Origin of the sequence: Streptomyces sp. NPDC102283 (assembly GCF_044766265.1) — a bacterium.
GTDB lineage: Bacteria > Actinomycetota > Actinomycetes > Streptomycetales > Streptomycetaceae > Streptomyces.
Genome location: NZ_JBIWLQ010000002.1, coordinates 87,207 through 202,549 on the forward strand (window position 1 = coordinate 87,207; position 115,343 = coordinate 202,549).

Consider the following 115,343-nt stretch of genomic DNA (forward strand, 5'->3'; position numbering starts at 1 on the left):
ACGGCGGTGCGGGCGGTAACGTCGACGGCTGCCTCGGTCGGCCCGTACTGGTTGACGACGGGGGCGGCGAACACCTCGGCGCAGCGCCGCACGAGCGTGTCGGTGAGGGCCTCACCGCCGCTGAAGAGCCACCGGAGCGAGGTGCAGTGCGCCGCGTCAGGCTCGGCGGCGAACAGGTCGAGCATCGAGGGCACGAAGTGGACGGCGTGGACGCCGTGTTCGCGGATCAGTCCGGCGATACGGGCGGGGTCCCGGTGCTCGTCGGGTCCCGCGACGACGACGGCGGCCCCGGCGAGCAGGGGCCCGGTCAGCTCCCAGACCGAGACGTCGAAGCCGGGTGCCGCCTTGGCCAGCATGCGGTCCCCCGGCCCGAGGGGGAAGCGCCGCTGTGTCCAGGCGAGCCGGTTGGCGAGCGCCCCGTGCGGGACGACGACGGCCTTGGGGCGGCCGGTGGAGCCGGAGGTGTGCAGGATGTACGCGGGCTGGGCGGGGTGGGGTGCGGCGGGGGCGAAGTCGGCGGGTGGAGCCGGGCGCGGGTCGTCGAGGAGCAGAACGGGCCGGTCGAATCCCTCGGGCAACAGGTCCCGGTGGACGCGGTCGGTGAGGAGGACGGCGGGCGGGTTCGCGTCGAGCATCGCCGACAGCCGGGCCGCCGGGTGGTCCGTGTCCAGCGGCATGTACGCCCCGCCGGCCTGGAGCACGGCGTGCGCGGCGGTGACCAGGTCCGCCGACCGGGGCAGGAGGACGGCGACCGGTTCGCCGCGGCTTACCCCGTACTCGCGCAGCGGGACGGCGAGCGACCGTGCGTCGCCGAGGAGTTCGCCGTACGCGACGGTCCGGTCGCCGTGGATCACGGCGGGGGCGTCCGGCGTGCCGGCGGCGCGCTCGGTGAACTCCCGGGCGACGGACGGCGCCCGCACCGGCTCCTCGGCGGTGTTCCAGGTGGTGAGGAGCCGGTGGTGCTCGTCGTCGGTGAGCAGGCGAAGACCGCCGACGGGCCGGTCGGGCCGCTCCGCGAAGGCGGCCAGGACCCGCTCGTACCAGGCGGCGATCCTCCGTACGGTCTCCTCGTCGAAGAGCCCGGTGCGGTAGGTGATGCCTCCGTTCAGCACGCCCTCGGCGCCCGGTTCCTGGACCAGGGTGACGGTGAGGTCGAACTTGGCGGTGCGGGTGTGCACCGCGACGGGAGTGCTGCCCAGGCCGCCGAGTTCCGGTCCTTCGGCGGTGCGGATCTGGTAGTTCAGCATCACCTGGAACAACGGGTGGCGTTCCAGGGAGCGTTCGACGTCCAGCAGGTCCACGAGACGCTCGAAGGGGACGTCGGCGTGGTCGAGTGCGTCGAGCGTGGCCGCCCTGGCGCGGGCCACGAGCTGGGCCGGGGTCGGGTCGCCGGCGACGTCGGTGCGCAGGACCAGCGTGTTGACGAAGAAGCCGACGAGGTCGTGCACGGCGGCGTCGTCGCGTCCGGCGACGAGTGTTCCCACGGGGACGTCGTCGGTGCCGCCGATCCGGTGGAGCAGGACGGCGAGCGCCGCGTGGGCGACCATGAACGGGGTCGCGCCGGCGCGGGAGGCGAGCCGCCGCAGCCCGGCGCTGACCTCGGCGGAGAGGCCGAACTCGACGATGCCTCCGTCGTGGCCGGTGTCCGGCCGGCGCGACCGGTCCACGGGGAGGGGCAGTTCCGCCGGGAGTCCGGCCAGCTGGTCCCGCCAGTGGCGGACCTGCCGGCTGATCTCGCTGTCCTCGTCGCTCTCGTCGCCGAGCAGCGCCCGCTGCCGCAGCGTGTGGTCGGCGTACTGGAGGGGCAGCGCCGCCCACTGGGGGCCCCGGCCGTCGGAGCGGGCCGCGAGGGCGGCGGCGAGGTCGTCGAGCAGCGGGCGCACGGACCATTCGTCGCCGGCGATGTGGTGCAGGACGAGGAGCAGTACGTCGTGGTGCGGGCCCGCCCCGTCCTCGGGGGCCACCCGGAACAGGCCGGCGCGCAGCGGCGTCTCCCGCTCCAGGGCGAAGGGCCGGCTCGCGGCCTCGGCCAGCGCGGCGTCCAGGGCGTCCGGCGTCGTCGTCCGGACGGTGAGGGGTACGGGGGCGTCGCCCGGGGCGAGGATGCGCTGGACGGCGCGGCCCTCGCGTTCGGGGAATACCGTGCGGAGCACCTCGTGGCGTGCGGTGAGGTCGGCGAGCGCCCGCTCCAGCGCCTGTTCGTCGAGGGTGCCGGTGAGGCGGAGCGCGATGGGCACGTTGTACGCGGCGGTGGGTTCCTCCTCCAGTCGGTGGAGGAACCAGAGGCGTTGCTGGGCGGCGGACAGCGGCGGCTCGGCGGGGCGTGGCCGGTGGGCCGGTTCCGAGGGCCGGGAGGTCCTCCGGGCTCCGCGCAGCAGGGCGGCGGTCGCCGCCGGGGTGCGCGCGGTGAACAGGTCGCCGACGGACAGCTCCGTGTCGAGGAGGGTCCGGGCCCGTCCCACCAGGCTCATCGCGGACAGTGAGTGCCCGCCGCGCTCGAAGAAGTCCTCGTGCGGGCCGAAGCCGGGCAGTCCGAGTGCGTCGGCGAAGATCCGGCAGAGCAGTTCGGTGCGCTGGTCGTGCGGGGGCAGGTCGCCGGGGCCGGCCGGTTCGGCGGTGTGGGGGGCGGGCAGGGCGGCGCGGTCGAGCTTGCCGTTCTCGGTGAGCGGCAGCGCCTCGACGGCGACGAGGCGGGCGGGGACCTGGTAGTCGGGGAGGCGGGCGGCGAGGCGGGCGCGCAGTGCCTCGGTGTCCAGGACGGTGCCCGGTGCGGGGACCGCGTACCCGACGAGGGCCGGGCCGCCCGGGAGGTCGGTGCGCAGGACGACGGCGGCGCGGGCGACGCCCGCCTCGGCGAGGAGGGCCGCCTCGGTCTCTCCGGGTTCGACGCGGTGGCCGCGCAGCTTGATCTGGTCGTCGGCGCGGCCGAGGAAGTCCAGGGCCCCGTCCGGCCGGACGCGCACCAGGTCGCCGGTGCGGTACAGCCGCTCCCCCGGCCGCCCGTGGGGGTCGGCGACGAAGCGTGTCGCGGTGTGGGCGGGGCGGCCGTGGTAGCCGCGGGCGAGCCCGGTTCCGCCGATGTACAGCTCGCCGGGGACTCCGGGCAGGGCCGGGCGCAGGGCGGTGTCGAGCACCCGGAGGGTCGTTCCGTCGAGCGGCCGTCCGATGGGCAGCGGTCCTTCGCCGGGTGCGTCGGGGTCGAAGGTGTGAGCGGTGGCGAAGGTCGTGGTCTCGGTGGGTCCGTAGCCGTTGACGACGCGAAGGTGCGGGGCGGCGGCGTGTGCGGCGGCCACGGCCCCGGGGGACACGATGTCGCCGCCGGTCCACACCTCGCGCAGGGCGGTGAACGTCTCGGGGGCGTCCTGGGCGAGGAGGGCGAAGAGTCCGGCGGTGAACCAGGCGCTGTCCGCTCCCCCGGCTCCGGCCTTCCTCGCGGCCTTCTCACCGATCAACAGGGAACGCCAGCGGGCGGGATCCAGCGCTGTGTCGGGGGCGAGGAGCAGTTCGCCGCCCCGCAGCAGGGTGCCCCACACCTCGTGGGTGGCCGCGTCGAAGGAGTGCGGCGAGTGGACGAGCACCCGCCGGTGGGCGTCGCCGGCGAACCGACTGTCGGAGGCGAGGGCGAGCACGGCACTCTCGGGGACGGCGACGCCCTTGGGCTCGCCGGTGGAGCCGGAGGTGTACATCACGTAGGCGAGCCGGTGCGGGGCGGCGGCCGCCGGCGGCGGCGTATCGGTGCGTCCCGCCGGTACGTGGTCCACGGTCGGGTGGAGCACCGGCACCGGGCCGTACGCGGCGGTGTCGGCGCCGGGCCCGCGGACCAGGGCGACCGCACCGGCCGCGCCGAGGACGGTGCGGACGCGCTCGGCGGGCCAGTCGGGGTGCAGCGGCAGGTAGGCGGCTCCGGTCCAGGCCACGGCGAGTTCGGCGACGACCAGGTCCACGGAGCGCGGCAGCAACAGGGCGACCACCTTCTCGGGTCCGGCCCCCGCCTCTCGCAGTCGTTCCGCGAACCGGGCGGCGCGCGCGACGAGTTCGGCGTAGGTCACCGGTTGTCCTCCGTCGAGGGGCCGTACGGCGACGGCGTCCGGGGTCCTCGCGGCGACGGCGGCGACCGTGGCGGCGCAGCCGAGGACGGCGGGCGTGCCCGGCCGCCCGGTGAGGCCGGCCGGGGTCTCCGGCGCGAGGTCAACCTGTCCGGCGGGGAGGTCCGGCCGGTGGGCGAGGTGGTCCAGGGCGCGGGTCAGCCGGTCGAGGACCGCCCGTGCGGCCGGGGTGTCGTAGAGGTCGGGGCGGTGCTTGAGGACGAGCCGGAGTCGGCCGCCCTGGAGGGTGATCGCGAGGGTCAGCGGGTAGTGGGTGGCGTCCCGCCCGCCGACGCCGCGTACGTCGAGCCCGGCGGCGCGTTCGCTGCCGGAGAGCGCGTCGTCGTCGAAGGGGTAGTTCTCGAAGACGGTCAGGGTGTCGAGGAGCGCGGGCATGCCGACGAGGCCCTGGATGTCGGCGAGCCCGAGGTGCTGGTGGTCGAGCAGGGCGGTCTGGCGCGCGTGCAGGTCGACGACCGCGTCGCCCAGCGTCCGGGCGGGGGCGGTCCGCACCCGGGTGGGCAGGGTGTTGACGAAGAGGCCCAGCATCCCTTCCACACCGTCGAGTTCGGCGGGGCGGCCGGACACGGCGCTGCCGAAGACCACGTCGTCGCGTCCGGTGAGCCGGGACAGGACGAGCCCCCATCCGGTCTGGACGACGGTGTTCAGGGTGGTGCCCGTGGTGCGGGCGCGGTCCTGGAGCGCGGCGGTGAGGGCGGCGTCGAGGACGGTCGCGGTCTCCTCGGGGACCAGGACGGTGGACGGTGTGCCGGAGGGGGCGGTGAGGGTGGGTTCGGTGATGCCGTCCAGGGCGGTGCGCCAGGCGGCTTCGGCGGCGGGCCGGTCGCGGCCGGCGAGCCACCGCGCGTAGTCGGCGAAGGGGCGGCGGCGCACCGGGGGGCGTCCGGCGTAGGCGTCGAACAGATCGGTGAGCAGGAGCGGTGTGGACCAGCCGTCGAGCAGCAGGTGGTGGCTGGTGAACAGCAGCCGCCACCGGTCCTCGGCGGTGCGGATCAGGGTGAACCGCAGCAGTGGGGGCCGGCCCGGGGCGAAGGGGCGGGCACGGTCGTCGACGACCAGGGCGGTGAGGGCGTCGGGGCGGGCGCGGTCGTCGGTGACCGGGGTCGCGAGGTCGTCCGGGCGGGCGCGCAGGTCGTGCTCGGTCCACTCCGGCGCGGCGTCGGCGCTCGTGTACTGCACGAGGCGGCCGGTGGTGAGGCGGCGGAAGCCGGCGCGGAGGTTGGCGTGCCGGTCCACGACGGCCCGGGCGGCCTCGCGCAGGCGGCCGGGGTCGAGCGGTCCGCGGATCTCCAGCTCCAGTTGGACGACGTAGGGGTCTCTCCCGGCCTCCTCGGTCAGCGCGTGGTAGGCGAGGCCGTGCTGGAGGGGGGTCAGGGGCAGTACGCCGTCGAGTGCGGGGACCGCCGTTTCGAGCTCGGTGATCTCGTGCCGGTCGAGCGCCACCGGGAAATCGGCCGGGCTGTGCCCCGCGAAGCCGGGTTCGTCGCGTCGACGGACCAGTTCGGTGAGGGCCGCGGTGAACCGGTCGGCGACGGCCCGGATCCGGTCGGGGCCGATGAGGTCGGCGGCGTAGGTCCACCGGACGGTCAGCACGGGACCCTCCGGGCCGTCCAGGGTGGAGGCGTTGAGGTCCAGGACGTGTCCGCCGAGGAGGACCGGCTGCGGTCCCGGGTGCACGGCGTCGGATTCGGGTGCGGGGACCCAGTGCCCGTCAGGGGTGTCGGCGGTGAACCGGCCCAGGTAGTTGAAGGCGATCTGGGACCCGCTGGGGGCCTGTTGGTGGAGCGCCCCGTAGCCCGCGCCCCGGCCGGGGACCGCCGCGAGCCGGTCGCGGACGCGCTTGACGTCCTGGCCGACGCCTCCGGTGCCGGGGTCCAGCCGGACGGGGTACTGGGTGGTGAACCAGCCGACGGTGCGGGAGAGGTCGGTTCCGGGGGCGAGTTCCTCGTGGCGGCCGTGGGACTCCAGGTCGACCAGGACCGGACCGTCGCCGCCGACCGCGTGGACGAGCGCGGCCAGGAGGAGTTCGTCGGGGCGGGCGTGGAACGCGGCGGCGGTGGAGGTGAGCAGGGGCGCGGTGAGACCGGGGGCGAGTTCGGTGCGGAGTTCGCCCGGGGTGTGTGGGGCGGCCGCCGCGTCCCGGGGGGCGAGCGGGGCGGGGCGGTCCGCCAGGACGCCGTCCCAGTGGGGGCGTTCGGCGGCGAAGCGTTCGGCATCACCGTACAGGGCGTCCGCCCAGTGGGCGAAGGAGGTGTCGGGCCGGGCGGGGGGTGTTCCGGTGGAGACGGCGTGCGCAAGGTCGGGCAGCAGAATGCGCCAGGAGACCCCGTCGATGGCCAGGTGGTGGACGAGCAGCAGCAGTCTGCCGTCCCGGCCTGCTCCGCGCGGGAACCAGACGACTCGGATCATTGAGCCTTGTTCCGGGTCGAGTTCGGCCGCACGGGCGCGCGAGTGGGCGTCGATGGCCCGCCGCAGCCCGGCGTCGTCGCCGGTGACCGGGGCGACGGTGAGGAGCGCCGCCGGGTCGGGTGCGGTGTCGCAGGGGGTGAGCCGGGGGCGGCCGTCGGGGTGATCGGTGGCGACGCGGGCGCGCAGCAGGTCGTGGGTGACCAGGAGGTGTCCGATCGCGGTCCGCAGCCGGTCCTCGGTGAGCGTGGACGCCACGGTGACCAGCATCGACTGGTGGAAGGCGCCCCAGTGTCCCGGGCTGCGGCGCAGCCAGTGCATGAGAGGGGTGAACAGGGCCGGGGCGTTCCGGTCGAGGTCGTCGGGTCGGGATGCGGCGGGGGCGTGTGGGGTGACCACCTCCGCGAGGGCGCGCGGGGTGGGGTGCTCGAAGATCTGCCGGGCGCTGAGCGCGAGGCCCGACTGCCGTGCTCGGGCGACGAGTTGGATGGAGGAGATGCTGTCGCCGCCGAGTGCGAAGAAGGAGTCGTCACCGCCGGGCCGCGCGTCCATGCGCAGGGTGTCGGCGAACAGGTCCGCCAGTGCGGCGGCGGCACCGGTCAGCGGGGCGTCGTCGGCCGTGCTGGTGGCCGGGGCGGGCAGCGCCGCGCGGTCCACCTTGCCGGTGGGCCCGAGCGGCAGGGCCGGCAGCACGGTCACGGTCGCCGGAACGGCGTAGTCGGGCAGGGTGTGGGCGAGTGCCGTGCGCAGCCGGTCGGGGGCGAGGTCGGCACCCGGCCGGGCGACGGCGTACCCGGCGAGCAGCCTGTTGCCGGGCCGGTCCTCGCGCAGTACGGCGGCGGCCTGGCGTACGCCGGGGAGCGCGGTCAGGGCGGACTCGATCTCGCCCAGTTCGATGCGGAAGCCGCGCAGCTTCACCTGGTGGTCGGCGCGGCCCAGGTACTCCAGCTCTCCGTCGGCGCGGCGGCGGGCCAGGTCGCCAGTGCGGTACATCCGGGTGCCGGGCGGGCCGTAGGGGGCGGCGACGAAGCGGGCCGCGGTGAGGCCGGGGCGGCCCAGGTAGCCGCGGGCGAGCCCGGACCCGGCGACGTACAGCTCGCCGGGGGTGCCGGGCGGTACCGGCCGCAGCGCCGCGTCCAGGACGAGGGCTGCGGTCTCGGCGACGGCGGCGCCGACGGGGACCGGGCTGTTGTCGTCGGCGCGCAGGCGGTCGGGGTCGCACCGCCAGAGGGTGGCGTCGACGGTGGTCTCGGTGGGGCCGTAGGAGTTGAACATGCGGGTGCGTCCGGCCCAGGCGCGGACGAGAGCGGGGGTGCAGGCCTCTCCGGCGACGATGAGCGTGGTGCCGGGGGCGACGGCGTCGTCGGGGAGTGCGGCGAGGACGGCGGGCGGGACGGTGAGGTGGGTTACGCGGTGTTCGGCGAGGAAGTCCGCGAGCGGTTCGCCGAGCCGCCGGTCGGCGGGCACGATCTCCAGGGCGGCGCCGGAGAACAGCGCCATGACGATCTCCCAGACCGACGTGTCGAAGCTCAACGACGCGAACTGGAGGACACGGTCGCCCGGTCCGGCCCCGAAGGCGTCGGCGAGGGTGCGGGCCAGGGCGGGCAGCCCGGTGTGGGTGACGGCCACGCCCTTGGGCCGGCCGGTGGACCCGGAGGTGTAGATGATGTACGCCGCCGTGTCGGGCCGTTGGGTACGCCAGTGGCTCGGGTCGTCGGCGGGACCGGACGGCGGGCTGCCGTCGACCTCCAGCCGGGACGCGCCGTCGAAGGCGGGGGCTGCCGGGGCGGCGAGGACGAGGGTGGGGGCCGCGTCGGTGAGCATGTGCGTGATGCGGTCCGCCGGGTAGTCCGGGTCGACGGGGAGGTAGACGGCCCCCGTCTTCGCGACGGCGAGCAGGGCGACGACGGCCTCGACGGTACGGGGCAGCATGACCGCGACCCGGTCCTGCGGCCGTACGCCGTGCTCGACGAGGCGGCGGGCGAGGGCGTTCGCGGCGGCGTCGAGCCCCCGGTAGTCCAGTTCGGTGCGCTCGCCGGTGGCCAGGTCCGGACCGGCGACGGCGGGTGCGTCGGGGTGTGCGGCGGCGACGGCGGCGAAGAGTCCGGGCAGGGTGGTGGAGGAGTCGCCCTGCGGGGCGCCGAAGTCCTCGGGGCGGCCGAGGAGCGCGGTGCGTTCGGCGGGGCCGAGGATCTCCAGCCGGTGCAGCGGCGTCGCGGGGGCGGTGACGGCCTCGGTCAGGAGGCGGACCAGACGGTCGGCGAGCGCCTGTGCGGTGGCGGGTTCGAAGAGGTCCTCGGTGTACTCCAGGACGCCTTCGATGCCGTCGGCCCCGTCACGTTCGGAGAGGGTGAAGGTCAGGTCGAACTTGGCGGAGCGGCCGAACGCCGGGACGGTCGTCGTGGTGAGCCCGGGGAGCCCGATCTCGCCCGCCTGCCGGTTCTCGTACGCCAGCATCACCTGGAACAGCGGGTGCCGGGCCAGGGAGCGGTGCGGGGCGAGCGCGTCGACGAGGTGCTCGAAGGGGACGTCGGCGTGGGCGTACGCGGCGAGGTCGGCCTCCCGCACCCGGTGCAGCAGGTCGCGGAAGGAGGGGTCGCCGGACAGGTCGGTGCGCAGGACGAGGTTGTTGACGAAGAAGCCGACGAGGTCGTCCAGCGCGGTGTCGTGGCGTCCGGCGACGGGCGTGCCGATGACGATGTCCCGGCCCGCCCCGGTGCGGGCGAGCAGGGCGGCGAGCGCCGCGTGGGCGACCATGAACAGCGAGGTGGACTCGGTCCGGGCGAGCGTGCGCATCGCGGTGTGTACCCGGGGCGGCACGGCGAACCGGACGAAGCCGCCGCGGTGGCTGGGGACCGGCGGACGCGGCCGGTCGGTGGGCAGGGGCAGTTCGGCGGGCAGGTCGCGCAGAGCGGTCCGCCAGTGGTCGAGCTGGGCTGTGGCCACACCGTCCGCGTCGGGCGCGTCGTCGTCCCAGCCGAGGGTTTCGCGCTGCCACAGGGTGAAGTCGGCGTACTGGACGGGCAGCGGCGGCCGGGCGGGGGCATCGCCCCCGGTGCGGGCGGCGTAGGCGGCGGCGAGGTCGGTGAGGAGCGGGCGGGCGGACCACTGGTCGGCGGCGATGTGGTGGACGACGAGCACGATGAGGTGCTGGTCGGGGGCGAGCCGGAGCAGGCCCGCGCGCAGCGGCACGTCCCGCTCGACGTCGAAGGCCGCCCCCGCCATCTCCTCGACGTACCGCCGGAGTTCGCCCTCGGTGCCGGTGGCCTCAGTGACCGTGAGCGGATCGGAGAGGTCCAACGCATCGACGATGTGCTGGCGCGGTCGGCCGTCCGTGGCGGGGAAGACGGTACGCAGCGCCTCGTGACGGTTCATCACATCGAGGACGGCGGCGCGCAGGGCGGGGATGTCGAGGGGGCCGGTCAACCGGGCGGCGAAGGGGATGTTGTAGTCGGCCCCGACGCCGTGGAGCTGCTGGAGGAACCAGAGCCGGCGCTGCGCCGGGGAGAGCGGCAGCTCGGCGGGGCGCGGCCGGGGCCGCAGCGGTTCGGGGGCCCGTCCGGCGTGCTGGACGCGGCGGGCGAGGGCGGCGACGGTCGCGGCCTCGAAGACGTCGCGTACCGACAGTTGCACGTCGAGCGCCGCCCGGATGCGCGAGGCGAGGCGGGTGGCGAGGAGGGAGTGGCCGCCGAGGGCGAAGAAGTCGTCGTCGGCTCCGACCTGTTCGCGTTCCAGGACCTCCGCGAAGAGGTGGGCGACGATCTCCTCCTGCGGGGTCGCCGGGGCGCGCCCGCAGGGGGTGGCGGCGGCCTCCGGTTCGGGCAGGGCGTTGCGGTCGAGCTTGCCGTTGACGGTGAGCGGCCAATGATCGACGGGGATGACGGCGGCCGGGACGAGGTAGTCGGGGAGTCGTTCGCGCAGGGCTTCGCGGAGCCGGTCCGGGGCGAGCGGGCCGGCGGCGGAGGTGGCGTAGGCGAGGAGCCGGGTGCCGCCGCCGGGGGCGGGGCGGGCGAGGACGACGGCGTCGGCGACCTCGTCGAGTGCGGCGAGTGCGGCGCGCGCCTCGCCGGGTTCGACCCGGAAGCCCCGGATCTGCACCTGTTCGTCGGCACGCCCGAGGTAGTCGAGTTCGCCGTCCGCCGTCCAGCGGGCGAGGTCCCCGGTGCGGTACATGCGGGTGCCGGGCGCCCCGTACGGGTCGGCGACGAAGCGGGTGGCGGTGAGGGCGTGCCGGGCCAGGTACCCCCGGGCCAGGCCGGGCCCGGCGATGTACAGCTCGCCGGTGGCCCCGGGGGCGACCGGGTGCAGGGCGGTGTCGAGGAGCCGGGCTCCGAGGTCGTCGAGCGGTCGCCCGACGGGGCTCGTCGGGGCGTCCGCCGCGGCCGTCTCGCCGGCCTCCAGCGTCCGATGGGTGACGTGCACGGTGGTCTCGGTGATGCCGTACATGTTGACCAGCTCGGGGCCGCCGTCGCCGTACCGCTCGAACCAGCCGGCGAGCCGCCCGGGGTCGAGCGCCTCGCCGCCGAACACCACCGTACGCAGGGCGAGTTCACTGTCGTCCGGTGCCCCGAGGAGGACGTCGGCGAGCTGGTGGAAGGCGGACGGGGTCTGATTGAGCACGGTGACGTGTTCGCGGCGCAGGAGGGCGGCGAACTCTTCGGGCGCGCGGGTGGTCGCGCGCGGTACGACGACGAGGCGGCCGCCGTACAGCAGGGCCCCGAAGACCTCCCAGACGGAGAAGTCGAAGGCGTAACCGTGGAAGAGCGTCCACACGTCGTCCTGGCCGAACCCGAAGTCGTCGTCGGTGGCGTCCAACAACCGGAGCACGTTGTGGTGTTCGACGACGACACCCTTGGGGCGTCCGGTGGAGCCGGAGGTGTGGATGAGGTAGGCGGCGGCGCCCGGGGGGACGGCCGGGGCGGTGTACGGGGTGACGTCCGGGGCCGCAGCCGGGAGGTCGTCGAGCGTCAGCCATCCCGCGCCGGGGCGCTCGGCGGCTCCGTCGGTCGCGGGCAGACTGTCCCGCTGTCGCGGAGAGGCGGTGATTCCCACCACCGGTCGCGCGGCGGCGAGTTGGGGCCGGATACGGCTGGCGGGGGCGTCGGCGGGCAGCGGCAGGTAGGCCGCGCCGGTCTTGAGGACGCCGAGGATCGCGCCTATCTGCTCGGCGGACGGTTCGAGCGAGAGGGCCACGAACGTGCCCGGGCCCGCGCCGTGCGCGCTCAGCAGGCGGGCCGTCCGATCGGAGAGGGCGTCGAGCTCGCGGTAGCTCAGCGCCCGGCCGCCGTCGGTCACCGCTGTGGCCTCGGGGTCCAGGGCGACGGCCCGCGCGAACCGGTCGGGGATGGACCCGGTCGGCTCTTCGGCCCCGGGGGCGAGCGCCTCTCCGTCGTCGAGGACGCGGCGGCGGTCCTGTGCTGTGAGGAGTTCCACCGTGCCCGCCGGGGCGGTGGGGGTGGTGGCCAGGGCCTCCAGGACCCGGACGTAGGCGGTACCGAGGGCCCGGGCGCGGTCGGCTGTGAGGAGGTCGGGCCGGTAGCGCAGGGCAATCCGGGTCTCGGGGCCCGGGTGGACGACGACGGTGACGGGGTAGTGCGTGGCGTCCTCGCCGCGGACGGACCGCACGGTGAGGCCGCCCGCCGCCTGGGCGTCGGCGAGCCCCCGGGTGTCCACGCCGAAGTTCTCCACCACCAGCAGGGTGTCGAACAGCTCCCCGACTCCGGCCAGTCGCTGGAGGTCCGGCAGTCCGAGGTGTTCGTGGCCGAGGAGCTTCGTGCGGCCGGCCTGGAGGGTGGTGGCGATGTCCGCGAGCGGGGCGCGCGGGGGTGCGTGCACGACGACCGGGAGGGTGTTGATGAACAGGCCGATCATGGACTCGGCGCCGTCGAGGTCGGCGGGCCGGCCGGAGACGGTGGTACCGAACGCCACGTCCGCGCGGCCGGTCAGCCGGGCCAGCGCGACGCCCCAGGCCGCCTGGTGGACGGTCGCCGTGGTCAGCTGCCGGGCCGCCGCGAAGGCCCCGAGCGCCTCGCCGGTCGGGGCGGAGAGCCGCAGGTCGAGCTGGACGGGGGGCTCGGGCACGACCGCGCCCGGGGCGGCCGGCGCGAGGAGGGTGGGTGCGGTCAGCGGGGCGAGCGCCTCGCGCCAGGCGGTCGTCGCGGCGGGCCGGTCCTGGACGGCCAGCCAGGCCAGGAAGTCCCGGTAGGGCCGGACCGCGGGCAGGACGGGGGCGGCGGGCGCCTTGGTGTGCTGGGCGTAGGCGGTGAACAGTTCCTTGCCGAGCAACGGCACCGACCAGCCGTCCAGCAGAATGTGATGCACCGTCAGAACGAGGGTGTGGTCCTGGTCGCCGTGGCGCAGCAGGGTGAGCCGCAGCAGCGGGGGCCGGGTCAGGTCGAAGCGGTGGCCGCGCTCTTCGTCCAGGATCCGCTGTTCCTCGGCACGCTGCCGTTCGGGAGCGGCGTCCCGCAGGTCGATCTCCCGCCAGGGAACCTCCACCGCGCGGGGGATCGCCTGGACGGGCCGGTCGAGGCCTTCCTGGAGGAACGCCGCCCGCAGGTGGGGGTGGCGGTCCAGCACGGTGTCCGTCGCGCGGCGCAGGGCGGCGGTGTCGAGGTCACCGTCGAGGCGGAAGACCAGACGCATGGTGTAGACGTCGAGTCCACCGGTCGCACCGGGAGCCCCTCGGGTGTCGGAGAGGTCCGCGTGGAAGAGCAGGCCTTCCTGAAGGGGCGCCAGGGGAAGGATGTCTTCCAGGCCGTGGTCCGCACTCACCGGTTCCTCCATCGCGCTTCGAGCATGGCTGTCTGTTCGGGGCTGAGCGGGGACAGACCGTGGGCGGGCCGGTCGGCGGGTCCGTCGGTGAACCGGTCGGCGGGCCCGGCCGTGGGCTCCGGTCCGGGGGGTGGCGGGGCGTCCGTGGCGAGGGCGGCCAACGCGCGCTGCCAGCAGTCGGCGAGGTCGTGCGCCGCCCGGTCGTCGAGAGCCGCGGGGGACCAGGTGAGCCGGGTGTCGAGCCGGGGGCCCTCGGGGGTGTCCCGGGTGAGGGCGTTGATCTCGACCGCGTGTGCCATGGTCAGCGCGTCGTCGATCGCACCCCCGAGCACTCCGGCCCCGGGCGCCGGGGTCCAGGCCGCTCCCCCGCCCGCGGGCGCCGTGCCGAACCGCCCCAGGTAGTTGAACGCGATCAGGGGCGCGGCGGGGCCGTCCGCTTCCACTCGCGGAGAGCCCGTCGGGGGCTGCGCCGCGTAGCGCAGCAGGCCGTAGCCGATGCCGCTGTCGGGAAGGCGTGCCAGGTGGACGCGGGTTCGCGCGAGGGTGTCGCCGGGCCGCTCGGTGGCCGTCGCGGTCAGTCGTACGGGGTAGAGGCTGGTGAACCAGCCCACGGTGCGGGAGAGGTCGACGCCGTCCTGGATCTGCTGTTCCCGGCCGTGGCCCTCGACATGGGCGGCGAAGTCCACCCGGGCCCGCCCGCTCCACTCGCGTACCGCGCGGGCGAGGGCGCTGAGCATGAGGTCCTGGACGCGGGCGCCGTGGCGTTCGGCGGCCCCGGTGAGCAGGGTGCGGGTGTGTGCGCCGCCCAGGGTCCGGACCAGGTGGCGGGCCTCGGCGACCGTGCCCAGGGCGATCGGCTCAGTAGGGCCGGACGCTGGTTCGGGAAGCCGGTCGGGAGCGGGGAGACGGTCGGGAGCGGGGAGGCGGTCGGGAGCGGGGAGGCGGTCGGGAGCGGCCAGTATCCCTTCCCAGAGAGGCAGTTCGGCGGTGCGCGCGGACGCCTGCCGGCCGAGTACGTGGGCCCAGTTCCGGAACGAGGTGGTCGCCGGCGGCAGGTGCGGGACGCGCCCTGCGGACACGTCGTTCCAGGCCTGGGCGAGGTCGTCGAGCAGGATGCGCCAGGAGACGCCGTCGACGGCGAGGTGGTGGACGACGAGCAGCAGCCTGCCGGGCTCCCCGGCGTTCCCGGGATAGCCGCGGGCCCGCACCATCAGCCCCTGGTACGGGTCGAGCCTGGCGGCGAGGTCGTCGACCTCGCGGGACAGGGCCTCGGGGCTCGTCCCCGTACCGGATGGGCCCTCGTCCAGGGCCGGGGCGGGTCCCGCGTCCGGCTCCGGGACGACGAAGGTCCCGGCGTCCAGGTCGATGCGGGCGCGCAGGACCGCGTGGTGGCGCAGGACCGCGCCCAGCACCTCGGCCGTCGCGGACGGGGTGATCCCGGGCGGCAGGGTCAGCACCATGGACTGGCTGAACCTGCCGGTGGGGCCCGGCCGTTCGGCCATCCACCGCATGATGGGCGTGAGGGGCGCGGGTCCGGTGTCCGGGAGGGAGGGGACCCGGAGGCCGGGAGCCGGGTCCGGCTCGCGGCCGGAGACCAGCGCGGCGAGCGCCCGGACGGAGGTCTGCTCGAAGACCTCGCGCGGGGTGATCCGCAGACCGGCGGCGCGGGCGTGGGCCACCAGCCGCATGGAGAGGATGCTGTCGCCGCCGAGGGCGAAGAAGCTGTCCTGCGCGCCCACCGACGGCAGGGCCAGCACCTCGGCGAAGAGTGCGGCCAGCGTCTCCTCCGCCGGTCCTTCGGGAGCGGTGTCGCCGGTGGCCGCGCCGAAGTCGGGGGCGGGCAGCGCGTCGCGGTCGAGCTTGCCGTTCGCGGTGACCGGCAGCCCGGGAACGGCTACGAAGGCGCTGGGCACCATGTGGTCGGGCAGGACGAGGGCGAGGGCGGCGCGCAGGGCGGCGGTGTCGAGCCCCGCCGCCTCGGTCCGATGGCCGGTGACACCGGACGGCGCGGCCGGGTCGGCGCCGGCGCCTTCGGCCGGGTACGCCGACGGGACCAGGTAGGCGACCAGCCGGCGCGGGCCCGCCGGGTCGTCCTGGCGCAGTACGACGGCCGCCGCGCGGACCTCCGGGCGGACCTGGAGCGCGGCGACGATCTCGCCCGGCTCGACGCGGAAGCCCCGGACCTTGACCTGGTCGTCGGCGCGCCCGTGGTAGAGCAGGGAGCCCTCCGGGGTACGGGACACCAGGTCGCCGGTGCGGTACATGCGGCTGCCGGGCGGACCGCCCGGCTCGGCGGTGAAGCGTCCGGCGGTGAGCCGGGGGCGGCCCAGGTAGCCCTGGGCGACGCCGGGTCCGGCCACGTACAGTTCGCCGGTCGCGCCGTTGGGCACGGGCCGGAGCAGGGTGTCCAGGACGTGGACGCGTACGCCGTGCAGCGGGGTGCCGATGGGCGGGGTCGCGCCGGGGTCCAGGGCTGCGCTCATGGTGACGCAGGCGGTGGCCTCGGTGGGCCCGTAGGCGTTGACCATGCGGCGTCCGGGGGCCCAGCGGGCGCTCAGCGGTGCGGTGCACGCCTCGCCGCCGACGATCAGGGTGCGCAGGCAGTCGAGCCCGTCCGGTTCGAGGCCGGTGAGGGCGGTGGGCGGGATCAGGGCGTGGCTGACGCGGCGACGCCCGATCGTCTCGCCGAGGAGCGGTCCGGCGAGCGGTCCGGGTTCCGGGACGACGAGGGTGGCGCCGGTCGCCAGGGCCATCAGCGTCTCCATCACGGAGGCGTCGAACGACGGGGAGGCGAGCTGGAGGACCCGGCTGTCGTCGTCGATGCCCAGCCGTTCCGCCTGGGCGGTGGCGAGGGCGGCCAGGCCCCGGTGCGGGGTGACCACTCCCTTGGGGCGGCCGGTGGACCCGGAGGTGAAGATGACGTAGGCGGGGTGGTCGGGGGTGACGGCGGGCTGCGGCGCGGCAGCCCGACCCGGAGGTGCCGGCGCGTCGGTGAGCAGCGCTGTCGGGTAGCGGTCGGCGAGCGCCCGGTGGGTGAGGATCCCCGCCGGGCGGGCGTCCCGGAGCATCCCGGCGACGCGGTTCTCGGGGTAGTCGGGGTCGACGGGCAGATGGGCGGCGCCCGCCTGCTGGACGGCGAGCTGCGCGACGACCAGGTCGACGGAGCGCGGCAGGATCACCGCGACGAACTGTCCCGGACGGATGCCAGCGGCGCCCAGACTCCTGGCCAACTCACTTGCCCGTGCGTTCAGTTCAGCGTAGGTCAAGGTGGCTTCGGGCGCGTCCACGGCCACGGCGTCCGGCCGCCGGCCGCACTGTTCGGCGAAGAGCTGGGCCCAGGTGCGGGCCGCGGGTGCGGGCGGTCCGGCGCGGTGTGCGGTGAGCGTCGCGCGTTCGTTGTCCGTCAGCGCGTCCAGGGCGGCGACACGGGTGTCCGGGGCGGTGACGAGCGCCCGCAGCAGGTGCTCGACGCGTCCGGCGAGGTCCCGCGCGCGTGCCGGGGTGACGGCCGCCGGGCGGTAGGTGAGGCGCAGGGTGAGCCGTTCACCGGGCACGGCGGCGAAGGTCAGCGGGTAGTGGGTGGCGTCCCGGCCCCTGATCTCCTCCAGGCCGAGACCGGTGGCCTCGGCGAGCGCGGGGATGCCGTCGGCCGGGTAGTTCTCCAGGGCCGTGAGGGTGTCGAAGAGGACACCGTGTCCGGCTGCCCGCTGGATGGCGGCCAGGCCCAGGTGGTGGTGCGGCAGCAGTGCGGTGAACTCGTCCTGGACGCGGGCCGCCAGAGCGGCGAGTGTCTCGTCGGGGCGGACGGTGACGCGTACGGGAATGGTGTTGACGAACAGGCCGATCATGTCCGTCACACCGGGCACCTCGGCGGGCCGGCCGGAGACGACCGTGCCGAAGACGACGTCGCGCCGTCCTGTGTGGGCGCTCAGCACCAGCCCCCAGGCAGTCTGGGTGAGGGTGCTCAGGGTCAGTTCCCGTTCCCGGGCGAACGCCGCGAGCCGGGCGGTGAGTTCCGCGTCGACCACCAGCGTGTGCTGGTCCGGGAGTTCCTGCTCGCCGGGGTCGTCGGGGACGAGCCGGGTGGGCTCGGTGATGCCCGCCAGCGCGTCGCGCCAGGCCTCGGCGGCGTTCTGCTCGTCCTGGGCGTCGAGCCACGCGCGGTGGAGCGGGTAGTCCGGCGGGGCGGGCAGCTCCAGATCCGCGTAGGCGTGCAGGAGTTCACGGACGAGGAGGGGCAACGACCAGCCGTCTAGCACCAGATGGTGTCCGGTGAGGACGAGCTCGCAGGTTTCCGAGCGGCGGACGAGCGAGGTGCGCAGCAGCGGCGGGGCGGCCAGGTCGAAGCGGCGGCGGCGTTCGTCGTCGGCCCGCCGGACGGCTCGGCGCTCCTGCTCCTTCGGCTTCCGCCGGCGCAGGTCCAGCTCGTCGAACCCCGGTTCCGCCTCCGCGTGCACGCGCTGCGTCCAGCCGTTCTCGTCGCCGGTGAACGCGGTGCGCAGGGGTGCGTGGCGGCGGACGACGGTGCGCAGCGCGGCGCGCAGACGGTCGGTGTCGAGGTTTCCGACGAGGCGGATGACGACCTGGACGTGGTAGACGTCGAGCGGGTCGCCGTCGGCGCCCGTGGACCCCGGGCCGTCGTACTGGGAGAGGAAGAGCAGCCCCTCCTGGAGCGGGGTGGGGCGGCCCCGGGCCCCGTCGTCCGGTGCGGCGGGAACGGCACGGGCCGGGGCCGCCGGGGTGGCGCGCTCGGCGACGGTGAGCAGGCCGGCGACCGTCCGGTGGCGGAAGACGTCCTGGGGGGTGAAGACGAGTCCGGCCTTGCGGGCCGCGCCGACGAGCTGGATGGACAGGATGCTGTCGCCGCCGAGGGCGAAGAAGCTGTCGTCGACGCCGATGTGCTCGGTCCGCAGGAGTTCGGCGAAGAGGGCGGCGAGCCGCAGCTCCTCGTCCGTGCGGGGTGCGGTCCGGGTCGCCGGGGAGGTGAGGCTCGGGGCCGGGAGCGCGGCGCGGTCCAGCTTGCCGTTGGCGGTGACGGGCAGGGCGGGCAGCGGGATCAGGGCGGTGGGGAGGAGGTGTGCGGGGAGCCGGGCGGCGAGGTGTTCCTCCACCCCGGCGGGCAGCGCGGAGTCGCCTCCCGTACGGGGGACGACGTAGCCGATCAGGTGGGTGGCACCGGTGGCGGTGTCCTCGTGGGCCACCACGGCGGCGGCGGCGATCTCGGGGTGGGCGTCGAGCACGGCCCGGATCTCGCCGGGCTCGACCCGCTGGCCGCGCAGCTTGATCTGGTCGTCGACCCGCCCGAGGTGCTCCAGCACCCCGTCGGCCCGCAGCCGGGCGAGGTCACCGGTGCGGTAGAGGCGGCTGCCGGGCGGGCCGTAGGGGTCGGCGACGAAGCGTGTCGCGGTGAGGGCGGCGCGGCGGTGGTAGCCGTACGCCAGTTGGGCTCCGGCGAGATACAGCTCGCCCGCCGCGCCGGGCGGGGCAGGGCGCAGCCGTGCGTCCAGGACGAGGGTGGTGGTGTTCCACACCGGGCGGCCGATGGGGATGTGTCCGGAGGCGAGGTCGGCGGCGGTGACGGGGTGGGCGGTGACGTCGACGGCGGCCTCGGTCGGCCCGTAGAGGTTGTGCAGCTCGGCGCCCGGGGCGAGTCGCAGCAGTCCCTCGGCGGCGGCCGGGGTGAGGGTTTCGCCGCTCGCGAGGACGCGGCGGAGGGTGGCGCAGTCGTCGGGTGCGGCGACGCCGGTGAAGGCGGTGAGCATCGACGGCACGAAGTGGACAGTGGTGACGCGGTGTTCGCGCAGCAGCCGGGCGAGCGCGGCCGGGTCGCGGTGGTCGTCGGGTCCCGCGGTGACGAGGGTGGCGCCGGCGAGCAGCGGCCAGAAGAGTTCCCAGACGGATACGTCGAAGGTCGCCGGGGTCTTGAGGAGGACGCGGTCGTCCCCGGTGAGCCGGTAGGTGTCCTGGGCCCAGCGGAGCCGGTTGGCGACGGCGCTGTGCGGGACACAGACGCCCTTGGGGCGGCCGGTGGAGCCGGAGGTGAAGAGGACGTAGGCGGGGTCGGCGGGGCGGGGCGTGTCGAGGACGGTGGTGAAGCGGGGCACCTCGTCGGCGGTGATGTCGAGGGTCGGCAGGTCGCCGACGGCTTCCTCGGGCAGGGGTGCGGTGGGGTCCGTGATCAGCAGGACCGCTTCCCCGTCGCGGAGTTGGGACCTGATGCGCGCGGACGGCTGGGCGGGGTCGAGCGGCAGGTAGGCGGCCCCGGCGCGCTGGACGGCGTGGACGGCGAGGACGAGTTCGGCGGAGCGGGGCAGGGCGACGGCCACGGTGTCGCCGCGTCGGACGTCGTGCTCGGTGAGGAGTCCGGCGAGCCGGTCGGCCTCGGTGTCGAACTCTCGGTAGCTCCAGCTGCGGGTTCCGTCGCGCAGGGCCTCGGCGGCCGGGGTCCGGGCGGTCTGTTCGCGCACCAGGTCGACGAGGGTGCGTCCGGGCAGCGGAGTGCCGGGGCCGGTCGAGACGGCGAGCACCGACCGTGTCTCCGCCCCGTCCAGGACGGGCACCTGGTCGACGGGCAGACCGGGGCGGTCGCAGAGCCGGTGGAGCAGGGCGGTCAGCCGGTGGGCGAGGGCGTCGACGGTCGGGCGGTCGAAGAGGGCCGTGCGGTAGTTGAGGGCGGCGCGCAGCCCGTCCGTTCCGGGCTCCTCGACGACGGCGAGGGTCAGGTCGAACTTCGCGGCGCGGGTCTCGACGAGTTCCACCTCGGCGGTGGCCGGTCCGAAGGTGTGGGTGCGGTGCGGGGCGTTCTGGTGGATCAGGGCGACCTGGAAGAGCGGGTGGCGGGAGAGGGAGCGCTGCGGGGCGAGGGCGTCGACGAGCCGTTCGAAGGGCAGGTCGCCGTGGTCGAAGGCGTCGAGGTCCACCGCTCGGACCCGGGAGAGGAGTTCGGTGAAGGTGGGGCTTTGGGAGGTGTCGGTGCGCAGCACCACGGTGTTGGCGACCAGGCCCGGCATCTCCTGGAGCGCGGGCTCGCCCCGGCCGCTGAGCAGGGTGCCGATCGGCAGGTCGTGGCCCGCACCGTGCGCGGTGAGCAGGACGGCGAGGGCGGACTGGAGCACCATGAAGAGGGTCGCGCCGTTCTCGCGGGCGATCCGGACGGCGGCCCGGTGGGTGTCGGCGGGGATGGTGAACTCCACGGAGTCCCCGTGCTCGTCGACCTCCGCCGGCCGGGGCCGGTCCAGGGGCAGGGTGATCTCCTCGGGGGCTCCGGCGAGCGCGGTGCGCCAGTAGGCCAGCAGCCCGTCCTCCCGGTCGGCGGTCGCCTCGCGCTGCCAGAGGGTGTAGTCGGCGTACTGGAGCGCGGGGGCTCCGGGCGCCGCGTGGTCCGGGTCGAGTTCGGCCGCGTACAGCTGGGCGAGGTCCCGTACGAGGGGTCCGGTGGAGGCCTCGTCGTAGGCGATGTGGTGGACGACGAGCAGCAGGGCCCGCTCGTCGCCGGGGCCGGTGAGCAGATGTGCGCGCAGCGGGGGCCGGCCGCCCAGGTCGAAGGGCTCGGCCGCGAGCCGCCGCGCCGCGTCCTCGGCGCTCTCGCCGTCCAGGAGCGCGGTCGTCAGGGGTACGGGGGCGGCCTCGGGCAGCACCTGTTGGACCGGGCGTCCCTCGTGCTCGGGGTAGCAGGTGCGCAGGATCTCGTGGCGTCGGGTGAGGGCGGCGAGGGCGCGCCCGAGGGCGTCCTCGTCGAGGGGGCCGTGCAGCCGCAGCAGCAGCGGTACGGCGTAGGTGAGCGCGGGTCCGCCGAGCCGGTGGAGGAACCACAGGCGGGCCTGGGCGGGCGACAGCGGGAGCCGTCCAGGGCGTTCGGCGGCCGGCGCGAGCGCGGGGACGCGGGCGTCCGGGGTGCGGGTGAGTCCGGTGAGCCGCGCGGCGAGGGCGGCGACGGTGGGGGCTTCGAACAGGGCCCGGACGGGGACGTCGAGACCGAGTTCGGCGCGGACGCGTCCGGCCAGGCGGGTGACCAGCAGGGAGTGGCCGCCGAGGGCGAAGAAGTCCTCGTCCACGGCGGCGGGGGCGCGTCCGAGGACCTCGCCGTAGAGCCGGGCGACGAGGTGTTCGTGGGCGGTGCGGGGGGCATGTCCGGCGGGCGGCTCCCCGGCCCCGGCGTCCGGCAGCGGCAGGGCGCTCCGGTCGAGCTTGCCGTTGGCGGTCAGCGGCAGCCGGTCGAGGGCGACGAAGGCGGTGGGCACCATGTACGCCGGCAGCCGTGCGGCACAGGCCGCGCGCAGTTCGGCGACCCGGACGCCGCCCGTCGTGTAGGCGACGAGGCCGGGCCCGGTGGGCAGGTCCTCCCGCAGGAGGACGGCGGCGGAGCGTGCTCCGCCCGGGTCGCACAGCACGGCCCCGATCTCGGCGGTCTCGATGCGGAACCCGCGCAGGGAGACCTGGCTGTCGGCCCGGCCGAGGTAGTGGAGCGTGCCGTCGCCGGTCCAGCGGGCCAGGTCGCCGCTGCGGTACATGCGTGTGCCGGGCGCGCCGAACGGGTCGGCGACGAAGCGTTCGGCGGTCAGCGGGTGACGTCCGCGGTAGCCGCGGGAGAGCCCGGCCCCGGCGACGTACAGCTCACCGGCCACGCCCGGCGGGACGGGGCGCAGGCGCCGGTCCAGCAGGTAGATCCGCAGGTCGCCGATGGCCCGGCCGACGGGGCTCACGCCCGGGACAAGGGCCCCGGGGGCGAGGTCGTGGGTGGTGACGTGCACGGTGGTCTCGGTGATCCCGTACATGTTGACCAGCCGGGGCCCTTCGAGGTTCCGGAGCCAGGGCGCGAGGCGGGCGGGGTCGAGTGCCTCACCGCCGAGGACGATCAGGCGCAGGGCGGGCGGGAGGCCGGGCGAGCCGGGGGCGGTGAGGGCCTCGGTGAGCTGGTAGCAGGCGGACGGGGTCTGGTTGAGGACGGTGACGCCCTCGTGGTGCAGCAGCTCCAGGAATTCGTCCGGGGACCGGGTGACGGTGCTGGGGACGATGACGAGGCGGCCGCCGTGGAGGAGGGCGCCCCACATCTCCCAGACGGAGAAGTCGAAGGCGTAGCTGTGGAAGAGGGTCCACACGTCGTCGGGGCCGAAGGCGTCCTCGGCGGTGGCGTCGAAGAGGCGGGCGAGGTTGCGGCCGGTGACGACGACGCCCTTGGGGCGGCCGGTGGTGCCCGAGGTGTAGACGAGGTAGGCGGCGTTGTCCTGACGCGGCGGCCCGGTGCGTTCCGCGTCGGTGACCGGGCCGTCCGGCTGCCGCCGCCAACTCCCCGCATGGGGCTCCTCGTCGAGGGCGAGTACGGGGGCGGTGCAGGTGGCGGGGGCGCTGCCGAGGGTCGCGGTGTCGGTGAGGACGAGGGCGGGGGCGGCGTCCCGGAGGGTCCAGGCGATGCGGTCGCGGGGGTGGGTGGGGTCGACGGGGACGTAGGCGGCCCCGGTCTTGGCGACGGCGAGGACCGCTTCGACGAGGGTCGTGGAGCGGGGCAGCAGCAGGGCGACCCGGTCCTCGGGGCCGACCCCGTACGACATCAGCAGACGCGCCAACGCGTTCGTGCGGGCGTCGAGTTCGGCGTACGTGACGGTGTTGCCCCGGTCGGTGAGGGCGGGGGCGTCGGGGTGGTCGGCGGCGGCGCGGGCGAACCGGTCGAGGACCGAGGGGGTGCCGCGGTGGTCGCCGGTCGGGTTCCACCGGCGCAGGAGGGTGTCCTCCTCCCCCGCGGTGAGAAGGCCGACGGAGCCGATGGGGGTGTCGGGGCGGGCGACCACGCGGGCCAGGACGGCCACCAGCCGGTCGGCGAGCGCCCGGACGGTGGTGGCGTCGAAGAGGTCGGCGCTGTAGTTGATCGCCCCGTCGATGGAGCCGTCGGCGAGGTGGTCGGTGAACCCGACGACGAGGTCGAACTTCGCGGTGTCCGTCTCCCGCAGGGTGAACGTGGCGTCGAGGCCGGGTGCGGTGAACGGGGTCGCGGTGCGGTTCTGGTACGTCAGCATCACCTGGAACAGCGGGTTGGCCGAGCCGCGTTCGGGGTTGAGCTCCTCCACCACCCGTTCGAAGGGCAGTTCGGCGTGGTCGAAGGCGTCGAGGTCCACCGCCCGGACCCGGCCGAGGAGTTCGCGGAAGGCCGGGTCGCCCGACAGGTCGGTGCGCAGGACGAGCGTGTTGACGAAGAAGCCGATCAGCTCTTCCGTGCACCGCTCGCCCCGGCCGGCGGTCGGGACGCCGAGGGGGATGTCGTCCCCGGCCCCGAGTCCGGCGAGCAGAACGCACAGTGCGGCCTGGGTCACCATGAACGGGGTCACTCCGGCGCCGGCGGCCAGGGAGCGCAGACCGGAGGCGACCTCGTGGGGGACGGCGAAGGGGACGAATCCGCCGCGTCCGGTGGGTGTTTCGGGCCGCGGTCGGTCGGCGGGCAGGTCGAGGACGGCGGGTGCGCCGCGCAGCGTCCGCCGCCAGAAGTCGGCCTGGTTCCTGAGGTGTCCGCCGTCCAGGAGGGTGAGCTGCCAGTGGGCGTAGTCCGCGTAAGCGACGCCGAGCGGCGGCAGGTCGGGAGGCCCTCCGGCGAGCCGGGCCCGGTAGGCGGCGGACAGATCGGTGAGCAGCGGTTCGACGGACCATTCGTCGGCCGCGATGTGGTGGACCAGCAGCAGGATCCTCGTACGGTCCGGTTCGGTCAGGACGGTGGCGCGGAAGGGCGGTTCGGTGGCGAGGTCGAAGGGTTCGGCGCTGAGCGCGTCGAGCAACTCCTCCGCCGCCTCGGGGCTTTGCGCGGTCCTGAAGCGGACCGGTGCGGCCCGGTCCAGGATGCGCTGGAGCGGCGCCCCGTCCGCCTCGGGGAACACGGTGCGCAGCACGGCGTGCCGTTCGGCCAGGTCGCCGACGGCGGCGGCCAGGGCGTCGCGGTCGACCTCTCCGGTGAGGGTCAGGACGAAGGGCAGGTGGTAGCCGGGGCCGGGCTGGAGGCGGCTCAGGAACCACAGGCGCGCCTGGGCGGGCGACAGCGGCAACGGTCCCTCGCGGGCGACGGGTTCGAGTGCGGGCAGTACGGTGTCCGAGGTCGCTGGCCGGGCGGCGAGCGCGGCGACGGTCGGGGTGTCGAAGACCTGCCGGACGGAGAGCGGCCGGCCGAGGACGTCGGCGGCCCGGCCCGCGAGTCGGGCGGCGAGCAGGGAGTGGCCGCCGAGGGCGAAGAAGTCGGCCTCCGCACCGACCTGTTCGAGGCCGAGGAGGTCGGCGAAGAGCGCGGCGAGCAGCTCCTCGCGCTGCCCGGCCGGTGCGCGTCCGACGGGCGCGGCGGCGGGCCGGGGCGCGGGCAGGGCGGCGCGGTCGAGCTTGCCGTTCGGTGTGAGGGGGAGGGCGTCGAGCGGCAGGCAGAGGTCCGGGACGAGGTGGCCGGGGAGCACGGCGCGCAGCTCCTCGCGGACCCGGGCGGCGGTGGCGGTCCGGGCCTCGGGGGAACCGGTGAGCCCGGTGAGGTGGGCCACCAGGCGGGGACCCGACCCCGACGGGTCCTGGTGGGCGACGACGGCCGCGTCCTCGACGGCGGGGTGGGCGCGGAGTGCCGCGGCCACCTCTCCCGGTTCGACTCGGTGGCCGCGGATCTTCACCTGGTGGTCGGCGCGGCCGACGATCTCCAGGACGCCGTCGGCGCGCAGCCGGGCGAGGTCGCCGGTGCGGTACATGCGGCTGCCGGGCGGGCCGCAGGGGTCGGCGGTGAAGCGTTCGGCGGTCTGTCCCGGGCGGCCCAGATAGCCCTGGGCCAGTCCGTCGCCGGCGAGGTAGAGCTCGCCGGTCACTCCGGCGGGCAGCGGGACCAGGCCCCGGCCGAGGACCTGGGCGCGGGTGTTCCACAGGGGCGTCCCGATGTGCGGGGCCTCGGCGTCCGTCGCGTCGAGGCGGCCCGCGGTGGACCAGATGGTGGTCTCGGTGGGTCCGTACAGGTTGACGAGGTCCGCACCGCGGGCGACGAGCCGTCGCGCGAGGTCGGGGGCGAGGGCCTCGCCCCCGACGAGGGCGAGCAGCCCGCCCACGGCGTCGGGTGCGGTGTCCAGGAGGGCCCGCCACAGGGAGGGGGTGGCTTGCATGACGGTGGGCCGGGCGGTGTCGATGAGTCCGGCGAGGAGGGCGGGGTCGCGGACCTGTTCCCGGTCGGCGAGGATCACCGTGCCACCGGTGATCAGCGGCAGGAACAGTTCGAGGACGGCGATGTCGAAGCCGACGGTGGTCACCGCGAGGAGTCGTTCGCGACCGTCGAATCCCAGGGTGTCGACCAGGCAGAGCAGGAAGTTGACGACGGCGGCCCGGGTGACGACCACGCCCTTGGGGCGGCCGGTGGAGCCCGAGGTGTGGATGACGTAGGCGGGTGTGTCGCCGTGGGCGGGCCGGGGCGCGAGCGGGGCGGCCCCGGCGGCGGCGCGCACGGTCGCGGGGTCGTCCAGGAGGAGGGCGGTGCGCGGGTCCGCGTCGAGGGTGCGGGCGGTGGTGCGGTCGGTGACCAGAAGCTCCGGTGCGGCGTCGGCCAACAGCATCCGGATCCGCTCGGCCGGGAAGCCGGGGTCGACGGGGAGATGGGCGGCCCCGGTCCGGGCCACGGCGAGCAGGGTGACGAGGAGGTCGGCGCCCCGGGGCAGGCCGACCCCGACGAGGGCGCCGGGGCCCGCCCCGCGTTCGGCCAGCAGCCGGGCCAGCCGGGCGGACCGCGCGTCGAGTTCCGCGTAGGTGATCTCGTCGGACCCGCTGACCAGGGCGGTACGGGCGGGCGTGCGGGCGGCCTGGGCGGCGCACAGCTCGGCGAGCGAGGTGGTCGGGACGGGGTGCGGCTCCGGTGCCGCGACCGTTTCGCCGGGAGCGGTGGCGATGGTGACGACGGGGCGTTCAGGGTCGGCGGTGACCTGGTCGAGGACGTGCAGGAACGCCCGGGCGAAGCGGTCGGCGGCGGCGGCGTCCCAGAGGTCGGTGCGGTATTCGAGCTGCCCGGTCGCCCCGGTCGCCGGGTCCTCGCTGATGGTGCACTGGAGGTCGAACTTGGCGGTCCCGGTCGTGACGAGGCGGGGCGGGCCACTCTGGCCGGGCAGCACGGGCCGGGGGGGAAACTCCTCACGTACGGCGAACAGCACCTGGAACAGCGGGCTCACGCCCGGAAGTCGGGGCGGGTTGACCTCGGCCACGATGCGCTCCAGGGGGAGGCGCTGGTGGGCGAGGGCGGTGAGGTCGTCGTTTCTGGTCCGCTCCAGCAGGTCCAGGAAGCTGGGCGTGCCGCGCAGACCGGTGCGCAGCGGAAGGGTGTTGATGAGGAAGCCGACGCTGTCGCGGAGTGCCTCGTCGTCGCGTCCCGCGACGGGCGTGCCGATGACGAGGTCGTCGCCGCAGCCGAGCCGGGAGAGGGTGGCGGCGAACGCGGCGTGCAGCACCATGAAGGTCGTGGTGCGGGTGCGTCGGGCCAGCACCCTGACGCGTTGGTGCAGTTCGGCGTCGATGGCGAAGCCGTGGATGCGGGCGGGGCCGCCGGTCCGGGCGGGCCGCGGCCGGGCCCACGGCAGGGTCAGCTGTTCGGGGGCTCCGCTCAACCGGGTGCGCCAGTAGTCCGCGTCCTCGTCTCCGCCCGCGGTCACGAGGTCCCGCTGCCAGAGCGTGAAGTCGACGTGGTCCACGGGCAGGCGCGGAAGGTTGGGGTCGGTGTCGCCGAGACGGGCGGTGTAGGCGACGGCGAGATCGTCGAGGAGGGGCGGCAGCGACCATTCGTCAGCGGCGCTGTGGTGCAGGACGAGCAGCAGGGTCTGCCGGACCGGCCCGCCGGTCCCCGGCTCGGCGACCTCCGGTTCGGCGCCCCCCGGTTCGGCTGCCCCCGGCTCGGCTGCCCCCGGCTCGGCAGGATCCGGTTCGACGGTGAACAGGAACGCGCGCAGAGGGGGTTCGCGCTCGACGTCGAACGGCCTGGCCGCCTCCGTCGTGACACGTTCCGCCAACCGCGCTTCCCTCACACCGACTTCTCTCAGCCCGGGTTCCGCCGCCGCGATGTCCAGCACCTGCTGCCAGGCCTCCCCGTCCTGGACGGGCAGCACGGTGCGCAGGATCTCGTGGCGCTCCGCGACGTCGCGGAGCGCGCGACGCAGCGCCGCCGGGTCGAGACGGCCCGTTATGTCGAGCGCGAGAGGAATGTTGTACGAGCCGTCCTCGCCCTGGCTGCGGGCGAGGAACCACAGCCGCCGCTGCCCGAAGGAGAGGGGCGGCCGCGCGGGCCGGGGCCGCCGGACCAACGGCGGGGCACCGGCCGCCCGGACGGGGACTCCGGCGTTCTCCGCCCGGTCCGCCTCCTCCAGGACGGCGGCCAGCCGGGCCGGGGTCGGGTGATCGAACAGGGCGCGCACGGGCAGTTCGGACCCGGTCCGGGAGCGGAGCGCGGTCACCAGCCGGGCTGCGGACAGCGAGTGTCCGCCGAGGAGGAAGAAGTCGTCGTCGGGCGAGGCTCCGCTCCGGCCGAGCACGTGGGCGAACAGGTCGCACAGCAGCGATTCGGCCCCGGCACGCGGGGCGCGCCCGGCCCCGGAGCCGGCGGAAGGCCCGACGGCGGGCAGCGCGGCCCGGTCGGTCTTGCCGTTCGGGGTCAGCGGCAGCCGCTCCAGCGCCACGAAGTGGCCGGGCACCAGGTGCTCGGGGAGCTGCTCGGCGAGCGCGCGGCGCAGCGGACCGGCCCAACGGTCGTCCCCCACCGCCCCGGCCACGGGCTCCTTGAGCGCGGTCGCGAGAACGCAGTACGCGGCGAGCGTCAGGTCTCCGCCCGGCGTGGGAACGGCGGTGACGGCGGCCCCCGCGACCGAGGGGTGCGCCAGCAGGGCGGCCTCGATCTCGCCGGGCTCCACGCGGTGGCCGCGGATCTTCACCTGGTGGTCCGCGCGGCCGAGCACCTCCAGGGTGCCGTCGTCGCGGAATCGGGCCAGGTCACCGGTCCGGTACATCCGGTCGCCGGGCGTCCCGTAGGGGTCGGCGACGAAGCGCGTCGCGGTGAGGGCGGGGCGGCCGAGGTAGCCGTCGGCGACCCCGTCCCCCGCGAGGTGCAGTTCGCCGGTCACTCCGATGGGGGCGGGGGCGAGGGTGCGGTCCAGGACGTAGGCGCGGGTGCGGCGCACGGGCCGGCCGACGTGCGGCGGTGCGCCGTCGCCGAGGACGGCGGCGGTGGACCAGATGGTGGTCTCGGTCGGCCCGTAGAGGTTGACGAGCCCGTCTGCGTGCCGGGTCAGGTGGCCCGCCAGGTCGGCGGGGAGCGGCTCTCCCCCGCTGAGCGCTCGCAGGCCGCCCAGGGCATCCGGGGCGGCGTCGGCGAGGACGCGCCAGAGCGAGGGGGTCGCCTGCATCACGGTGGGTGTGCTCGACCGGATGAGCGCGGAGAGCGCGAAGGGATCGGTCACGTCGTCGTCGGCAGCGAGCACCACGGTGGCCCCGCCGAGGAGCGGAACGAAGAGTTCGAGGGCGGCGATGTCGAAGGAGACGGTGGTGACCGCGAGCAGCCGGTCCTCGCCGGACAGGTCGAGCAGCCGGCCCATGGCGGCCAGGAGGTTGGCGAGGGCCAGGCGGGACACGACGACGCCCTTGGGGCGGCCGGTGGATCCGGAGGTGTAGATGACGTAGGCCGGGTCGCCCGGGTGGCTGTCCACCGCGTCTCCCGGGCGGGCCTTCTCCGGCGGGACGATGTCGCCGGCGGACCCGGTCACGGCCTTCGTGCCGGCCTCCGCACCCGAGTCGGGAAGTGTTCCGTCCAGGGCGACGGTGAGCCGGGGCAGACCGGCGCCCCAGGGGTGGGCCCGGTCGGTGACCAGGAGGAGGGGGCGGCTGTCCGCCAGCATGTGCCGCAGCCGGTCGGCCGGGTAGCGCGGGTCCAGCGGTACGTACGCGGCTCCCGCCGACGCCACGGCCAGCAGGGCGACCAGGAGCGCCTCGCCCCGGGGAAGGGCGACGGCGATCAGGCTGCCCCGGCCCGCCCCCCGGGCCTTCAGGGCCGCAGCCAGCAGACCGGCCCGGTCCGCCAACTCCGCGTAGGTGAGGTGACCGTCGCCGCAGCGGAGGGCCACCGCGTGCGGGGTGCGACGGGCCTGGGCAGTGAAGCCCTCGGTGAGGCCGGGGGCCGGGCCGGCTTCGGCGTCCTCGTCGGCCGGAGCGTTGAACTCCTCCAGCACCCGCAGGCGTTCGGCCTCCCCCAGGAGTCCGACGCGGGCCCCGGGGAGGCCGGGTTCCGCGCGGGAGAGCCGGTCCAGGAGGGTGGCGAAGCGGTGGAGGTGGGCGTCCAGCTCCTCGGGTCCGTACAGGTCGGGGCTGCCGTCCAGGACGAGGTCGAGGCCGGTGAGGCCGTCCGGGCCGCCCCGTCCGCCCACCGTGACGTTGAGGTCCTCGACGGCTCCGGCGGCCAGCGAGTGGACCGCGCCCGCGCAGTCGCCGAAGGCGAGGTCCGTGGCGAACGGCTTGATGTTCAGCTGGGGGCCGACGAGCCGCCGGCCGTGCCCGAACAGCTGGAGGTCGCGACGGAGCCGCTCGCCCCGGTAGCGCTGGTGGCGGCGCTGGCGGCGCAGGGTCGCGGTGACGCGGCGCAGCAGGTCGCCGACCGGCTCCCGTTCGTCGACGGTGACCCTGAGCGGCACGACGTTCACGGCGGTGACGGGGGTACGGGCGAGGACGCTGCCGGTGCGGTTGCTGACGGGGAGACCGATGACGGCTTCGGGCGTGCCGGTGAGCCGGGTCAGGTACAGCGCCCACGCGGCGGTCACGGCCTCGGGCCAGGTGGCGCGGGACCGCTGTGCGAAGGCGGCGAGCCGTTCGGCGTCGTCGGCGCCGAGGGTGCGGCGGCTGCGCAGGAAGCGGGGGGCGACGCGGGTGGGCGCGGTGCGGGCCGGGCTCGGCGGGTGCGGCCGGTCGGCCAGCAGGTCCTGCCAGAACCGGGCGTCGACGGCGTGCTGTTCGGAGTCCGTGTAGCGCCGGTCCTCCTCGACCGCGTCGCGGAGCGAGCCGAACGTCGCCGCGGGGGGTTCGGTGCCCGCGCACGCGTGGCCGTAGAGCTCGGCGACGCGTTCGGCGAGGCGGGCGTAGCCGTAGGCGTCTAGCAGGATGTGGTGGCAGCGGTGGTACCACAGCCACCGCTCGTCGCCGGTGCGCAGCAGCGCGTGCCGGTAGAGCGGGCCGTGCTCGATGTCGACCGGGGCGGAGCGCTCTTCCTCCATCCAGGCCAGGGCGGCGGCGCCCGGGTCGTCGGCGGTGCGGAGGTCGAGGACGTCGGGGCCCGCCGGAGGGATCGCGCCGGTCTCCTGGTGGACCTCGTCGCCGTCGGCGGTGAAGCCCACGGAGAGGCCGTCGGCCTCGTCGACCGCCCGGGCCACGGCAGCCGTGAACGCCCGCTCGTCCAGCGGCCCCGTCAACTCGACGTACTCCGCGGTGAGATACACGGGGTTCGCCGGGTCGATTCGCTGCGCGGACCAGAGACCGAGCTGGGCCTCGGTCAGCGGCAGGCGTTCGCGGTGGGTGCTCATGCGCATTCTCCCGGCAGGAAACCTCGGCCGGATCTCCCGGTGAGGTGGACAGGTTCGCGGGCTGGGCGTGCCGGAGGGCACGCGGACGAGACCGTCGGCGCGACGGTGTGACGGTGGGCGGCGGACGCGGGGCGGGTCAGGGGCGGGGCGGGCGCGGGCGCGCACCGGGAGCGGCCGGTGGTGCGGGCAGGTGCCCCGGTGCGGTCGCCGCTGGGGCCCGGGTCGGTCGCGGGTCAGGCGTGCGGTCTGTGGCCGTGGTGGGGGGCGAGGTCCATGACGGCTTTCGGCTGCACGACGAAGGGACGCATCATCATCATGTCCTCGTGCTCGTAGACGTGGCAGTGGTGCATGAACCGGCCGGGCGGGCCGTCGAACGTGGCTCCGACGGTGATGAGTTGGGCGGGCGCGAGCGAGATGACGTCCTTGGGTCCCCGCTCGGCCGCGGTCAGCGGGGCGCTCTCGCGCCAGCGGATCGGGGTGGTGGTGCCGGCTCCGTAGCCGCCGCCCGCCAGCTCGAAGAAGGTGAAGGAGCTGACGTCGTACACCTCGCGGCTCAGCCCCTGGAACGCGACCGAGTGGAGGTGCATCGGGTGCGGGTAGGCGCCCGCGGACTTCTCCAGGCTGAGGAATCTCCAGCGTTCGGTGGCTCCGGCGGCGACGGTGAAACGCACCGGATCCTCGAAGGTCGCGGAGACCCGCCGGAAGGTGCGCACCGCGCCGCGCTCGTCCTGGATCTGGACGATTCCGTCGATGGGGAGCTTGCCCTCGGGAGCCTCGGTCTCCTCCATCTCCCAGAGTTCGGGGTCCTTGGGGTAGACGGGAGTGACGATGACGAGCCGTTCGGGCGCGGAGGCCGGGGGCTCGACCGGGGTGAAGGAGGTCGCGAGGCGCTTCGGCGGGACGAACGTGTCGTGCCCGGCCCGCGAGGCGACGCGGAACTCCATCAGGTCGGGGCGGGCCCCCGGTTCGGGCAGGGCGTTGACGAGCCGGAGCCGTCTGCCGCGCAGGGCGGAGAAGTCCACGAGGAGGTCGGCGCGTTCACCGGGGGTGAGCGGGACGCCGCCGGTGACCGGGTCGGGCTTCGGCAGCAGACCGCTGTCCGTACCGATCAGCCGGAAGGCGTCGGCGGAGAGTTCCCCGCCCTCCTCGTCGAGGATCTTCAGGAGGTAGGGGCGGTTGTTCGAGGCGTTGAGGGCGCGGAAGCGGTACCAGCCCGCCTCCACCTCCAGGTGCGGCCAGATAACCCCGTTGACCAGGTTGAACGGCCCGGTGAAGGGGCGGACCAGTTCATAGGGGTCGTCGACGACAACGATGCCCTTGTAGAGGAGGTCGCCGGTGAACGCCCCGTCGTCGTCGAGGTCGAGGTTGCGGTCGAAGAGGACGAGCGGGATCTCCCGGTCGCCGGCCGGCAGTCGCAGCCGGCGCTCCTCGTCGTCCCGGACGAGATAGGCGCCCGCGCCGAGGCCGGTCATCACGTTGAGGTGCGTGATGTGCATGGCGTGGTCGTGGTACCAGAGTGCGGCGGCGGGCTGCTCGTTGGGATATTCGGCGAGTTGGGCGGCGCCCGGCAGGACGGCGTTCTCCGCCCAGCCGTCGTTTCCGCCGCCCGTGACGGCCCCGTGCAGGTGCACCACGGCCCACGGGGGCAGCGCGGCGACGTCCGCGCGCACCGCGGCTCCCTCCCGACCCGGCCGGTCCCACATGAGGGGCAGCTCGGGGTCGTAGGCGAACGGGACCCGGACGGCCGGCAGCGGGTAGTCGCCGGTGAGGTCGTTCTCCCACGCGACGCGGAGCCGGCTGCCGCGTCTCGCCTCGATGGTCGGTCCGACGTGCGTGCCCTCGTACGTCCACAGCCTGGTGTGCGGGAGGCTGCGGTGGAGGCGTACGCGGGCCGAGCGCATCGTGACGGTCAGCTCCCCCTTGCGTCCGCTGATCACCCGGGGCACGGGCAGCGGGTCCAGGAAGGGCACGAGGGTCTTCGCCGCCTCCACCGCGCGGGCGGCGTGCTCGGCGGCGGCCCCGGTGAGCCGGGGCCCGGCCTCCCGGGCCTCGCGGACGGCGTCGGGCAGGTCGTCGAGCGGGGTGCCGAGGGCCGCCGTCATCAGGGCCGACCGGGGCGGGGCGGTGGCGGCCGCGGCACGGCCGGATCCGCCGGGGAGGGCGAGTCCGGTGCCGAGGGCCGCCCCCGCGCCGACCACGCCGGCTCCGACGAGGAACCCCCGGCGGGCGACCAGGTCCGACAGCTTGGGGGGAGTTCTCATGTGGGATCGGCCGCCATGCTCTCTATGAGGCTCTTCGGCCGCAGATCGGTCCAGTTCCGCTCGACGTAGTCCAGGCATGCCTGGCGGGTGTCCTCCGGATGGGCCACGGTCCATCCGGCGGGCACCTCGGCGAACGCGGGCCACAAGGAGTGCTGCCCTTCGTCGTTGACGAGCACCAGGTAGGCGCCGTCCTCGTCCTCGAACGGATTGGTCACCGCATCCTCCATTTACTTAGGTAAGGCTACCTTTACTTGATCGCTAGCGACCCTACCCACCTGTTCTGCGGTTGACTCACCGAATCCCTCAACTCGCTCGGTCCACATCGGTTTTGATGGCCTGAAATCACTGCCCCGGACGCCGAGACCTCCAGGGCGCCCTCTCACGCGGTACCGGTGCCGCGCCGCTTGAACAACACCCATCCCAGGTACGCACCGCCCAGTACGGCGGTGGTGACGCCCACCGGCAGGAGGTTGTTGCGCTGGGACTCCTCCACGACGTGGACCCATCCGACCTGGCGGTCGGCCCACACCAGGGCGGAGAAGAACTGGCTGGAAGCAAGGTGCGCGGCCGAGAGCAGTCCGGCGCCCACCGCCCCGGCCGAGGCCAGACTGACGCCCGGGCTGCGACTGACCATGGCGGCGATCTGCGGGGCGGCCAGGGCGATGAACGGGATGGGCCCGGCGCTCGCCACCGCCACCCCGCACAGCCCGATCCCCAGCACCGTCAGGGCGAGCCGCGAGCGGTTCACCCGGACGCCCAGACCGGTGGCGAGATCGTCGCCGAGCTCCATCATCCGCAGCCGCCTGCCGAACAGCAGCACCGGCGGCAGGAGGAGCACCAGGGCGACGGCCATGATCTGCACGGAGCTCCAGCCCCGCCCGTTGAGCGTCCCCACGAGCCAGATGTGCGCGTTCTGGGCGTCGTTGAGGGAGGATCGCGTCAGCAGATAGGAGTTGACCGATCCGAGCATCGCGGTCACGCCGAGGCCGATCAGGACCAGCCGGATGCCGTGCAGCCCTCCCCTGCTCGCCAGGACCGAGACCAGCAGTGCGGTGACCAGACCTCCCACGATCGCTCCGGCGGCCACCGAGGCGGCGGCGCCCCCGAACGTCACAATCACCAGGATGGCGCCGGTCGCCGCCCCGCTGTTGAAGCCGATGACGTCGGGGCTGGCGAGCGCGTTGCGCGACACGCTCTGGAAGATCGCGCCGCTCATGCCGAGCGCGGCGCCGACCAGGATCGCCAGCAGGGCCTGGGGCAAGCGCTCCTGGTTGACGAAGTGGACGGCCAGCCGGTCCCCCGTCCCGTAGAACAGGGCGCGCGCCACGTCGGGCACCGGCACCGGGTAGGAGCCGACGCCCAGGCTGACCAGCAGCAGGAGCGCCGCGAGCAGCAGGGCGCAGCCGCTCACCAGGACCGTACGTCGGTGCATCCGGAAGCTGACCCGTCCGGACCACCACCGCACCGGCCGAGCGGTGTCCGACGCACCGCCGCCCGCGTCGGACACCGGACGGACCTCCGTCGCCGTCACAGCGAAGCCTCCTTGCGCCGGCAGACCATCGCGATGAACACCGGAGCGCCGATCACCGCTGTCACGGCGCCGACCTCCAACTCGTCGCCGGGCAGGGCCACTCGGCCGATGATGTCCGAGACCAGCAGGAGCACCGGCGCCAGCACCATCGAGTACGGCAGCACCCAGCGCAGATCGGGCCCGGTCAGCCAGCGCGCGACCAGCGGAACGACCAGGCCCACGAAGCCGATCGGCCCGGCGGCGGCCGTCGAGGCCCCGCAGAGCAGCGTCACGGCGATCACCGCGGCGATCCGGGTCCGGGCGATCCGGGCCCCGAGCGCCCGGCCCAGCTCCTCGCCGAGGGCAAGGGAGTTCAGCGGGCGGGCCAGCAGCAGGGCGATCACCAGGCCGACGGCCACGAACGGCAGCAACTGCACGACGAGTTCGGGTTCCCGGCCGGCGAGCGATCCGACCATCCAGAACCGCAGGTAGTCGTAGGTCGCGGAGTCGAAGACGGTGAGCCCGGCGATGACACCGCTCAGGCTCGCGCTCACGGCGGCCCCGGCCAGCGCGAGGCGTACGGGCGTGGGCCCGGCTCTTCCCGAGGCGCCGAGCACGTACACGATCACGGTGGTGAGCGCCGCGCCGACGAAGGAGAACCACACCAGCGAACCGAAGCCGGCCAGGCCGACGACGCCGATGCCGAACACCACCGCCGCCGAGGCCCCCGCGTTGACGCCGAGGAGACCGGGGTCGGCCAGGGGGTTGCGGGTGACGGCCTGCATGACCGCTCCTGCCACACCGAGCGCCGCGCCGGTCATCAGGCCGACGAGCGTGCGCGGCAGGCGGAGTTGGCGGATCACGTCGGTGGCGTAGGTGCCGTCGTCGTTCCAGAGGGCGGTCCACACCTGTCCGAGCGTGGTGTCCTTGGTGCCGATCCAGGTGCTCAGCACGACAAGGAGCAGGAGCAGTCCGGTGAGGACGAGGAGGCCGCCGCCGCGCAGGGCGGACCGGACGGCGGTGGGTTCCGGCTGCGGCTTCCGGGCGGCGGACCGGCGGCCGAGAGCGGTGGGCGGCGCGGTCACGTCGGCGTCCCGCCCGTCCGGAGAGGCCGATGGGGGCTCTCGCGTAACGCCTGCGGCGCGTGAGGCCCCCAGATCCCAGAGCCGAACATAACCACCCGCATGATGCAGCCTTCCGTCGCGTCCGCTGTCATCGCGGCGGCGCAGCATGCCACCAACCGGTTTGTCCCACCAGCTGGTTGACTGGTCCGAGCGAAACGGAACCCCCGCGAAGTAAGGCTGACCTTACCCAAGACGGCGTCGACTGAGGAGCCCGGTCGGGCGAGGCGGCGGGGTGGCCGCCACGGCCGGACCCGTGGCACGGAGCGCCCGGTCAGAGCCCGAGGTCGCTCAGACGGGCCTCGTAGCGGATGGTGAGGTCCTCGGAGTCGCCGGCCGGGTTGTCCCAGAGGGACTCCAGCTCGGAGCGCACGGCGTCGGGCAGCGCCTCGTACCGCTCGGACCAGGTGTCGGAGTTCGGTATCCAGTAGCCGACGACCTTGAAGCGGTCCGCCGGGAGCCCGAGGTCGCGACGGAGGTAACGACGCACCGAGCGCAGGGCGTTCGTCTCCCCCGCGACCCAGACGTATCCGCCCGCGAGGTCGGTGCCGGGCGGGACGGCGGCGGCCACCAGGTCGGCCAGACGGCTCGGGCCGTGACCGTTTCCGCCGTAGGTCCAGGTGACCTTGGAGTCGGAGGGTTCCCGCAGGGGAAGCACGGCCGAGGGCGCGGGCGCCTCCAGCACCACCCGGGTCCTGATGTGGTCCGGCGTGTTCTCCAGCAGACGGGCCGCCGCGGGCAGGCCGGTCTGGTCGGCGACCAGCACCTGCCAGGAGAGATCGGCCGGCGGACTGTAGAGGCCTGTGGGGTCGTTGACGCCCACGACGTCCCCGGGGCGCGCCTCGGCGGCCCAGCCGGACGCCACACCGCCCTCGTGCAGCACGAAGTCGATGTCGAGCTCGCCCGCCTCCGGTCGCGCGGCGCGGATCGTGTAGGTGCGCATCGGTGCGACGGGCTGCCCCTCCGGGGTTTCCCATCCGCCCTGCTCGGTCGTCCGGGGCAGGGAGACGTGGGTGCGGTCCGGGCCGTGCGGAAGGAAGATCCGTACGTACTCGTCACCGACCCCGGTGGTCGTGAAGCCCGCCAGGCCTTCCCCGTGGAGAGTGACCCGGGTCATGGTCCCGGTGAGCGACTGCACCCGGGCGACGACGGCTCGGTGGATCGTCATGGACTCTGCCCCTTCGTACGCGTGGTCGGCCTGAGCACCTCGCCCGCCGGGACGAGAGAACCGAATTGACTTAGGTCAGCCTAACCTTCCATCCGTGGCGATTCGATACGGCATCGGTCAACGGCCGGGCGCATGTCTGACATGTCGACCGTCATGACGTCGCCGACCCTTCTCACGGGCGCGGTGCGGCGGGCGCACGGGGCTCACGGATCGGGCCGGGCGGTGTGCGTCCCAGGGGTGTCTAGCATGACGGGATGAGTCGACTGCCGAACCCCGACGCCCGGCGTTCCGTACTCCGCCTGCTGGGCGGCGCCCTCGTGTCCGTACCGCTCGCCGCCTGTGGCACGGCAGCCGACTCCCCTGCGCCCTCACCCGCCGGGAAACCGGCCGGTTCGCCCTCGGCCGCGGCGCGGGACGCCGGGCGCGCCTTCGCGGCGCTGGAGAGGGAGTACACGGCGCGGCTCGGCGTGTACGCCGTCGACACCGGAACCGGGCACACGGTCGCCCACCGTGACGGGGAGCGGTTCGCCTACGCCTCCACGTTCAAGGCGCTCGCCGCGGGGGCCGTGCTCCGCGAGCACGGGCTGGGCGGGCTGGAGCGGGTCGTGACGTACCGCCGTGAGGATCTGGTCGACCACTCCCCCGTCACCGAGAAGCACGTGGCCACCGGAATGAGCCTGGGCGATCTGTGCGACGCCGCCGTGCGCTTCAGCGACAACACCGCGGGCAATCTCCTGTTCGACGCGGTCGGCGGGCCCAGGAAGCTGCAGACGGTGCTCGCGGAACTGGGGGACGGCGTGACCCGGATGGAGCGGCGTGAGACCGAGCTGAACGAGTGGACTCCCGGCGCCACCCGCGACACCAGCACGCCCCGGGCCCTGGCCGAGGACCTGCGGGCGTTCGTCCTGGGCGACGCCCTCGGCGAGCCCGAACGCGCCCGGCTCACCCAGTGGCTCACCACCAACACCACCGGCGGCGAACTGATCCGGGCGGGAGTCCCGAAGGGGTGGACCGTCGGCGACAAGACCGGGGCGGGCAGTACGTACGGCACGCGCAACGACATCGCCGTGGTGTGGCCGCCGAACGCCGCTCCGCTGGTGCTGGCGGTCCTCTCCAACCGAACGGACGCGGACGCCGACTACGACAACGCGCTGATCGCGAAGGCAGCGTCCGCGGCCGTCTCCGCCCTGACCCGGTAGACGTCTCCGCCCTGTCCCGGCAGCAGGGCACGGGCAACAGGACACGGGCGACGGACACTGCCCGGAGAGCGGCTCAGGACTCGTCGAGCACGGCGTCGATCTCGCCGAGGAAGTCGTCCAGGTCGCCGGGGTTCCTGGAGGTGATCAGCGGCCAGCCGGCCGCGTCGTCGCGGACCACCGGCTTGTCGACCCAGGTGCCGCCCGCGTTGGTGATGTCGGTCCGCAGCGACGCGTACGAGGTCAGCGTCTTTCCCCGGACGTAGCCGCCCTCGACCAGTGCCCACGGCCCGTGGCAGATGGCGGCCACCGGCCGTCCGGAAGCGGCGAACGAGCTGACGATCCGGGTGGTGGCGTCCTCCAGGCGCAGCGAGTCGGCGTTCAGCGTCCCGCCCGGGACCAGCAGCAGGTCGTACGCGGCGGGGTCGACGTCGTCGAGCGTGAGGTCGGGCCGCACGGTCTCGCCCGGATCGCGGTCGCCGACGAGGGTGCGGATCCCGTCGGCGGAGACCGCCGCCACGCTGACCCGTGCCCCGTGCCCGCGCAGGTGTTTGACGGGGACGACGAGTTCGTCCTGCTCGACCCCGTAGTTGGTGACGATGGCCAGGATCCGGCGGTCGTCGAGAGCGGTGGAGGACATGGGCTGCTCCGTTCCTTCGGTGTCGTCGGTGTCGTCGGTGTCGTTCGTCCGTCGCCGTTCCTACGGTCGTGGTCGTCGGGGTTGGTCCCGTAGGTCGTCTCGGCCGGGTGGTGCCGGCGCGGGCCGCTCATCCGGCCGTGATCCGGACGCATTCGGCGACGGTGTCACGCAGGCTCCCGGTCCGCGCCAGGGTCTCGCGCTGGATCCGTGCCCCGTTCCCTCTCCGGTCCACGGCGGCCAGGGCCTGCTCCGCGGCCTCCAGGTCCCCACTGTCCTCCAGGGCGTCCCGCACATGGTCCAGCAGGGCCCGCAGGACGTCGGGGGCGGGCTCCGGACGCAGGGTACGGGGGTGGACCAGCCGGTCCTCCAGACCTGAGCGGCCCGCCTGCCAGGACGCCACACGCAGCAGGGACGTGCTGACATCCGGAGGCGGCTCACCGGCCCGCCACTGGCGTGCGGCCGTTTCCACCAGCCCTCGTACCAGCGTGGCCAGCAGCACGGTGTCGGCCGGATCCAGGCAGACGTCCGCGATCCTGACCTCCACGGTGGGGTAGCGGTGCGAGAGGCGCGCGTCGAAGTAGACCATCCCCTCGTCCCGGAGCACCCCGGTGCCGACCAGGGACCGCACCCGGGCGTGGTACGCCTCCGCGGAGCCGTGGACGTCCACCGGGCCGGCCGACGGCCACCGCCCCCACACCTGGCTCCGGTAGCTGCTGTACCTGCTGTCCTGCCCCTGCCAGAAAGGGGAATTGGCGCTCAGGGCGAGCAGGACGGGCAGCCAGCAGCGCATCCGGTCGAGCACGGCGACGCCCTCTTCTTCCGAGGCCACCGAGACATGGACGTGGCAGCCGCAGGTCAGCTGTTCCTGGGCGGTCAGCCCGAAGCGCTCGGCCAGCCACCGGTGGCGCTCCCCCGTGCCGATGGTCGGGCTGACCGGGAGCGGTGAGGTCGCCAGGGCCACGACCGACGTCCCGGCGTCCGTGGCGTGCCGTCGCGCCTCGGTACGCCACCGGTGGACCGAGGCGGCGAGTTCACCCATGTCGGCGCAGGGGTGCGTGGAGAACTCCACCTGCTGGCGGTGCAGTTCCGACTCGAAGGCCGACTCCCCGACCGCTTCCTTCTCGGCGATCGCCAGCACCGCCGAGGACAGGGCGCGTGCTTCTCCGCTCGCCGGATCGACCAGCAGCAGTTCTTCCTCGACACCCACCGTGCGGGCCACGGCACCCTCCCCTTCCACGGTCGAGGGCCCTCAGGCGGACAGGACGGAGTCGTCCTCGGGCCGGGCGCCGGGCAACTGGTGGCGGGCGGCGGCCAGCGCGCTGTCGACGTCGCCCGTGCCGGTCGACACGCACAGCGTGTACGCCACGTCGTCCATGCGCTGCCGGGCCTCCTCGCCGCCGCTCTCCGCGTGCAGCACACGCAGCGCCTCGTACTGCTCGATCAGGTTGCGCAGCACCGTGGGGTGGGCCATCAGCATGCGGGTCATCCTTCCGCCGAAATCGTCGGGTGGCGTTCTGCGCCCGGGTGGGGCACCGCCCCGGGTTACCCGCATACGGGCGAGCCACACACGGAGCGAGCGTCCGCCGCTCCGTGCCGCGCCCCAGGCCGGTGGCCGGAGCTCCAATATGGCCGGACGGCATGGCCGCCGCATCTTCTCCGCCCGCTCCCGGCAGTGTCCCGGGCCGGGCCGTGTGTCCCGGGCCTCGTCGGATGCGGGGACTGCTTCGCCCGGCAGCGGGTACCCACCAGGGCACACCGCCCCTTCCCCGGTCGCACCGGGGCAGTACGGAAGGAAGCTCTCATGACCGACCGCAGGCCGGAAGGCACCGCCTACACCGGGGCTTCCGGCAGCCCGCCCCCCGTCCCGGCGGACATGCAGGACCAGCAGACGCAGGAGGGCGAGGACGCTCTCGACATCCCGGTGCCGGACCGGGTGGCCCGCGAGGGCGGACAGCCCGACCTGGACGAGGCCGGCGCCGGCCGGAACGCGCCACGCAACGCGGGCGCGCACCCCGAAAGGCATCCGACCCCGGACGAGTCGTCGGGCTAGCCGCGGGCCGGCCGTGGCGCCTCACCACGGGACGCACATGACGGTGCCCCGGCCGGAAGGCCGGGGCACCGTCATGTGCGTCCCGTCATGTGCGTTCAGTGGTGAGCGCGCGCGCTGCTCGACGCGCCGCCGAACAGCCTGGCCAGGGCCCGGAAGGGCAGCGTGACCACGGTGGCGATGGCTCCCGCGATGGAGCGGAGTACGTCTGCGATGGCCTTCAGCATGGTGGGTCGCCCTCCATTTCCCGCCCGGACCTTCCGGAAGTTCCGGAACGATCGGTGCGAGAGCCACCGCGTACCCGGTACACGCCGTCCCAACCGGAGAGTCGCCCGACAGGCATCCGACCAGCCCGCGGGAAAGCCACGTACGCCCGGAACGCCCCGAAGCCCCGGAGCGCGGCTGCGCTCCGGGGCTCCGGGGTCGGTCAACCCGGATCAGGCGGTGGTGATGTTCTCCGCCTGCGGGCCCTTCTGGCCCTGGGTGATGTCGAAGGTCACCGCCTGGCCCTCCTGGAGCTCACGGAAGCCGGTGGAGTTGATGTTGGAGTAGTGCGCGAAGACGTCGGGACCGCCGCCGTCCTGCGCGATGAAGCCGAAGCCCTTTTCCGAGTTGAACCACTTGACGGTTCCGCTGGCCATGCCCGTACCTCTCAGCAGTAAACGGATCCGCACCGCGCGGACCCGGAGGTGATCGCCCTGGTTCTCAGGCACTGCACAGCAAAACGCCCGCGCCAGGCGCGGGCAGGTACTGCGAACCACGACATCTTCCGGCGACGCTACACGGCGGGATCACTCCTCACCAGAGAGCAACGCCATTTTGCTGTGGATCACCTTCACGGTCACCGGCTCGTGCCACACCGACCGCGGTCCGTTCAGAGGCCGTCGGCGCCCCGGGCGACACCGCGCGCCCACAGGACCAGCGGTATCTGGAGGGGCAGCCGGGCATAGGCGGCGACCTGCTGCGGCCGGGGCCGGTGACGCCAGTCGACGGCCATCTGCACATTGGCCGGAAACACACCGACGAAGAAGCCCGTGGTCACCCGAGCGGCGGCCACCCGGGTCCGAGGGTGGGCGAGTCCCGCGGCCAGGGCCAGTTCGACCGCTCCGCTGGCGTACGTCCAGGTGCGGGCCTTTCCGGGCAGAATCCGGGGAACGGTGCCGTCGAAGGCCTTCGGGACGACGAAGTGAAGAACCCCCGCTGTGCCCATGAGCCCGGCGAGCAGGACGGCGGAACGGCTCTGACCGGACATGGGTCTCCTTCGGCAACGGAACCTACTTAGCAGTAAGTTACGGGCTCCCGGCGTGCCGCGCACCCCTTACGGCGCGAGCAGCCGCCAGAGCAGCAGCAGACCCACACCGCACACGAGCAGTCCGGCGAGCAGGGCAAGCGCGCCCCGCCGCACGTTGTCGGGCTGGAAGCCGCCGAGCACGCTGAAGCACAGCCGCACGCCGTAGGCCACGGCCAGCGCCCCGCACACGGTGACGGCGAAACCGGCCGCGATGGCGTCCCACTGGTCCTCGAACGCCCGTTGATACGGCCCCGGCTTCCGGGTGGCCAGTACATATCCGGCCGAAGTGAACAGGGCGGCGGGGAAGGCCACCAGGCCGAAGAAGACGGTCAGTCGTCGGATCACCGGAGCGACCCCCCTTCCACGGGAAAGCGGGAGAGGCGTTCGCGGACCGACCGCTTCAGCCGTTCCTCCCACCGGTCCCGCTCCGCGACGTGGGTGAACAGCTCCCGCATCCGGTTCACCTCTTCGATCATGGTGCGTTCCTCCTCCACGAACCGGCGGTTCAGCGGCCGTTCGATCCTCAACAGGAGGGCGACGCACGCCGCGAGCGAAAGCGCGGCGGCGGTCAGGCCGACCGCGACGACCACGCCACCGGGGCCACCCCCCGTGGCGGCGGCGATGGCCAGCACCGCCGGGATCAGCACCGCGAGGGAGGCCGAGGCGATCCGGGGCCTGCGGACCCGTCGCCGCCGCGCGCTCAGCGCCTGGACTCCGGCCAGCCGCCGTTCCGCGGCCGCCAGCGTCCGCAGGAACGCCGCTCCGCCGTCGATCGCGGCCATGTCAGCCCCCGTCCCGCTGCGTGATGAACGTCTGGAGTTCCTGGCCGAAGTGGGTGCGCAGCGCACCGATCTGTGCGTCGTCCAGTTGCGAGGTGCCCACGGGCAGTCCCGGGAGGTACTGGTGGCGGATGAGCCGGGACGCCATCGGGAGGACGGACAGGCGCAGCGACGTCTCGTTCTCCAGGTCCCGCATGAGCGCGGCGAACGGGGACTCCCGGCGGGCCCGCCCCGGGATGTAGTGGTCGCGCGCCTCGTCGAGCCGGTCCCAGTACAGATCGCACTTGGAGACCGCGACGATCAGCCAGCGCAGCCGTTTGGCCAGCTGCCCGTCGATGATCGCGTCGACCAGGAGACGGAAGTCGGCCGCCTCCTTGCGACGGTGCCAGTTCCGTACGGCTTCCTGGTCGACGGCGCCGTCGGCGGCGAGCGCCTCGTGGACGTCGCGCTGGGAGCCGCGCTGCCAGATCCTGTTGTGCCCCCAGCAGACGACGTGGACGATGCCGTGCGGGGAGGCGTCGCCCCGCATCGTGTCCTGGAGTGCCCGTTCCCGCTGGGTGGACAGCTGCCCCGGGATGACGGTGAAGACGGTGCGGGTGCGGCGGTTGCCGGAGCGCAGGACCGTGGCGTGCTTCTCGATGTCGGGGCTGCGGGAGCTGTCGCTGTCACCCGTGCGGATGGACTGCGTCAGCGCGTCGTACAGGACGCTCTTGCCCGCCCCCGCCTCGCCCGTGACGGCGATGGGGTTGACCGAGAGGCCGAGCCGCCCGTGCAGTGCGGCCGCGGCGGCCCCCGCTCCCGGGCCGCCGCCGTCCACCGCGTGCCGGACGCTCTCCCACCGTGATCGGGTGTTCTCCCAGACGTCGGGCACGCGCGCAGCTCCCCCGGGTAGGCCGATGAGGAGATGCTATCGATCAACTGGAGGCTCCGCACGGGCACTTACGGGATTCGCGGGCGGCCCGGAGCCCCTGGCCCGGGACTACTGGATGAACCGCGGCAGCCAGCGCGCCTGATAGTCGGGGTGGCCCGCGTACTCGGCGGCCAGTTGCCGTACGGCGAAGCCCAGGCCCACGGCACGACCGGAGCGGAAGTCCTCGGCCGGGCGGTCGGTGTCCAGGTCGGCCACCTCGACGTACTCGCCGAGCATGACCCGGTTCGTCTCGATGCGTTCCAGGGTCCGCGCGGGGTCCTGAAGGGCGATGTGCTCGTCGAAGCCCCGGCCCCGCACCGTGAACGCCACCCCGCCGGTGCGGTCGTGGACCTCGCCCGGCACATCGGCCGGGCACCGCCATCGGTCCCCGCCGGCGGCCAGTGCGACGTGTTCCTCGTCGGCGAGCCGCGCCCGGACGAAGGCCACCATGTCTGCGTTGGCGCCCATGTGGATGCCGCTCCCTTGCGCTGATGGATCTCTGCACTCGATACGGGGAGCATTCTGGTGGACCGGACGCCGGGCGATCCACCTCCGCATCCGGTTCACCCCACCGTGTCCCCCTCGTTGCTCGCGGCCAGGTCGGCGAGGACCTTGTGCAGGGGTTCGGTCTTCCGGCGGCGGTACTCCTGCACCGCCCAGCCGTTGCCGTCCGGGTCGGTGAAGTACATGAAGGTCGCCCCGTCGTCGGGGGTGTACCGCTGCGGCTCGGAGACCTCGACGCCCCGGCCGATCAGCTCGGCGTGCGCGGCGTCGATGTCGGTGACGCAGAGCTGGAGTCCGTGGTACGTGCCGGGGCGCGGGGTTCCGGTCGGGTTGGGCAGTCCGTCGGTGAGGGCGATCGAACAGCCGGATCCGGGGGGCGTCAGCTGGACGACGCGGGCGCCCGGCATCACCTCGTCGTCGAGGTCGACGTGGAAGCCGAGTCCGTCCCGGTAGAAGTCCCGGGCCCGGTCGACGTCGGTCACGGGCAGCACGATCACTTCGAGGGTCCAGTCCATGGGTCAGCTCTCTCTCGCGGGTCTCTCGGCGCCGGGGTCGGGCCGTGGCTCGTCGGTGTCCGGCCGTGTCCCGTCCGTGCCGCCGGGCCGTGTCCCGTCCTTTTCGGCGACGTCCGTCCCCTCACCGGCGGGCGGTGCCGCGCCGCCCTGGAGGCGGGCCAGGTCGGCGGGCCTGACCTGGATGACGAACAGGGCGACCAGGGCGGCGACCACGGCGAAGCAGGCCGCGACGACGAAGGCGCTGGAGACGCCCGACGTGAGCACCTGGTCGCCCCAGGGCGGTGGCAGCTCGCCGGTCCTGCGGAACTCCAGCAGCTGGGCGGGCGTGCCCTCCTGGAGGAATCTCGGCACCTGGTCGGTCGCCTCGTTGCGGCTGGCCGTGCCGAACGTCGTGACCAGGATCGACAGCCCCAGGGACCCGCCGACCTGCTGGGTGGCGTTGAGGATGCCGGAGGCGGCGCCCGCCTCCTTCGGGGCGACGCCCGAGACCGCCATCAGGGTCAACGACACGAACTGCATGCCCATGCCGAAGCCGAACACGAGCATCGGGCCGAGGATCGAGCCGAGGTAGGAGCTGTGGACGTCGGTCAGCGTCAGCCAGCCGAGACCGGCGGCGGCCAGGAGCGCGCCCACCACCATGAAGGGTTTCGGTCCCCACCTGGGCAGCAGTTGGGAGGCCAGGCCGGCGCTGACCGCGATGACGGCGCTCACCGGAAGGAAGGCTAGGCCGGCCCGCAGCGGGCTGAAGTCGAGGACGTTCTGCACGAAGAGGGTCAGGAAGAAGAACATCCCGAACATCGCGGCGGCGAGGCTGAGCATCATCACGTAGGAGCCGGAGCGGTTGCGGTCGCGGAACATCCACAGCGGCGTGATGGGCTGTTTCGAGCCACGTTCGACCGTGATGAACACCGCGAGGAGCACCACGGCCACCACGAACGAGCCGAGGGTCAGCGCGTCGGTCCAGCCGTCCTCGGAGGCGCGGATGAAGCCGTAGACGAGCAGCACCATGCCGACCGTCGACGTGAGCGCGCCGGCGATGTCGAAGTGGCCCGGACGGCGTTCGGACTCGGGGATGTAGCGAGGGGTCGCGAAGGCGATCAGCAGGCCGATCGGTACGTTGACGAACAGGACCCAGCGCCAGTCCAGCCATTCCACCAGCAGCCCGCCGGCGAGCAGCCCGATCGCGCTGCCGCCCGCCGAGACGGCCGCGAACACCCCGAACGCGCGGTTGCGTTCGGGGCCCTCGCGAAACGTGGTGGTGATCAGCGACAGGGCGGTGGGCGAGGCGATCGCACCGCCGACGCCCTGGAGCGAGCGGGCGGCCAGCAACTGCCAGCCCTCCTGGGAGAGTCCGCCGAGCAGCGAGGCGAAGACGAAGAGGAGCACACCGAAGACGAAGACCCGGCGGCGGCCGAGGATGTCGCCGAGCCGTCCGCCGAGCAGCAGCAGACCGCCGAAGGTCAGCGTGTAGGCGTTGACGACCCAGGAGAGGTTCTCGGTGGAGAACCCCAGGTCCTTCTGCATGTGCGGAAGCGCGATGTTGACGATGGTGACGTCGAGCACCACCATCAGCTGGCACGAGGCGATGACCAGCAGTGCCAGTCCGCCGCGGTGCCGTTCGGAGGTGGCCGTATCAGCGGGTGTCGCGTGGGAGCCCGTCATGGTGGGGTTCGTCTCTCGTGCCGAGGGCAGTGCGCCCGGTGAGGGCGGCCGGTCTCTGCGTCGGTCGGATGAACGCGGGCGTTCACCCGACCGACGTTATGCCGGAACGCCGGGCCCCGCCATTCGAGCGAGCGCCGCCCGCGTGGGCGGCCGGACTCACTGGAGGGCGTGGACCGCGGTGCGGAAGAGGACGGGCGCCCGGTGGGCGGCGGCGACGATCAGCCGACCCGAGGCCGGATGGCCCGCGGCACCCAGCAGGGCCGCGGTGAGCAGGCGGTAGCGTCGAGTGACCCGCGCCCACCGCCGGGGGTAGTCGTCGGGCCGCCCGGCGGTCAGGCAGTCGACCGCGGCAGTCGCGGTGGCCACGGCGAGGGCGATCCCCTCCCCGGTCAGGGCGTCCACATAGCCCGCGGCGTCGCCGACCAGCAGAACGCGTCCGGCCAACGGGCCCCGTGCCCGCTGGCGCAGCGGCCCGGCCCCACGTACGGGGGTGGCCCCCGGGCTGTCCGCGAGCCGGGCCGCGAGGGCGGGGAAGGCGCCCAGATGCCGGTCGTAGGGGCGGCGGTCGCGGCTCAGGACCGCCACCCCCACCAGGCGGTCGCCGACCGGGGTCACGTACGCCTCTCCGTGCCGCGACCAGTGCACCTCGACGTGGTCCGTCCACGGGGCGAGCGCGTAGTGGCGGCGCAGGCCGTAGCGACCGGGTCCGGTGGCGGGCCGGTCGAGGCCCAGGGAGCGGCGCAGCGGCGAGTGGAGGCCGTCGGCGGCGACGAGCCAGCGCGCGGTGAGTCCGGCGGCGGTGACGGTGTCCTCGTCCTGCCGGATCTCCCCCGCCTTCGCGGCGACGACGCGTACGCCGAGGGCGGCGGCCCGCGCGTGCAGGGCGGTGTGCAGTTCGGTGCGGCGGACGCCCGCCCCGGGGCCGCCCCGGAAGGCCGCCTCCGCGCTGCGCCGGCCGTCGGTGTAGCGGATGCCGCGCAGTTCGTGGCCGCTCACCCGTACACCGAGGTCGCGCAGGGCAGCGACGCCGCCGGGCATGATGCCCTCGCCGCACGCCTTGTCGACGGGGGTGGTGCGCGGCTCGACCACCACCGCCTCCAGGCCCGCCGAAGCGGCCCGGATCGCGGCGGCCAGCCCGGCCGGTCCGCCGCCCACGACCAGGACGTCGATCACGCGGGTGCGTCCGCGGCCGGGAGGCGGGCGAGCGCCCCGTCCTCGCACCGGATCCGCACCACCATGAGCGCGGCGTTGAGGGCGGTGAAGACGAGGGCGGTCACCCAGGCCCCGTGGACCAGGGGCAGCGCGAGGCCTTCGGCGGCGACGGCGACGTAGTTGGGGTGGCTCAGCCACCGGTAGGGGCCGCCGGTGACCCGGGGCAGGCCGGGGACCACGATGACCCGGGTGTTCCAGCGGGGGCCGAGGGCGCGGATGCACCACCAGCGCAGCACCTGCGAGGCCACGACGACGGCGGCCATCGCCCAGCCGAGTGCGGCCGGAAAGGGGCGTTCGGCGAACCGGACCTCCGCCAGACAGCCGAGCAGGAGTGCGGTGTGCAGCGCGACCATCGCCGGATAGTGTCCGCGGCCCGATTCGACGCCGCCCCGGGCGAGGCTCCAGCGGGCGTTGCGGCGGGCCACGACGAGTTCGGCGAGGCGCTCGGCCGCGACGGCCAGCACCAGGAGGGTGTACCAGGTCGAGGTCATGGGGGTCTCTCCTTCCTACCAGCGCAGCAGCACCAGTTCGCAGCAGAATCCCGGGCCCATGGCCAGCAGCAGTCCGGGGGTGCCCGGCTCGGGGCGGCGCTGTTCGATGGTGTCCCGCAGAACGTGCAGGACCGAGGACGAGGACAGGTTGCCGACGTCGGCCAGCGAGCGCCAGGTGACGTCGAGCGCGCCGTCGGGCAGATCGAGGACCTCGGTGACGGTCTCCAGCACCTTGGGTCCGCCCGGGTGGCACACCCAGTGGGCGACGTCCTTCGGCTTGAGGCCGTGTTCGTCGAGGAACTCCCGTACGTCGTCGGCGAGGTACTGGCGTACGACGTCGGGCACGGCCGGATCGAGGACGACGCGGAACCCGGTGGAGCCGACGTCCCAGCCCATGACGTGCTCGGTGTCCGGGTACATCCGGCTGCGGGTGGCCACGATCTCGGGGCCGGCGACGGCGCGGCGGCCGCCGAGGGCGACCACGGCGGCCGCACCGTCGCCGAACAGCGCGGTCGCCACCAGATTGGCGGGCGACGCGTCGTCGCGCTGGAAGGTGAGGGAGCAGAGCTCGACCGACAGGAGCACGGCCACGTCGTCGGGGTGGCCGAGGAGGTAGTCGTGCAACCGGGCCGTCCCGGCGGCTCCTGCGACGCAGCCGAGGCCGAAGACGGGCAGCCGTTTGACGTCCGACCGCATTCCCAGGCGGGTCACGAGCCGGGCGTCGACGGAGGGGGCGGCGATGCCGGTGACCGAGGTGAACATCAGCAGGTCCACATCGGTGGGCCGCAGCCCCGCCGCCCGCAGCGCACCGCGTACGGCCTGGGCGCCGAGGTCCACGGCGGACCGGATGAACACGTCGTTGGAGGCGCCGAAGCCGTCGAGTTCGCGGTAGCCGTCGAGAGGCAGCACGGTGTGCCGGGTGCGGACCCGGGCGTTCTCGTGGAGCCGGTCCAGGACACGGCGGTCGGTTCCGGGCGGCAGGCAGGTACGGGCCACCATGTCGGTGACCTCGCGCTGGGTGTGGCGGTGGGGCGGCAGGGCCCCGTGAACCGCGGCGATGCGGGTCATTCTGCCTCCTGCTTCGGTGGCGTCATGGCCCCATCCTGCCCACAAAATCCGATGGAACGGCGTAAAGGACCCGCCCGGTCGCCGCAGTGACGGGGTGCCAGGCCCCTAGGATCACCTGATGGACGCCACGGACAGGGTGAGCCCGGCCGGAGCGGAGCCGGTCGGAGCGGATCCGGCCGAAGCGGGGCCTGCCGCAGGGGACCCCGCCGGCGCGTGGCGACGCGGCCGGGTCGTGGGGCTCGCGCTCACGTGCCACCCGGGACCGGCGCTCGCCGTGACCGCGCTCACCCTCGCCCTCGCCCTCGGCTCCGGCCTCGGTGGCCCCCGCTCCACGCTGGTCACGGCGGCGGTGCTGACCGGCCAGCTCTCGGTGGGCTGGTGCAACGACGCGTACGACGCGCGGCGTGACGCCGATGCCGGCCGCCGGGGGAAGCCCGCGGCCGATGGCAGGGTCCAGGGGCGTGCGGTGTGGACGGCGGCGATGTCGGCGCTCGCCCTGTGCGTACCGCTCTCGCTGGCCTGCGGGGTCCTCGCCGGCGCGGTGCACCTCGCCGCGGTCGCCGCCGCCTGGCTCTACAACCTGCGGCTCAAGGCGACCGCCCTGTCCTGGCTCCCGTACGTGGCCGGATTCGGCGCTCTGCCCGCCACCGTCGCCCTCTCCCTGCCCGGCGGGCCGTGGCCCCGGTGGTGGACGGTGACGGCCGGGGCCCTGCTCGGGTTCGCGGCACATCTGGCCGACACGCTCCCGGACATCGCGGCGGACCGGGCGGCCGGGATCCGAGGTCTCCCGCACCGGCTGGGCGACCGGGGCACCCGGCTGCTGCTGCCGGTTCCGCTCCTCGGCGCCACGGCGGTGCTGGCGTTCGGACCGCCCGGGCCGCTGGACGGTGGGGGTGCGGCGGCGCTCGCGCTGGCCGGTGCTGCGTCGCTCGCGGGCCCGGCTCTCGGCCGCCGGTGGCGCAAGGCCGCCCTGGCCGGAGCGGTGGCCGTGGCTTCGGTGGATCTGGCGCTGCTGCTGGCCCGGGGTGCGGCCGGGGCCTGAACAAGCCCACCCGATAACTCGCCTGGCGATGCGTCAGCCGCGACACCTGAATGACATGGCCATGCGAAGACCGTTGACAAATCAGAAACAGGGCAGAAATCTATGAACCTCTCACCGCAAAAGATTGACTTGTGGGCTCAAATAACGTGGAAGCAGAGGACATCATGAGATGGAAACGACGCACCGGACACTCGATCACCGGGCTGCTGATAGCCGGAATGGTCTCGGTCGGGCTTCTGCCCGTCGCCGCGAGCGCGGCTGAGGCCACCGATCTGGCCCGGGGCAAGCCCGTCGTCGCCAGCGGAACGCACGGCGGGTTCCCGGCTGCCAACGCCAACGACGGCAAGGTCGACAGCTACTGGGAGTCGAACGGGCTGCCGGCCGACCTCACGGTGAAGCTCGGCGCCGACGCGGATCTGGAGTCCGTGGTGGTCAAGCTCAACCCCGACCCGATCTGGGGCAGCCGGACCCAGGACATCCAGGTGCTCGGCCGGACCCAGGACGGCACCGCGTTCACCTCGCTCCGGGCCCGCGCCGCCTACGGGTTCGACCCGTCGGGCAACCAGAACACCGTCACGATCCCGGTGGACGGCCGGGTCGCCGACCTCCAGCTCAAGTTCTTCGCCAACACCGGGGCTCCCGGCGCGCAGATCGCCGAGGTCCAGGTCCTGGGGACGGCAGCGCCCAACCCGGATCTGACCGTGAGCGCTCTGTCCTGGAGTCCCTCGGCCCCGTCCGAGACGGACGACATCACCGTCCGGGGGACCGTCCGGAACGCAGGTTCGGCCGCCTCCCCCGCGACGACCGTCAACGTCAGCCTGGGCGGCGTGGTCGTGGGCAGCGCGCCGGTCGGCCCGCTCGCCGCGGGAGCCTCGGCCCCGGTCTCGGTCGAGGTCGGCAAGCGGCCGCAGGGCTCGTACACCGTCTCGGCGCTGGTGGACCCGACCGACACCGTCGCCGAGTCGGACAACACCAACAACAGCCGTACCACCGCCTCCCCACTGGTCATCGGGCAGAGCCCCGGCCCCGACCTGGAGGTCCGTTCCATTTCCTCCAGCCCGGCCAACCCGGCCGTCGGCGCTGCGGTCACTTTCACCGTCGCGGTGCACAACCGCGGCACCAGCGCGGTGAGCGCGGGCACGGTCACCCGGCTGACGGTCGGTTCCACGACGCTCAACGGCACCACACCGGCCATCGCGGCGGGCGCTACCGCGAACGTCACGGTCGGCGGCAGCTGGACGGCGGCGAGCGGCGGCACGACGCTGACCGCCACCGCGGACGCCACGAACCAGGTCACGGAGACCAGCGAGACCAACAACACCTTCGCCCGCTCCATCGTCGTCGGGCGCGGCGCGGCCGTACCGTACACCGAGCTGGAGGCGGAGAACGCCACCTACCAGGGCACGCTGCTGAAGTCGGACGCCGAGCGCACCTTCGGGCACACCAACTTCGCCACCGAGTCCTCAGGACGCGAGTCGGTGCGGCTCAACTCCACCGGTCAGTTCGTGGAGTTCACCTCGACCGCCCCGTCGAACTCGGTCGTCGTGCGCAACTCCATCCCGGACGCGCCGGGCGGTGGCGGCCGCGAGGCGACCATCAGTCTCTACGCCAACGGCCAGTTCGTGCGCAAGATCGACCTCTCCTCGAAGCACAGCTGGCTGTACGGGAACACCGACAGCCCCGAAGGGCTCACCAACACCCCCGGTGGCGACGCGCGGCGGCTGTTCGACGAGTCGCACGCCCTGCTCACGCAGACCTACCCGGCGGGCACGAAGTTCCGGCTCCAGCGCGACGCGAGCGACAACGCCTCCTTCTACGTCATCGACCTGATCGACCTGGAGCAGGTGGCGGCGCCCTCGTCCCAGCCCTCGGGCTGTGTGTCCATCACGACGTACGGCGCGGTGGCGAACGACGGGATCGACGACACGGCGGCGATCCAGCGCGCGGTAACGGCGAACCAGACCGGTCAGATCGACTGCGTGTGGATCCCGGCCGGCCAGTGGCGCCAGGAGCAGAAGATCCTCACCGACGACCCGCTCGACCGGGGCCAGTTCAACCAGGTCGGCATCCGTGATGTGACCATCCGGGGCGCGGGCATGTGGCACTCCCAGCTCTACACCCTCACCCCGCCGCACGAGGCGGGCGGCATCAACCACCCGCACGAGGGCAACTTCGGTTTCGACATCGACGAGAACACGCAAATCTCCGACATCGCCATCTTCGGCTCCGGCACCATCCGCGGCGGTGACGGCAACCACGAGGGCGGCGTCGCGCTGAACGGCCGGTTCGGCAAGGACACGAAGATCAGCGACGTCTGGATCGAGCACGCCAACGTGGGCGTCTGGGCCGGTCGGGACTTCACCAACATCCCCGAGCTGTGGAACCCGGGCGACGGCGTCGAGTTCACCGGGATGCGGATCCGCAACACCTACGCCGACGGCATCAACTTCGCCAACGGCACCCGCAACTCCACGGTCTACAACTCGTCGTTCCGCAACACCGGCGACGACGCCCTCGCGGTCTGGTCCAGCAAGTACGTCAAGGACCAGTCCGTCGACATCGGCCACGACAACAGCTTCCGCAACAACACCATCCAGCTCCCGTGGCGTGCCAACGGCATCGCGATCTACGGGGGTTACGACAACAAGATCGAGAACAACCTGATCTCCGACACGATGAACTACCCGGCCATCATGCTGGCGACCGACCACGACCCGCTGCCCTTCTCCGGGCAGACGCTGATCGCCAACAACGGCCTGTACCGCACCGGCGGAGCCTTCTGGAACGAGGACCAGGAGTTCGGCGCGATCACCCTCTTCCCGCAGAATCTGCCGATCCCCGGAGTCACGATCCGCGACACGGACATCGTCGACTCCACGTATGACGGCATCCAGTTCAAGACGGGCGGCGGCCTGATGCAGGACGTCAAGATCGAGAACGTCCGGATCGACAAGTCCAACAACGGATCCGGCATCCTCGCGATGGGCGGCGCGCGCGGCAGCGCGACGCTCAGTGACGTGACGATCACCGACTCGCGTGACGGCCACGTCACCATCGAGCCCGGTTCGCAGTTCACGGTCTCCGGCGCCCCGAACGGCACACGGGCCAAGCGCTAGCCGCTGCCGCGTTCCCGGGCCGCGGACCGTCTCCGGCCCGGGAACACCCGTTCTCGGGAACACCCCTGTCCACCGTACGAATTGGGTCCCGCACGGCTCTGGGAAGTGCGAGGTCCCGGGGCTACCCTCCGCGCATGATTCCCACGGTTGTCTGGGGTACCGGCAACGTCGGCCGCGCGGCGATCCGCGCCGTCGAGGCCCATCCGGCGCTGACACTCGCCGCCGTCCTCGTGCACGACTCCGCCAAGGTCGGCCGCGACGCGGGCGAGCTCGGCGGCGTCGGGCGCACACTCGGGGTCGCGGCCACCGACGACATCTCCGCCGTCCTGGCCGCCCGCCCCCGGGCGGTCGTCTACGCGGCGTCCGGCGACATCCGTCCCGACGACGCCCTCGCCGACATCGGCCGGGCGATCCGGGGCGGCGCGGTGGTCGTCACGCCCTCCCTCTATCCGCTCTACGATCAGCGCAACGCCCCGCCGGAGCTGCGGGACCCGGTCCTGGCCGCCGTCGCCGAGGGGGGCGGTTCCCTCTTCGTCTCCGGGGTCGACCCCGGCTGGGGCAACGACGTCCTGCCCCTGCTGGTCAGCGGCCTCGGTACCGAGGTGGACGCCATCCGCTGCCAGGAGATCTTCGACTACTCCACGTACGAGCAGGAGGAGTCGGTGCGCCATCTGATCGGCATGGGGCACCCCATGGACTACGAACCGCTGATGCTGGCGGAGACCGTTCCGACGATGGTGTGGGGCGGTCAGATACGGCTCATGGCGCGGGCGCTGGACGTGGAGCTGGACGAGATCCGCGAGACCCTGGACCGTCGGGCACTGGAGTCGACGGTAGCGACCCGCACGATGGGCGAGTTCGCGGCGGGCACCCAGGGGGCGGTGCGCTTCGAGGTACAGGGCATCGTGGACGGCGTGCCGCGCATCGTCATCGAGCACATCACCCGGATCCATCCCTCGTGCGCCCCGGACTGGCCGTCCCCGCCGGACGGAGTGGGCGCGCACCGGGTGGTGATCGAGGGCCGCCCCCGTATCGAGGTGACGGTCGAGGCCTCCGACGAGGACGAGAACCGGTCGGCGGGCGGGAACGCCACCGCGGTCGGGCGGCTCGTCTGCGCCATCGACTGGCTGGTGGACGCGGAGCCGGGCCTGTACGACGCACTGGACGTTCCGCTGCGGCCTGCGGTCGGCAGGCTGGGAAGGAGACCGGCATGATCATCGATGTTCCGGAGGGCCAGGAGCCCATCGGTTACGTATGGGGGGAGATGGTCCCCGGCATCGGCATGGCCGCCGCCACCTTCTCGATGTCCGTGTACGAGCACACGACCCTGGGGCTGCGGGAGTTCGAGGCGGCCAGGCTGCGGGTCGCGCAGATCAACGGGTGCCTGTTCTGCCTGGACTGGCGGACCGAGCGGGACGGGGCGAAGGTCGAGGAGGAGTTCGCCGGGGCGGTGACCGAGTGGCGTACGACCGACGCCTTCGACGAGCGGACCCGGCTCGCGGCGGAGTACGCCGAGCGGTACACCCTCGACCACCACGGTCTGGACGACGCCTTCTGGAAGCGGATGACCGCGCACTACAGCCAGGCGGAGATCGTGGAGCTGACGATGAGCATCGGCTCGTGGCTGGCGTTCGGACGGCTCAACCACGTGCTGGGGATCGACGCGGTGTGCGTCCTGCCCGGTCACGGGTGACAGGCGGACGCCTCCTGACGGAGTCCGGGGCCGCCGGGTTGGCACTCCCGGCCCCGGACTCTCCGTGACTCCCCGTGTCCTCGGGTCGCCTACAGATCGGTGGCGATGATCCGTTCGATGTTGCGCTCGGCGAGCGCGGTGATGGTGACGAACGGGTTCACACTGGTGTTGCCGGGGATCAGTGCGCCGTCGATGACGTACAGGCCCGTGTAGCCGTGCAGCCGGCCGTAGTTGTCGGTGGCCTTGTCCAGGACCGCGCCGCCCAGCGGGTGGTAGGTGAGGTGGTCGCCCCAGATCTTGTGGACGCCGAAGAGGTCCGTGCGGTAGATCGTCCCTTCCTTCCGATTGATCTTGTCGAAGATCGTCTTCGCGGCGTCGATGGACGGCTGCTTCCACGCCGTCTGCCAGTTCAGTTCGGCCTTCCCCGCAGCCGCGTTCCAGGTGAACTGGGCCCGGTTCGGGTTCTTGGTGATGGAGAGGTAGAACGAGGCCCACGTCTCGATCCCGGTGGGCAGCGGCGCGACTTCGGCGAACGCTCCGCCGGCGTCCCAGTTGTCGATGCCGCCGGTGGGGATGGACGACTGCACCTGCCCCGTCGGGTCCCAGAGGTGATTGGCCCGGCCGCACATGACGTTGCCGTTGTCGCCCCAGCCCCTGCCGACCTCGCTGTTGAGGAGGGGCAGCGCACCGGTGGCCTTGAGGCCGACGAGCAGCTTGCTGGTGCCGACGCTGCCCGCGGCGAAGAACACCCTGTCCGCCGTGACGGTCTTGGTGGCGGCCGTCCGGCCGACGGTGTCCAGCTGGTCGATGAGCACCGTGTAGCCGCCGCCCGGGGCCGGGGTGACCGTGGTGACCTTGTGGAGCGGGGAGATGGTGACCCGGCCGGTGGCCCTGATCCGGTCGAGGTAGGTCTTCTGGAGCGATTTCTTGCCGTAGTTGTTGCCGTAGAGGATCTCGGCGTCCAGGGCCGACTTGGGAACGGTCCCGGCCGCCTCCTGCTTCATGTAGTCCCAGTCGTAGACGGCGGGGACGAAGAGGAACGGGAAGCCGGAGCGCTGGGCGTGCTTCCGGCCGACCCGGGCGTACTGGTAGCAGTCGACGCTGTCGAACCAGGCGGGGTCGATGGTGGTGACGCCCAGTCCGCTGTTGGCGCGCGGGTAGTAGGTGCTGTACATCTCCTGGGCGTTCACGGTGGGGAGGATCGCGCCGAAGTTCTCCCGGCGCGGGGTGACGGCCATACCGCCGTTGACCAGGGACCCGCCGCCCACGCCGCGGCCCTGGTAGACCGTGATGCCGGCGAACTCCTCGGCGTCCAGGATGCCGGTGTAGCGGTTGACGCCCTTGTCGATGGGGAAGCCGAGGAAGTTGCTCAGCGGCTGCTTGGTCCGGGTCCGCAGCCAGAAGGAGCGGTCGTCGGGCCTGGTGGTGTTGGCGAAGATCTTGCCGTCCGCGCCCGGAGTGTCCCAGGCCATGCCCATCTCGACCATATGGACGTCGACCCCGGCCTGGGCGAGCCGGAGGGCGGCCACGGAGCCGCCGTATCCGGTGCCGACGACCAGGACCGGCACCCGGGCGCCGGAGCCGATCGGCGCTGATGCCGCCCGGACGCCCGCCCACGCCGGTGCGGTGTGCCCGGCGATCGCCGCAGCACCCAGAAGAGAACCTGTTCCAGCGATGAATTTCCGACGCGAAACACCCTTGGTCTCGCCATTCCACTTGCTAGTTTCGCTCATGTGACATCCCTCACTCTCGACAGAGTGGAACAGGTTCTACTGTCGATCGCGTGGTAAGTCACTAGAAACCCGGGGGTAACTTCCCGGCATCGCCCGGCATGACGGAGGGGCCCCGGACCATGAGGTCCGGGGCCCCTCGGGCTCGGGCGAGGAGGATCAGTAGGCGCCGAAGACGTTGTCGATCGAGCCGTACCGGTCCGCGGCGTAGTTGCACGCGGCCGTGATGTTGGCGACCGGGTCGTAGCTGTCGGTCGAGGTGCCGGGCACGTGGTAGGCCTGGAAGGTCGGGTCGATGACCTGGAGCAGCCCCTTGGACGGGGTGCCCTTGACCGCGTTGGAGTCCCAGTTGTTGATCGCGGCCGGGTTGCCCGAGGACTCGCGCAGGATGTTGCGGTGGATGCCCTCGTAGGTGCCGGGGATGCCCTGTTCGGCCATGACCGCCAGGGACTCCTTGATCCAGCCGTCGAGGTCGTTCGTGTACGTGACGGCCTTCTCGGCGGCCGGAGCGGCCTTTGCCACGGGAGCGGCGTCGATGCGCTCCGAACGGTCGGCGCGGTCCGCCTCTCCGCCGCGCGCGGCGGACGGGGAAGCCTTGGCGGCCTTGTCCACCTTGCCGCCCGAAGGGGCCTCGGCCTTGGTTCCGAGGGCCAGCTTGATACCGGGGTGAATAAGATCGGGATTCTCTCCGACGATCTTCCGGTTGCCTTCGTACAGCTTCTCCCAGCCGCCGCTGACGGAATATGCGCGGGCGATCTTGGAAAGCGTTTCACCGGCCGCGACGGAATGCTGGGCGGGCGCGGCCTTCACGGCGGAATCCGCTTGGGCCACCGAGGTGGGCGCTACGGCCTGCTGCGGCGCGGCGGTGGGCGCGGGGGCCGCGAAGGCACTGGTGGCACCGATCACCGGGAGGGCGAGAACGGCTCCGCCGACGGTCACGACGGCGAGGCCGCGACGCAGCGAGGTGGACTGGGGACGACGGTGCTTACCCTGTGCGGGCATGGGGGATTTCCTCTCCGGCGCCTGCGAGGTGAGCTGTCGGGTTCAGACGGGAGATGTCTGGCCGCACGCTCGTGCGACTTCACCCCAAGCCGTTCCGGTTACGGATCGGCGACTTACCTGGGTCCCCCGCTCCTGCCGTACGTGAGTGGGTTTCGGATTCCCGGACGGCGGCAGGATTCGGCGTTCCATCCGGATTGACGGTGACCGTAGGCGAGAAACGCCGAACAGAACAAGCCCCGCATTCCGGATTTCCCTTTACATACAAGATCGAAAGGCGGAATTGCCGGATCGGGTCGCTCCGTCACTCCGTCAACTTTCCTCACACAGAAGGGAACCAATGCTTCCGCTTCCACGTCCGCGCCCCCGGACGTGACGCTCACCACTCCCTTGCGACGATGGCGAAAACAAGCTCCAACGAATGCCTCAACATCCCCGATAAGCCCCTTATGGAACAGGGCGCCTAAAAGAAACAAATCACCCATAACGACACAGGTAAACGGACTAATCGGACACTTTAGGCAGGGCCGGTCGGAGAGCCCGCGGGGCGATCGCTTACGGTGTGCGGTGGAGACTAGTAAGCCAACCCTTACCTCCGACGTACGCTGTACCTGCCCGCGTTCGCCCGCCCCGAAGGATCACCACGCCATGACACGCCCCGTCCGCGTCGCCATTGTCGGAGCCGGCCCCGCCGGTATCTACGCTGCGGACGCGCTGCTCAAATCCGAGGTCTGCCAGGACCCGGGGGTCTCTATCGACCTCTTCGAGCGCATGCCCGCGCCCTTCGGTCTGATCCGTTACGGCGTGGCCCCCGACCACCCGCGGATCAAGGGCATCGTCAAGGCTCTGCACCAGGTGCTGGACAAGCCCCAGATCCGTCTCTTCGGGAACGTCAGCTACCCGCACGACATCGGCCTGGACGACCTGCGGTCGTTCTACGACGCGGTGATCTTCTCCACCGGCGCCGAGGCCGACCGGGCGCTCGACGTGCCCGGCATCCAGCTGGAGGGCTCCTACGGCGCGGCCGAGTTCGTCTCCTGGTACGACGGACACCCCGAGGTCCCGCGCACCTGGCCGCTCACCGCGGAGAAGGTCGCCGTGCTCGGCGTCGGGAACGTGGCGCTGGACGTGGCACGCGTCCTGGCCAAGACGGCGGACGAGCTGCTGCCCACCGAGATCCCGGACAACGTGTACCAGGGCCTCAAGGAGAACAAGGCGCTGGAGGTGCACGTGTTCGGGCGGCGTGGCCCCGCACAGGCCAAGTTCAGCCCGATGGAGCTGCGGGAGCTGGACCACTCCCCCAACATCGAGGTCATCGTCAACCCCGAGGACATCGAGTACGACGAGGGCTCCATCGCGACCCGCCGGGAGAACAAGCAGGCCAACATGGTCGCGCAGACCCTGGAGAACTGGGCGATCCGCGACGTCGGCGACCGCCCGCACAAGCTGTTCCTGCACTTCTTCGAGTCCCCGGTCGAGATCCTCGGCGAGGACGGCAAGGTCGTGGCACTGCGCACCGAGCGCACCGAGCTGGACGGCACCGGCAACGTCCGGGGCACCGGTCGGTTCACCGACTGGGACATGCAGAGCGTCTACCGCGCCGTCGGCTACTACTCGGAGGAGCTGCCCAAGCTCCCCTTCGACGTGACCTCCGGCACCGTGCCGCACGAGGCGGGCCGCGTCATCGCCGGCGACGAGCACATGAGCTCGGTCTACGTCACCGGTTGGATCAAGCGCGGTCCGATCGGTCTGATCGGGCACACCAAGGGCGACGCCAACGAGACGGTCGCCTGTGTCCTGGAGGACCGTGCCGCCGGGCGGCTGCCCGAGCCGGCGACGCCCGCCCCGGAGGCCGTCGAGGCCTTCCTGGAAGACCGCGGCGTGCGCTACACGACCTGGGAGGGCTGGCACAGGCTGGACGCCCACGAGCAGGCACTGGGCGCGGCCCAGGGCCGTGAGCGGGTCAAGGTCGTGGAGCGCGAGGGCATGCTGGAGGCCTCCGGCTCCTTCGTGCCGACCGAGCGTCCCGCCGACGCCTGATCAGCGTTGATCTGCGCTTGATCAGCGCCTGATCGACAGTGCGGCCTCTAGGGGGCCGGATCCGGGGCGCCCGCCGTGCGCCCCGGGTCCGGCCTCCTGAACGTGCGCCACAGGTCGGGTCCGGGCGCCCGGACCTCCCGGGTCCTCCGGGCCGCCGGAGTCCCGGCCCACCGGGCGGCGAGCAGGATCGCGATGTCGTCGGGGCGGTCGACGGCCGCCCTGGCCTCTCCGATGACCTGGTCGGCCGTCTCGGCCAGGGGGACCGCACCGATGCGTTCGACAGTGGCCCGCAGCCGCTCGATCCCCTCGTCGATGTCCGTCCCGGGGCGCTCGATCAGCCCGTCCGTGAACAGGGCGAGCATCGCCCCCGGTTCGAGGCGCATCTCCGTGACCGGGTAGGCGGCGTGGCCGTCGATCCCGAGCACGATGCCGCCGGGCAGGTCCAGCACTTCCGTCCGGCCGTCCGGCCGCCGCAGTACAGGCTGCGGATGCCCCGCCCTCACCGCGCGGGCCACTCCGGTCACCGGGTCCAGGGTGATGTAACAGCAGCTCGCGAACTGTCCCGGGTCGAGGTCGATGAGCAGCCGGTTCGTCCCGCTCATCACCTCCTGCGGATCATGGTTGCTCAGCGCGAACGCCCTCACCGCACTGCGCAGTTGACCCATGGTCGCGGCGGCGGAGACACCATGCCCCTGTACGTCGCCGATGATCAGGGCGAGTTCGTGGCCGGTCTCGATGACGTCGTACCAGTCGCCGCCCACGTCCATGCCCTGGGTGCCGGAGAGGTAGCGCCCCAGGGTGTCCACCCCGTCCACTTCGGGCAGCCGGTGCGGCAGCAGGGCGTCCTGGAGTCCGCGGGCGAGGGCCGCCTCGCTGTCGTAGCGCCGGGCACGCTTCAGGGCCTGGGCGATGAGTCCGGCCAGTGCCGTCAGGACCGTACGTTCCTCCGGGCTGAAGCCGCGAGGGCGGTCGAAGCCGAGAATGCAGGAGCCGACCGGCCGCCCCGAGGCGATCAGCGGCAGGAACGCTCGCGCTCCGACGTCCGCGTCGATCGGAATGCCCGGGTAGGCCTCGGCCAGGCGCTGCATGGACTCGAAGAACATCGGGCGGCCCGTCGTCAGGGTCTCCACCCCGGGAATGCTGACGTCGAGCTCGACCCCTTCGAAGCGGTCGAGGAAACCCTTCGGGAACCCTGTCTCCCAGGCCAGGTGGAGGTGGCCCTCGTCCAGCAGGTAGATGGCGAGCTGGCGGCCACCGAACGCGGGCAGCAACTCCTCCGTGACCACTGCGGAGACCTGACGTGCCGTGACCGCCTCGGTCAGCGCGATGGCGAGGGCCACCGGCCGGTACAGCGCCGAGGAACGGTCGGCGGTCGAGCCGATGCCCAGGCCGGGCGCGGTGACCGAGCCCGGGGCGTAGTCCGGCCGGTCGGTCGCCTGGAGGACGACGCTCACCCCGTCGTGGCCCGGGTACAGGGACACCGACAGCCAGCGTGACGGGGGGCGGCGGGCGAGGAAGTGGACGGGCTCGTCGGCCATCAGGGCGGCCCGGTAGTGGTCCTCGTAGGCCTCGTGCCCGAACCACGGCAGTGCCTGCCACACGACGTGACCCACGAGCTCCGCCCTGGTGTGGCCGAGCAGCTCTTCGGCGAGGCCGTTCGCGTAGGTGATCCGGCCCAGTCTGTCGAGGGAGAGGACACCGCGGGGCAGCCGGTCGGCGGCTTCCGGAACGACGGGGCCCGCTCCGAGGTCGACCAGGAAGCCGCTCAGACGACCGGCGGACGCATCGCCGTCCGGGTGCGTCCAGCGGCCGGAGAGCTCCAGCAGATGGGACCGGCCGTCGGGGCCGCGCAGCCTCATCCGGCGGACGACCGGTTCGGCCGATTCCATCGTCCGGCGGGCCAGCGCCCACAGTCCGTACACGTCCTCCGGGACGAGCCGTTCGGCGAGCGCGTCGACGGTGCCCGGGAAGGCGGCGGGCTCGAATCCGAGGATGGCGCAGAGTTCGTCGTCGGCGGCGACCCGCCCGGAGTGCAGGTCCCACTCGAAGCGGCCGACCCGCACGGGGGGCGCGGTGGCGGCGGGCAGTTGCACGGGGACCGGCTCGGTCTCCCATACGCAGTCGATGCCCCGCCGCCCCAGATCGGTGAGCGCGTCACCGAGCCGGTGGCCCAGGCGGTGCAGCCGGTCGCCGTCGGCGGGGGCGACCGGCTGCCCCGGTGTGGAGGCCCGCAGGACCGCCAGCACGCCCACGCTCCCCCACGGTCCGGTGATCGGTACCCACAGCGAACCGAACGGGAACGGCAGTCCGGCCATCAGCTGCGGGAACCGGCGCATCGCCTCCTCCGCGTCGGAGAGCAGCACGGGCCGCCCCGAGCGGTAGGCCTCGGACACCGGGAAGGGCCGGTTCACATGCATCCGCCACCAGGGCCGGAACAGCGGGCCCGGCAGTCCGGCGAGCACCGCGAGCCGCAGGAGCCCGGGCGTCCGGCTGCGGAGGTAGACGCCGCCCGCGTAGCCGTCGCTCGACTCGACGGCGCTGACGAGGGCCTGCGCGAGCACGAGGGACAGCTCGTCGGGCACCCGGCCACCCTCGTGTTCCCCGGCCGCGGCCCCGATTCCGGCGGGCGGGGGATGCCGGGGCGTTTCGTGCCGGGTCACACAGCCAGCATGCTCCCGGTGCGGGGTACCCCGCACCTCCGGCGACCGGCCGCCCCCCGACGGCCGGTCGCGGACGGTGGCCTCAGTACAGCTTGGCGACGGCGGTGCGCGTCGTCTTCCTGAAGCCCTCCAGCGGAGCGCCGTCGAGTTCGCCCAGCTGCCCCCACTCGACGACGGTCACCGCCCTGCCGTCGCGGCCCACGGAGTAGAGCCCGATGTCGGTGGAGCCGACCTCCGGATACGACGTGTCGATACTGTAGACGTGCGCGCCCTCCTCGATGTCGACGCGGCCCTGGTAGAACGCCTCCCCCTCCAGGCCGGGGTCCTGCTCCTTCAGCCGGTCGAGGCAGGTCTCCAGGGCGCTGCGCAGTTCGGCGGCGAGCGCCCTGGCCTGAGCGGTGCTGGCGGCGACCGTGATGGTCTGGCGGGCGCCGGTGTCCAGTTCGGTGCGGAAGTCGCGGTGGCGGGTGCCGGCCGCCGGGGCGATGCCCGCGGTGCACACCGACCCGTCCGCCGGCACTCCCTGGCGTACGGGACCGGCCGTCCAGGGGGTGAGGGAGGCGGGCAGCCCGCCCGCGCTCAGGAACTTCGGCTGGACGGGAGCGGGGGCCGGCGCCGCGATGGCGGGCACCTGGGCCAGGGCGGTGACGGTCAGGCCCGCGGCAGCGGCGGTCAGAAGGACGGTGCGAAGAGTGCGCATGGTGAGGTTTCCCCGTTTCGGACGGTTCACATGGCTTCGGACGGTGCGGTCAGGTGGTCGTACGGCGTAGCGCCGAGGCGTACGGGGCCCGGTGGAGGAGCCCTGCGACGGCGTTACGGGAACGGGCACCAGCCTGGGCCGCCGCCCTGACCCGGACAAGCACGACACGGCTTCCCGCCGGGCTGGAACCGTCCCACCCCTGGTGACGTGGGTGTTCTCGGGGGGCTGGAACGCCCTGGAACGGCTGCGGGGAGGGTCGAGCGTGTCGGATGACACCGAGGGGGCCGCACGGGCGTTGCTGGCGGAGCGGCTGAGCGCGCTGCGGGAGGGGTCGGGCCGGCCGTACGCATCGCTGGCCCGCCGCATCGGAGTCAGCGGCTCCACGCTGCACCGGTACTGCACGGGGCGGACGGTGCCCGCGGAGTTCGCTCCCGTGGAACGCCTGGCCCGCCTGTGCGGCGCATCGGCCGAGGAGCGGGAGGCGCTGCACCGCCTGTGGATCCTGGCGGACCACGAACGCCTCGACCGGCAGGGGGCGGCGGCGGCAGGGAACCCGTCGGGGGCCGTGCGGGTGGCGGTCGTACCGGAGGACGCTCCGGCCGGGGAGGCGGGGTCGCCCCGGCGGCGGGCGGTGCCGCCCCGCGCCTTCGGGGCCGGTCCGTCCGGCGGGACCGGGTCCGGGCCGCCCCCGTCCGCGGGCTCCGGTCCGTCCGGCGATGACGAACCTGGCCCGGGGCGGTATTCCGGCTCCGAGGAGGTGGCCACGATCGGGAGCGGGCCTCCCCGGGGGCCGCTGTTCCGCTCGCGTCGGGGACGACGGTACGGGCAGGGGCTCGGTGTCCTCGCCGCCGCGGTCCTCGTCCTCGCCCTGATCGCGGCTTTCGGAGAGATGACGCTCCCGGGCCCGGACCGGAGCCCTTCGGTGGCCCAGCGGCCGGGCGGGCCTCCGGCCGACAGCCCGCAGCCATCGCCTTCCGGCTCCCCCACGCCCCAGAAGCCGCGGGCCACGCCGAGCGGGACCGCCCGCGCGACGCCGTCCGGCGGCACCCGGCCGAGTGTGCCGCCCGGCGTCGGACCGCGCGAGGAGACACTCCCCGGGCCCTCCGGGGGAGCCCCGGACCCGAAGACCGGACGCGCGCCGTTCACCTGGACCGCGGACGATCACGTCTGGAAGAACGGCTGCGACCACTCCTACCTGGCCGACCGGGCGCCCGCCGCCGTCCCGCCGCCCCCGGTGGAGGCGGACGCGGAGTCCTGGGCCGGGGCGCTCGGCGCGGTGCACGCGGGCGAGGCGGGTGTCCGGATCACCTTGCAGGGGCGCAACGAGCGTGCCGTGGTGCTGGAATCCCTGCGGATCCGGGTGGTCGAGCGTCGTTCGCCGGCGGACGGCCGGGTCTACCGGATGAGTTCCGGCTGCGGCGGGGCCCTCACCCCGAGGATGTTCGACGTGGATCTCGACGTGCCCCGCCCCGTCGCCCGTTCGGTCGCGGGCAACGACTCGGGCGAGCCCATCGAGGCGTTCGCCTTCCCGTACAGCGTCTCCGTCACCGATCCCGAGGTCCTCCTGATCACGGGTCGCACGGTCGGCTGCGACTGCGACTGGTTCGCCGAGCTGACCTGGAGCGCCGGCGGTCGGTCCGGCACGGTGCGCGTCGACGACGGCGGGCGGCCGTTCCGCACGAGCGGGGTACGAGGACGGCCCGTGCTCGACCACGACACGGCCACCGGCCGCTGGGTGCCCGTGCCGGACGCCGGGGAGGCCGCGTCCTGAAGCGGCGACCGCTGCGCGGAGGCGCCCGGGTGCGGATGCGCCCATCCTGGTGGAACGTACGGATCACCCGGCGCGGACCTGTGCCGGCCGCGGACGCTCCTGGTGGAGGTGCCGATGGACCCGGTCACCGCTCTGCGGCGGATCGCCTTCCTGCTGGAACGCTCGCAGGCCGCCACGTATCGGGTGAAGGCCTTCCGTACGGCCGCGGCCGCCGTGGATGTGATGGCCGCCGGGGAGGCGGTCGAGCGGGTGGCCGCGAACTCCCTGGAGCAGGTCGCCGGGATCGGACCCCGCACCGCCGAGGTGATCAGCGAGGCCCTGGCCGGGGAGACGCCCGGGTATCTGGACCGACTGGAGGGGGAAGCCGCCGCTGAGCCGCCCGTCGAGGGGGGCGAGGAGCTCTTCGCCCGGCTGACGGGCGACTGCCACCTGCACTCGGACTGGTCGGACGGGGGCAGTCCGATCGAGGAGATGGGCCGGACCGCCGCGGACCTGGGGCACGCGTGGGCCGTCCTCACCGACCACTCGCCCCGGCTGACGGTGGCGCGCGGCCTGTCGCCGGAGCGGCTGCGGGAGCAGCTCGCGGTGGTGGAGCGGCTCAACGAGGAGTGGGCCCCGTTCCGGCTGCTGACGGGGATCGAGTGCGACATCCTCCCGGACGGCTCGCTCGATCAGGAGCCCGAGCTGCTGGAGCGACTCGACGTGGTCGTGGTCTCCGTCCACTCCAAGCTGCGGATGGACCCGGGGCCGATGACGCGGCGCCTGGAGACGGCGGTACGGCATCCGCGGGCCAATGTGCTCGGCCACTGCACGGGACGTCTGCTGGCCGGGCGCGGCCGTCCGGAGTCGCGGTTCGACGCGGACCGGGTCTTCGCGGCCTGCGCCGAGGCGGGTACGGCGGTGGAGATCAACTGCCGTCCGGAGCGGCGGGATCCGCCCCTGCGGCTGCTGCGTGCGGCCGTCGCGGCGGGGACACTGTTCGCGATCGACACGGACGCGCACGCGCCGGGGCAGCTCGACTGGCAGCGGTCGGGGTGCGCCCGGGCCGAGGAGTGCGGAGTGGCGGCCGACCGGGTGGTGACGACCTGGAGCGCGAACCGGGTCCTGGAATGGGCCGGCTGATCGGCGTCCGGGGCGCACGCGGCCGCCGTCGGGGGCGCGCGGCCGCCCGCTTCCGGAGGTTCGCAGGTACTCCGGAAGCGGGCGGCCGCGTCGGCCGGGCTACTTCTCGGGGTAGATGTCCCCGGCCTCCATGGCGCTCTGCTGCTCGCTCCGGTCCCGGATCGTCCGGGACTTCTTCTCCAGCCGCTCGCGCTCGTGCGGGTCGCTCGCGCGCTTTGCGGCCTCCGCGAGCTGCTGGGCCTTCTCACGCATCTGCCGAGCCAGGTCGGCGGGTTCGTCCGAACCGCTCATCACCACTCCTTGGACGCTGGGGACCTCTGCCCCCAGCGAACCAGCGACCGGCCGCCCTCGCATCCCGCACGGCCCGCGCTCTCGCGCCGCGAGCGGGGTGTCGCCACGGCGGCCTCCGCGTCGGCGGCCCGCCCAGGACGACCCGACGGAGAAGCCCTGGTCTCACCCTGAAGTCGAGGGTGAGGCTTTCTCTCCGCCTGCCGCCGGGAGGCGTCAGCCCTTGACGATGGCGTGGGCGTGCGCCGGGGCCCGGGCGGAGAGACCCTGGAGGCATGGCTGTTCTAGTGAATCCCCCAGGAGAGACACCGCCGGCCGAGGGTTCCATCGGGGAGGCCCACGAGGAACGCGCGGACGGCGGCATATGGGAGCATCCCGGCCTCTGGACCGCCCTGATCGTGATCGGAGCGCTCGCGGTCGCCGGGTTCTTCCTCGCCCGGATCTTCGGTTACGGATGAGCCGCGAGGTCTCCGCTTCGGCGCGCCGGATCACCGACGCGCTGCTGGAGGGGTACGGGCGGACGTACGCGGCGGAGGCGGGGATCCGGCTGCGTGACACTCCGCAGCCGCTCTACCAGCTCCTGGTGCTGAGTCATCTGCTGAGCGCCCGGATCCGGGCGTCGGTCGCCGTGGCCGCGGCGCGGGTGTTGTTCGCGGACGGCCTGCGCACCCCGCGCCGAATGGCCGATGCGACCTGGCAGCGTCGCGTGGACGCTCTGGGCGAGGGCGGCTACCGCCGCTACGACGAGCGGACCTCCACCCAGCTCGGGGAGGGCGCACATCTCGTCCTCGACGTCTGGAAGGGCGACCTGCGCCGGCTGCGCGCGGAGGCGGACGGCGACGTAGAGGCTCTGGAGGCGGGGCTCCGGCGTGTCCCGGGGATCGGACCGGCCGGGGCCGGCATCTTCGTGCGCGAGGTGCAGGGCCTCTGGCCGGAGACCGGGTTCCGGGTGGGTGCGAAGGGCCTCCAGGGAGCCGAGCGGCTTGGTCTGCCCACCTCCCCCGGCAGGCTGGCGGAGGTGGTGCGCGGGCGGGACCGGGCCGCGTTCGCCGCGGCGCTGGTCAGGGCTGCCCTCGACCGCCAGGTCGTCGAGACGGTCCGGGAGGCCGCGCGGGCGCGGGAGTGAGCACGCCGTGCGGCAAGGCCTCTAAGGGCGTCGGGGAGGGCAGCACCCACGACCTTCACCGGCGCCGGGCGGGCCCGCGAAGGCGCCCGGCGCCGTACGCGACGGCACGGGCGCCTCGGCTCTCTCAGCGGTCCAAGGACGTCCGCGCTGCGCGTGCCAGGGCCTCATCGCGATGGGCCTCGGCCTGTTCCTTCCTGCCCTCGGCCTTCAGCCGCTCGTTCTCGAGGGCGATGCCGTCCGATTCCTTGATCATGCCTTTGAGCCTCCGCGCCTTGGCGCGGGCTATGTCGGTGCTCTTTCCCACAGCTGCCTCCATGCCGCGAGGGAGATACGCGTTTCTCCCTCCACTATGCATACCCGCGCGGCGGAACGCAGGCAGCTACAGCAGTGGGTTCTCGTCGTCGTCCGGTCCGCCGCCCTCGACCCGCAGCGCGAGGTCCTGGAGGACGTCCGCCGACGACACGTCGGTCTGCCCGGAGTCGTGGACCTGGGCCAGCATCGTGAACGCGAGGGTGAAGGCGCTCACGAGCTGTTCGACCGCACCGCCGACCTCGCGCCCGACGACGGTGACCACCTCCTCCACGGAGAAGTCGTCGGGGATGGCGATGTGGGGCATCGTCTCGTTCAACAGGGCGGTGACGGCGCCCGCTCCCGCGTCCAGATCTTCCCGTTCGAGGTCCGCCTCCAGCAGACGCTGCATTTCGCGCGCCTCTGTGAGGATGCCGATCACGCGCTTCACGACTTCCCGTTGCTCCATGGCCGCGAGCATAGGGCGTGCAACCCGGTCGCAACGTCCGGTCGAGTTGACTCGCGTCCGGTTGTCGCGGCGCAGCCGTAGCCGAGAAGGGGCAGGTCCATGGAGTGTGACCCGAAATCGCCCGCCGTCGAGCTGACACCGGCCGCGGCCGGTCTGCTGCTTCGGCTGCGGGCGGAGCACGGCCCGTTGATGTTCCATCAGTCGGGAGGCTGCTGCGACGGCAGCGCGCCGATGTGCTATCCGGCCGGTGAGTTCCGCACCGGGAACGCCGATGTGCTGCTGGCGGAACTCGCCGTCGAGCACATGGCCGAGAGCGTGCCCTTCTGGATGTCGCGGAGCCAGCACGAGGTGTGGTCCCACACCCGGCTGATCGTGGACGTGGTGGAGGGCCGCGGCAGCGGGTTCTCGCTGGAGGCGCCGGAGGGGGTGCGGTTCCTCATCCGTTCCCGTCTGGTGGACGGATGAGGAACCGCACCCCGCCGCTCAGGCGGTGTCGCGCACCGCGACGATGCCGTTGAAGACGCCCGCGTAGGCGGTGCCGTCGGGGCCGATGGTGAGGGGCGCCCAGTTGTTGTCGTACGCCGGTCCGGTACCGGTGAGCGTGCGCCAGCGGCGCTCTCCGGTACGGAAGTCGACGGCGGTCAGATACCAGGCGTCGATGCCCAGCGCGTTGGGCTCCTTCTCGTAGAAGTAGAGCAGCCCGTTGGCGGTGGACAGCTTCGGCACGGTGGAGGGCGAGCGGACGGCGCTCTCCCACACGGTGTCGCAGCCGCTGCCGTCGGGCCTGACGTCGATACGGGTGACGCCGCCGACGACGCTGCGGCCGAGCAGCAGCGAGGTGGGGTTCTCGTAGCCGTAGTTGTTCTCGACGACGAGGCTGTCGCCCCAGCTGATCAGCGAGTTGTCGGTGGTCGACTGGCCCCGGCCGAAGACCGGGACCGAGCAGACGAGGCGGCGGTCGGCGGGGATGTCCGCGCCCCGGCGGAAGACGAGGACGTTCATCCGGTCGTCCGCGTTGTCGGTGATCGCGACGTAACGCTCGCCGGTGCCGAACAGGTCGGGGGTGGTGCCCGAGCCCTGGTTCACCGAACCGGGCTTGGTGCCGGTGCCCCGGTCGTACGTCTGCCGCCACCCGATCCGCGGGGTGCCGTCCGGGCCGGCCGTGAAGCTGTAGAGGGCGTGGTCGGAGACGATGGAGACCGCGTCCCGGTCCACGGAGAACGAGTTCTGGATCTCCTCGCCGTCGAGCCGGACGGACCGGACGGCCGAGGTGTCCGGGTCGACCGTCCCGACCCGGCCGAGCCGGGTGACCCACCAGATCCGGCCCTGCCAGTCGGGCATCACGGAGGTCACCGGGTCGCAGGTGCCGCTGGGGAAGAGGTTGGTCCAGGACACGCAGTCGTGCGGGACATGGCCGGTGAGGTCCCAGTCGTCCTCGACGACGAATTCCCAGCGGCCGTCCGCGCCCTGCCGGTGGGCGATGCGCAGGATGTGCTGACGCGAGTCGGCGAGGACGACCCGGTCCTGGTCGTCCAGGTAGAAGTAGGCGCCGCCCGAGGTGTCCTTGAAGATCTTGGAGAAGTCCAGGCGGGTGATCGCCTCGACCGTCGAGGATCGCTGCGGCAGCTTGTACTCGGCGAGCGTGCCGAGGGTGCGCGGGTCGAGCAGCTTGAGCAGGAAGCCGGTGAACGTCCCGCAGACCGTGATCAGCCGGCCGGCCGCGTCGAACGTCGCGGTGGCGCACTCGCCGCCGACCGGGGCGATCTTCTCGCTGGTCACCTCGGGGCTCCGGCCGAGCGGTCCGGCGTAGGGATGGGTGCCGCTGCCCGCAGCGTCCGCGTGCATGCCGCTGCGCCCGTTGGGTGCGAGGAAGGGGTGCTGCGGGGGCGCCTGGCCGGGAACCGGCGAGGCGGTGGCGGGGGCTCCCTCGTACCCCGCGACCAGGCGGTGGCCGGGAGCTCTGGGGATCTCGTCGGCCAGTGCGGGGGACGTGGGCCCGGCCAGCGTGAGCGTGGCGACGGCGAGTGTCAGGGCCAGGGCGCGGGCGAGCGCTCTGCGGTACGGCGGGGGCATCGGGCTCCTCGGTTACGGACGGGGGTCGCGCCGCAGCCCGACGTTAGGAGGAGCATCTTGAAGTGTCCATGGAGAGGAGAAGGGTTTCGCGTGCCCGACACGCTGCCGCAACACCGCGCCACGTGCGGCAACGCCCGCAACACACCGCGCCTCGCCCTATCCGCGCTGCGGAGGCTTCCGGTGCGAGCGGTTCTCCAGCATCGCCCGGCGGATGCGGGCCGCCGCGGCCCGGGCGTGTTCCGGCGTCGCGGTGTGGTCGGCGACCGAGGTGACGAAGCGGTGCAGCGGCTGCCGGCAGCGGGTGCACGGGGTGTCGGTGGTGACGCGGTGGCCGTCCTCGCACTGCGGGTCGGAGCACGAGCCGGGCATCAGCAACTGTTCGGCGATGTCCTGGGCGCTCCAGCGGCGGCGGCCGTCCTCGTCCTTCTCGTTGAGGGCGTGGGCCCAGCGCAGGTTCCAGCGGCGCTCGATGCGTTCACGGAGGAGACCCGCGCTGCGGTTCGCCAGCTCCTGGTGGATCAGGTCGTGGACGGTGCTCGGGACCCGGCCGCCGAGCGCCTGGAGGAGTTGCTGCGGCAACGCCTGGAGGACGTAGCCGCGCGGGTTGCTCTTGGCGTTCTCCCGCCAGCGGTCGCAGAAACAGGTTCCGTCGGGCCGTTTCGGGGCGTGGCAGCGGCCGCACAGTCCGCGGCACTCGGCGCACAGCCCTCCGTCGAGCCCGTCAAGGTGGGGCGCGGGCGCCCGGCCGCAGGACTGGCAGCAGGCCGCGCACGGCCCGCAGAGCCGCTCGTTGCCCGCCTTCGTCGTCCAGATCCGCATCTGGCACCGGCAGCACAGGCCGGTGTTGCAGTACTCGTGGTGGGCGGCGCCCGAGTGCCGGCCGGAGGGCGGAAAAGACATCTGCCCATTGTGCGGGATGTCCGGGACCGGCGTGGACCGGCCGCCGGCACGGGCCGGGCCGGGAGCGGGGTCCGCGGCGAGGCCCAAGCCGGGGGTGGGAGTGGGGCCGGGGTCAGGGGTGGAGGCCGCTGACCAGGTCGGCGGTGGCCCCGACGCCGTCGTGGATGGTCGGCGCCATGCTCGTACCGGCCAGGAAGAAGCCCAGCAGGACGCAGACCAGTGCATGGGAGACCTTCAGTCCGCCGTTGCGCAGGAAGATCACTGCCAGGATCAGCATGAGCAGGACCACCGAGATCGAAACGGCCATGGCCAACCTCCTCCGCCGCGCCGGATTTGCGGCATTCGGCCGCCAGTGTGGCGCAGCGGAGGGACTGTTCGGCGCGTGAGCGTGTCGGCCGAACGGGTACTTCCCGGCCGGGAGGCGTTACGAGGCCGGGGAACCGTTCCCGCGAGCGCGGAGGAATCGTTCCAGTCCGGCCAGGTCGTCGGTGTTGAGGTGGTCGACCCCGGCGGCGAGCAGTTCGGACCAGACGGCGTCGCGTTCGGGTCCGGGCAGGTCGGGTGTGGCCCAGAAGCGGATGCGGCGGCCTTCCCGGTGGGCGGTGGCGACGAGGGCGCGGAGCCGGTCGCGCTCGGCCCGGGGGAAGGGGCCGGCGCCGAGCCAGCCGAAGCTCTGGGTCCAGTTGGCGCTGACGAGCGGGGCGAACGAGGCAGGGGCCGGGGTGCCGAGGTCGTCCAGGCGGCCGTCGTAGAACGCGTACCGGATGCGCTGCGCCTCCATGGGGGCGCGGGCGGCGCGGTCGCCGGAGATCACCGGGGTGACCGCGCCGGGGTGAACGCGGCCGTGGCTGTAGCGGGTGAGGATCCGGTGGTGGCGGCGCAGTTGCCGGTCCAGTTCGCGGTAGGCGGCGACGCCGTCGGCCTTGATGTCGATGAGGAGTTGCAGCGGGGCGCGGTGGTGCGGGTGGACGCTGCCGTGGCCCGCGCGGACCAGGGCGGCGAGCGGGTCCAGGTAGAGCGAGGCGAGGGTGCGGGTGGGGTCGAGCGTGGCGGGCTCGTGGGCCACGAGGAGGTCGCCGCCGACGAGGAAGACGTCGGCCTCGACACTGGTGAACCCGTGGGCGAGCGCGTCGTGCAGCGGCCGGGGGTGCAGGTAGTCGTTGTGCGCGTGGGCGTGGCGCAACGGGCGCGGGCCGCGCGGCCGGGCGGGTGCGGCGACCGCCGTCGCGGTGGGGGCGGCGACGGCCACGGCGGCGGTGGCGAGGGCGACCGTGAGCGCGCGGCGGCGGGTGGGGTGGGCCATGGAGGGACTCCCTGAGCGGCGGACGGACGAGGGACGGTCGCGTCGAGTATGGAGTCGCGCCCCCGCCACTGGGCAGGTACCTGCCAAGAGTTGGCTGGACCGTCGCCCACCGGTCGGCCGGGCCGCATCGGTTGTTCGCCGGGCGCCACACCCCGCTCGACCGACAGACGGTGCTCAGCCGGCCGCCACGCGCTCGCTTCCGGCGGTCCGCTCGCCCCAGCGGACCGTACGGTCGCACCAGCGCTCCAGCAGCACCCGGTCGTGGCCGACCGCGAGCAGGGCCGCCCCGGACGCGGAGCGGTAGCGCTCGACCACGGCGACCAGGGCGGCCGTCGTGGAGGCGTCGAGCATCGCGGTCATCTCGTCGCAGATCAGCAGCCGGGGCTCCAGCACCAGGGCCCGTGCCAGACAGGCCCGCTGGAGCTGGCCGTCGCTCACGGCGTGCGGGCGGCGCTCCAGCAACTCCTCGGAGAGGCCGACCAGCGGGGCCAGTTCCGCGACTCTCTCGGGGACGTCCCGGCGGCGCCCGGTGGACCGCAGCGGCTGGGCGATCAGTTCGCGGAGGCTGAGCCGGGGGTCGGCGGAGAGCCGGGGCTGCTGGAAGACGACGCCGACAGCCGTGCGCTGCTCGCGCGGGGCCCGGTGCCGCCAGCCGCGTACGACCGTGCCGTCGAGGGTCATGGCTCCGGCGTCCGGGCGGTGCAGGAGGGCGGCGACCTTGGCCAGGGTGGACTTGCCGCAGCCGCTGGGGCCCAGCAGCCCGACCGCCTCGCCCGCCGCGACGTGCAGGGAGACCTCACGGACGACGGGGTCGCGGCGGTCGTATCCAGCGGTGATCCGGGTCAGCTCAAGCATCGGCGGCCTCCTTGAGGGGGTGCGTCCGGCCGGGCAGTGGGTGGTGACAGGCCAGGTCGGACGCGAAGGCCGGGCGTTCGCCGGTGCAGCGCGTGTCCGCGTGCGCGCAGCGGGCGGCGAAGGCGCAGCCGTCGGGCAGCGCCCCCAGCTCCGGCGGCATCCCGGGGATCGGGGCGAAGTCCCGCTCGGGCAGGGCGTCCAGCAGACCTCGGGCGTAGGGGTGGCGGGGGCCGGGTGCGCCGAAGAAGGGAGCCGCGTCGGCGATCTCGACGATCCGGCCCGCGTACATCACCGCGACCCGGTCCGCGATGCGTTCGGCGGCGGCCAGGTCGTGGGTGATGATCAACAGCGCCCGGCCCTCGTCGGTGTGGCGCCGCAGCTCGTCGACGGTCCGCTCGACGAGGTCCCGGTCGAGCCCGGTGGTCGGTTCGTCGGCGAGCAGCAGCGGGGCGTCGCCGACCAGGGCGAGGGCGGTCGCGGCGCGCTGGGCGAGGCCGCCGGAGAGCTCGTGCGGGTAGCGGTCGAGGTGGTCCTCGGGGAACGAGGCGCGGTCGGCGGCCGCCACGGCGGCCTTCGGCAGCTCGCTCCCCCGCACCCCGGTCAGCTCGCGCAGGCTCTCCTCCAGCTGGGCCCGGACCGTGCGCACGGGGGTGAGGTGGGCGGCGGGACTCTGCGGTACGAGGCCGATGCGCCGTCCCCGTACGGTGCGGGCGAGGGTGCGCTCGTCGGCGGTCAGCAGGTCCGTGTCCCCGCCGAGCACCGCGCTGCCGGTGGTCGCCGCGTTGGCGGGCAGCAGGCCGAGCAGGGCGGAGGCCAGGACGGACTTGCCGCAGCCGCTCTCGCCGACCAGGGCCACGCACTCCCCCGGCGCGACGGAGAAGCGGGCGTCGGTGACGGCCGCGATGTCCCGGCCGCCGCGCATCCGGAAGCGGACGGAGAGGTTCTCGACCGCGAGGACGGGGGGCTCGGCGGATTCAGGGGCGCGGGTCACAGCATCAGCTCCGATTTCCGGCGCGGGTTGATCCGGTCGCGCCAGGCTCCGGCGAGGCCGGCGAGCGCGAGGGTCGGGATGATCAGGAAGAGGCCGGGGAAGAGGGTGGGCCACCAGTCCCCCGCGAGCAGCGAACCGCGCGCCGACTGGACGAGGTTGCCGAGGCTCGCCTGATGGGCCGGGAGCCCCAGCCCGAGGAAGGAGAGCGCCGACTCGTGCCACATCGCGTGCGGCACCATCAGCACCGCCGCCAGACCGGCCTGCGGGAGCACGCCGGGCAGCAGGTGCCGCACGATGACCCGGGTGCGGGAGGCACCGCCGGAGACGGCCGCGTCGATGAAGGGGCGCGAGCGCAGCGAGAGCACCTCCGAGCGGACGATCCGGGCGGTGGACAGCCAGTGCGTCAGGGCCACCGAGATGATCACCGGCCAGACGCCGGGCCGGAACATCGCGACGATGAAGATGCCGAGGAGCAGGTGGGGCACGGAGGACAGGGCGTCGACGACCCGCATGACGATCCGGTCCGTCCAGCCGCCGAACGCCCCGGCGAGCGCGCCGATCGCGGTGCCGATGACGGTGGCGGTGAGGGCCGCGACCAGGCCGACGAGCAGCGATACGCGCAGGCCGTAGACGCAGCGCAGCAGGAGGTCGCGGCCGACGTCGTCGGTGCCGAACGGGTGGGCGAGGGACGGCGGGTCGAGCTTGTTGGCCAGGTCGACGGCCTGCTGGTCGAGCTGGGCCAGCGGCGGGACGACGAGGACGGCCAGCGCGACGGCGATGACGATCGTGGCCGAGGTGACGATCCGGACGCGGCGGGTGGTGCGGCCGGGGAGGGCGAGCGCGGTCTCAGCCATCGAAGGCCACCCGGGGGTCGGCGAGTCCGTAGAGGAGGTCGGAGAGCAGGTTGCCGAACAGCACGGCGGCGGTGGCGAGCACCGTGAGCGCGGCGAGCAGGGAGAAGTCCACCGAGGTGGCGGCCTCCACCGTGGCGGCGGCGATGCCGGGCCAGCTGAACACCGTCTCCACGAGCAGCGCGCCGGTGATGAGTTCGGGGACGCGGGAGCCGATCAGGGTGAGCATCGGCAGCATCCCGGAGCGCAGGGCGTGGCCGAGGAGCACGGTGCGCTCGCTCAGCCCCCGGGCGCGGGCGCCGCGCACCGGGTCCTCGGCCAGCGCGTCGGCGACGCCCTGGCGTACGTACAGGAAGAACCACGGCAGCTGGGAGACGCCGAGGACGGCGGCGGGCAGCACCAGGTGGGAGGCGACCTGACGAGAGGTGACGACGTCGCTGGCGGCGTCGGTGAGTCCGCCGGCCGGGAGGACGTCCAGCTTGAGGGCGAAGAACCAGATGGCGAGCAGCCCGAGCCAGAAGGCGGGGGCGGCCTCCAGGGTGTAGGCGGCGGAGCTGACACACCGGTCGAGCCAGCCGCCGGGTCTGCGGGCGGCGAGGACGCCGAGGCCGGTGCCGAGCAGGATCGCGACGAGGAAGGCGGTGGCGGCGAGCAGGACGGACCAGCCCATGCGCTCGGCGATGACGTCGGCGACCGGCTGGCGCATCACACTGGAGTCGCCGAGGTCGCCCTGGAACGCCGAGGTCAGCCAGTCCCACCAGCGGGCGACGAGCGGCTGGTCGACGCCGAGGTTGGCCCGCAACTGGTCGAGGTTCTCCTGCGATGCGGTGAGCCCGGCGGTGCCCGCGTAGGCCTTGACCGGGTCGAACGGGGACGCGGCGGCGACGGCGAAGACGCCGAAGGTGACGACGCCGAGGACGGGGACGGCGAACAGGGCCCGCCGTCCCGCCATCCGCGCCATCGGCCCCCAGGGGAGGCGTCGGCTCACTTCTTCGAGCCTCCGGCGCCCTCGGTGGACCACTTCTCGACGTTCCACCAGGGGCCGGAGGCCAGCCCGTGGTCGTGCGGCTCGACCTGGGTGGTGAGGGGGCCGAAGCGGTCGTCGACGACGTAGAGGTGGTCGATGTGGGTGAGGAAGGTGTAGCCCGGGTTCTTCACCAGCTCGCGCTGGACGGTGTCGTAGGCCTTCTTGCGCTCGGCCGCCTCGCCGCTGCGGCGGCCGGCCTCGATCGCGGCGTCGACGGCCTTGTTGTCGTACCAGGCCATGTTGTTGAAGCCGTCGCCCGCGAGGGAGGACTTCAGCAGGGTGTACTGGTCGAAGTCGGGGTCGGCGGGCGATCCGCCGCCCGCGAGCACGGCGTCGTGCTTCATCCGGGGCTCGATGACCTCCCAGGTGCCGGCCTCGGCGGTGATGGCGATACCGGCCTTCTTGGCGTCGGAGGCGTAGGCGAGGGCGTGCTCCTGGCGGAGCTTGTCGCCGGTGAGGTACCAGAGCGGGAAGGCGGCGCGGACGCCGTCCTTGACCCGGACGCCGTCCTTGCCGGGCTTCCAGCCGGCCTCGTCCAGGATCTTCTTCGCGGCGGCGAGGTCGTGGGGGCGCTCGGTGCCCTGGGTGAACCACTCGCTGTCGGTGGGGACGGGCCCGTAGGCGGGCTTGCCGTCGCCGTTGAGGATGGCGTCGACCATGGTCTCGCGGTCGACGGCGATGTCGAGGGCGCGGCGCACGGCGGTGTCGCCCGCGACCTTGTTGTGGGTCGGGAGGGTCACGGTTCGGTAGTCGTAGGTGGTCGCGGCGATGGTCTTCTTGCTCTTGTCCTCCGCGAAGCCCTTGGCGAGGTTGGGCGGCAGGATCGCGCCGTCGAGGTCGCCGGAGCGCAGCCGGGTGGCGCGCACGTCGTCGTCCTTGATGATCGCCATGGTGAACTTCTTCACCTCGGGCTCGCCGCCCCAGTAGTGGGGGTTGGCGGTGAAGCTGAGCTTCTCGCCCTTGGACCACTTGGTGAGGACGTAGGGCCCGGTGCCGATGGGCCGGGTGGTGAAGGCCCCGGTGTTGACATCCTGCTCGCCCGCGACGTGCTGGGGGGCGATGGGCAGGACGGTGCGCTGGGCGAACGGCGCGTAGGGGTACTTCAGCGTGAAGACGACCGTGTCCTCGCCCTTCGCCGTGACGTCCTCGACGGCGTCCAGTTCGGTGCGGGAGGCGTTGTTGGTCTTCTCGTCGAGAATGGTGCGGTAGGTGAAGACGACGTCCTTGGCCCCGAACGGCTTCCCGTCGCTGAACTTCACGCCCCGGCGCAGCTTGTACGTGTACGTCAGACCGTCGGCGCTGACCTCGGGGAGCTCGGCGGCCAGGGCAGGGCGGAGCTTCATGTCCGCGTCCAGGGCGAGCAGTCCGTCGAAGATCTTGGAGTTGCCGTCCTTGCCGTAGCCGAGCAGCGGGCTCAGGCTGTCGGGCTCGTAGGCGATGCCGACGACCGCCGAGGTGGACCCCGATCCCGATCCGCTCTTGGCGGTGTCCGGGTTCGAGCAGGCGGCTGCGGTCAGGGACAGGGCGGTGGCCATCGTGGCGGCGACCGCCACCCGTATCGATCGGGCCGTCATAGTCTGCACATCCCTGTTCAAGATCGGCTGTAATTGCGAACAGTGTGCAATTAAACAGCACGTAAAAGACCCTGGTACAGCCCGCCTCGACAGACGAGACGGGTGCACCAGGGTCGCTGCCTCCGAGGACGCCCCTACGGGGCCGGCAGTTCCGCCAGCTCCGCGACGGCCCGACGATGGCGGCCCGCCGTGCCGTACGCGATCGAGTCGGCCTTGGCGCGCTTCAGATAGAGGTGCGCCGGGTGTTCCCAGGTCATGCCGATCCCACCGTGCAGCTGTACGCACTCCTCGGCGGCGTGGACCGCGACGCCGGAGCAGTACGCCTGGGCCACCGCGACCGCGAGCGGGGCGTCGGGGCTCCGGGTGGCGAGGGCGTCGGCGGCGTTGCGGGCGGCGGCGCGGGCCGAGACGACCTCCAGCCAGAGCTGCGCCATCCGGTGCTTGAGCGACTGGAACGAGCCCACGGGCCGGTTGAACTGGTGGCGTTCCCGGGTGTACCGGACGGTCTCGGTCAGACACCACTCCGCGAGGCCGAGCTGTTCGGAGGCGAGCAGTCCGGCCCCGGCGAGCAGTCCGCGCCGTACGGCGGCGGCGCTCGCGTCCGCTTCGGCCAGCAAAGTCCCGGCGGCCCCGGTCAGGGTGACGGCGGCCAGCGGCCGGGTCAGGTCGAGCGGGACGAGCGGGAGGACGGCGATGCCGGGGTCGGTGGCCTCGACGGCGTACAGGCCCTCGGCGGTGGGCACCAGCAGCACGTCGGCCACCGCCGCGTCGGCGACGCCGCGTACCGTCCCGTCCAGTGAGGCGCGCGTCGCCTCCGCCCCGGCGGGCGGGGTAGCGAAGGGCACGGCGAGCACCGCCGTACGGGCTCCGGCGGCCAGCTCGCCCAGGAGTGCGGCGGCCGGTCCGTCCGCCGCGCCCAGCGCGAGCAGGGTCTCGGTGGCCACGACGGAGCTGGTCAGATACGGGGCGGGGGCCACGGCCCGGCCCAGCTCCTCCAGCACCACAGCGGCCTCGCGGTGCGACGCGCCCTGGCCGCCGAGCTTCTCCGGGACGAGGAGTCCTGCCGCGCCGATGCCGGTGGCGAGCGAGGACCACAGCCGCTGGTCGTACGGCGTGTCGGACTCGGTCGCCGCGATCACCGTCGGCGCGTCGGCCCGGTCGGCGAGGAGGGCGCGCACGGCGGAGCGCAGGTCCTCCTCGTCCCTGGAGTAGAGCAGGTCGGGGGTGACGGGGGGCTGGGCGGGCGCGGTCATCGGCTCAGGTCCTTCCAGGCGACGCCCTTGTCGTTGCGGGGTTCCAAGGGCAGTCCGAGGACGCGCTCGGCCACGATGTTCAGCAGGACCTCGCTGGTGCCGCCCTCGATGGAGTTGCCCTTGGAACGCAGATAGCGGTAGCCGGCGTCCCGTCCGGTGAAGTCGACCAGCTCCGGGCGGCTCATGGTCCAGTCGCCGTACAACAGGCCTTCGTCGCCGAGCAGTTCCACTTCCAGGCCGCTGATCTCCTGGTTGAGCCGGGCGAAGGCGAGCTTCATGCCCGAGCCCTCGGGTCCCGGCTGTCCGGCGACGAGCTGCTGGCGCAGCCGCTCGCCGGTGAGCCGGGCGACCTCGGCCTCCACCCAGAGGGTCAGCAGGCGCTGGTGGGTGTCGGGGGTGCGCAGCTCGGGGCGCTCGCGCCAGGTCCGGGCGACCGGGCCGATCATGCCGCCCTCGCGCGGGATGCGGGAGCCGCCGATGGAGACGCGCTCGTTCATCAGGGTGGTCTGGGCGACCTTCCAGCCCTCGCCGACGGGGCCCAGGCGGTGGCCGTCGGGGATGCGTACGCCGGTGAGGAAGACCTCGTTGAACTCGGCCTCGCCGGTGATCTGGCGCAGCGGCCGCACCTCGACGCCGGGGTCGGTCATGTCGCAGATGAAGTAGCTGATACCGCGGTGCTTGGGCAGGTCCGGGTCGGTGCGGGCGATGAGGATCGCCCAGCGGGCCAGGTGGGCGCTGGACGTCCAGACCTTCTGGCCGTCGACGATCCAGTCGCCGCCCTCGTCCCTGACGGCACGGGTGGCCAGGGCCGCGAGATCGGATCCGGCGCCGGGTTCGCTGAACAGCTGGCACCAGACCTCCTCCCCCACCCACAGCGGGCGCAGGAAGCGGCGCTTCTGCTCGTCGGTGCCGAAGCCGAGGACGGTGGGCGCGGCCATGCCGAGGCCGATGCCGATGCGGCGCGGGTCGTTGTCGGGTGCGTCGGCGGCGGCGAGTTCGGAGTCGACGGCCTGCTGGAGGGAGCGGGGCGCGTCCAGTCCGCCGAGGCCCTCCGGGTAGTGGACCCAGGCCAGGCCGGCGTCGAAGCGGGCCTTCAGGAAGTCGGTGCGGTCGGTGGTGGCGGGCGGGTGCGCGGCGAGCAGCTCGCGAGTGCGGCGGCGCACCTCGGCGGCGTCGACAGCGGGACTCATCGGGCGCCTCCGGGCAGGACGACGATGCGGCCGGTGCTGGTGCCGTCGGCGACACGCTGGACGGCGTCGGCCGCTTCGGCCATCGCGACGCGCTCACTGACCAGGGGGGTGACGATGCCCTGCTCGGCCAGCTTGGTCAGCTCGTCGTGGCAGGCACGGACGGCGGCCGGGTCCTTGGTGTTGTACAGGCCCCAGTGCAGCCCGACGACGGAGTAGTTCTTCACCAGGGCGTGGTTCAGGCCCGGGGTGGGGATGACGCCGCTGGCGAAACCGACGACGAGGATGCGTCCCTCGAAGGCGACGCACTTGACGGACTTGGCGTACGCGTCGCCGCCGACCGGGTCGTAGACGACGTCCGCGCCGCGCCCGCCGGTGGCCTCCTTCACGGCGGCGACGATGTCCTCGCTCCGCCGGTCGATGACCAGGTCGCAGCCGAGCTCGCGGGCGACGGCCGCCTTCTCCGGGCCGCCGACGACGCCGATGACCTTCGCGCCCGCCGCCCTGCCGAGCTGGACTGCGGCGCTGCCGACACCTCCGGCCGCCGCGTGGACGAGGAGGGTCTCCCCGGGCTGGAGGCGGGCGCGACGGTGCAGGCCGAACCAACCAGTCTGGTAGCCGATGTGCAGGGCGGCCGCTTCGGCGTCGTCCAGCGCGTCGGGTGCGGGCAGCAGGGCCGCCTCGTCCGCGACCACGAAGTCGGCGAAGCCGCCGTGCGGCAGGGCGGGGGTGGCGAGGACACGCCGCCCGTCCTCGGTGGTGCCGCACACCTCGACGCCCGGGGTGAAGGGCAGCGGCGGCCGGACCTGGTACTGGCCCCGGCAGAGCAGGGCGTCGGGGAAGTTGACGTTCGCCGCGCGGACCTCGACGAGCACCTGCCCGTCGCCGGGCACGGGCCGGTCCGTCTCCTCCAGCCGCATCACCTCGCCCGGCTCGCCGTTCCGGTGCACTCGCCATGCCTGCATGAGGGGCCTCCACAACACTGTCGGCTGCAACCGCTGCCGCGGTCGGCATTACCACTGCTGCGTCGCATACTAAGCGGTCGCTTGCCGATCTGGGAACACCGCGGGCCCCACCCCCGGGCTTCAGGCGCGCTTCGGCTTCGCCCGCACGTGCATGCGCTCGCCCTGCGGACCGAAGAGGCTGAGGAACTCCACCGTCTCGTCCTCGGCCGGGCCGAACCAGTGCGGCAGCCGGGTGTCGAACTCGGCGGCCTCGCCCGGCTCCAGCACCAGATCGTGTTCGGCCAGCAGCAGCCGCAGCTTCCCGGAGAGCACGAACAGCCACTCGTACCCCTCGTGCGTCCGCTGTTCCGGCGGGCCGCCGCTGCCGGGCTCCTGGATCAGCTTGTACGCCTGGAGACCGCCCGGCCGGGCGGTCAGCGGCAGCATGGTCCGGCCGTGCTGCACGATCGGCTTGGCCCGTACTCGCGGATCGCCGACCGGTGCTGCCCCCACGAGGTCGTCGAGCGGCACCTCGTGGGCGCGGGCGATCGGCAACATCAGTTCCAGGCTGGGGCGACGGCCGCCGGACTCCAGCCGGGAGAGCGTGGAGACGGAGATGCCGGTGGCGGCCGAGAGCGCGGCGAGGGTGACCCCGCGGTCCTTGCGCAGCCGCCGCAGGCGGGGGCCGACGCCGGAGAGGACGGATTCCAGTTCCGGGTCGTCCCGGTCGTGTTCCTTCATGCGGCCATTGCAGAATCGGCAAGCCTGTTTGTCAACCTGCCAAGTCGGGCGACGGCAGCCGCAGGGCAGCCCTCAAGGGGACACCCCCTAACCGGCGAAGACCTCGAACGTCACCGCCGGCCGGCCGCCGAAGTGCTCGGCCGCCTCCTTCGTCAGGTCCTCCACGAGGTTTCGGCAGTAGCGCTCCGGCTCCTCCTGGGTCAGCGCCTCGATGTAGGTGCGGTGCTCCAGCAGCGACCGGACCGAGCGTTCGAGACCGGCGGTCGCGTCGACCGCGTGAGTGGGCCGGTCGCTGCCCGCCACGGCGGTCCAGCGCACCCCGTCCCACGGATCGAGCCCCCGCTCGCCAAGCTCCGGGAAGATCCAGCGGTTGCCCGCGTCGGCGACCGCGTCCAGTGCGGCGCGCCCCACCGCGCGGTGGTCGGGGCTGTTCCAGGCGACCCCTCCCCAGGTGTCCCGGTGGTTGACGGTGACCACCAGCTCGGGGCGGTGCCGGCGGATGGCCGCGGCGATGTCGCGGCGCAGGCCGGTGCCGTACTCGATCACGCCGTCGCGGTGGTCCAGGAACTCCACGGTCCGCACTCCGACGACAGCGGCGGCGGCCCGCTGCTCCCGCTCGCGCACCGGCGCGCACTCCTCGGGCGACAGCGTGTCGATCCCGGCCTCGCCGCGGCTGGCGAGGAGGTAGACGACCTCACGGCCACCGTCGGTCCATTCCGCCACGGCCGCGGACGTTCCGTACTCCAGGTCGTCGGGATGGGCGACCACCGCCAGGGCGCGCTGCCAGTCGACGGGCATGGGTTCGAGTAACTGCGTCATATCGTCAGGCTACCAACGTGCCGTCACCGCACAGGCTTCCCGGCACCGGCACCGGGCGTGCGACGCTGGAGTCCGGTGACGCTCACCGCGGACACGGCTCACCCGGCCTGTCCGGGCCCGGTGAGGGGTGCCCCCCACCCACCGCTCCGGCGAACGAAAGGAACCCGCTCGTGCCCAGCCCCGCCTCCCTCTCCCCCGCCCAGGCCGCAGCCCGTCTGGAGGAGTTCACCGTCATCGATGTGCGGGCTCCGGGCGAATACGCCGCCGGACATGTCCCCGGCGCCCTGAACATTCCGCTCGACAAGCTGCCGGACGCGCTGCCCGCGCTCAAGTCCGCCTCCGCGCGCGGTTCGCTGCTGGTGGTGTGCGCTTCCGGGGTCCGGTCCACACGGGCCTGCGAGATCCTCGCGGGAGCGGACATCGAGGCCGTGACGCTGACCGGCGGAACGTCGGCCTGGGAGGGCGACGGCCGCGGCCTGGACCGTCCCGAGGGCGCGCGCACCACCTGGCCCATGGAGCGTCAGGTCCGGCTCGCGGCGGGCTCGCTGGTGGTGGCGGGGCTGGTGGCGGGCATCCGCGTCCCGGCGGCACGCTGGCTGTCGGCGGGCATCGGCGCGGGCCTGGTGTACTCGGCGCTCAGCAACACCTGCGGGATGGCCGCGGCCCTCTCGAAGCTGCCGCACAACCGGGCCCCGCGCGCCGCCGGCGACCTGGACGCCACGCTGGAGGAGCTCCAGCGCTGATCCGGCGGGGCGGGCCGGTCCACGACCGGCCGGCCCCGGGGCGGGTGCGCGGGGCCCGGCCGGTCAGGCCTCGTCCCGCACCAGCGCCAGCAGCCGGTCCAGGACGCGGGGTCCGCCGGCGCGCACGCCGTCGTGCTCGTACTCGTTCGTCACCCAGGTCCGCGCCCCCCGGATCGCCGCCGCGGTGCGCAGCGAGTCCTCGGTGTGGACGTACATGTCGTCGTGGTAGACGGCCGCCGCGACCGGGACCTCGTTGGCGGCGAGCCGCTCGGGGTCGTACAGCACGGGCCAGTCGGTGCGCTGTGCGAGCAGTTCGGCGGTCTCGCGAAGCGGGCGCAGGGCCGGGTCGACGTCGAAGTGCCAGGGGTGGATGGTCTCGCCGGTGAAGAGGACCGGGCCGCCGCCCGCCAGCGCCTTCGCCGCGTCGAACTGCGGGAACTCGCCCCGGACCCGCTCGGCGGCCCAGGCGGTGGGGCGCTCGCCCTGTCCGTAGATGGCCTCGTGGAGCAGGGCGTAGAGCGGGTGCCCGGCAAAGGAGGCGGCCGTGCGCATGGCCTCCTGGAAGGCGTCGGAGAGTTCGGTGCCGCCCGGGGTGCGGACGAACGCGTTCTCCAGCAGGTAGTGGAGCTGGTGGCTGCCGCTGCCCGAGCCGAGCATGATGCCGAGCGACTGGAAGCCCTCGGGCGTCAGCCGGTGCCCGGCGCTCTCGGGCCGGTGCTCGGCGAGGTGCGCGGCGATCGCGCGGGCGCGCTCGACGTCCTGGGGATAGCGGGTGTAGTGGGCGGCGACCTTGCGTTCGATACGGGGGTACGCGGCCCGGTAGACGTCGTCCGCGTGCGCGTCCAGCGAGGGCAGCCCACCGGTGATCAGGACCGCCTTCAGCCCTTCCGGTGCGGTGGAGAGATAGTGGACGGCGCAGAAGCCGCCGAAGGACTGGCCGAGTACCGTCCAGGGTGCTCCGCCCGTGAGCTGCGGCCGGATCAGCTCGCAGTCGCGGACGATGGAGTCGGAGCGGAAGTGGGCGAGGTAGTCGGCCTGTTCACGCGGGCCGCCGCGCAGCGGGAGGGTCTGCCGGTTGGCCGGGGTGGACAGTCCGGTGCCGCGCTGGTCGAGCAGGAGCACCCGGAACTCGCGCAGGGCGCGGCCGAGCCAGGCCTCCGTGCCCACGAACCGGCGCGCGCCGAAGCCGGGGCCGCCCTCCAGGTAGACCAGCCAGGGCAGTTCCTCGCCGGCCCGGGAGGTGGCGACCGCTTCCCGGCCGTAGACCTCGATCTGCTCGCCGCCGGGGTCGCTGTGGTCCAGGGGCACGGTGAAACGCCGGTCGGTGAGGACGACGCCGGGCTGGCGGTAACTGTTCACGGGAACTCCTGATTCCGAGGTGCGGGCCGATCCGGGCGAAAGGGCCAGTTCAGCACATGCCCGCACCGGTCCGGCCAAGGGGTCCTCGGGGGATGCCCCGGACGGTCCCGGCCCGTGTGCGCGGCGGCCGCGGCGCTTCTAGCGTTCAGACATGATCCGGTTCGAGCAGGTCGGCAAGGTCTATCCGGACGGGACGACGGCGGTCGACGGGCTGACCTTCGAGGTGAACGAGGGCGAGCTGGTGACCCTGGTGGGCCCGTCCGGCTGCGGCAAGACGACCACGATGATGATGGTGAACCGGCTGATCGAGCCGACCTCGGGCCGGATCCTGGTGGGCGGCGAGGACATCGCCGGGATCGACCCGGTGAAGCTGCGCAGGCGGATCGGCTATGTGATCCAGCAGGTGGGCCTCTTCCCGCACCGGACCGTCCTGGACAACACCGCGACCGTTCCGGCACTGGTCGGCTGGAAGCGCGCCCGGGCCCGGGAGCGGGCGGCGGAGCTGCTGGACCTGGTGGGCCTGGACCCGGGGACGTACGGCTCGCGCTATCCGGCGCAGCTCTCCGGCGGGCAGCGCCAGCGGGTGGGCGTGGCGCGGGCGCTCGCGGCGGATCCGCCGGTGCTGCTGATGGACGAGCCGTTCGGCGCGGTGGACCCGGTGGTGCGGGAGCGGCTGCGACACGAGTTCCTGGCACTCCAGCAGCGGATGCGCAAGACGGTGCTCCTGGTGACCCACGACATCGAGGAGGCGGTGCGGATGGGCGACCGGATCGCGGTGTACGGGGAGGGACGCATCGAGCAGTTCGACACCCCGGCCGCCGTGCTCGGCACCCCGGCGACTCCGTACGTGGCCCGGTTCGTGGGCTCCGACCGGGGGCTGAAGCGGCTGTCGGTCACCGCGATCGAGCCGGAGGACCTGGAGGAGTCGCCGGTGGCCCGGCTGGAGGAGCACGCCGGGGCCGCGGCGGCCCGGCTGGCGACCGCGGGGGCCCGCTGGGCGGTGGTCCTGAACGGGACGGGCGAGCTGCACGGCTGGGTGTCGGCGGACGCGTTGCGGTCGGCCGGGGAGGAGGAGACGGTGGGCGGCCTGGCCCGCCGGATGGACGCGTGGGTGCCGGTGGGCGCCCCGCTGAAGCAGGCGTTCAGCGAGATGCTCCAGCACGACGCGGGATGGGTGGCGGTGCTGGACGGGGCCCGGTTCCTCGGGGTGCTGACCCCCGCCAAACTGCACGAGGCGCTGCGCCGGTCGGTGGACGCCGACGCGCAGGGAGTGGGCCGCGAGGAGGTGGAGTTCGATTCCGTGGCGGACGCGTAGGGGGCGGGGGCGGCCCGCCACACCTTGCCCGCGTTTGCATATAACCCGCGTACGCAATTATTGTGGACGCCAGTAAGCGTCGCACGTCGGGATTTACGGCGGACGGCGCGCACGAGGCACACCGCTGCACCGCTCTACCGGAAGGCCGTCACATGTCCACCGTCCCCGCCGTCACCCTCAACAACGGCGTGGCCGTCCCCCAGCTCGGCTTCGGCGTCTTCCAGGTGCCCGACGAGGAGACCACCGCCGCCGTCTCCACCGCGCTGGAGGCCGGCTACCGGTCCATCGACACCGCGGCGATCTACGGCAACGAGGCCGGCGTCGGCCGTGCGCTGGCCGCCTCCGGGATCCCCCGCGAGGAGCTGTTCGTCACCACGAAGCTGTGGAACGCCGACCAGGGCTACGACGCGGCGCTCGCCGCCTTCGACGCGAGCCTGGCCAAGCTCGGCCTCGATCACGTCGACCTCTACCTGATCCACTGGCCGACGCCCGCCCACGACCTGTACCCGGAATCCTGGCGCGCCCTGGAGAAGCTGGCCGCCGACGGCAAGATCCGCGCGGCCGGAGTCTCCAACTTCCAGCCCGCCCATCTGCGCAGGCTTCTGGACACGGGCACGCTCGTCCCGGCCGTCAACCAGATCGAGCTGCACCCGGGCCTTCAGCAGGCCGAGCTGCGCGCCTTCCACGCCGAGCACGGCATCGCCACCGAGGCCTGGAGCCCGCTGGCCCAGGGCGCCCTGTTCAAGGAGGCGGCACTGGTCTCCATCGCCGAGCGGCACGGCAAGTCCCCGGCCCAGGTGGTGCTGCGCTGGCACCTCCAGCTCGGCAACGTCGTCATCCCCAAGTCGGTCACGCCCGAGCGGATCCGGCAGAACATCGACGTCTTCGACTTCGAGCTGTCGGCCGCGGACATGGACGCCGTCGCCGCCCTGGACCGCGGCATGCGCACCGGCCCGGACCCCGACACCCTCAACTGACCCGGATCACCGGTCAGCGCCCGCGGCGGTAGCTGCTGCCGTCCCGGGGCCGGACCAGCAGCCCCGCCACGACGAGGTAGCGGCGCAGCGCGGAGCAGTCCTCGTGGAGGGTGAGGAGCGCCTCGTTCACCTCGCGCTCGGTGTACGAGCGCTCCCGCACGAACAGCGTGTCGGCGAGGTGCACGAGCAACTGCTCCCGCCGGGCCTCCTTGCGCGGGATCGCGACCAGGCGGCCGTGCGAGAAGAGCGCCTCGACCCGATGGGTGCGAGGAGTCCGGGACGTCGACGGAGCAGTCTCTTGTTCGGCGGGCATGGCCGGAAGCGTCGCAGGCGTCCGGAGGTCGGGCAACGCCTTTTCGACGTTGCCCGACCTCGCGTTGACAGACCCGTACCGCCCGGGTTCTGATAGTGCACGTGCGGCGTGACGTCGGCCAGAGAGATCTGGGCCGGCCGGCGGTCAAGCCAGCACCTTCTTCCCAGGGATGACGCCATGAGTCCACTCATCGCCCCCTGCCTCTGAGCACCTCGACCTCCGAACGCCTCGCCGCGGGCACTCCGCGACGCCGGGCCATCGCCTGCCCGCATTCCTTCCGGGAGACCCAGACCTCCATGCCCCATGCCTTCCAGCAGTCCGTGATCACCGAGTTCCGCGCCAACGCGGGGAAGGTCGGCGGCCCCTTCGAGGGTGCCGACCTCCTCCTGCTGACCACCACCGGAGCCCGCTCCGGGAAGCCGCACACCACACCACTCGGATACGTACGCGACGGCCGCCGGCTGATCGTCGTCGGCTCCAACCTCGGCGCACCGCTCCACCCCGACTGGTACCGCAATCTCCTCGCCCGTCCCACCGTGCGGGTCGAGTTGGGGGACGAGGAGTTCGAGTCCCTCGCCGTACCGGCCGAAGGAACCCGACGCGACGAACTCTTCGCCCGGGTGGTCGCCGAAGCGCCCGGGTACGCGGACTACCAGGACGCGACGGACCGGCTGCTGCCGGTCGTGGTCCTGGAATCGCCCGAGCCCGACACGACGGCCCCTGTGATCGCGTCGCTCGCCGACAAGCTGGTGGAGGTGCACACCTGGCTGCGCGGCCAACTGCGCCACGTGCACGACGAGACGGAGGCGCACTTCGGCGCGCGGGCTTCCCACCCCGGCGGAGGCGAACCGCCCGCACCCGGTCTCGGGCTCCGGATCCGGCAGCGCTGCCTGGCGTTCTGCCAGGCGCTGGAGTTCCACCACACGGCCGAGGACGGCCATATGTTCCCGACGATGGAGGGCTACCACCCCCAGTTGGGGCACGTCTTCGACCGGCTGCGGGAGGAACACCGGAGCATCGGGGCCGTACAGGCGGCGCTCGCCACCCTGCTGGCCGATGTGGCGATCGCGGAGCCGGACCGCTTCCGCGCCGAACTGGCACGGATGACCGAGGAGCTGACCGCCCACCTCGACTACGAGGAGGAACACATCCTGCCCCTGCTGGCCGGTGTGCCCTGGCCCCCGGCAACGCCCGCCTCCTGAGCCGTCGGGAGGCTCAGCCCTTCGGGAGGAGCTTCTCCGCCTCCAGGTAGCTGCGCGCGACGTCCTCGGGCAGCCTGCGCCAACTGTCGACCCGCTCGTTCATCGAGGCCAGGTCGGCGGTGGTCAGCACGGTGTTGAGCCGGTCGAGGGCGTCGCGCACCCCGGTGCTCCCGGCGCGGGCGCGGTTGACGACGGGAACCACGTAGTCCGCGTTCTGGAGCTTCTTGTCGTCCTCCAGCAGGACGAGGCCGAACTGGTCCAGTGTGGCGTCGGTCGTGGTGGTCAGGACCATCTGGTCCTGACCGCTCTGCACCGCCTGCTTGGCCTGGGTGGTGCCGACTCCCTTCGGGTCGACGGCGACGACGTCGATGCCGTACGTCTCGCGCAGGCCGGGTGCGCAGTAGGGCCGCTGGACGCATTCGTCGCCCGCCGCCAGCCGTACGGGCAGCTTCGCGGCGCCCACGTCGCTGAGGGTTCTCAGTCCGTGTTCCTTCGCGTACGCGGCGGTGACGGCGAAGGCGTTCTGGTCGACGGCCCTGCCGGGGTCGAGGACGGTGAGGCCGCGCGGAGGGGCCAGCGAGCGCAGCTCCTTCATGGTGGTGGCGAGGTCGGGCGATCCGACCGGGGGCGCGTCGGCGCCGTTGGCCTTGGCGTTCAGCCAGTCGGCGAAGGTCGCCGCGTACTCCGCCACCACGTCGATCTGGCCGTTCTCCAGGGCTGGTTCGTAGATCTCGCGGTTGGTCACGGAGATGATGTCGGCGGAGTACCCGGCGTGCTCCAGGAGCAGCGCGTAGAGCTGGGCCAGCAGGTCGCTCTCGGTGAAGCCGGCCGATCCGACGGTGAGGTGCCTGCTGTCGCCGGGCGGTGCGGTGACCTCGCCCTGGTTCTCCAGCGCCGGGCCCGCGGTGCAGGCTGTGGCGGCGAGGAGGGCCAGCGCGGCCAGGGCCCGGCGGGCGCGGTTCACGCGGCCTCCCGTCCACGCCGCGGGACGAGCCGCTGCCCGGCCTCGAAGACGCTCTCGACGAGCAGCGCGAAGACGGCCACCAGGATCGCTCCGGCCACCACCTGCGGGGTGGAGGCGAGGTTGAAGCCCGCGGTGATGATCCGGCCCAGCCCCCCGCCGCCGGCCAGCGCCGCGATGGTGGCGGTGGCCACCAGTTGGACGGCGGCGATCCGCACGCCGGTGAGGATCAGCGGCAGGGCGAGCGGGAGTTCCACGCCCAGCAGCATCTGGCGGCCGGTCATGCCCATGCCCCGGGCGGCCCGGACGACGTCGCGGTCGACCTCGCGCATCCCGACGTAGGCGTTGGTGAGGAGCGGCGGCACGGCGAAGAGCACAAGCGCGATGATCGTCGACCACTGGCCGTGCGTCCCGATGGGAGTGAGCAGGAGCAGGACCAGTACGGCGAAGGTCGGCACGGCCCGGCCGATGTTGGAGAGGTTGACGGCGAGCGCGCCGCCCTTGCCGAGGTGGCCCAGGACGAGCGCGACGGGCAGCGCGATCAGACAGCTGATGAGCAGACAGACGACGGTGAGGTAGAGGTGTTCGCCGAGCCGGTTCCAGACTCCGTCCGGGCCGGACCAGTGGGCGGTGGTGGTGAGCCAGGAGAAGGCGTCGGAGAGCGTGTTCACACGTGCCTCCCCCGGCTGAGCGTGTTCACGCCCGCATCCCCGCTGACGAGTGGGTTCACGACCGCCTCCGGGTCCAGGGGGTCAGCAGCCGTCCCGCTCCCAGGAGCAGCAGGTCGGCGGCGATGGCGATGACCACGCACAGGACGGAGGCGGTGAGCACCTGGGCCTTGAAGTAGGTGTTCATGCCGGAGTAGATGAGGTTGCCGAGTCCGCCGTGGCCGACGATCGCCCCGATGGTGACCAGGGAGACCGCGGAGACGGTGGCGATGCGCAGCCCGGCCATCGCGGCGGGCAGCGCGAGGGGGAGCTCCACGGCGAGCAGCAGGCGCAGCGGCCCGTATCCCATGCCGCGTGCGGCCTGCCGGGTCTCCTCGGGAACGGCGCGGAGCCCGGCCAGGATGTTGCGGACGAGCAGCGTCAGGGAGTAGAGGACGAGCCCCGCGATCACCAGCGCGGCGGAGAGTCCGTACAGCGGCAGCAGCAGCGAGAACATCGCCAGCGACGGGATCGTGTACAGGATCGCCGTCAGCCCCAGCAGCGGGCCGGCCGCCCAGCGCCATCGGCGGGCGGCGACCGCCAGGGGCACCGCGAGCAGCAGGGCGATGGCCACCGCGGCGCCCGTCAGCTGGAGGTGTTGCAGCACCGCGTCCACCAGGATCTCGCGGCGGCTGGAGAGGTAGGCCCCGCAGATCCACTCGTTGCGGGCGAGGCAGTCGTCCGGGGGCGCCGTCACCCGTCCATTCGAGCGTGGCAGGGGCCCCGTCGCGCGTCGGGGGCCGCCGTTCGAGGGGTTTGAGCGGGTGCTCAACCTCCTCTGGTAGCGTCCTGGCGGACGGAGAGGGTTGAGCAGTCGCTCAAACCCCTCGTGGCCGACCCGGGGGCACACATGGGCCTGTACGTAGAGGCGTTGATCCGCACGGATCCGGAGCGCCTGTGGCAGCGGACGCAGGAGCCCGCCCAGCACCAGCGGTGGGATCTGCGCTTCACCGAGATCAGCCACCTGCCCGGCCCGCCGGGTTCCGCCCAGCGGTTCCGCTACGCGACCCGGGTGCTGCCCTTCCTGACCGTCGCGGGGAGCGGGACGAGCGCGGGCGAGCGGCACCGGGAGGACGGCGAGCGGGTCTCCGCGCTGCGCTTCGCCTCCTCGGAGAAGCTGTCGCCGCTGTCCGAGGGCAGCGGCTACTGGCGCTACGTTCCCACCGCCGACGGCATCCGCTTCCTGACCGGCTACGACTACCGGACCCGCTGGGGCCGCTTCGGCGCGGTCGCGGACCGGCTGGTGTTCCGACCGCTGATGGGATGGGCGACCGCCTGGTCCTTCGACCGCCTGCGTCTGTGGTGCGAGCGCGACATCAGCCCGGCCCGGTCGCTGGCGTACGCGCTGGCGGAGGTCCTGGCACGGGTCCTCACCGTGGCGGCCGCCCTCCCACTCGGCCCGGCGGCCGTGCTGCCGACCGCCCTGCTCGCCCTGTCGGTACCCCCGTCACCCCGCACGCCCGCCGCGCGCCGCTGCCTGCGCAGACCACCCGGCCGCCCTGCCGTCGCCCCGTCCCTCCTCGCCCGCCTGGAGCGCCCGTGACCTCGATATTCGCCCGTGCGATGGGAGACGACTTCGCCCGGCTCCACCCGCAGTTGCGACGGCGCTTCTCGGTCGGCCTGGAGAGCGGCGAGGCATGCGTCGGGCGCGGCTCCATGGACCGGATCTGGCACGGTCGGGCGTTCGTGAAGCCGTTCCTCGCTCTGGGCGGCACACGCAACATCCTGGTGCCGAGGACGGGCCACGACGTCCCGTTCACCATCGAGAACGTGCCGTACACCGACGCCCACGGCCGGGAGACCGTGACCTTCGTCCGGACGTTCGCCCTGCCGGGCGGTCCGCGCCGTTTCGACGCCACGATGGTGCACAGCCCCGAGCGGTCCTGCGTACTGGACTACCTCGGCACCCACCAGCACCTGGCCACCGACCTGCGCCTCACCGCGGAGCCCGACGGTTCCCTGCTCATCCGCTCCGGGGAACACCGCTTCCGCGAGGGGCCCCTCGACGTCCGGGTCCCTCGGCTGGTCGGGGGCGACGCCGAGGTCCGCGAGTCCTTCGACGAGGCCACGGGCCGCTTCCGCATCCGGGTCGCGGTGACCAATCGCCGCTTCGGCCCGCTGTTCGGATACGAGGGAACGTTCCGCGCCCGCTATGTCGACGCCCTGCGCCACGGCATACGGGCAGGCCTGCGCCCGGTCCGCGAGGAGGCCCGGGCGTGACGGGGAGCGCCGCGGGGGCGGACACCCGGGCGAAACTCCTGGAGGGCGCGCTGCGCACCCTCGCCGAACAGGGGATCGCCAAGACGTCGGCCCGCTCGGTGGCGGCCTCGGCCGGGGTCAACCAGGCATTGGTCTTCTACCACTTCGGCTCGGTCGACGAGTTGCTGGCGGCGGCCTGCCGGTACGGCGCGGAGCAGCGGGTGGCCCGTCACCGCGACCGGCTCGCGGCCGTCACCACCCTCGCCGAGCTGCTGAAGTGCGGGCGCGAGCTGCACGAGGAGGAGCGGGCCGGCGGCCATGTCGCCTTCCTCGCACAGGTGCTCGCGGGAGCGCAGACCCAACCCCGACTGGCGCCCGCGACCGCCGCCGGGCTCGACCTGTGGACGGCCGAGATCGAGCAGGTCCTCACCCGGATCCTGGCGGACTCGCCGCTGGGCGAGTTCACCGACCCGGTGGGCCTGGCCCGCGCGGTGACGGGGTCGTTCGTGGGCCTGGAGCTGTACGAGGGCGTCGACCCCGCGGGGGCCGGGCGCGCCTTCGACGCGCTGGAGCAGCTCGCCGCGCTGGCCGGGGTGCTGGACGAGCTCGGCCCGGTCGCCCGACGGGCGGTACGCCACCGGCTGCGGCGCACGGGGAGCGCGTAGGGAAGGCGGCTCGCGGCGGGGATGCGGAACGACCTGGGCTTCCGGAGCAACCCTCCTCGCCCGGCCGCCGTCTTGATCGATGACAGGACGGTGCGCCGCGTGTGACGTGCGGCGCCCAACCCCCACAAGATCCGGGCCTGCTTGACCGCCGGACTATACCTTCCACGTATACACGGAATGTATAGTCTGCACGACGCCGGCCCGGCACCGCGCGGAAGGCCCCCATGCAGACCAAGGCACTGGCGCCCGAGTACCAGGGAGCACTCACCAAGATGTCGGTGAACGCCTCCCTCACCGACGTACTGGCCGAAGGCGTACGCCACTTGAGGCAGGCCGAGCTCTCCGGATCACAGGAGGAGGTAGCGCGTTCGGGCCTCGCCGTGGCCGAGGCGCACCGCAGGCTCGGACAGGTCGCGGAGGCGGACCGGGCCTGGAAGGCCAGCTACCGGGCCGCGCGGACGGCCGGGAACACCGGGGCGATGGCGTGGGCGCTGTGGAGCGGGGGCACGCTGGCACGTCAACGCGGTTCGCTGCGCCTCGCGTTCAGGCTGCTCGGGCTCGCCGCGGAGCTGGGGAAGCGGGGCGGCGACGTGGTCGCCCGCGGCTATTCGCTGGCCGGCCTCGCCGAGACCGGACGGATCCAGGGCGACTACGCGACCGTCGCGACGCTGCACGAACAACTGCTGGCCGAGGCCCGTGCCCGGGGTGAGGCCCGGCACACCGTCTGGGCGCTGGAGGGCATCGCGCAGATCCACCGCAACACCGGTTCGCTGGACACCGCGTTGGAGATGTTCGAGGAGGCGGCCGTCCTGGCGGGCGACGCGGACGACCGGCGGGGCCGGGCCTGGGCCCTGCGCGGCATCGCCGACATCGTCTCCCTCCGGGACGGGGCGACCGCTCGGGCACTCGATCTGCTCTCCGAGGCCGAGGTCACCTGCCGCGGGATGAATCTCTCCAGCGCCCTCGCCTACAACCACAAGATGCGGGCCAACGTGCTCTTCCGCGCCGGGCGGTACGAGGAGGCGCGCGAGGTCTACGAGCAGGCGCTCGGGGAGTTCCGTGCGATGGACGAGCCGCGGGGCGAGGCGCTCGCCTCCCTCGGCCTGGTCAAGGCGCGGGCCAGACTCGGCCGGGACCGCGACGCCACGGCAGCGGAGCTGGACGAACTGCGCGGCAGGCTGAGCCGGATCGGGCTGCTCAACGCCCAGGAGATGGTCGAGAAGGCGTACGCCGAACTCGGCGTGGAACCGGCCTCCGCGGGCGAGAGGGACGGCCGCCGATGACGCTCTCCACGACCAGCCGGGCGAGCGCGACGCAGATACTGGACCGCTGCCGCGAGCTCGTGCGCCCGGCCCTGGTGGAGTCGGTGGGACGGCTGCACCCCTGGCACGCCGAGGCGGCGGCCTTCTCGCTGGGCTGGAGCGGGACCGGCGGCGAGCCGGCGCCCGGATCGCAGGGCAAGGGGGTCCGCCAGGCGCTCGCGGTGCTCGGCGCGGAGGCCGCGGGCGGCAGCGGGGCGGACGCGGTGCTGGGCGCGGTGGCCGTCGAGCTGATCCACACCTTCTCCCTGATCCACGACGACATCATGGACGGCGACGAGACCCGTCGTCGTCGGCCGACGCTGTGGAAGGCGTACGGCACGGGCCCGGCGGTCCTCGCGGGGGACGCGCTGTTCGCGCTGGCCGTCTCCACACTGGCGGAGGCTCCGGGGCCGGGCACCGCGGCTGCGGTCCGGCAACTGGCGCGCGCTCTGGGTGATCTGGTGAACGGTCAGGCCCAGGACCTGCTCTTCGAGTCCCGGCCGTGGACCGGGCCCGGGGCGGTCCTGCCGCACGAGTACCGGTCGATGGCCACCCACAAGACGGGCTCCCTGCTCGGTTGTTCCGCTGCCCTGGGCGCGGTGCTGGCCGGCGCCCCGGCGAGCACCGTCGAGGCGCTGGACCTGGCGGGGCGGCATGTGGGGGTGGCGTTCCAGGCGGTGGACGACCTGCTCGGAATCTGGGGCGATCCGCAGGTGACCGGCAAGCCGGTGCACAGCGATCTGCGGCGGCTCAAGAAGACCTACCCGGTGCTCGCGGCCCTGTCCTCCGACCATCCGGCCGCCCGGCGTCTCGACGCGCTGCTGACTTCCGCCGGGCCGCTCGACGACCCTGCGGCGCGCCGTGCGGCGGAGTTGATCGACGAGGCCGGCGGGCGGCGGGCCGCGTTGGCCGAGGCGCACGGGCACCTGGCGGCGGCCCGCGCCTGTCTGGACCGGGTGCCGCTGACGGAGGGCGCTCGCGGGGATCTGCTCACGCTGATCCCGTACCTCGTGGACCGTACCGGCTGACCTGTGGCCGCCCGCCGGAAACCTGCGGGCGGCCGTGGTCCTCCGTACGGCATGATGAGCTCCGGGCGGGCCCTCGCCCGGCATCCGCCGCGACGACGTGAGGACTCCCCCGGCATGACCGAGCTTCCCGCTCCCGTCACGGCGCTGCTCGTCGTCGACGTCCAGTCGGCGTTCGTCGCGGGGGGCGCCGCCGTGCCCGACGCGCCCCGGCTGCTGGACCGGGTGACGGATCTGATCGGGCGGGCCAGGGAGGCCGGGGCCCTCGTCGTCCACCTGCAGAACGACGGCCCGGTCGGAGAGCCCGACGAGCCGGGGACGCCCGGGTGGGTGCTGCACCTGCCCGTGCGCACCGGGCCGGCCGAGACGGTGATCCGCAAGAGCGAGGACGACGGTTTCGAGAAGACGTCGCTGGAGGCCGAGCTGTCGGCGGCGGGCGTCCGGGCGCTCGCCGTGTGCGGGGTGATGTCGGAGATGTGCGTGCTCGCCACCGCCCGCCGGGCCCTGGAGCTGGACTACCGGGTCGTCCTGCCCCATGACGCCCACGCCACGTACGACATTCCGGCCGCACCGGACATCAGTGACGTGGTGCCGGCGGCAATGGCGTCACGGGTCGCGGCATGGGCCCTGGGCGACGAGGTGGAAATCGTGGCGCACGCCACGACCGTCTCTTTCGCCACCGCCACCACCACCACCACGAGAACGGCCTAGACGCCCATAGATGGTGCCGCCATCCGGTGCGGCGATCGGCGCAGTACGTCATGCCGGAAAAAGGCTGACGATATAAACGGCGCGATCCGTACGGAACACCACCGCCACCCCGTACGGAGGCACACGGCAAGCCCTTTCACCGGCTGCCCGCGAAAGGCCCGCGGTCATGCGCCGATCTGCTGCGCGACCACTCGAACGGTCCTCCTTCCCACGTCACTCCCCTGTGGTCGTATGAGCGAGTCACGCGCACGATTTCGCCACAACTCTGCGAAAGTGCACTTCGGCTTCGGGCCCACCGGCAATTGCCGGTGGGTCTACTCACCGGATTGAGCGAAGAGAGCCGTGCGTGCTGCAGATGCGTCGTACTGAAGAAAGCCCATTGACGGTCCTTCATTTGGTACAGCCCGTGGACGGCGGAGTGGCCCGGGTCGTCACCGATCTCGTCCGGGCCCAGGCCGGGTCCGGGCTGCGCCCGGTGGTGGCCTGCCCGCCCGGCAGCCCGCTGTCACTCCGGGCGGCGGCCGCGGGCGCCGAGGTCCACGACTGGTCCGTCACCCGCGCCCCCGGGCCCCGGCTGGCGGGCGAGGTGGCCGCCGCGCGCCGGATCGTCCGCGCGAGCCGCCCCCACGTGGTGCACGCCCACAGTGCCAAAGCGGGACTCGCGGGCCGCATCGCGGTGCGCGGCCACGTCCCCACCGTGTTCCAGCCGCACGCCTGGTCGTTCGAGGCCGTCGGCGGACGCACCGCGGCACTCGCGCTCGGCTGGGAGCGGTTCGGCGCACGCTGGGCCGATCACATCCTGTGCGTCAGCGAGTCCGAACGCCGCACCGGACAGCAGGCGGGCATCGCCGCCCGTTGGTCGGTCATCCACAACGGCATCGACCTCGACCGTTTCCGCCCCTGCGGAAGCAGGGACCGGGCGGAGGCCCGCGCCTCGCTGGCCCTACCGGAGAGCTTCGGCCGGGACGCTCCGCTGGTCGTCTGCGTCGGCCGGCTGACCCGGCAGAAGGGGCAGGACGTGCTGCTGCGGGCCTGGCGCCGGATGCCGGATGCCGGGGCCCGTCTCGTCCTGGTGGGCGACGGGCCCGACCGGGCCGGACTCGAGGCATCGGCGCCGCCGGGTGTGCTGTTCACCGGAGCCTGCGAGGACGTGCTGCCGTGGATCCACGCGGCGGACGTCCTCGTGCTGCCCTCCCGCTGGGAGGGCATGGCGCTGGCCCCGCTGGAGGCGATGGCCTGCGGGCGTCCCGTCGTGATGACCGACGTGAACGGGGCGCGGGAGAGCCTGCCGCCCGGCCACGAGGACCACTGCCTGGTGCCTCCGGAGGATCCGGAGGCCCTGGCCGCCGCGCTGACCGGGCTGCTCATCGACCCGGAACTGCGCGAGGCGCTGTCCCGCCGGGCCATGCGCCACACCCGCGCGTCTTTCGACGTCCGACGGACCGCGGGGGCGGTCGCCGGTCTCTACCAGGAACTCGCCGGCATGTCCGGCCCCACGACGAGGAAGCGCACCGAGCGATGACGATGGAGAGTGCACCGGTTCCCGCCCCTGGACAGGCAACAGCCGTGCAGGCTCACACGGTTCATCCGCAGCGAAGAAGCGGCGGCGGTGCGCGGACCCAGCCCGGCGAGCACCGGACCGTCCGGTACGGCCGTCTCGCGCCGCTCCTGTGCGTGGACGCCCTGGCTCCGGCCGTGACGTTCGCCCTGGTCGTCCCGGTCCCGTGGCCCTGGTTGCTGGTGGCCGTCCAGGCGGTGGCGCAGGTGCTGCTCTTCGCCCGGCGCGGCCTGCACCGGATGCGACTGTCCCCCTCGGTCCTCTCCGAACTCCCCGCCCTGCTCGGCCTCACCCTCCTCCAGTGGTACGTGACCATGGAGGTGCTGGCCGTCTGGGCGCCCCAGCAGGCGATCGGCTGGACGGTGCTCGCGTACGGGGCCGCCACGCAGACCGCTCTGACCTGCGCGGGACGCGCGGCCGTGTACCGGGCGCGGCGACGGGCCGCGGTCCGCCGCCCGCTGTCCACGCTGGTCGTGGGCCAGGGGCCGCCGGCCCGTCAGGTGGCGGCCGCGCTGCACGACCACCCCGCCTACGGACTGCGGCCGGTCGGTCTGGTCGCGCCCCCCGTGTCCGGGGACGGGAAGCAGCCGACGGGTTGTGACTCCGTGCCGCTGCCGGTCCTGGCCTCGCCCCAGGAGGTGGGGCGGGCCGTCGTCCAGAACAGCGTGCGGCACGCGGTGTTCACGGCCCCGCCCGAGTCCACCCCGGACGGCGCCGCTCTCTTCGCGCTGCTCACCGGACACGGCTGCCGGGTGTGGCTGGTCACCGGTCCCGGCACCGTCGCGGGGCTCCCGGCGGAAGGCCGCTCCGATCATCTGTGGGGCTTTGCCGTCCAGCCGCTGCACGACGGGACGGACCGTCCTCTCGGCCACGGGGCGAAGCGGGCGATGGACGCCGCCCTGGCCGCGGTCGGGCTGCTGCTGGCGGCCCCGGTGATGGCGGCCTGCGCGCTGACCGTGCGGCTCTCCGACGGGCCGGGCGTGGTCTTCCGTCAGGAACGCGTCGGCCGGCACGGACGCCCCTTCGTCCTGCTGAAGTTCCGTACGCTGCGGCCCGCCGACGTCCAGGAGTCGGCCACCCGCTGGAACGTCGCCTCCGACGGGCGGATGAGCCGGGTCGGCCGAGTGCTGCGCCGGACCTCCCTCGACGAGTTGCCGCAGCTGTGGAACGTCCTGCGCGGTGATATGAGCCTGGTCGGCCCCCGCCCCGAACGCCCCTTCTTCGTGGCGCAGTTCAGCCGCGCCCATCCCGGCTATCAAGCGCGCCACCGGATGCCCGTGGGCATCACGGGGCTGGCCCAGGTGAACGGGTTGCGCGGCGACACCTCGATCGAGGAGCGGGCCCGCTTCGACAACCGCTACATCGAGACCTGGTCGCTGTGGCAGGACGCGTGCGTGCTCGCGCGGACCGCGGGTTCCGTTTTCCGGCTCGGAGGCAGCTGATCATGGCCGCTGTCCTGACCCCGCCCGCGCCGTCGACGGCGGCCGCGCCCCGCGCCGCCACTCGCCCCCCGTGGGGTGGTTGGCGCAGCCGTTGGCCGCTGCTGCCGCTGGTCGCGACCGTCCTGCTGCCCGCCCTGCCCTCCGGGACCTCCGGCGGGGGCGGCCCGGCCGACGTGGCCTCCGGCCTCGCGGTGCTGGTGTGCGTGGGGCGGCTGCTCCATCTGCGGCAGCGTCCGCTGAGCGCCACCGCCGCGCTGGTCCTGGGCCTGCCGGCCGTGGGCTTCGCGGTGGCCACGGTCACCGCGGTGGACCCGACGGCGGCCCTGCCCGGGCTCGTCCGCCACCTCCAAGTCTTCGTCCTCGTACCGATCGCCGTGTACCTGCTGCTCCGGGACGTCCACGGGTTCAGGATCGTCGCCGGCTCGCTGGTCCTCCTGGCGGTCGTCCAGGGCGTCACGGGCGTCCACCAGTACGCCACCGGGACCGGCGCCTCCTACATGGGCGAGGACATCCGGGCGGTCGGCACGTTCGGGCCCAGCGACATCATGGGGATGGCGACCGTCGTCGCCTACGGGCTGCTCGCCGCCGCGGCGTGCGCCCTGCGTACGCCGCGGAACGCCCCGGCCTGGCTGCGGCCCTGCGCCGCCGTCCTCGCCGTCGCGCTGATCGTGCCCCTGACGCTGTCGTTCAGCCGGGGCGTGTGGATCGCCACGGCTGCCGCGGTCCTCGTCGTTCTGGCGCTGACCGGGCGGCGGCAGGCTTGCACGTCGCTGGCCGTGCTGGCCGCTGCCGGGGTGGTGCTGGTCGGCGGGTTCGGCATCGGCTCCGAGATGGTCGCGGACCGGGCCGCCAGCGTGACCCGGGTGACCAGCACCCCGGACCGGTCGGTCAGTGACCGCTACGCGATGTGGAGCGCGGCGGGCGCGATGTGGCGGGAGCGGCCGGTCACGGGGCTCGGCCTCAAGGGCTTCCCCGACCACCGTGACGGACACGCCTCCATCGGGCTCTCCTCCGGCAGCGACACGGCCGGGGCGGGCCAGGAGTTCCGCCGGCAGGCACTCCTCTCCCCGCACAACATGTATCTCCTCGTCCTCAGCGAGCAGGGCCTCATCGGTCTGACCGCGCTCCTCGGCAGCTGGGCGGCGATCCTGGTCGGAGCGGTCCGCGGACTGTGCGTCGCCCGCTCGCGCGGACACACGGCCCTGGACTGCGGGCTGGCGGCGGTGGCCCTGATGACCTGGCAGTGCGTCAACTTCCTGTACGCGGACATCGGCGGCCCCACCACGGTACTGAGCGGGGTCGTGCTGGGGCTGGCCGCCTGGTGGGCGCTGGCCGGGCCGGACCGGGTGGGCGCCGCATGAACGACGCCGGCACGGGGACGGAGGCCGCCGCGCGTCCGGCGGACGCGGCAGCCCCGCCGCTCCTCCCGGCCCCGGGAGGACCCGAAGGCCCCCTCTCCTGCGGCGTCGCGCCCAGGACGGCCGGCGGCGAGGCGCCCCGGCTCGGGTCCTTCCTCGCCCGCGCGGCGGCGGCCACGGCGATGCTGACCGTGCTGGGGGCCGTCCTCGGTCTGGTGCGGGACCAGGCCATCGCCCGGTACTTCGGGGCGAGCGACGCGAGCGACGCCTTCCTGATCGCCTGGACCGTGCCCGAGATGGCGGCGACGCTGCTGATCGAGGACGGGATGGCGCTCCTCCTCGTCCCCGCGTTCAGCCTCGCCCTGACCCGGCGGGCGGCGACCGGCGAAGCTCCCGGTCCCGACCCCGTACGGGATCTGGTGGCGACCACGCTCCCCCGGCTGTTCCTCCTGCTCTCCGGCGGTGCGGCGCTGTTGATCGCGGGGGCCCCGTGGGTCGTGGGCGTGCTGGCCCCGGGCCTCGCCGATCCGAGGCTGGCGGTGGACTGCACCCGGCTGACCTCGGTCACCGTCCTCACCTTCGGGATCACCGGCTACTTCAGCGCCGCGCTGCGCGCGCACCGCAGCTTCCTGCCGCCCGCCGGGGTCTATGTCGCGTACAACCTCGGCATCATCGGGATGACGCTGGCGCTGCACGCGGCGTGGGGGGTACGGGCGGCGGCGGTGGGGGTCGCGGTCGGCAGTGTGCTGATGATCCTGACCCAACTGCCGGTTTTCCTGCGGCTGGTACCGCTCGCGCGACCCCGGCTGCCGAGGTTCGGGCAGGGTGGGCGTGCGGCGCGGACCGCTCCGCTGCTGGGCTTCGCGGTGCTGGCCCCGGTGGTCCTGTTCGTGGTGAGCCGTCAGTCCCAGGTCCTGGTGGAGCGGTTCCTGGCCTCCACCCTCCCGGCGGGCGCGATCTCGCATCTGAACTACGCGCAGAAGGTCGCGCAGCTGCCGATGGTGCTGTCGCTGATGATCTGCACGGTGACCTTCCCGGTGGTCGCGCAGGCCATGGCAGCCGGGGACCGGGAGAAGGCCCGGCTGCGCGTCGAGCGGGACCTGGCGCTGGCCGGGATGGTGGTGCTGCTCGGCACGGCGGTCGTCCTCGGCTACGCGCCCCAGATCATCGAGGTGCTCTTCCAGCGCGGCGCGTTCGACGCCGCCGACACCGCGTCCACCGCCCAGGTCATGCGGGTGTACGCGCTGGGGCTGCTCGGCCACTGTCTGGTCGGCGCGCTGAGCCGGCCGTTCTTCTCGTCCGGGCGGCCCACCTGGTTCCCGGCGTTCGCGATGGGCACCGGGCTGCTGGTCACGATGGGGGCCGGGTACGCCCTGACGTACCGCTTCGGCGTGGACGGCATCGCGACCGCCAACGCGATCGGGATCAGTACGACGGCGCTGCTTCTCCTCATGGGCCTCGGCACCCGGGTGGTGCCGATCCGGACGCGGGCCGTGGCGCTCTCGCTCGGCCGGCTCACCGGGGCGTCACTGGCGGCGGGCACGGCCGGCTGGGCGTGCGCCCCGCTGGTCCCCGATCCGGTGCCGAGCCTGGCCGCCGGGTGTCTCCTCGTCCCCGCCGTGTTCTTCCTGACCGGGCTGGCCCTGCGCTCGCCCGAGGTCGTATCCCTGCTGGCACTCACCCGACGGAGGTTCCTTGATGGCCGCTGATCCCTCGGCACACCGCGCCGACGCTCCCTCGTCCCGGCCCCGCCCGCACACCCGCCGTCAGCCGTGGATCCTCACGTATCACTCGGTGACGGACCCGGGCGACGATCCGTACGGCATCACCGTCTCCCCCGACCGCCTCGACGAGCAGTTGTCCTGGCTGCGGAGCCGGCGATTGACGGGGGTGGGGGTGTCCGAGCTGCTGCGCGCGGGGGACGCGGGGCGGCGCGGGCTGGTCGGGCTGACCTTCGACGACGGCTACGCGGACTTCCTCGACGAGGCGCTGCCGGTGCTGCGCAGACACGGTTTCCGGGCGACGCTCTTCGTCCTGCCCGGCCGGCCGGGCGGCGTCAACGCGTGGGATCCGCTCGGCCCGCGCAAACCGCTGCTCACCCTCGACGGCGTCCGGCGGGTCGCCGCCGCGGGCATGGAGGTCGGCTCGCACGGTCTGTACCACCAGGACCTGACGGAGCTGCCGGACGAGGAGCTGCACCGGGAGACCGCTCGCAGCCGGGAGCTGATCGGTGAGCTCACCGGCTCGCTCCCGGAGGGCTTCTGCTACCCGTACGGCATCCTCGACCGCCGGGTGTCCGAGGCCGCTCGCTCGGCGGGCTACGGCTACGCGTGCGCGCTGGCTCCCGGCCCGCTGCTCAGCCGGTTCGCGCTGCCCCGCACCCACATCAGCCAGGCGGACCGCGGGGTGCGCCTGTGGGCGAAGGATCTGCGGCACGGGCTGCGGCAGGTGGCCGCGCCCGGTGCGGGCACCCGGGTCGCCGGGCCGGCGCGGACGGGCGGCGCGCGGTGAGGGCGCTGCACGTCATCACCGGGCTCGGGGTCGGCGGCGCCGAGCGGCAGTTGCGGCTGCTGCTGCGCCACCTGCCGGTGGAGTGCGATGTCGTGACGCTCACCAACCCGGGGGCGGTGGCCGAGGAGCTGCGGTCCGACGGCATTCGGGTGACCCACCTCGGGATGCGCGGCAACCGGGACCTCACCGCCGTGGGAAGGCTGGCCCGGCTGATCCGGGACGGCCGCTACGACGTGGTCCACACGCATCTGTACCGGGCCTGTGTATACGGCAGGATCGCGGCCCGGCTCGCCGGGACCCGGGCCACCGTCGCGACCGAGCACTCCCTGGGGCGGGCCGAGATCGAGGGCCGCCCGCTCACCCGGTCCGTCCGCGCCCTCTACCTCGCGACCGAACGCCTCGGCGCGGCGACCGTCGCCGTCTCCTCCACCGTGGCCGGCCGGCTGCGGGACTGGGGCGTGCCGGCCGACCGGATCCGGCTGGTGCCGAACGGCATCGACGCGGACCGGTTCCGCTACGACGCGGGGCGGCGGGCATCCGTACGGGCGGAACTGGGCGTCCCCGACGAGGCTTTCGTCGTCGGCGGGGTCGGGCGGCTGGTGCCGGGCAAGCGGTTCGACGTGCTGATCCGCGCGGTCGCCGCCCTGCCGGAGGCCCGCCTGCTGCTGGCCGGGGACGGTCCGGAGGCCGGGGCGCTGCGGGCGCTGGCCCTGCGCCTCGGGGCCGTGGACCGGATCCGGTTCCTCGGGGAGTGCGACGAGCGGGGGGAAGGCCCGGTCCCGGGAGTTCCGGCGCTGCTGAGCGCGGTGGACGCCTTCGTCTCCACGTCCCGCGAGGAGTCCTTCGGCCTCGCCGCCGTGGAGGCGCTCGCCGCCGGACTGCCCGTGCTCCACGACGCCTGCCCGGCCATCGACGACCTGCCCGCCGCCCATGCCCCCGCGGCCACCCGCATCGCCGGGAGCCCCGAGGAGCTGACGGCCAGGCTGCGGCAGCGGATACAGGCCGGAGCCGACCGACGGCCGCCGCCCCGGGCCGTCGGCCACTACGACATCAGGCGCAGCAGTGAGCGGCTGATGGACGTGTACGCGTACGCCCTCGACACCGCCCCACCGAACCGGAGAGCCCTTTCATGACCGACTCACCCGAGCAGCAGCGTCGACAGGTCGTCGTCCGTCGGCTGCGCACCGCCCTCGCCCGGCTGCCGCACTGGTGGCCGCTGCCCGTCTCCGTCCTGATCGGCACCGCGTCCGGGCTCTCGTACAGTGCGCTCGCCGCGGACCGGTACGAGGCAACCAGCTATGCGATGGCGGTCGCCGAGGGGGAGACGGACCCCTCGGCGGCCCTGGGGTACGCCCAGTCGTACGGGCGGCTCACGACGAGCGACGCGACGCTCTCGTACGCCCAGGGCGCGGCCGGCGAGCCGGTGCGCGAACTGCGGTCCCACGTCCGGTCGGAGACCTCGCCCGACTCGCCGATGATCGCGGTGACGGGCACGTCCGAGGACCGGCGCAAGGCGGCCGACATCGCCAACGCGGTCATCGAGGCCGTCATCGTGAGCAGCGGCCATGTCTCCAAGGACACCGGGGTGAAGCTGATCAAGTTCACCCACGCGATGACGCCGGACCAGCCGGTCTCGCCTTCCGTGCCGCTGGGCGCCGCCGTGGGTGCCGCCGCGGGCGGGTTGCTGGGCGGCCTCGTGCTGCTGGTCCGGCCGCGCCGGGCGGGCCTGCGCGTCTCCGCGCAGGTTCCCGGTCCGACGGCCGGGGGCGGCAACATCGCCCAGGACGAGCGGGAGCTCGTCCGATGACGGGGCGCCGGGGGGGCGGTCTCGTCGTGACCCTGTGCCGGGACTTCGCGGAGTTCGGCGCTCTCGCCGGGGAGTGGGACGCGCTGCACCGCCGCTGCGCCACCGCGACCCCGTTCCAGAGCCACGCCTGGCTGCACTCGTGGTGGATCTCCTACGGCCAGGAGGGCCGGCTGCGGGTGCTGCTGGTCCGCCGGTCGGGGCGGCTGATCGGAGCGGCGCCGCTGATGCTGGTGCACCGTCCGATGCCGCTGCTCGTCCCGATGGGCGGGGCGATCTCCGACTTCTTCGACATCCTGCTGGACGAGGAGGAGGCCGGGTACGCGGTGGGGGCGCTGGGGCGCGGTCTGGACCGGGCGGCCCGGCACACCGTGGTGGACCTGCGGGAGGTCAGGCCCGACGCGTCGGCGCAGTTGCTGTTCGGGCGGTGGGCCGGGGCCCGGAGCCGGCTCACGGACTCGACGTGCATGGAGCTGCCGGCCGAGCCGTTGGGCGACGCCGTGGCGCGGCTGACGGGCTCGCGGGGCCAGCGGCTGCGCTCCAAGCTGCGCAAGGTCGACGCCCTGGGCGTCGAGGCGCACCGGATCCCGCGGGACGGCGTGCCCGCCGCGATCGGCACGCTGCTGCGGCTGCACGAGCGGCAGTGGGAGGGCCGGACGGTCAACCCCGAGCATCTCAGGGCGCGGTTCTCGGACCACCTGATCCGGTCGGTGGGGCGGATGGTGGGGGACGGCACGGCGGCCATGACCGAGTTCCGGCTGAACGGCGAGGTGGTGGCGTCCAACCTGTCGTTGCAGTCCGGACGGCTGACGGGCGGCTATCTGTACGGTGCGGATCCGGCACTGCGCGAGCGGAAGGTCGATGTGTCGACGCTGCTGCTGCGCGAGGTCGCCCAGCAGGCCTCGGACAGCGGGCGCGCGGTGCTGAGCCTGCTGCGCGGTGCGGAGAGTTACAAGAACCACTGGGGGCCGGTGCCGGTGGTCAACCAGCGGCTGCTGCTGGCGCGGCCGGGCCTGGAGCCGCTGCTGCGGCTGCGCGAGTCGCAGGTGGCCGTACGGGAGCGGGCGGTGGAGACCGTGAAGGCCCGGTTCCCGGCGGCGCGGGACTGGCACGAGCGGTTGACGGGGCTGCCGGTGATCGGGCGCTGACGCGCCGGGCGTACGCCGGACAGCGGCGTCGGAGATATCACCTATGCGCTGATCCGTTACCGTCCGGCCTCTCCCGCGTTGTCAGGGGGTGCGGGCCTCGCGTCCGCAGCACACCCCCTATCTGTTCTAGGAGTTCCGAATGTCTCGTATGACGAAGGTCGCCGCAGTCATGGCCGGCACCGGCGCCCTGATCGCCGGCGGCGCCGGCATGGCGTCCGCCGACGCAGGCGCGCAGGGCCTCGCCGCGGCCTCCCCCGGCGTCCTTTCGGGCAACGCCGTCCAGGTCCCCGTGCACGTGCCGGTGAACCTCTGCGGCAACACGATCAACGTGATCGGCCTGCTGAACCCGGCCTTCGGCAACACCTGCGTCAACGCCGACGGCGGCCACCACGACAAGGGCGGCTACGGCTACGGCCGCTGATCTCCCCGTGTCTCCGGAACGCCCGGCTCCCTCCTCGCGGTGGGGGCCGGGCGTTCCTCCGTCCGGGCTCAGGCGTAGCGGTAGAGCTTGCCGTGGTCGAGGAGTTTCCTCGGGGTCACACCCCAGGGGGGCATCGCCTCGTCGAGGCCGAAGACGTAGTCGCGGTCCGGGGCCGGCGATGCGGGCTTGCGGCCCGGCAGGTAGGCGGACTTCGGGTGGGCCTTGCGCCACCGGTCCCACAGCAGGTCGATGAAGGAGTGGTGGAGCCAGAACACCGGGTCCTCGGGGGAGGCCGCGCCCGCCATCGGGCCGCCGACCCACTGGTGGACCCGGTTGTGGAGGCCCACCCCGCGCACACCCCGGATCCCCCACCCCTCGACGCGGTTGCGGAAGCCCTCGGCACAGACGCTGTTCCAGGGCTCGGTGTCGTACACGGGGTCCTTGAGCGCCCGCGCCAGGTCGTTCTTGGTGGGGAGGGAGACCGGGTCGCGGCCGGGCCTGCCGAAGTTGCGGGTGAGGTAGTGCTCGTCGGTGACGCCCCTGCCGACGCTCCAGTTGCCCGCACCGTAGGCGAACGCCCCGGTGGTGACCTGACGGTCGCCGGTCCTGCCGTTGCCGCCGAGGAAGTCCTCCGCCCAGAGCGACGAGGTCGGCTTGTCGTCCTGGGTCCAGTCCCAGTACGGGACGCTGACGCCCGCGTCGACGCCTCGGAGTGCCTTCTCGAACTCCAGCAGGTACTGGCGGTGCCAGGGGAAGAACGAGGACGTCATGTGTGCCGGGCGCGGCCGCCGCTCGGTGTCCATGACGTAGTACTCCCGGTGCATGACGACGAAGTCGTCGTAGCGGCCCGAGCGCTTCAGTCTCAGGATCGCGTCGACGAGTCGGCGCTTCTCGGTGCGCGTGAGGTCGCGCTGGTTCTTGCGGGTGTACACCGGTGCTGGTCCTCCTGGTTCACATGCGGTGCGCGACGGGGTGGGCGAGTCGGGCGCCGCCCAGTTCGTCGACGGCGGCACGGGCTGTCTCCAGCAGCGTCGGATACGACTCGTAGTGCCGGACGTCGCTCAGATAGGTGCCGTCGGCCCGCCTCATGACGTGCAGGGGCCTGCCGTCGATGCGGATCTCGGCGCCCGGTCCGTCGGCGATCGCGACCCGGTCGTCGGCCGTGGTGCCGGCGGGGACGACGGCGGTGGCCGTCCCCCTGATCTCCCGGCCCCGGTACATCTCGGCGAACGCGCCCGCCGTGGAAACGGGGCGGGATCCGGAGGCGGATCCGGGCGCCCCGGGCGCCGGCGTGGGCCGGGCCGCGGCGGCCTGCTCACGGTCGAGCAGCGGGAGCAGGGTGCCCGCGGTGCCCGTGACCACCGCGGCGGTGAAGGCTCCGCGCAGGACGATCCGGCGGGAGGGAACGCGGCTGCCGCCGGGATTCGCTGGAGTGGGGCTCATGAGTTGAGTGCCTGCCTCTCATTGACTCGCCTCGTTGACTCGCCTCATTGACTCGCCTCATTGACTCGCCTCATTGACTCGCCTCATTGACTCGCCTCATTGACTCGTTAACTCGTCCGAGGCGCTCCTGATGGCGATGTTGACAACGAGGCGGAGGCGAAACAGTTCTCGTGCGTGCGGCGTACGGCGCACAGATGGCGGTTCCGTTCCGTCAAACGCGTGAGGGTACGGGCTCATCGGGAGCGACGGGCCGCGTCGATGAGGCACCCGGCCGCGACGGGCCGGACCATGGGCCCGGCGAACCGTGGAGGTGATGGGCATGACCGTTCCGTACCAGCTGTCCGGGGACCGCGCACTGCGCGCGGCGGACGTCGATCTGGCCGACCCGGCCTTCTGGCGGCTGCCGCGCCCCGCGAGGCTCCGGGCCTTCGCCCTGCTGCGGGAGCTGGACGCGCCGGTCCTGTTCACGCCACGGGCCGGTGCCGCGCGCACCGCAGGCAAGCCCTTCCACGCCCTGGTGCGCCATGCGGACGTGCGGACCGCGAGCCGCACGCCCCAGGTGTTCGCGAGCGCTCCGGGGGTCACCACACCGGAGCCGGCCGGCTGGGCGAAAGCACTGTTCGGGAACTCGATGGTCAACATGGACGGGCCCGAGCACGCGGCGCTGCGCCGGATCATCTCGCGGCGGTTCACCCCCCGACTGCTGGCGGACGTCGAGGAGAACGTCGGCCGGCTCGCCGGGCGGCTGGTGGACGAGCTGATCGCCGAGCGCCCCCGGGACTTCATGCCGTCCGCGGCCTCGCGGCTGCCGCTGGAGGTGATCTGCGACCTGATGGGCATCCCGGAGGCGTACCGGGCGCGGATCGCGGGGCAGATCGACCACGCCTCGGAGCACGTCGGCGTCGAGCGCCGGGGCCGGGCACGGCTGCGGATTCCCGGTCGTGGGCTGGCGTCGCTGGCCCGGATGCGGTTCGTCATGGGGCGCCTCGCCCGGGAACGGCGCCGCCACCCCGAGGACGACCTCGTCTCGGCGCTCGTCAGCGCGGACATCGACGGTGAGGCGCTGTCCGGGCAGCAGCTCGGGGCCTTCTTCTCGCTGCTGCTGGTGGCCGGGGTCGAGACGACCCGCAACGCCATCGCGCACGGGCTGTTCCTGCTCGACCGGCATCCGGAACAGCGGGAGCTGCTGCGGGCCGACTTCGACCGGTACATCGACGGCGCCGTCGACGAGATCGTGCGGCATTCGACGCCGATCATCCAGTTCCGCAGGACCGTCACCGCGGAATGCGCACTGGGCGGCCGCACGTTTCTCCCGGGGGAGAAAGTCGCTCTCATCTACGCGTCGGCCAATCGCGACGAGGCGGTTTTCACCCATCCGGATCGCTTCGACATCACCCGGTCGCCCAATCCTCATCTGGGATATGGCGGCGGGGGCCCGCACCACTGCCTGGGAGCGCATCTGGCCCGTCTCGAAATGACGGCCCTCTTCCGGGAACTGATCGACCGTCGTCCCGTGATGCGCAATCTGGGAGATCCGGAACTGGTCGACTCGAATTTCGACAACCGCGTCGGCTCGCTGCCTTTCACGTTCGGCCCCATCTTCACCTGAACGGCACGTCCGCAACGCCGAATACGATAAATGGACTCCTGCGCATGCCCTCGGTGCACGATGATGCGACTCTCTCCCTATCAGGCCGAACAGGCCGGAATTCACCGCAGCCAGGAGGAGTAATGCCGGCTAAGCGCCGTCTCATCGTTTCGTGCATCGCGGCGGCTGCTCTCAGCCTCCTGGCGGGTGGCGGCATCGCGGGCCAGTCGCCGCCGGGCACCGATTCCGTCGACGGCGCCGCGCCCGGCCCGACGCGGGCGGCGAGCAGCACGGCGCACGGCGCGTATCTGGACTACGGGCCCGCCGGGGTCAGCAGGATGGCCGAGCTGTCGCGCTGGCTCGGCGGGGCGGAGCTGCGGGTGGGACACACGTACCTGCCCGGCGATCTGTGGGTGAACATCGAGGGCGCACCTGATTTCCTCGAATCCTGGGCGGACTGGAGACAGGCGGACGCTGAACGGATGTTCGTCCTGAACGTGCCGATGCTGGAGCGCAACGAGGAACGGGTCCCGGACGACGAGGTCCGCACCCTGCTCCGGGCGGGCGCGGCCGGAGATCACGACCAGCACTTCACGCGGCTCGCTGAGCGCCTGGTGGGGCTGGGCGTTCCCGACACCGTGATCGTGCTCGGCTGGGAGATGAACGGCACCACGTACACCCATCGGTGCGGCCCCGATCCCGCGTCATGGAAGGCGTACTGGGCACGGATCGTCGCGGCGATGCGCGCGGTACCCGGTCAGGACTTCCGCTTCGACTTCACGCCGAGCCGGGGGCGGGACGCGGTGCCGTGGACCGAGTGCTACCCGGGCGACGACGTCGTCGACATCATCGGGATGGACTCCTACGACCAGCCTCCCGGTGAGACCTTCGACGACCAGATCACCGACCCGTACGGGCTCCAGAAGCACGTCGACTTCGCCGCGGAGCACGGCAAGCCCATCTCGTTCCCGGAGTGGGGGCTCTTCCGCAACGGCGACAACCCCACGTACATGCGGCGGATGCTGGAGTGGATCGACCGGCACGAGCCGCTCTACCAGACGGTCACGGACTACTGCCCGCACGGCGTCTGGCAGTGCGGGAGCAATCCGCGGTCCTCGAAGGTGTTCCGGACGATGCTGACCGAGATGGCCGCGCCGACCGCTCCCGCGCCCAGCCCGACACCGACACCGACGCCCACTCCCGCTCCGACGGATCCGGCCCCGTCCCCGACGGTTCCGCCGTCCGTGGTGCCGTCCCCGGTGGCGCCCACGGCTCCGGGGGCCGAGGGGCCGCCCGCCCGCGAGTGGTGCGTGCCGGTCCCGTTCGGCGACTGGCTGGGCCCGTGGCTGCGGGAGCGCGAGATCTGCTTCCGCTACTGATCCCGGGCATGGAAACGGCTCCGGCCCTCCTGTCGGGGCCGGAGCCGTCCACCCACACGGGTCCAGCGCGGGGGCAGGTGGACAAGCAACCGCTTGTCACCACCACCAACGCGGACACGGCCCGCTCCGTCACGCCGCCGAACGAGGGACAGCCCGCCCCTGGCCCCGCGCCGGGCGCGGTCCGGGGCGACGAGCGACCATGGAAACCTACAGAGGGTGGTGAGGTGCAATGGCATCCGCCGATGAGGGCTCCCCGGCGGAGCCCGGCCCGCTGCCCTCCGGGGACGGGCTCGGACCGGCGCGGACGACCGACGGCGCGGCGGCGGTGATCGCCGGGGACGGCACGGTCATCGGCTGGACCCGCGGGGCCGAGACGCTGCTCGGGTATCCGGCGGCCGAGGTGGTCGGACGGTCTGCCGCCCAGCTGCTCACGGGCCCCCCGGACGCCCGGCGCACGGCCGCGGTGGCCGCCCGCTGCCGGGCCGGTTCGGGGTGGGGCGGACTGGTCCCCCTGCGGGCCCGGGACGGCCGGTCGCTGGACATCGACGTACGGGCCACCGCCTCGTTCCTGATCGCCGGGCGGGAGAGCTTCATGGTCTCCGGGCGGGTACTCACCCCGCACTGGACGATGCACGGGCCCGTGGTCGACGGCTTCCTGGCCCGGTCGCCGGTCGGCATGGCGGTGCTCGACCCCGACCTGCGCTACCTCTGGCTGAACGACACCCTGGAACTGGTCGACGGCGTGCCCCGGGAACAGCGTCTGGGGCGCCGGCCGAGCGAGGTACTGCCCGGAGCGCTGGCGGCGCCCATCGAGCGGCTGATGCGGCAGGTCCTGTCGACCGGCGAGGCGATCACGGACTACGAGTACCTGGGTTGGAGCTGGCCCGATCCGCGCCGTCGGCGGGCGTTCACGAGCTCGTTCTTCCCGCTGGCCGACGCCGGGGACCGGCGGATCGGCGTCGGCTGCATGGTCCTCGACGTCACCGACCGATGGAACGCGCGCCGGCTGCTCGCGCTGGTGAACGAGGCCGGAGCGAGCATCGGCTCCACCCTGGACGTACAGCGTACGGCGCAGGAGCTCGCCGACTTCGCGGTGCCCCGGTTCGCGGACTTCGTCTTCGTCGACCTGCTGGAGAACCCGTTCGGCGGCGACCGGCCGGGGGCGCCGGCCGAGGGCGAGCGTCCGGCCATGCGCCGGGCCGGTATGAGCTCGGTGCGGGAGGGCTGCCCGGAGGCGGTCGTACGGGTCGGGGAGACGGTCGACTTCGTACCGCCGCCGCACGACGCGCACTTCCTCCTCGACGGCGACCCCGTCCTGCTCCCGGCACTCGATCCGGACCAGCATGGGTGGACGGTGGAACAGCCCGCGCGGGCCGCCCGGCTGCGGGAGTTCGGGCTGCACTCGCTGATCTCCGTACCGATGCGGGCGCGCGACACCGTGCTGGGGCTGACCACCTTCATGCGGTCGCAGAATCCGGTGCCGTTCGACGAGGACGATGTGGCGCCCGCCCGGGAGCTGGTGGCGCGCGCCGCCGTGTGCGTGGACAACGCCCGCCGCTACACCCGGGAGCACACCGCGGCGCTGGTGCTCCAGCGGAGCCTGCTGCCGCACACGCTGCGCGGCGGGACGGCGCTGGACGTGGCGTCGTCGTACCTTCCTGCGGACGCGAAGGACGGGGTGGGCGGCGACTGGTTCGACGTGATCCCGCTGTCCGGGGCCCGGGTCGGCCTGGTCATCGGCGATGTCGTCGGGCACGGCATCGGGGCCGCCGCGACCATGGGCCGACTGCGGACCGCCGTACAGACGCTGGCCGACATGGACCTTCCCCCGGACGAACTGCTGGCACGTCTGGACGATCTCGTCCTGCGGCTCAGCGAGGAGGAGCGCGCGGGCGGACCCGCGGAGCGGGGCGGGACGACGGTGGTGGGAGCCACCTGCCTGTACGCCGTCTACGACCCGGCGAACGGCTGCTGCACGATGGCGCGGGCCGGTCACCCGCCGCCGGTGGTCGTCATGCCGGACAAGACGGTCAGCTTCCCGGACCTGCCCGCCGGTCCGCCGCTGGGACTGGGCGGGCTGCCCTTCGAGGCCCTGGAGATCGAGCTGCCCGAAGGAAGCCTCCTCGGCCTCTACACCGACGGGCTCATCGAAGGGGCCGACAAGGATCTCGAACGCGGAATGGACCGTCTTGGCCGGGCGGTGTCCCGGGACGGTATGCCTCTGGAGGCACTGTGCCCGGCGGTGGTCGAGGAACTGCTGCCCGTCCCGCAGCCGGACGACATCGCGCTGCTCCTCGCCCGGACGCATCGCCTGAGTCCCGAGCACCTGGTTTCGTGGGACGTGCCCATGGACCCCGCGGCGGTCGGCGATATCCGGGCCAAGGTCTCCCGCCAACTGGAGGAGTGGGGGCTCACGGACCTGTCGATGACGACGGAGCTGATCGTCAGCGAACTGGTGACCAACGCGATCCGGTACGCCGCGGGGCCGGTGCGGCTGCGCCTCCTGTTCCAGTCGGCGCTGACCTGCGAGGTGTCCGACGCCAGCAACACCTCGCCGCGGCTGCGGCACGCCAGGACGACGGACGAGGGCGGACGCGGACTGTTCCTGGTCGCGCAGCTCGCCCATCGGTGGGGCACGCGCTACACCCCCCGAGGGAAGATCATCTGGGCGGAGCAGTCCCTTCCCTGAGCCCGCCCGATCCGCAGGCCACCCTTGGGTGCTACTCCTTGGGGCCACCCCCTTGGGGCCACCCCCTTGGGGCCACTCCTTGAGGACCCTCATCAAGGACTTTCCTCGCGGGCGAAGAGGCGGGTCAGCGGGCCGCCCGCCCGGATCAGCTCGTCCCAGGTGCCCTCCTCGACGATGCGCCCGCCGTCCAGGACCGCGATCCGGTCGGCCCTGCGGACCGTGGCCGGGCGGTGGGCGATCACCAAGGTCGTCCGGGTGGCCGATTCGGCCGCGAGCGCCCGGGACAGTTCCGCGTCGCCCCGGTGGTCCAGATGGGCCGTCGTCTCGTCCAGGACGAGTACGCGCGGGCCGCTCAACAGCCCCCGGGCCAGGGCCACCCGGGCGCGCTGGCCGCCGGACAGGGTCGCGCCGCGCTCGCCGACGGCGGTGTCCAACCCGTCGGGCAGGGCGTCGACGACGGGAGCGATGCCGCAGATCCGGGTCACCGCGCCCAGCTCGTCCGCCGTGGCGCCCGGAACGCCCAGACGGAGGTTCTCGGCGAGGGTGCCGTGGAAGAGCGGGGCCTCCTGCCCCACCACGGACACGGCGGCGCGCAGGTCCTCCTCGGCCAGGTCCCGCAGGTCCACGGGGTCGGCCGGGGCGGGGGGCACCAGCTCCACGGCGCCGGCCTCGGGGTCCCAGTAGCGCGCCAGGAGGTGGGCGCAGGTCGACTTGCCCGCCCCGGACGCTCCGACGAGGGCCACGGTCTCGCCCGGCCGGACGGTCAGGTCGACGCCGTCCAGCACGGCCTCTCCCCCGTAGCCGAACCGGACTCCGCGCAGCCGCAGGCCGAGCGGTCCCGGCGGTACGGGGCGGGGGGCGGCGGGATGGGGGGCCCCGGCGGTGGCGTGCACCGCGGCCCGGACCCGTGCGGCGGCGGCGCGCAGACCCCCGGCCCGGCCGAGTGCGGCCGCCGATTCGGCGACCGGTGCCAGGGCTCCCAGGGCGAGTGCCATGGCGGCCGGGGCCCACGCCCCGTCCAGACGTCCGGCGGACGCGGCGTGGGCGGCCGCCGCCACGACCCCGATGACGGCGGCGACGACCAGCAGGTCGCGGGTCGCTCCCGCACCGGTCTCCCAGGACTGCTCGGCGCGCTGGGCGCGGGCGAGCCCGCGTCCGGCGGACCGCAGCCGGGCCCGCCTGCGGTTCAGCGCCCCCGCCATCAGGAGTTCGCGCAGTCCGTCGACGCTCTCCACCGTCTCGGACGAGACCTCGGCGAGCGCGCTCCGGGTCCGCGCCCCACGCTCCGCGCGCCCGCGCGCTTCGAACAGCGGCGACCAGATCAAAAGGAGCGCGGCGGGTACGACGGCGAGCAGCAGCCAGGGGCCGAGAGCCGCCAGCACGGCGGCCGACACCGCGAAGACCACGCCGGATGCCAGGAGTTGGGCGATGGCGTGGGCGTAGAAGAACTCCAGGGCCTCGACGTCCCCGAGCGCGGTGGCCGCGAGGTCTCCGCTGCGCCGGCCCGCGATCCGGGCGGGGGCGCTGCGGGCCAGCCCGTCGAAGACCCGCACGCGCAGTTCGGCGAGGACCCGGTAGGCGAGGTCGTGCGAGAGGTCCATCTCCCGCCAGGTGGCGAAGGCCCGGAGCAGGACCAGCCCGATCAGGACCGCGATGGTGCCGGCGGCGGGCGGGCGGTGCTCGGTGACGGCCGTGCCCACCGTGTACGCGGCGAGGGTCACGAGGGCGACCAGGGCCGCCTGGTCGACGAGGGCGGCCAGGCAGGTGCGCAGG

The 115,343-nt window shown here is 73.5% G+C and carries 85 protein-coding genes and 1 riboswitch (2 of these 86 cut by a window edge); of the genes, 34 read left to right on the forward strand and 51 right to left on the reverse strand.

What is annotated here, in order from left to right; translation table 11 throughout:
* From ACIRJT_RS04960 to ACIRJT_RS04990, 7 genes are all read right to left on the reverse strand, one after another.
* On the reverse strand, positions 1–13,286 hold the 5' portion of the coding sequence (locus tag ACIRJT_RS04960) for an amino acid adenylation domain-containing protein (protein ID WP_403904635.1). 2,308 nt of this gene lie to the left of the window's left edge; only the first 13,286 of its 15,594 coding nucleotides appear in the window; its start codon is at positions 13,284–13,286; its stop codon lies off the left edge, out of view.
* A complete protein-coding gene (locus ACIRJT_RS04965; RefSeq protein ID WP_403904638.1) occupies positions 13,283–30,814 on the reverse strand; it encodes an amino acid adenylation domain-containing protein in 17,532 nt (5,843 codons plus the stop codon). Before ACIRJT_RS04965 ends, ACIRJT_RS04960 begins: the two co-directional genes overlap by 4 nt.
* 233 nt (positions 30,815–31,047) lie before the next feature.
* Complete coding sequence (locus tag ACIRJT_RS04970; protein WP_403904641.1) at positions 31,048–33,075, reverse strand: multicopper oxidase family protein; 2,028 nt, start codon at positions 33,073–33,075, stop codon at positions 31,048–31,050.
* Positions 33,072–33,290, reverse strand: a complete 219-nt coding sequence (locus tag ACIRJT_RS04975; protein ID WP_007458086.1) for an MbtH family protein — start codon at positions 33,288–33,290, stop codon at positions 33,072–33,074. The genes ACIRJT_RS04970 and ACIRJT_RS04975 overlap by 4 nt, the downstream gene beginning before the upstream one ends.
* A 164-nt stretch (positions 33,291–33,454) precedes the next feature.
* Complete coding sequence (locus ACIRJT_RS04980) at positions 33,455–34,606, reverse strand: FecCD family ABC transporter permease (RefSeq protein WP_403904645.1); 1,152 nt, start codon at positions 34,604–34,606, stop codon at positions 33,455–33,457.
* Positions 34,603–35,670, reverse strand: a complete 1,068-nt coding sequence (locus ACIRJT_RS04985; protein ID WP_403904648.1) for a FecCD family ABC transporter permease — start codon at positions 35,668–35,670, stop codon at positions 34,603–34,605. Before ACIRJT_RS04985 ends, ACIRJT_RS04980 begins: the two co-directional genes overlap by 4 nt.
* Before the next feature lie 310 nt (positions 35,671–35,980).
* Entirely contained in the window at positions 35,981–36,874 is an 894-nt protein-coding gene (locus tag ACIRJT_RS04990) for a siderophore-interacting protein (RefSeq protein ID WP_403904651.1), read from the reverse strand.
* A 254-nt stretch (positions 36,875–37,128) separates the two neighbouring features.
* Here ACIRJT_RS04990 and bla point away from each other — a divergent pair, with 254 nt between their 5' ends.
* Entirely contained in the window at positions 37,129–38,073 is a 945-nt protein-coding gene (bla, locus tag ACIRJT_RS04995; RefSeq protein WP_403904654.1) for a class A beta-lactamase, read from the forward strand.
* Positions 38,074–38,146: 73 nt separating this feature from the next.
* On the opposite strand, the gene ACIRJT_RS05000 is transcribed toward bla, so the two are convergent.
* The 3 genes from ACIRJT_RS05000 to ACIRJT_RS05010 all read right to left on the reverse strand — a co-directional run bounded on the left by ACIRJT_RS05000 (position 38,147) and on the right by ACIRJT_RS05010 (position 40,187).
* Complete coding sequence (locus ACIRJT_RS05000) at positions 38,147–38,710, reverse strand: DJ-1/PfpI/YhbO family deglycase/protease (protein ID WP_403904657.1); 564 nt, start codon at positions 38,708–38,710, stop codon at positions 38,147–38,149.
* A gap of 127 nt (positions 38,711–38,837) precedes the next feature.
* Complete coding sequence (locus tag ACIRJT_RS05005; RefSeq protein WP_403904659.1) at positions 38,838–39,929, reverse strand: glutamate--cysteine ligase; 1,092 nt, start codon at positions 39,927–39,929, stop codon at positions 38,838–38,840.
* 30 nt (positions 39,930–39,959) lie between these two features.
* Entirely contained in the window at positions 39,960–40,187 is a 228-nt protein-coding gene (locus ACIRJT_RS05010; RefSeq protein WP_403904662.1) for a DUF5133 domain-containing protein, read from the reverse strand.
* A 324-nt stretch (positions 40,188–40,511) separates the two neighbouring features.
* On the opposite strand from ACIRJT_RS05010, the gene ACIRJT_RS05015 reads away from it, so the two are divergent.
* Entirely contained in the window at positions 40,512–40,760 is a 249-nt protein-coding gene (locus tag ACIRJT_RS05015; RefSeq protein WP_403904664.1) for a hypothetical protein, read from the forward strand.
* A gap of 95 nt (positions 40,761–40,855) precedes the next feature.
* Here ACIRJT_RS05015 and ACIRJT_RS05020 read toward each other — a convergent pair whose 3' ends face one another.
* The 12 genes from ACIRJT_RS05020 to ACIRJT_RS05075 all read right to left on the reverse strand — a co-directional run bounded on the left by ACIRJT_RS05020 (position 40,856) and on the right by ACIRJT_RS05075 (position 49,189).
* A complete protein-coding gene (locus ACIRJT_RS05020; RefSeq protein WP_403904666.1) occupies positions 40,856–40,984 on the reverse strand; it encodes an LPFR motif small protein in 129 nt (42 codons plus the stop codon).
* A gap of 210 nt (positions 40,985–41,194) precedes the next feature.
* On the reverse strand, positions 41,195–41,398 hold the full coding sequence (locus tag ACIRJT_RS05025; protein ID WP_003964323.1) for a cold-shock protein: 204 nt from the start codon (positions 41,396–41,398) through the stop codon (positions 41,195–41,197).
* Positions 41,399–41,631: 233 nt separating this feature from the next.
* On the reverse strand, positions 41,632–42,009 hold the full coding sequence (locus ACIRJT_RS05030; protein ID WP_403904668.1) for a hypothetical protein: 378 nt from the start codon (positions 42,007–42,009) through the stop codon (positions 41,632–41,634).
* 66 nt (positions 42,010–42,075) lie between these two features.
* The gene (locus tag ACIRJT_RS05035; protein WP_403904671.1) at positions 42,076–42,393 is read right to left on the reverse strand and encodes a hypothetical protein; all 318 of its coding nucleotides are present in this window, start codon (positions 42,391–42,393) and stop codon (positions 42,076–42,078) included.
* On the reverse strand, positions 42,390–42,830 hold the full coding sequence (locus tag ACIRJT_RS05040; protein ID WP_403904673.1) for a hypothetical protein: 441 nt from the start codon (positions 42,828–42,830) through the stop codon (positions 42,390–42,392). Before ACIRJT_RS05040 ends, ACIRJT_RS05035 begins: the two co-directional genes overlap by 4 nt.
* A 1-nt stretch (position 42,831) precedes the next feature.
* A complete protein-coding gene (locus tag ACIRJT_RS05045) occupies positions 42,832–43,698 on the reverse strand; it encodes a hypothetical protein (protein ID WP_403904676.1) in 867 nt (288 codons plus the stop codon).
* A gap of 108 nt (positions 43,699–43,806) precedes the next feature.
* Complete coding sequence (locus tag ACIRJT_RS05050) at positions 43,807–44,205, reverse strand: DUF6221 family protein (protein WP_215103238.1); 399 nt, start codon at positions 44,203–44,205, stop codon at positions 43,807–43,809.
* Between the two features lie 95 nt (positions 44,206–44,300).
* Positions 44,301–44,756, reverse strand: coding sequence for a VOC family protein (locus ACIRJT_RS05055; RefSeq protein WP_403904679.1), 456 nt, complete (start codon positions 44,754–44,756; stop codon positions 44,301–44,303).
* Between the two features lie 3 nt (positions 44,757–44,759).
* Entirely contained in the window at positions 44,760–46,418 is a 1,659-nt protein-coding gene (locus ACIRJT_RS05060; protein ID WP_403904682.1) for an MFS transporter, read from the reverse strand.
* A gap of 156 nt (positions 46,419–46,574) precedes the next feature.
* The gene (locus tag ACIRJT_RS05065) at positions 46,575–47,591 is read right to left on the reverse strand and encodes an NAD(P)/FAD-dependent oxidoreductase (RefSeq protein WP_403904684.1); all 1,017 of its coding nucleotides are present in this window, start codon (positions 47,589–47,591) and stop codon (positions 46,575–46,577) included.
* Positions 47,588–48,121, reverse strand: coding sequence for an isoprenylcysteine carboxyl methyltransferase family protein (locus ACIRJT_RS05070; protein WP_403904686.1), 534 nt, complete (start codon positions 48,119–48,121; stop codon positions 47,588–47,590). Before ACIRJT_RS05070 ends, ACIRJT_RS05065 begins: the two co-directional genes overlap by 4 nt.
* 15 nt (positions 48,122–48,136) lie before the next feature.
* Positions 48,137–49,189, reverse strand: a complete 1,053-nt coding sequence (locus tag ACIRJT_RS05075; RefSeq protein ID WP_403904688.1) for a type III polyketide synthase — start codon at positions 49,187–49,189, stop codon at positions 48,137–48,139.
* 118 nt (positions 49,190–49,307) lie between these two features.
* Here ACIRJT_RS05075 and ACIRJT_RS05080 point away from each other — a divergent pair, with 118 nt between their 5' ends.
* From ACIRJT_RS05080 to ACIRJT_RS05095, 4 genes are all read left to right on the forward strand, one after another.
* Entirely contained in the window at positions 49,308–50,231 is a 924-nt protein-coding gene (locus tag ACIRJT_RS05080; protein ID WP_403904690.1) for a UbiA family prenyltransferase, read from the forward strand.
* Positions 50,232–50,395: 164 nt separating this feature from the next.
* The gene (locus tag ACIRJT_RS05085) at positions 50,396–53,347 is read left to right on the forward strand and encodes a CARDB domain-containing protein (protein WP_403904692.1); all 2,952 of its coding nucleotides are present in this window, start codon (positions 50,396–50,398) and stop codon (positions 53,345–53,347) included.
* 134 nt (positions 53,348–53,481) lie between these two features.
* A complete protein-coding gene (locus ACIRJT_RS05090) occupies positions 53,482–54,561 on the forward strand; it encodes a dihydrodipicolinate reductase (protein ID WP_403904695.1) in 1,080 nt (359 codons plus the stop codon).
* Positions 54,558–55,040, forward strand: a complete 483-nt coding sequence (locus ACIRJT_RS05095; protein WP_050362829.1) for a carboxymuconolactone decarboxylase family protein — start codon at positions 54,558–54,560, stop codon at positions 55,038–55,040. The genes ACIRJT_RS05090 and ACIRJT_RS05095 overlap by 4 nt, the downstream gene beginning before the upstream one ends.
* An 89-nt stretch (positions 55,041–55,129) precedes the next feature.
* Here ACIRJT_RS05095 and ACIRJT_RS05100 read toward each other — a convergent pair whose 3' ends face one another.
* Together ACIRJT_RS05100 and ACIRJT_RS05105 are read right to left on the reverse strand one after the other, a co-directional pair.
* Positions 55,130–56,773 (reverse strand): GMC oxidoreductase, encoded by a 1,644-nt coding sequence (locus tag ACIRJT_RS05100; RefSeq protein WP_403904698.1) that lies wholly within the window; start codon positions 56,771–56,773, stop codon positions 55,130–55,132.
* A gap of 156 nt (positions 56,774–56,929) precedes the next feature.
* The gene (locus tag ACIRJT_RS05105; RefSeq protein WP_403904700.1) at positions 56,930–57,772 is read right to left on the reverse strand and encodes a transglycosylase SLT domain-containing protein; all 843 of its coding nucleotides are present in this window, start codon (positions 57,770–57,772) and stop codon (positions 56,930–56,932) included.
* A 5-nt stretch (positions 57,773–57,777) separates the two neighbouring features.
* A riboswitch (cyclic di-AMP (ydaO/yuaA leader) is annotated at positions 57,778–57,965 on the reverse strand.
* Positions 57,966–58,417: 452 nt separating this feature from the next.
* Here ACIRJT_RS05105 and ACIRJT_RS05110 point away from each other — a divergent pair.
* The gene (locus ACIRJT_RS05110) at positions 58,418–59,809 is read left to right on the forward strand and encodes an FAD-dependent oxidoreductase (RefSeq protein ID WP_403904702.1); all 1,392 of its coding nucleotides are present in this window, start codon (positions 58,418–58,420) and stop codon (positions 59,807–59,809) included.
* 47 nt (positions 59,810–59,856) lie between these two features.
* Here the strand turns inward: ACIRJT_RS05110 and ACIRJT_RS05115 are convergent, their stop codons facing one another.
* Entirely contained in the window at positions 59,857–62,391 is a 2,535-nt protein-coding gene (locus tag ACIRJT_RS05115) for a SpoIIE family protein phosphatase (RefSeq protein WP_403905450.1), read from the reverse strand.
* Positions 62,392–62,551: 160 nt separating this feature from the next.
* A complete protein-coding gene (locus ACIRJT_RS05120) occupies positions 62,552–63,169 on the reverse strand; it encodes a hypothetical protein (protein WP_403904705.1) in 618 nt (205 codons plus the stop codon).
* Between the two features lie 262 nt (positions 63,170–63,431).
* On the opposite strand from ACIRJT_RS05120, the gene ACIRJT_RS05125 reads away from it, so the two are divergent.
* The gene (locus ACIRJT_RS05125; protein ID WP_403904708.1) at positions 63,432–64,940 is read left to right on the forward strand and encodes a helix-turn-helix domain-containing protein; all 1,509 of its coding nucleotides are present in this window, start codon (positions 63,432–63,434) and stop codon (positions 64,938–64,940) included.
* Positions 64,941–65,054: 114 nt separating this feature from the next.
* Positions 65,055–66,062 carry a PHP domain-containing protein gene (locus ACIRJT_RS05130; RefSeq protein WP_403904710.1) on the forward strand — a complete coding sequence of 336 codons (1,008 nt, stop codon included), beginning with the start codon at positions 65,055–65,057 and terminating at the stop codon, positions 66,060–66,062.
* 99 nt (positions 66,063–66,161) lie between these two features.
* On the opposite strand, the gene ACIRJT_RS05135 is transcribed toward ACIRJT_RS05130, so the two are convergent.
* Positions 66,162–66,353 carry a DUF6381 family protein gene (locus tag ACIRJT_RS05135; RefSeq protein ID WP_403904712.1) on the reverse strand — a complete coding sequence of 64 codons (192 nt, stop codon included), beginning with the start codon at positions 66,351–66,353 and terminating at the stop codon, positions 66,162–66,164.
* Between the two features lie 272 nt (positions 66,354–66,625).
* Here ACIRJT_RS05135 and ACIRJT_RS05140 point away from each other — a divergent pair, with 272 nt between their 5' ends.
* Both ACIRJT_RS05140 and ACIRJT_RS05145 read left to right on the forward strand, forming a co-directional pair.
* Positions 66,626–66,808, forward strand: a complete 183-nt coding sequence (locus ACIRJT_RS05140; protein ID WP_403904714.1) for a DUF6480 family protein — start codon at positions 66,626–66,628, stop codon at positions 66,806–66,808.
* Complete coding sequence (locus ACIRJT_RS05145) at positions 66,805–67,476, forward strand: endonuclease (RefSeq protein ID WP_403904716.1); 672 nt, start codon at positions 66,805–66,807, stop codon at positions 67,474–67,476. Before ACIRJT_RS05140 ends, ACIRJT_RS05145 begins: the two co-directional genes overlap by 4 nt.
* A gap of 124 nt (positions 67,477–67,600) precedes the next feature.
* Here the strand turns inward: ACIRJT_RS05145 and ACIRJT_RS05150 are convergent, their stop codons facing one another.
* Complete coding sequence (locus ACIRJT_RS05150) at positions 67,601–67,780, reverse strand: hypothetical protein (RefSeq protein WP_403904719.1); 180 nt, start codon at positions 67,778–67,780, stop codon at positions 67,601–67,603.
* A gap of 75 nt (positions 67,781–67,855) precedes the next feature.
* Positions 67,856–68,245 carry a hypothetical protein gene (locus ACIRJT_RS05155; protein WP_003964352.1) on the reverse strand — a complete coding sequence of 130 codons (390 nt, stop codon included), beginning with the start codon at positions 68,243–68,245 and terminating at the stop codon, positions 67,856–67,858.
* A gap of 87 nt (positions 68,246–68,332) precedes the next feature.
* Here ACIRJT_RS05155 and ACIRJT_RS05160 point away from each other — a divergent pair, with 87 nt between their 5' ends.
* Positions 68,333–68,698 (forward strand): DUF779 domain-containing protein, encoded by a 366-nt coding sequence (locus ACIRJT_RS05160; RefSeq protein WP_403904722.1) that lies wholly within the window; start codon positions 68,333–68,335, stop codon positions 68,696–68,698.
* Positions 68,699–68,716: 18 nt separating this feature from the next.
* Here ACIRJT_RS05160 and ACIRJT_RS05165 read toward each other — a convergent pair whose 3' ends face one another.
* From ACIRJT_RS05165 to ACIRJT_RS05230, 14 genes are all read right to left on the reverse strand, one after another.
* On the reverse strand, positions 68,717–70,306 hold the full coding sequence (locus ACIRJT_RS05165) for a hypothetical protein (RefSeq protein WP_403904725.1): 1,590 nt from the start codon (positions 70,304–70,306) through the stop codon (positions 68,717–68,719).
* Positions 70,307–70,462: 156 nt separating this feature from the next.
* Positions 70,463–71,206, reverse strand: a complete 744-nt coding sequence (locus ACIRJT_RS05170; protein WP_403904727.1) for a hypothetical protein — start codon at positions 71,204–71,206, stop codon at positions 70,463–70,465.
* 112 nt (positions 71,207–71,318) lie between these two features.
* Entirely contained in the window at positions 71,319–71,513 is a 195-nt protein-coding gene (locus ACIRJT_RS05175) for a hypothetical protein (RefSeq protein WP_018955839.1), read from the reverse strand.
* 117 nt (positions 71,514–71,630) lie between these two features.
* Positions 71,631–72,509 (reverse strand): phosphatidylinositol-specific phospholipase C/glycerophosphodiester phosphodiesterase family protein, encoded by an 879-nt coding sequence (locus ACIRJT_RS05180; protein ID WP_403904731.1) that lies wholly within the window; start codon positions 72,507–72,509, stop codon positions 71,631–71,633.
* Between the two features lie 174 nt (positions 72,510–72,683).
* Positions 72,684–73,364: an ABC transporter ATP-binding protein gene (locus tag ACIRJT_RS05185; RefSeq protein WP_403904733.1), complete on the reverse strand. Its 681-nt coding sequence runs from the start codon at positions 73,362–73,364 to the stop codon at positions 72,684–72,686.
* Entirely contained in the window at positions 73,357–74,286 is a 930-nt protein-coding gene (locus ACIRJT_RS05190) for an ABC transporter ATP-binding protein (RefSeq protein ID WP_403905452.1), read from the reverse strand. The genes ACIRJT_RS05185 and ACIRJT_RS05190 overlap by 8 nt, the downstream gene beginning before the upstream one ends.
* A 65-nt stretch (positions 74,287–74,351) precedes the next feature.
* Positions 74,352–75,209, reverse strand: a complete 858-nt coding sequence (locus ACIRJT_RS05195) for an ABC transporter permease (protein ID WP_403904735.1) — start codon at positions 75,207–75,209, stop codon at positions 74,352–74,354.
* Positions 75,202–76,167 carry an ABC transporter permease gene (locus ACIRJT_RS05200; protein ID WP_403905454.1) on the reverse strand — a complete coding sequence of 322 codons (966 nt, stop codon included), beginning with the start codon at positions 76,165–76,167 and terminating at the stop codon, positions 75,202–75,204. The genes ACIRJT_RS05195 and ACIRJT_RS05200 overlap by 8 nt, the downstream gene beginning before the upstream one ends.
* Before the next feature lie 23 nt (positions 76,168–76,190).
* Complete coding sequence (locus ACIRJT_RS05205) at positions 76,191–77,807, reverse strand: ABC transporter substrate-binding protein (RefSeq protein ID WP_403904738.1); 1,617 nt, start codon at positions 77,805–77,807, stop codon at positions 76,191–76,193.
* A 134-nt stretch (positions 77,808–77,941) separates the two neighbouring features.
* A complete protein-coding gene (locus tag ACIRJT_RS05210) occupies positions 77,942–79,060 on the reverse strand; it encodes an acyl-CoA dehydrogenase family protein (protein WP_403904740.1) in 1,119 nt (372 codons plus the stop codon).
* Entirely contained in the window at positions 79,057–80,250 is a 1,194-nt protein-coding gene (locus tag ACIRJT_RS05215) for an acyl-CoA dehydrogenase family protein (RefSeq protein WP_403904743.1), read from the reverse strand. The genes ACIRJT_RS05210 and ACIRJT_RS05215 overlap by 4 nt, the downstream gene beginning before the upstream one ends.
* Positions 80,247–81,212, reverse strand: coding sequence for an NADPH:quinone oxidoreductase family protein (locus tag ACIRJT_RS05220; RefSeq protein WP_403904745.1), 966 nt, complete (start codon positions 81,210–81,212; stop codon positions 80,247–80,249). Before ACIRJT_RS05220 ends, ACIRJT_RS05215 begins: the two co-directional genes overlap by 4 nt.
* Positions 81,213–81,332: 120 nt before the next feature.
* Positions 81,333–81,932, reverse strand: coding sequence for a helix-turn-helix domain-containing protein (locus tag ACIRJT_RS05225; RefSeq protein WP_003964368.1), 600 nt, complete (start codon positions 81,930–81,932; stop codon positions 81,333–81,335).
* A gap of 87 nt (positions 81,933–82,019) precedes the next feature.
* The gene (locus tag ACIRJT_RS05230; RefSeq protein WP_403904747.1) at positions 82,020–82,751 is read right to left on the reverse strand and encodes a PIG-L deacetylase family protein; all 732 of its coding nucleotides are present in this window, start codon (positions 82,749–82,751) and stop codon (positions 82,020–82,022) included.
* Positions 82,752–82,921: 170 nt separating this feature from the next.
* Here ACIRJT_RS05230 and ACIRJT_RS05235 point away from each other — a divergent pair, with 170 nt between their 5' ends.
* Entirely contained in the window at positions 82,922–83,494 is a 573-nt protein-coding gene (locus tag ACIRJT_RS05235) for a rhodanese-like domain-containing protein (RefSeq protein ID WP_403904750.1), read from the forward strand.
* Between the two features lie 63 nt (positions 83,495–83,557).
* Here ACIRJT_RS05235 and ACIRJT_RS05240 read toward each other — a convergent pair whose 3' ends face one another.
* Positions 83,558–84,853, reverse strand: coding sequence for an alpha/beta fold hydrolase (locus ACIRJT_RS05240; protein ID WP_403904753.1), 1,296 nt, complete (start codon positions 84,851–84,853; stop codon positions 83,558–83,560).
* Between the two features lie 151 nt (positions 84,854–85,004).
* Here ACIRJT_RS05240 and ACIRJT_RS05245 point away from each other — a divergent pair, with 151 nt between their 5' ends.
* On the forward strand, positions 85,005–86,168 hold the full coding sequence (locus ACIRJT_RS05245) for an ABC transporter ATP-binding protein (RefSeq protein WP_403904755.1): 1,164 nt from the start codon (positions 85,005–85,007) through the stop codon (positions 86,166–86,168).
* Positions 86,169–86,320: 152 nt separating this feature from the next.
* Positions 86,321–87,145, forward strand: coding sequence for an aldo/keto reductase (locus tag ACIRJT_RS05250; RefSeq protein WP_403904757.1), 825 nt, complete (start codon positions 86,321–86,323; stop codon positions 87,143–87,145).
* Between the two features lie 13 nt (positions 87,146–87,158).
* Here the strand turns inward: ACIRJT_RS05250 and ACIRJT_RS05255 are convergent, their stop codons facing one another.
* Positions 87,159–87,458: a DUF2087 domain-containing protein gene (locus ACIRJT_RS05255; protein ID WP_403904760.1), complete on the reverse strand. Its 300-nt coding sequence runs from the start codon at positions 87,456–87,458 to the stop codon at positions 87,159–87,161.
* Positions 87,459–87,754: 296 nt separating this feature from the next.
* Between ACIRJT_RS05255 and ACIRJT_RS05260 the strand changes: the two genes are divergently transcribed.
* The gene (locus ACIRJT_RS05260; protein ID WP_403904761.1) at positions 87,755–88,660 is read left to right on the forward strand and encodes a nitroreductase/quinone reductase family protein; all 906 of its coding nucleotides are present in this window, start codon (positions 87,755–87,757) and stop codon (positions 88,658–88,660) included.
* A gap of 13 nt (positions 88,661–88,673) precedes the next feature.
* On the opposite strand, the gene ACIRJT_RS05265 is transcribed toward ACIRJT_RS05260, so the two are convergent.
* Genes ACIRJT_RS05265 through ACIRJT_RS05275 form a run of 3 tightly spaced genes read right to left on the reverse strand, consistent with a single transcriptional unit; the run spans position 88,674 to position 91,025 of the window.
* Entirely contained in the window at positions 88,674–89,624 is a 951-nt protein-coding gene (locus ACIRJT_RS05265) for an ABC transporter substrate-binding protein (protein WP_403904764.1), read from the reverse strand.
* Positions 89,621–90,292: an ABC transporter permease gene (locus ACIRJT_RS05270; protein ID WP_403904767.1), complete on the reverse strand. Its 672-nt coding sequence runs from the start codon at positions 90,290–90,292 to the stop codon at positions 89,621–89,623. The genes ACIRJT_RS05265 and ACIRJT_RS05270 overlap by 4 nt, the downstream gene beginning before the upstream one ends.
* A gap of 55 nt (positions 90,293–90,347) precedes the next feature.
* Complete coding sequence (locus ACIRJT_RS05275; RefSeq protein ID WP_403904769.1) at positions 90,348–91,025, reverse strand: ABC transporter permease; 678 nt, start codon at positions 91,023–91,025, stop codon at positions 90,348–90,350.
* Positions 91,026–91,178: 153 nt separating this feature from the next.
* Between ACIRJT_RS05275 and ACIRJT_RS05280 the strand changes: the two genes are divergently transcribed.
* The 15 genes from ACIRJT_RS05280 (at position 91,179) to ACIRJT_RS05350 (ending at position 106,471) form a co-directional block, all read left to right on the forward strand.
* Positions 91,179–91,871, forward strand: a complete 693-nt coding sequence (locus ACIRJT_RS05280) for a hypothetical protein (RefSeq protein ID WP_403904772.1) — start codon at positions 91,179–91,181, stop codon at positions 91,869–91,871.
* On the forward strand, positions 91,868–92,548 hold the full coding sequence (locus ACIRJT_RS05285) for a DUF4166 domain-containing protein (RefSeq protein WP_403904774.1): 681 nt from the start codon (positions 91,868–91,870) through the stop codon (positions 92,546–92,548). Before ACIRJT_RS05280 ends, ACIRJT_RS05285 begins: the two co-directional genes overlap by 4 nt.
* Positions 92,545–93,192, forward strand: a complete 648-nt coding sequence (locus ACIRJT_RS05290; RefSeq protein WP_403904775.1) for a TetR/AcrR family transcriptional regulator — start codon at positions 92,545–92,547, stop codon at positions 93,190–93,192. The genes ACIRJT_RS05285 and ACIRJT_RS05290 overlap by 4 nt, the downstream gene beginning before the upstream one ends.
* A 224-nt stretch (positions 93,193–93,416) precedes the next feature.
* Complete coding sequence (locus ACIRJT_RS05295) at positions 93,417–94,475, forward strand: tetratricopeptide repeat protein (RefSeq protein WP_403904777.1); 1,059 nt, start codon at positions 93,417–93,419, stop codon at positions 94,473–94,475.
* On the forward strand, positions 94,472–95,521 hold the full coding sequence (locus tag ACIRJT_RS05300; protein ID WP_403904780.1) for a polyprenyl synthetase family protein: 1,050 nt from the start codon (positions 94,472–94,474) through the stop codon (positions 95,519–95,521). Before ACIRJT_RS05295 ends, ACIRJT_RS05300 begins: the two co-directional genes overlap by 4 nt.
* A gap of 114 nt (positions 95,522–95,635) precedes the next feature.
* Positions 95,636–96,229, forward strand: coding sequence for an isochorismatase family protein (locus ACIRJT_RS05305; RefSeq protein ID WP_403904783.1), 594 nt, complete (start codon positions 95,636–95,638; stop codon positions 96,227–96,229).
* Between the two features lie 346 nt (positions 96,230–96,575).
* Positions 96,576–97,751, forward strand: a complete 1,176-nt coding sequence (locus ACIRJT_RS05310) for a glycosyltransferase (protein WP_403904785.1) — start codon at positions 96,576–96,578, stop codon at positions 97,749–97,751.
* Positions 97,752–97,903: 152 nt separating this feature from the next.
* Entirely contained in the window at positions 97,904–99,229 is a 1,326-nt protein-coding gene (locus tag ACIRJT_RS05315) for an exopolysaccharide biosynthesis polyprenyl glycosylphosphotransferase (RefSeq protein ID WP_403905457.1), read from the forward strand.
* 2 nt (positions 99,230–99,231) lie between these two features.
* Positions 99,232–100,590, forward strand: coding sequence for an O-antigen ligase family protein (locus tag ACIRJT_RS05320; protein WP_403904788.1), 1,359 nt, complete (start codon positions 99,232–99,234; stop codon positions 100,588–100,590).
* Complete coding sequence (gene murJ / locus ACIRJT_RS05325; protein WP_403904791.1) at positions 100,587–102,296, forward strand: murein biosynthesis integral membrane protein MurJ; 1,710 nt, start codon at positions 100,587–100,589, stop codon at positions 102,294–102,296. Before ACIRJT_RS05320 ends, murJ begins: the two co-directional genes overlap by 4 nt.
* Complete coding sequence (locus ACIRJT_RS05330) at positions 102,286–103,098, forward strand: polysaccharide deacetylase family protein (protein WP_403904794.1); 813 nt, start codon at positions 102,286–102,288, stop codon at positions 103,096–103,098. The genes murJ and ACIRJT_RS05330 overlap by 11 nt, the downstream gene beginning before the upstream one ends.
* Complete coding sequence (locus ACIRJT_RS05335) at positions 103,095–104,231, forward strand: glycosyltransferase (protein WP_403904796.1); 1,137 nt, start codon at positions 103,095–103,097, stop codon at positions 104,229–104,231. The genes ACIRJT_RS05330 and ACIRJT_RS05335 overlap by 4 nt, the downstream gene beginning before the upstream one ends.
* Positions 104,228–104,905 (forward strand): lipopolysaccharide biosynthesis protein, encoded by a 678-nt coding sequence (locus tag ACIRJT_RS05340; RefSeq protein ID WP_403904799.1) that lies wholly within the window; start codon positions 104,228–104,230, stop codon positions 104,903–104,905. Before ACIRJT_RS05335 ends, ACIRJT_RS05340 begins: the two co-directional genes overlap by 4 nt.
* Positions 104,902–106,050 (forward strand): GNAT family N-acetyltransferase, encoded by a 1,149-nt coding sequence (locus ACIRJT_RS05345; RefSeq protein ID WP_403904801.1) that lies wholly within the window; start codon positions 104,902–104,904, stop codon positions 106,048–106,050. The genes ACIRJT_RS05340 and ACIRJT_RS05345 overlap by 4 nt, the downstream gene beginning before the upstream one ends.
* Before the next feature lie 139 nt (positions 106,051–106,189).
* Positions 106,190–106,471: a chaplin gene (locus tag ACIRJT_RS05350; RefSeq protein WP_403904803.1), complete on the forward strand. Its 282-nt coding sequence runs from the start codon at positions 106,190–106,192 to the stop codon at positions 106,469–106,471.
* Between the two features lie 68 nt (positions 106,472–106,539).
* On the opposite strand, the gene ACIRJT_RS05355 is transcribed toward ACIRJT_RS05350, so the two are convergent.
* Complete coding sequence (locus ACIRJT_RS05355) at positions 106,540–107,403, reverse strand: tyrosinase family protein (protein WP_403904806.1); 864 nt, start codon at positions 107,401–107,403, stop codon at positions 106,540–106,542.
* 19 nt (positions 107,404–107,422) lie between these two features.
* Positions 107,423–107,914, reverse strand: a complete 492-nt coding sequence (locus ACIRJT_RS05360; RefSeq protein WP_403904809.1) for a tyrosinase family oxidase copper chaperone — start codon at positions 107,912–107,914, stop codon at positions 107,423–107,425.
* 319 nt (positions 107,915–108,233) lie between these two features.
* Between ACIRJT_RS05360 and ACIRJT_RS05365 the strand changes: the two genes are divergently transcribed.
* The 3 genes from ACIRJT_RS05365 (at position 108,234) to ACIRJT_RS05375 (ending at position 113,570) form a co-directional block, all read left to right on the forward strand.
* Positions 108,234–109,523, forward strand: a complete 1,290-nt coding sequence (locus ACIRJT_RS05365; RefSeq protein WP_403904811.1) for a cytochrome P450 — start codon at positions 108,234–108,236, stop codon at positions 109,521–109,523.
* A gap of 122 nt (positions 109,524–109,645) precedes the next feature.
* The gene (locus tag ACIRJT_RS05370; RefSeq protein ID WP_403904813.1) at positions 109,646–110,881 is read left to right on the forward strand and encodes a glycoside hydrolase family 26 protein; all 1,236 of its coding nucleotides are present in this window, start codon (positions 109,646–109,648) and stop codon (positions 110,879–110,881) included.
* A 229-nt stretch (positions 110,882–111,110) separates the two neighbouring features.
* Positions 111,111–113,570 carry a SpoIIE family protein phosphatase gene (locus ACIRJT_RS05375; protein ID WP_403904815.1) on the forward strand — a complete coding sequence of 820 codons (2,460 nt, stop codon included), beginning with the start codon at positions 111,111–111,113 and terminating at the stop codon, positions 113,568–113,570.
* Between the two features lie 92 nt (positions 113,571–113,662).
* On the opposite strand, the gene ACIRJT_RS05380 is transcribed toward ACIRJT_RS05375, so the two are convergent.
* Positions 113,663–115,343: the 3' portion of an ABC transporter ATP-binding protein gene (locus tag ACIRJT_RS05380; RefSeq protein WP_403904818.1), read on the reverse strand. 122 nt of this gene lie beyond the right edge of the window; 1,681 of the gene's 1,803 nt are visible here — the last part of the coding sequence; its start codon lies beyond the right edge, outside the window; the stop codon is at positions 113,663–113,665.

Excerpts from the sequence above, each read along its gene's own strand:
- ACIRJT_RS05365 (WP_403904811.1), top strand. The coding sequence starts at position 108,234 with ATGACCGTTCCGTACCAGCTGTCCGGGGACCGCGCACTGCGCGCGGCG.
- ACIRJT_RS05070 (WP_403904686.1), bottom strand. The coding sequence starts at position 48,121 with ATGACCTCGACCTGGTACACCCTCCTGGTGCTGGCCGTCGCGGCCGAG.
- ACIRJT_RS05085 (WP_403904692.1), top strand. The coding sequence starts at position 50,396 with ATGAGATGGAAACGACGCACCGGACACTCGATCACCGGGCTGCTGATA.
- ACIRJT_RS05055 (WP_403904679.1), bottom strand. The coding sequence starts at position 44,756 with ATGGACTGGACCCTCGAAGTGATCGTGCTGCCCGTGACCGACGTCGAC.
- ACIRJT_RS05160 (WP_403904722.1), top strand. The coding sequence starts at position 68,333 with ATGGAGTGTGACCCGAAATCGCCCGCCGTCGAGCTGACACCGGCCGCG.
- ACIRJT_RS05120 (WP_403904705.1), bottom strand. The coding sequence starts at position 63,169 with ATGCGCACTCTTCGCACCGTCCTTCTGACCGCCGCTGCCGCGGGCCTG.
- ACIRJT_RS05340 (WP_403904799.1), top strand. The coding sequence starts at position 104,228 with ATGACCGACTCACCCGAGCAGCAGCGTCGACAGGTCGTCGTCCGTCGG.
- ACIRJT_RS05205 (WP_403904738.1), bottom strand. The coding sequence starts at position 77,807 with ATGACGGCCCGATCGATACGGGTGGCGGTCGCCGCCACGATGGCCACC.
- murJ (WP_403904791.1), top strand. The coding sequence starts at position 100,587 with ATGAACGACGCCGGCACGGGGACGGAGGCCGCCGCGCGTCCGGCGGAC.
- ACIRJT_RS05260 (WP_403904761.1), top strand. The coding sequence starts at position 87,755 with ATGCCCCATGCCTTCCAGCAGTCCGTGATCACCGAGTTCCGCGCCAAC.
- ACIRJT_RS05000 (WP_403904657.1), bottom strand. The coding sequence starts at position 38,710 with ATGTCCTCCACCGCTCTCGACGACCGCCGGATCCTGGCCATCGTCACC.
- ACIRJT_RS05080 (WP_403904690.1), top strand. The coding sequence starts at position 49,308 with ATGGACGCCACGGACAGGGTGAGCCCGGCCGGAGCGGAGCCGGTCGGA.
- ACIRJT_RS05110 (WP_403904702.1), top strand. The coding sequence starts at position 58,418 with ATGACACGCCCCGTCCGCGTCGCCATTGTCGGAGCCGGCCCCGCCGGT.
- ACIRJT_RS05010 (WP_403904662.1), bottom strand. The coding sequence starts at position 40,187 with ATGCTGATGGCCCACCCCACGGTGCTGCGCAACCTGATCGAGCAGTAC.
- ACIRJT_RS05210 (WP_403904740.1), bottom strand. The coding sequence starts at position 79,060 with ATGACCGCGCCCGCCCAGCCCCCCGTCACCCCCGACCTGCTCTACTCC.
- ACIRJT_RS05095 (WP_050362829.1), top strand. The coding sequence starts at position 54,558 with ATGATCATCGATGTTCCGGAGGGCCAGGAGCCCATCGGTTACGTATGG.
- ACIRJT_RS05060 (WP_403904682.1), bottom strand. The coding sequence starts at position 46,418 with ATGACGGGCTCCCACGCGACACCCGCTGATACGGCCACCTCCGAACGG.
- ACIRJT_RS05245 (WP_403904755.1), top strand. The coding sequence starts at position 85,005 with ATGATCCGGTTCGAGCAGGTCGGCAAGGTCTATCCGGACGGGACGACG.
- ACIRJT_RS05280 (WP_403904772.1), top strand. The coding sequence starts at position 91,179 with ATGGGCCTGTACGTAGAGGCGTTGATCCGCACGGATCCGGAGCGCCTG.
- ACIRJT_RS05170 (WP_403904727.1), bottom strand. The coding sequence starts at position 71,206 with ATGTCTTTTCCGCCCTCCGGCCGGCACTCGGGCGCCGCCCACCACGAG.
- ACIRJT_RS05250 (WP_403904757.1), top strand. The coding sequence starts at position 86,321 with ATGTCCACCGTCCCCGCCGTCACCCTCAACAACGGCGTGGCCGTCCCC.
- ACIRJT_RS05145 (WP_403904716.1), top strand. The coding sequence starts at position 66,805 with ATGAGCCGCGAGGTCTCCGCTTCGGCGCGCCGGATCACCGACGCGCTG.
- ACIRJT_RS05295 (WP_403904777.1), top strand. The coding sequence starts at position 93,417 with ATGCAGACCAAGGCACTGGCGCCCGAGTACCAGGGAGCACTCACCAAG.
- ACIRJT_RS05375 (WP_403904815.1), top strand. The coding sequence starts at position 111,111 with ATGGCATCCGCCGATGAGGGCTCCCCGGCGGAGCCCGGCCCGCTGCCC.
- ACIRJT_RS05175 (WP_018955839.1), bottom strand. The coding sequence starts at position 71,513 with ATGGCCGTTTCGATCTCGGTGGTCCTGCTCATGCTGATCCTGGCAGTG.
- ACIRJT_RS05190 (WP_403905452.1), bottom strand. The coding sequence starts at position 74,286 with ATGCGCGGCGGCCGGGACATCGCGGCCGTCACCGACGCCCGCTTCTCC.
- ACIRJT_RS05090 (WP_403904695.1), top strand. The coding sequence starts at position 53,482 with ATGATTCCCACGGTTGTCTGGGGTACCGGCAACGTCGGCCGCGCGGCG.
- ACIRJT_RS05305 (WP_403904783.1), top strand. The coding sequence starts at position 95,636 with ATGACCGAGCTTCCCGCTCCCGTCACGGCGCTGCTCGTCGTCGACGTC.
- ACIRJT_RS05075 (WP_403904688.1), bottom strand. The coding sequence starts at position 49,189 with ATGACCCGCATCGCCGCGGTTCACGGGGCCCTGCCGCCCCACCGCCAC.
- ACIRJT_RS05255 (WP_403904760.1), bottom strand. The coding sequence starts at position 87,458 with ATGCCCGCCGAACAAGAGACTGCTCCGTCGACGTCCCGGACTCCTCGC.
- ACIRJT_RS05300 (WP_403904780.1), top strand. The coding sequence starts at position 94,472 with ATGACGCTCTCCACGACCAGCCGGGCGAGCGCGACGCAGATACTGGAC.
- ACIRJT_RS05180 (WP_403904731.1), bottom strand. The coding sequence starts at position 72,509 with ATGGCCCACCCCACCCGCCGCCGCGCGCTCACGGTCGCCCTCGCCACC.
- ACIRJT_RS05330 (WP_403904794.1), top strand. The coding sequence starts at position 102,286 with ATGGCCGCTGATCCCTCGGCACACCGCGCCGACGCTCCCTCGTCCCGG.
- ACIRJT_RS05225 (WP_003964368.1), bottom strand. The coding sequence starts at position 81,932 with ATGAAGGAACACGACCGGGACGACCCGGAACTGGAATCCGTCCTCTCC.
- ACIRJT_RS05195 (WP_403904735.1), bottom strand. The coding sequence starts at position 75,209 with ATGGCTGAGACCGCGCTCGCCCTCCCCGGCCGCACCACCCGCCGCGTC.
- ACIRJT_RS05165 (WP_403904725.1), bottom strand. The coding sequence starts at position 70,306 with ATGCCCCCGCCGTACCGCAGAGCGCTCGCCCGCGCCCTGGCCCTGACA.
- ACIRJT_RS05140 (WP_403904714.1), top strand. The coding sequence starts at position 66,626 with ATGGCTGTTCTAGTGAATCCCCCAGGAGAGACACCGCCGGCCGAGGGT.
- ACIRJT_RS05350 (WP_403904803.1), top strand. The coding sequence starts at position 106,190 with ATGTCTCGTATGACGAAGGTCGCCGCAGTCATGGCCGGCACCGGCGCC.
- ACIRJT_RS05200 (WP_403905454.1), bottom strand. The coding sequence starts at position 76,167 with ATGGCGCGGATGGCGGGACGGCGGGCCCTGTTCGCCGTCCCCGTCCTC.
- ACIRJT_RS05230 (WP_403904747.1), bottom strand. The coding sequence starts at position 82,751 with ATGACGCAGTTACTCGAACCCATGCCCGTCGACTGGCAGCGCGCCCTG.
- ACIRJT_RS04970 (WP_403904641.1), bottom strand. The coding sequence starts at position 33,075 with ATGAGAACTCCCCCCAAGCTGTCGGACCTGGTCGCCCGCCGGGGGTTC.
- ACIRJT_RS05100 (WP_403904698.1), bottom strand. The coding sequence starts at position 56,773 with ATGAGCGAAACTAGCAAGTGGAATGGCGAGACCAAGGGTGTTTCGCGT.
- ACIRJT_RS05370 (WP_403904813.1), top strand. The coding sequence starts at position 109,646 with ATGCCGGCTAAGCGCCGTCTCATCGTTTCGTGCATCGCGGCGGCTGCT.
- ACIRJT_RS05025 (WP_003964323.1), bottom strand. The coding sequence starts at position 41,398 with ATGGCCAGCGGAACCGTCAAGTGGTTCAACTCGGAAAAGGGCTTCGGC.
- ACIRJT_RS05030 (WP_403904668.1), bottom strand. The coding sequence starts at position 42,009 with ATGTCCGGTCAGAGCCGTTCCGCCGTCCTGCTCGCCGGGCTCATGGGC.
- ACIRJT_RS05130 (WP_403904710.1), top strand. The coding sequence starts at position 65,055 with ATGGACCCGGTCACCGCTCTGCGGCGGATCGCCTTCCTGCTGGAACGC.
- ACIRJT_RS05220 (WP_403904745.1), bottom strand. The coding sequence starts at position 81,212 with ATGCAGGCATGGCGAGTGCACCGGAACGGCGAGCCGGGCGAGGTGATG.
- ACIRJT_RS05185 (WP_403904733.1), bottom strand. The coding sequence starts at position 73,364 with ATGCTTGAGCTGACCCGGATCACCGCTGGATACGACCGCCGCGACCCC.
- ACIRJT_RS04965 (WP_403904638.1), bottom strand. The coding sequence starts at position 30,814 with ATGAGCACCCACCGCGAACGCCTGCCGCTGACCGAGGCCCAGCTCGGT.
- ACIRJT_RS05015 (WP_403904664.1), top strand. The coding sequence starts at position 40,512 with ATGACCGACCGCAGGCCGGAAGGCACCGCCTACACCGGGGCTTCCGGC.
- bla (WP_403904654.1), top strand. The coding sequence starts at position 37,129 with ATGAGTCGACTGCCGAACCCCGACGCCCGGCGTTCCGTACTCCGCCTG.
- ACIRJT_RS05050 (WP_215103238.1), bottom strand. The coding sequence starts at position 44,205 with ATGGGCGCCAACGCAGACATGGTGGCCTTCGTCCGGGCGCGGCTCGCC.
- ACIRJT_RS05105 (WP_403904700.1), bottom strand. The coding sequence starts at position 57,772 with ATGCCCGCACAGGGTAAGCACCGTCGTCCCCAGTCCACCTCGCTGCGT.
- ACIRJT_RS05020 (WP_403904666.1), bottom strand. The coding sequence starts at position 40,984 with ATGCTGAAGGCCATCGCAGACGTACTCCGCTCCATCGCGGGAGCCATC.
- ACIRJT_RS05155 (WP_003964352.1), bottom strand. The coding sequence starts at position 68,245 with ATGCTCGCGGCCATGGAGCAACGGGAAGTCGTGAAGCGCGTGATCGGC.
- ACIRJT_RS05345 (WP_403904801.1), top strand. The coding sequence starts at position 104,902 with ATGACGGGGCGCCGGGGGGGCGGTCTCGTCGTGACCCTGTGCCGGGAC.
- ACIRJT_RS04990 (WP_403904651.1), bottom strand. The coding sequence starts at position 36,874 with ATGACGATCCACCGAGCCGTCGTCGCCCGGGTGCAGTCGCTCACCGGG.
- ACIRJT_RS05215 (WP_403904743.1), bottom strand. The coding sequence starts at position 80,250 with ATGAGTCCCGCTGTCGACGCCGCCGAGGTGCGCCGCCGCACTCGCGAG.
- ACIRJT_RS05040 (WP_403904673.1), bottom strand. The coding sequence starts at position 42,830 with ATGGCCGCGATCGACGGCGGAGCGGCGTTCCTGCGGACGCTGGCGGCC.
- ACIRJT_RS05135 (WP_403904712.1), bottom strand. The coding sequence starts at position 66,353 with ATGAGCGGTTCGGACGAACCCGCCGACCTGGCTCGGCAGATGCGTGAG.
- ACIRJT_RS05320 (WP_403904788.1), top strand. The coding sequence starts at position 99,232 with ATGGCCGCTGTCCTGACCCCGCCCGCGCCGTCGACGGCGGCCGCGCCC.
- ACIRJT_RS05360 (WP_403904809.1), bottom strand. The coding sequence starts at position 107,914 with ATGAGCCCCACTCCAGCGAATCCCGGCGGCAGCCGCGTTCCCTCCCGC.